This window comes from Streptomyces sp. NPDC001410 (assembly GCF_042895235.1).
Taxonomy (GTDB): Bacteria; Actinomycetota; Actinomycetes; order Streptomycetales; family Streptomycetaceae; genus Streptomyces.
In genome coordinates, this window is record NZ_JBIAWE010000004.1 from 112558 (window position 1) to 225650 (window position 113093).

Genomic DNA, 113093 nt, shown 5'->3' on the forward strand with positions numbered 1-113093 from the left:
AAGAGAGAGTTGACCACATCGGGCCGCTTTGGCGGCCCAATTCCTTTCAACGCCGGTTCGAGAGGCTTGTTCATGGCCGACCACGCAACCCACGACGCCCAGGCTCGGGCCAGCCTGCACTTGCTGGTGCGGGACATCGAGCGGGTCCGCCGACAGGTGGACGCACTGCGCACGCTGACCGCCCAGTTGGGCAACGTCTACCGCCCGCGCCGCTCCGGCCCGTCCACGGGCTTCGTCGTCTACGGACGCGCCCCCGCCCCGACGGTCCGCCTCGCCCAGGAACTCCGGGACAGTGTCGAAACCCTGGTCACGGCCGCCGTGGACTTCGACCGCTCACTCGGCTTCTCCTGGGACGCGGTGGGCTCTGCCCTCGGGGTCACCAAGCAGGCGGTGCACCGCCGTTACGGCGCCCGCCGCGCCGCGGCCCAGGCGACGGCCGAGACGGAGCGGTCGACGGAGCCGTCCGGCACCCGCACGCTCAACGTGAGCGCCGGCCTGCCCAGCCTGCCCAGCCTGCCCACGGTGCCGACGGTGCCCGCGGCCCGCTCCATGCCGACCCAGCCGACCGCAGGCAGCCCGACGCTGCGCGAAGACGCCAGGCCGACGGCCTTCCCCGGCCCGCGCAACGGCTGACGCGACGGCCGACGCCCTCACCCTGCCCTCCCGGGCGGCCTCCGGGAGGGCAGCCGTATGCCGGGCCGCAGCGCCCCCGTCGGCACGGTCACCCGATGTCCGGCGGATCGATCCGCACCCGCACCGCTTCCCCGCCGCCCCGCGCCATCCGCGCGGCCTGAGCCGTCTTCAGGGCGGCGGCCAGCGCGGCCCCGCTCCCCGGCGGCACCCGCACCAGCGCCCGCTCCCAGTGCTCACCGGGCGGCGGCGCCCCGGGCCTGCGCTGTCGCCCGGGGAGCGTGGGCGCCACCGGAACCGGCCCCAACACCTCGGCGTCCGAAGGCAGTTCGACCGCGCGCAGGAACTCGGCGACCGCCTCGGCCCGGCCCGACACGGCCGCCATCCGGGACACCGGCGGGAACCCCAGTTCGGCCCGCTCCGCCAGCTCCCGCACCGCATGCCCCACGGGATCCCACCGCACCAGCGCCTGCACGGGCCGCAGGGTCGGCTCGGCCACGACGACGACGGTCCCCCGCTCCCCCTGCGGCCGTACGAGCGCCCCGGCCGCGATCCAGCGGCGCAGCGCGTCCTCACCGGCCCGCAGGTCGGGCCGCCCGAGCATGGCCCAGCCGTCCAGCAGCAGGGCGGCCGCGTAACCGCCCTCGGCGACCGGCTCGGCTCCCGGGGTGCTCACGACCAGCGCCGGTGTGCCCGGCACGGTGTCCAGCACATGCTCACGCCCCGACGTACGCACCGGTACGGCGGGAAAGGCCCGCCCCAGCTCCTCTGCGGTCCGCCGCGCCCCGACCACCTGAGCGCGCAGCCGGAAGCCTCCGCACTCGGGGCAGTGCCAGGCCGCCTCCTCGCGCCCGCACCAGCCGCACCGCAGCGCACCCGCGTCCTGCGCCTCCAGCGGCCCGGAACAGTGCCGGCAGCGGGCGGGCGCCCGGCACTGGGCACAGGCCATGCGCGGCACGTACCCCCGCCGGGGCACCTGGACCAGCACCGGTCCGTGCCGCAGCCCCTCCCGAACCGCCTGCCAGGCCAGGGTGGGCAGCCGGGCGGCGCGGGCGGCCTCGTCGCGCGCGAGGTCGTCGTCCCCGACGGTCCGCACCAGGGGCGCGGCCCGCCGTACCTGTTCACGCCCGGCGACCAGCGGCCGCGCCCAGCCGCTCTCCACGAGCTGCGCGGCCTCGACGGTGCAGCTCCAACCGCCCAGCAGAAAGGCGCACTTGTCCAGCGCCGCCCGCAGCAGCAGCACGTCCCGCGCATGCGGCTGGGGGGCGTGCAGCTCGCTGTGGCTGTCGTCCCCGTCGTCCCAGATGGCGACGAGTCCCAGATCCCGTACGGGAGCGAACATGGCCGCCCGCGTCCCGACCACGGCCCGCACGCTCCCCCGCCGCACCGCGAGCCACTGCGCGTACCGCTTCTCGGGCCCGGCGTCGGCGGTGAGCAGCGCGTGCCGACCCTCGCCGAGCAGCGCGGTCAGCGCGGCGTCGACGCGCGCGGCGGCCCGGCCGTCCGGTACGACGACGAGCGCGCCGCGTCCCGAGGCGAGCGTCGCGGCGACGGCCCGGGCCAGCTCCTCGCTCCACAGCGGACCCGGCAGCGCGTTCCACACCGCCCGCGGCGCTCCCCCGGAGGCCAGCGACTCCAGAAGGGCACTCCCGTGCTCGTACCGCGCCCACGACCCGGTGTCGGGCGCGGCCGGCGGTGGCATGGGCGCGGGCGAGGGCCGCTGCTCGGCCCGCGCGCTGCGCGGCGGCACGGCCAGCTGGAGCACATCGGCGAGGCTTCCCGCATAGCGGTCGGCGACGGCTCGCGCGAGCCCCAGCAGCTCTTCGCTCAGCACGGGCTCGGGCGACACGACCTGGGCAAGGGCGGCCAGCGGCCCGGAGTACTCGGACTCGGCCAGCCTCTCGATGAGAAAGCCGTCGATGAGCCCGCCGCCCTCACGACGCCCCTCGCGCACCCGATGCCGTCCGGCCCCGAACCGCACCCGCACGCGCACCCCGGGCTGGGCCTCGGCGTCCAGCTCCTCCGGCACGGCGTAGTCGAAGTACCGGTCGAGATGCAGCACGCCCTTGTCCACGAGCACCCGCGCGACGGGCAGTTCCTTGGCCAGCGCGGCCCCCCGCCACGTCCGCGGCTTGGCCCGGGGCACCTTGGCCCCCCGCACGCTCTCCCGGATGAACGCGAGCTGCTCCGGCGGCGCCCCTGCGCCACCGCCGTCCCCCGACCCGTTCTCGCTGCTCACGCTTGCATTCTTACCAAACGGCACCGACAACGGCCGCCCGTGCCCAGGGCCTGTCTGACAATTCCCGCCTGCCCCGCGACGCCTGGCACGCACGGCCCGCCCTCCGGGCGGACGACGGGAATTGTCAGACAGGTCCTAGGCTCGCGGCCATGACCGAACCCGCACCCGACCCGCTCGAACGACTCCGTGAACGCCTCGCGGCCTTCCCCGACGGGGAGGTCAGGACCGGCACCGTGGCCGGCTTCGGCGAGCGGGGTGACGTGCTCGTACAGCTCGACGGGGACGATCCGCAGACGCCGACCGGAAGCATCCCTCGGCACCTCCTCTCGTGGGCCTCGTTCGAGGACCCCGGGGAGGTGGTGTCGGTCGGGCAGCGGATCACGGCCGAAGTGTTCGGCGTCAACGAGCAGAGCGGCCATGTCACGCTCTCCGCCAAGGCGTGCGAGGACGAGGCCCTGTACGGGTATCTGCGCAGCAAGCAGCGCGGAGACGTCGTCACGGGCACGGTGGCCGCTGTGCTCAACTTCGGGGTCTTCGTCCGGCTGGACGGGGAGCCCGCGCACCCCGCCTACCCGGGGACGGGCTTCGTCCGCATCCCCGAACTGACGTGGTCGCGCATCGACCACCCGGAGGAGGTGGTCCGGCCCGGACAGCGGGTCTCCGGCGAGGTGATCGGCATCGACACGTACCAGGGGGAAGTCGTCGTCTCGCTCAAGGCCCTTCAGGAAGACCCCTGGGACGCACTCACCGCGGGCACGGGGGACGTCGTGACAGGACCGGTCACCAAGGTGATCTCCTTCGGCGTCTTCGTCCGGGTCGGCGAGGCCGCAGAGGGTCTGGTCCATGAGTCGGACCTGGACGGACGGGCCGTGCACGAGGGGCAGGAGCTGACGGTCAGGATCGTGGAGATCGACCGGGTCCTGCGCCGGATCCGGCTGGCGCCCGCCGACTGACGGCGCACACGCCGAGGCCCGGCCCCCCGAAGGGAGACCGGGCCTCGGTGAGAGAGCTGTGCGGGCTCAGAGCCCAGCGGCCTTGCGCAGGGCGTCCACGCGGTCCGTGCGCTCCCAGGTGAAGTCGGGCAGCTCGCGGCCGAAGTGGCCGTACGCCGCGGTCTGGGAGTAGATCGGGCGGAGCAGGTCGAGGTCGCGGATGATGGCGGCCGGACGGAGGTCGAAGACCTCGTCGATCGCCTTCTCGATCTTCTCGGCCTCGATCTTGGCGGTGCCGAAGGTCTCCACGAACAGACCGACCGGCTCGGCCTTGCCGATCGCGTAGGCGACCTGGACCTCGCAGCGGGAGGCCAGGCCCGCCGCCACCACGTTCTTCGCGACCCAGCGCATCGCGTAGGCGGCCGAGCGGTCCACCTTGGACGGGTCCTTGCCGGAGAAGGCGCCGCCACCGTGGCGGGCCATGCCGCCGTAGGTGTCGATGATGATCTTGCGGCCGGTCAGGCCGGCGTCGCCCATCGGACCGCCGATCTCGAAGCGGCCGGTCGGGTTGACCAGCAGCCGGTAGCCCTCGGTGTCCAGCTTGATGCCGTCGTCCAGGAGCGCCTTCAGCTCCGGCTCGACGACGAACTCGCGGATGTCGGGGGCCAGCAGCGACTCCAGGTCGATGTCCGACGCGTGCTGCGAGGAGACGACCACGGTGTCGAGGCGGACGGCCTTGTCGCCGTCGTACTCGATGGTGACCTGCGTCTTGCCGTCCGGACGCAGGTAGGGGATGGTGCCGTTCTTGCGGACCTCGGACAGGCGCTTGGACAGACGGTGCGCCAGGAAGATCGGCAGCGGCATCAGGGTCGGCGTCTCGTCGGAGGCGTAACCGAACATCAGGCCCTGGTCGCCCGCACCCTGCCGGTCCAGCTCGTCCTCGTCGCCCTCGACCCGGTTCTCATAGGCGGTGTCCACGCCCTGCGCGATGTCCGGGGACTGCGCGCCGATCGACACCGACACACCGCAGGAAGCGCCGTCGAAGCCCTTCTTCGAGGAGTCGTAGCCGATCTCGAGGATCTTGTTGCGGACCAGGGTCGCGATGTCCGCGTAGGCCTTGGTCGTGACCTCGCCGGCCACGTGCACCAGGCCGGTGGTGATCAGGGTCTCGACCGCGACCCGGGAGGTCGGGTCCTCGCGCAGAAGCGCGTCGAGAATGGTGTCGCTGATCTGGTCAGCGATCTTGTCGGGGTGACCCTCGGTCACGGACTCCGAGGTGAACAGGCGACGGGACACAACGCTCCCTGGGGTTGCAGCGGCTGCTGGCTGATCATTGGCGGACCACGCGGGAGCTGCGCCCGGCGTCGTCCGACAACAGTTTATCGGTCGCACTCGGCCACCGGCCCACGTGTCTCGCCTCTCGGGAGCGCTGTGACCTGCGGCACGGGCATTCTGCACAATGCCGAGCGGGCTTGGCCAGGGCCGCCACGCGACATTGTCGTGGGGAATGTCATGCGGTGAGAAGACGCCGATCGGCTGAATCAGATGGCTCCGCACGGCGGAACGCGATCATCCGAGACGAGCGGCCACGAGGTCCCAGACGATGTCCGCGAGCGCTTCCTTCGGACCGTGCGGCACGGGGGTCTCGCTGCCGTCGGCGCCCAGTACAAGGGCCTCGTTCTCCTCCGAACCAAACGTCTTGCGCTCCCCCACCTCGTTGACGACGAGGAGGTCGCATCCCTTGCGGGCGAGCTTGGTGCGGCCGTTGGCGAGGACGTCGTCCGTCTCCGCCGCGAAGCCGACGACGACCTGTCCGGGGCGGGCGCGGTCGGCCGAAACCTCGGCGAGAATGTCCGGATTTCGCAGCAGGACGATCGGGTCGGGGTCCTGGCCGTCCTTCTTCTTGATCTTTCCGGCGGCGTAGGCCGCGGGGCGGAAGTCGGCGACGGCCGCGGCCATCACCACGGCGTCGGCGTCCGCGGCGGCCTTGAGGACCGCTTCACGCATCTGCACGGCGGTGCCCACCGGGACGACGTCGACGCCGGCCGGGTCGGGCAGGCCGGTGTTGGCCGCTATCAGGGTCACCCGGGCGCCGCGCGCCGCGGCCGTGCGGGCGAGGGCGTAGCCCTGCTTGCCGGAGGAGCGGTTGCCGAGGAAGCGAACCGGGTCGAGCGGCTCGCGGGTGCCACCGGCCGAGACGACGACGTGGCGGCCCGCGAGGTCGGGCTCGGTGACGCCACGGGCCAGCACCCGCCGACAGACCTCGAAGATCTCCGCCGGGTCGGGCAGCCGCCCCTTGCCGGTGTCGACGCCGGTGAGGCGGCCGACCGCGGGCTCGATCACGACGGCGCCGCGGCGGCGCAGCGTGGCCACGTTCTCCTCGGTGGCGGGGTGCTCCCACATCTCGGTGTGCATCGCGGGCGCGAAGACGACCGGACAGCGGGCGGTGAGGAGGGTGTTGGTCAGCAGGTCGTCGGCGAGGCCGTGGGCGGCCTTGGCGAGCATGTCGGCCGTGGCGGGTGCGACGACCACCAGGTCGGCGTGCTGGCCGATGCGGACGTGCGGGACCTCGTCGACGTCGTCCCAGACCTCGGTGGAGACCGGGTTGCCGGACAGCGCGGACCAGGTGGCGGCCCCGACGAAGTGCAGCGCGGAGTCGGTGGGCACCACGCGCACGTCGTGACCCGATTCCGTGAACCTTCTCAGCAGCTCACAGGCCTTGTACGCGGCGATGCCACCGCTGACCCCCAGTACGACCTTCGGCTTGTCCACCGTCGTCTCTCCCCGGCTCGGAACCCTACGAGACCATCAGACACCACAGGCCCGGCAGGAGCACTGCCGGGCCTGTGGATAAGTCAACTGCGATCTGAAAGTACTACTGAGCCGGGCCCTCGATGGCCTCGGAGGTCAGCAGACCCGCGTTGATCTCACGCAGGGCGATCGAGAGCGGCTTCTCGTGGACGTGGGTGTCGACGAGCGGACCGACGTACTCGAGGAGACCCTCACCGAGCTGCGAGTAGTACGCGTTGATCTGGCGGGCACGCTTGGCCGCGTAGATCACGAGGCTGTACTTCGAGTCGGTGGCCTCGAGAAGCTCGTCGATCGGCGGGTTGATGATGCCCTCGGGCGCGGTGATGGAAGAGGACACGCTCTACCTTCCGATGGATGGGAAAGATTCAGTCGGTGTGACCGGCCGACACCTGCTGGTGGACGGCAGTCACGATCACACAACGTCCATCAAGGCTAGCAGCTCGGTGGCCACGTCCTCGACGGAGGTGTTGACCAAGGTCACGTCGAACTCCGGCTCGGCCGCCAGCTCGGTCCTGGCCGCCTCCAAGCGGCGCTCGATGACCTCGGGCGACTCGGTCCCCCGGCCGGTGAGCCTGCGCACCAGCTCCTCCCAGGAGGGCGGAGCCAGGAACACCAGCTGGGCGTCGGCCATCGACTCACGGACCTGCCGGGCGCCCTGGAGGTCGATCTCCAGCAGCACGGGCTCGCCGTTCTCCAGCCGCTCCAGCACGGCCGCGCGGGGCGTGCCGTAGCGGTTGCCGGCGAACTCGGCCCACTCCAGCAGCTCGCCGTTGGCGATCAGCTTGTCCATCTCCTCGTCGGTGACGAAGAAGTAGTGGACTCCGTGCCGCTCGCCGGGGCGCGGCTTGCGGGTGGTGGCCGACACCGAGAGCCAGACCTCCGGGTGTTCCTTGCGCATATGGGCGACGACCGTGCTCTTGCCGACCCCCGAAGGGCCGGAGAGCACGGTCAGCCGCGGACGTTCACTCATGCAGCGATTATTCCAGCAATCCCGGGGTGCCCGGGACGCCCGGTCCGGCCGGAGCCGGACTCAGGAACCGGTGCTGCCGAACTCACGCTCCAGGGACGCGATCTGGTTCGAACCGAGACCGCGCACACGGCGGCTCTCGGAGATGCCCAGACGCTCCATGATCTGCTTGGCGCGGACCTTGCCCACGCCCGGCAGGGACTCGAGCAGGGCGGAGACCTTCATCTTGCCGATGACGTCGTTCTCCTGGCCCTGCTTGATGACCTCGTGAAGGGAGGCGCCGGAGTGCTTGAGTCGATTCTTGACCTCGGCCCGCTCCCGGCGAGCCGCGGCGGCCTTTTCGAGCGCGGCTGCGCGCTGTTCAGGGGTAAGGGGCGGAAGAGCCACGCCTACGTCACCTCGGATGTCGAACTGTCGGATACGGACCGGTGAGGAACCTAGTCGCCCCACACCTGGGGAGCTACGAGCAACACGCTGCCCGTTCTCCCCCACTGCCTTAAACGGCGTGGGAGGTGCCCCCACTGCTCGGAGACTAGCGGGCAAGTCCGCCAGAGTCAGCGAGAACAGCGGAAAAGTACTGGTCAGCCGCCGTCAGGCCGGACATTTCAGACATACTGCCCTCGATTTGAGGATGTATTCACACTCAAGTCGCCCTGGTGCCGTCGGCGGGAGCGCCCGGCGGAGATCTCAGTCGGCGCTGACAGCGGCCCTGATCTCCTCCGCGAAGCGCTCCGTGGCCGAGCGCAGTGCCCCGACGTCGGGACCGTGCCGCAGCACACCCCGGCTGACGTTCGGGACGACGTTGCGCACCGCCGACCCGAAGACCCTGGGAAGGTCGGCCGCCGTCGCGCCCTGAGCGCCGACACCGGGCGCGAGGAGCGGACCGTTGATGTCGAGGTCGTAGGAGGACAGGTCGCCCACCGTGGCGCCGACGACCGCCCCGAAGGAGCCCAGCGGCTCCTCGCCCGCGTTCTCGGCGGCGAGGTGGGCCAGCATGGTCGCGCCCACGGTGCGCCCGTCGGCGCGGACCGCGTGCTGGACCTCCGGTCCCTCCGGGTTCGAGGTGAGGGCCAGGACGAACAGTCCGGCGCCGGTCTCCCTGGCCAGCGCGACGGCCGGGCTGAGGGAGCCGTAGCCGAGGTAGGGCGAGACGGTCAGGGCGTCGGAGAACAGCGGGGCGTCCTTGTGCAGGAAGGCCTCGGCGTACCCGGCCATGGTGGAGCCGATGTCGCCGCGCTTGGCGTCCATCACGACCAGGGTGCCGGCCGCGCGGGCCTCCTGGACCGCCTTCTCCAGGACGGCGACGCCGCGCGAGCCGAACCGCTCGAAGAAGGCGCTCTGCGGCTTCATGACGGCGACCCGGTCGGCCACCGCCTCGACGACCGTGCGGCTGAACCGCTCCAGACCGGCCACGTCGTCGTTCAGGCCCCACTCGGCGAGCAGGGAGGCGTGCGGGTCGATGCCGACGCAGAGCGGGCCGCGCTCGTCCATCGCGCGGCGCAGCCGGGCACCGAAGGGCTCGAACAAGGTCATGCGGGCTTCCTCACGTCGGCGCCGACCGCGTCGGCGAGGGTGGCGTACGGGCTGGTGTGCAGGCGCGCGGCGAGGCCCTTGTGGATGGCACGGGACCAGAAGGGGCCCTCGTAGATGAAGGCGCTGTACCCCTGGACCAGCGTGGCACCGGCCAGGATGCGCTGCCAGGCGTCCTCGGCGGTCTCGATGCCGCCGACGCCCACCAGGGTGATCCGGTCGCCCACGCGCGCGTACAGACGGCGCAGGACCTCCAGGGAGCGTGCCTTCAGGGGCGCGCCGGAGAGTCCGCCGGTCTCCTTCACCAGCGAGGGTACGGATTTCAAACCGAGGCCCTCGCGCGCGATGGTGGTGTTGGTGGCGATGATGCCGTCCAGGCCCAGTTCCACGGCGAGGTCGGCGACCGCGTCGATGTCCTCGTCGGCGAGGTCCGGGGCGATCTTCACCAGGAGCGGAACGCGCCGGCCCGCGACCGTACGGTCGGCGGCCTCGCGTACGGCGGTGAGCAGCGGGCGCAGCGCCTCGGTGGCCTGGAGGTTGCGCAGGCCCGGCGTGTTCGGCGAGGAGACGTTCACGACGAGGTAGTCGGCGTACGGCGCGAGGCGCTCGGCCGACTTCACGTAGTCGCCGACGGCCTCCGCCTCCGGGACGACCTTGGTCTTGCCGATGTTGACGCCGACGACGGTCCTGAAGACGGGCTCGCGCGTGGCCAGACGGGCCGCGACGGCGAGCGAGCCGTCGTTGTTGAAGCCCATCCGGTTGATCAGCGCCCGGTCCGCGACGAGCCGGAACAGCCGCTTCTTGGGGTTGCCGGGCTGCGCCTCGCCGGTGACCGTGCCGATCTCGACGTGGTCGAAGCCAAGCATCGACATGCCGTCGATGGCCACGGCGTTCTTGTCGAAGCCGGCGGCGAGCCCGAAGGGGCCGTGCATGCGCAGCCCGAAGGCCTCGGTGCGCAGCTCCTTGTGGCGGGGCGCGAGGGCGGCCGCGACGAAGGTGCGCAGCACGGGGATGCGGACCGCGAGGCGGATCCAGCGGAAGGCCAGGTAGTGGGCCTTCTCGGGGTCCATGTGCTTGAAGACGAGACTGAAAAAGATCTTGTACATGGTGTCCTCACGAAGAGGGGGACACCGTTTTCGGTGTCCCCCTCAGGGCTGCTAGTCGCGGGCCGCGGTCAGGTGTTCCGCGTGTTCCTGGAGCGAACGGACGCCCACGTCACCGTGGTTGAGGGCGTCGATGCCCTGCACGGCCGCCGCGAGCGCCTGGACGGTCGTCAGGCACGGCACGGAGCGGGCCACCGCGGCCGTACGGATGTCGTAGCCGTCGAGGCGGCCGCCGGTGCCGTACGGGGTGTTGACGATGAGGTCGACCTCGCCGTCGTGGATGAGCTGGACCACGGTCCGCTCGCCGTTCGGGCCGGTGCCCTCGGACTGCTTGCGCACGATCGTGGCGTTGATGCCGTTGCGCTTGAGGACCTCGGCCGTGCCGGAGGTGGCGAGCAGCTCGAAGCCGTGCGCGACCAGCTCACGGGCCGGGAAGATCATCGAGCGCTTGTCGCGGTTGGCGACCGAGATGAACGCGCGGCCCTTGGTGGGCAGCGGGCCGTAGGCGCCCGCCTGCGACTTGGCGTACGCCGTGCCGAAGACGGAGTCGATGCCCATGACCTCGCCGGTGGAGCGCATCTCCGGGCCGAGGACGGTGTCGACGCCGCGGCCCTGGATGTCGCGGAAGCGCGACCACGGCATGACGGCTTCCTTGACGGAGATCGGCGCGTCCAGCGGCAGTTCGCCGCCGTCGCCGGTCTGCGGCAGCAGACCCTCGGCGCGCAGCTCGGCGATGCTCGTGCCCAGCGAGATCCGGGCGGCGGCCTTCGCGAGCGGCACCGCGGTCGCCTTCGAGGTGAAGGGGACCGTACGGGAGGCGCGCGGGTTGGCCTCCAGGACGTACAGGATGTCGCCCGCCATCGCGAACTGGATGTTGATCAGGCCGCGCACCCCGACGCCGCGCGCGATGGCCTCGGTGGAGGCGCGCAGGCGCTTGATGTCGAAGCCGCCGAGGGTGATCGGGGGCAGGGCGCACGCCGAGTCGCCGGAGTGGATACCGGCCTCCTCGATGTGCTCCATGACGCCGCCGAGGTACAGCTCCTCGCCGTCGTACAGCGCGTCGACGTCGATCTCGATGGCGTCGTCCAGGAAGCGGTCGACGAGGACCGGCCGGGAGGGGCTGATCTCGGTCGACTCGGCGATGTAGGAGGCGAGGCGGGTCTCGTCGTAGACGATCTCCATGCCGCGCCCGCCGAGGACGTAGGAGGGCCGGACGAGGACCGGGTAGCCGATCTCGTCGGCGATGGCCTTGGCGCCGGCGAAGGTGGTGGCCGTGCCGTGCTTGGGAGCGGGCAGGCCGGCCTCGGCGAGGACCCGGCCGAAGGCGCCGCGGTCCTCGGCGGCGTGGATCGCCTCGGGCGGGGTGCCCACGATCGGCACGCCGTTGTCCTTCAGGGCCTGCGCGAGACCCAGCGGGGTCTGGCCGCCCAGCTGGACGATGACGCCCGCGATCGGGCCGGCGAGGGACTCCGCGTGGACGATCTCCAGCACGTCTTCCAGCGTCAGCGGCTCGAAGTACAGGCGGTCGGAGGTGTCGTAGTCCGTGGAGACGGTCTCCGGGTTGCAGTTGACCATCACGGTCTCGTACCCGGCGTCGGACAGCGCGAAGGAGGCGTGGACGCAGGAGTAGTCGAACTCGATGCCCTGGCCGATGCGGTTCGGGCCGGAGCCCAGGATGATCACCGCGGGCTTCTCGCGGGGCGCGACCTCGCTCTCCTCGTCGTAGGAGGAGTAGAAGTACGGCGTCTTCGCGGCGAACTCGGCGGCGCAGGTGTCGACCGTCTTGTAGACCGGGCGGATGCCGAGGGCGTGCCGGACCTCGCGGACGACGTCCTCGCGCAGGCCGCGGATCTCACCGATCTGCTGGTCGGAGAAGCCGTGCCGCTTGGCCTCGGCGAGCAGCTCACGGGTCAGCTCGGGCGCCGCGTCCAGCTCGTCCGCGACCTCCTTGATCAGGAAGAGCTGGTCCACGAACCACGGGTCGATCTTCGTGTACTCGAAGATCTCCTCGGGCGTGGCGCCCGCGCGGATGGCCTGCATGACCGTGTTGATCCGGCCGTCGGTGGGGCGCACGGCCTCACGCAGCAGCGCTTCCTTGTCGCCGGGCTCACCGACGAAGGTGAACTGGCTGCCCTTCTTCTCCAGGGAGCGCAGCGCCTTCTGGAAGGCCTCGGTGAAGTTGCGGCCGATGGCCATGGCCTCGCCGACCGACTTCATGGTCGTGGTCAGCGTGGAGTCGGCCTGCGGGAACTTCTCGAAGGCGAACCGCGGGGCCTTGACGACCACGTAGTCGAGCGTGGGCTCGAAGGAGGCCGGGGTCTCCTGGGTGATGTCGTTCGGGATCTCGTCCAGGGTGTAGCCCACGGCGAGCTTGGCGGCGATCTTGGCGATCGGGAAGCCGGTCGCCTTGGAGGCGAGCGCCGAGGACCGCGAGACGCGCGGGTTCATCTCGATGACGATCACGCGACCGTCCTCGGGGTTCACCGCGAACTGGATGTTGCAGCCACCGGTGTCGACGCCGACCTCGCGGATGACGGCGATGCCGATGTCGCGCAGGATCTGGTACTCGCGGTCGGTCAGCGTCATCGCGGGCGCGACGGTGATCGAGTCACCGGTGTGCACGCCCATCGGGTCGAAGTTCTCGATGGAGCAGACGACCACGACGTTGTCGTGCTTGTCGCGCATCAGCTCCAGCTCGTACTCCTTCCAGCCGAGGATGGACTCCTCCAGGAGCACCTCGGTGGTCGGCGAGAGCGTGAGGCCCTGACCGGCGATGCGGCGCAGCTCCTCCTCGTCGTGCGCGAAGCCGGAGCCGGCGCCGCCCATGGTGAAGGAGGGGCGGACGACGACGGGGTAGCCGCCGAGCGTGTCGACGCCCGCGAGCACCTCGTCCATGGTGTGGCAGATGACCGAGCGGGCGGACTCACCGTGGCCGATCTTGGCGTTGACGGCCTCGACGACGCCCTTGAAGAGGTCGCGGTCCTCGCCCTTGTGGATCGCCTCGGGCTTGGCGCCGATCAGCTCGACGCCGTACTTCTCCAGGACACCGTTCTCGTGCAGCGAGATGGCGGTGTTCAGGGCCGTCTGGCCGCCCAGGGTGGGCAGCAGGGCGTCGGGGCGCTCCTTGGCGATGATCTTCTCGACGAACTCGGGGGTGATCGGCTCGACGTAGGTGGCGTCGGCGATCTCCGGGTCGGTCATGATCGTCGCCGGGTTGGAGTTGACGAGGACCACGCGCAGGCCCTCGGCCCTGAGCACGCGGCACGCCTGGGTGCCGGAGTAGTCGAACTCGGCGGCCTGGCCGATGACGATCGGGCCGGAGCCGATGACCAGGACGGACTGGATATCGGTGCGCTTAGGCACGCTGGCCCTCCATCAGGGATACGAAGCGGTCGAACAGGTAGGCGGCGTCGTGCGGGCCCGCTGCCGCTTCGGGGTGGTACTGGACGGAGAAGGCCGGCTGGTCGAGCAGCTGCAGCCCCTCCACGACGTTGTCGTTCAGGCAGACGTGCGAGACCTCGGCGCGGCCGAACTTCGTGTCGCTGACCTTGTCGAGCGGCGCGTCGACGGCGAAGCCGTGGTTGTGCGCGGTGACCTCGACCTTGCCGGTCGTACGGTCCTGGACCGGCTGGTTGATGCCCCGGTGGCCGTACTTCAGCTTGTAGGTGCCGAAGCCGAGGGCGCGGCCGAGGATCTGGTTGCCGAAGCAGATGCCGAACAGGGGCGTCCTGCGCTCCAGGACGGCGGACATGAGGGCCACCGGGCCGTCGGCCGTGGCCGGGTCGCCGGGGCCGTTGGAGAAGAAGACGCCGTCCGGGTCGACGGCGTAGACGTCGTCCACGGAGGCCGTCGCCGGGAGCACGTGCACCTCGATGCCGCGCTCGGCCATGCGGTGCGGGGTCATGCCCTTGATGCCGAGGTCGATGGCGGCGACGGTGAAGCGCTTCTCGCCGATCGCGGGGACGACGTACGCCTGCTCGGTCGCGACCTCCTCGTACAGGCTCGCGCCCTTCATGTGCGGCTGGGCCTGCACGCGCTCGAGCAGCTCGGCCTCGGGGGCGATCGCCTCGCCGGAGAAGATGCCGGCGCGCATCGAGCCGCGCTCGCGCAGGTGGCGGGTGAGGGCGCGGGTGTCGATCCCGGAGATGCCGACCACGCCCTGCGCGACCAGCTCGTCGTCCAGGGAGCGCTTGGCCCGCCAGTTGGACGGAACGCGCGCGGGGTCGCGCACGACGTAGCCGGAGACCCAGATGCGGCTCGACTCGTCGTCCTCGTCGTTCCAGCCGGTGTTGCCGATCTGCGGGGCGGTCGCGACGACGATCTGGCGGTCGTACGACGGGTCGGTGAGAGTCTCCTGGTAGCCGGTCATACCGGTGGAGAACACGGCCTCGCCGAAGGTCTCCCCCACGGCCCCGTAGGCACGGCCGCGGAAGGTGCGGCCGTCCTCCAGGACGAGTACGGCGGGAACCTTGGCGGCTCCCCTGGTGGAGGTCGTCATCGTGCGCCTTCCGTGTCGTTGGTCATCTGGTTGAGGGTGTCGACCCACTCGGCGTGCTCGGCCGCGTGGTCGGAGCGGAAGCCGGAGTCGATCAGCTTGTCCCCGAGGGCCCAGGTCACCACCAGCAGGCCGCCCTCGGTGAGGACCTTGCCGGCGATGCCCTTGTCGAGCCGGGCCCCGCGCAGCGCGGCGGTGGGGACGAAGAAGTCGCTCGCCCCGGGGCGTACGACCTCCAGGCCCGCGTCCGTGAGGTTCAGCTCGGCCCGGCTGCGGGTGCCGAGGCCGTGGGCCACGATTCGGTCCAGCCACTGCCCGGCCGTGGTCGAGCCGTGGTAGCGGCCGCTCATCGTCAGTCTGGCCTCGCCGGGCTCCTGCGGCGCGCTGGGCAGCTCGGGCAGGTCGCCCTGGAGCGTGCCGCGCCACTTCCAGCCCTCGCGCATCAGCCAGTAGATGAGCGCGACGAAGAGGACGAGGCCGATCAGCCAGCCGATGCGGGCGGGCCAGTCGGTGACCTCGGCCGACTTCTGCGCCTCGGCCAGCAGGATTACAGGTGTCACGTGAGCTTCCCGTCGACGAGCGTGGCCTTGCCCCGCAGCCACGTGTGGGTGACACGGCCCGGCAGCTCGCGTCCCTCGTACGGGGTGTTGCGGCTGCGGGAGGCGAAGCCCGCGGGGTCCACCGAGCCACGGTATTCCGTGTCGACGAGGGTGAGGTTGGCGGGCTCACCAGCCGAGACGGGACGGCCGTGACCGGTGGCCTGTCCGATCTGCGCCGGCTTGGCGGACATGCGGTCGGCGACGCCGGCCCAGTCCAGCAACCCGGTCTCGACCATGGTCTCCTGAACCACTGACAACGCGGTCTCCAGACCGACCATGCCCATGGCGGCCGCGGCCCACTCGCAGTCCTTGTCCTCGTGCGGGTGCGGGGCGTGGTCGGTGGCGACGATGTCGATCGTGCCGTCGGCGAGCGCCTCGCGCAGGGCGAGCACGTCCCGCTCGGTGCGCAGCGGCGGGTTGACCTTGTAGACGGGGTTGTACGTGCGCACCAGCTCGTCGGTGAGGAGCAGGTGGTGCGGGGTCACCTCGGCGGTGACCTGGATGCCGCGGGACTTGGCCCAGCGGACGATCTCCACCGAGCCCGCGGTCGAGAGGTGGCAGATGTGCACCCGGGAGCCCACGTGCTCGGCGAGCAGCACGTCCCGGGCGATGATCGACTCCTCGGCGACGGCCGGCCAGCCGCCCAGGCCCAGCTCGGCCGAGACGATGCCCTCGTTCATCTGGGCGCCCTCGGTGAGCCGCGGCTCCTGCGCGTGCTGCGCGACGACACCGCCGAAGGCCTTCACGTACTCCAGCGCCCGGCGCATGATCACGGCGTCGTCCACGCACTTGCCGTCGTCGGAGAAGACGGTGACCCCGGCGGCCGACTCGTGCATCGCGCCCAGCTCGGCGAGCTTGCGGCCCTCCAGGCCGACGGTGACGGCGCCGATGGGCTGGACGTCGCAGTAGCCGTGCTCCTGACCGAGCCGGTAGACCTGCTCGACCACACCGGCGGTGTCGGCGACCGGGAAGGTGTTGGCCATGGCGAACACGGCGGTGTAGCCGCCGGAGGCGGCCGCGCGCGTGCCGGTCAGCACGGTCTCGGAGTCCTCGCGGCCCGGCTCGCGCAGGTGGGTGTGCAGGTCGACCAGGCCCGGCAGCAGCACCTTGCCTGCGGCCTCGACGACCTCAGCACCTTCGCCGCTGAGCCCGGCGCCCACCTCGGCGATCGTCTCGCCGTCGATCAGCACGTCCTGCGGCTCGCCGCCCAGCACCTTCGCACCACGGATAAGGATCTTGCTCATGGGTCTTACTTCTCCTCGTTGGTGCGGGTGGGGGTGACGGCGGGCACGTTTTTTGAATCAAACACAGCTCCACCGAGCAGCAGGTACAGGACGGCCATCCGGATGGAGACGCCGTTCGCGACCTGCTCGACCACGGTGCAGCGCTCGGAGTCGGCGACCTCGGCGGTGATCTCCATGCCGCGGACCATCGGGCCGGGGTGCATCACGATGGCGTGCTCGGGCATCTTCGCCATGCGCTCGCCGTCGAGGCCGTAGCGCCGCGAGTACTCGCGCTCGGTCGGGAAGAAGGCGGCGTTCATGCGCTCCCGCTGGACCCGGAGCATCATCACCGCGTCGGACTTCGGCAGGGTGCTGTCGAGGTCGTACGACACCTCGCAGGGCCAGGTCTCGACGCCGACCGGCACCAGGGTGGGCGGCGCGACGAGGGTGACCTCGGCGCCGAGGGTGTGCAGCAGGTCGACGTTGGAGCGGGCGACCCGGCTGTGCAGGACGTCGCCGACGATGGTGATCCGCTTGCCGGCCAGGTCCTGGCCGAGGCCGGCGTCCCGGCCGACCAGGCGGCGGCGCATGGTGAAGGCGTCCAGCAGGGCCTGCGTGGGGTGCTGGTGGGTGCCGTCGCCGGCGTTGATGACGGCGGCGTCGATCCAGCCCGAGGTGGCCAGGCGGTAGGGGGCTCCGGAGGCGCCGTGCCGGATGACGACGGCGTCGACGCCCATCGCCTCCAGGGTCTGCGCGGTGTCCTTCAGGGACTCGCCCTTGGACACGCTGGAGCCCTTGGCGGAGAAGTTGATGACGTCCGCGGACAGCCGCTTCTCGGCGGCCTCGAAGGAGATCCGGGTCCGGGTGGAGTCCTCGAAGAAGAGGTTGACGATGGTGCGGCCGCGCAGGGTCGGCAGCTTCTTGATCGGCCGGTCGGCGACCCGGGCCATCTCCTCGGCGGTGTCGAGGATCAGGACGGCGTCGTCGCGGGTGAGGTCGGCGGCCGAGATGAGATGACGCTGCATCTGTCAGGCTCCGTAAGGCAGTTAATCGGGAGGATTAGGGCAAACCGGTTCGCGTGTCGGCACGCCGAAGCGGCCGTGCGCGCCTGACTTGCTACTGGTCGGCCGACTTCACACCGAGCAGCACGGTGTCGCGACCGTCCTCCTCGGCGAGCTGGACCTTGACCGTCTCCCGCAGCGACGTGGGGAGGTTCTTGCCGACATAGTCGGCGCGGATGGGCAGTTCGCGGTGGCCGCGGTCGACCAGGACCGCGAGCTGGACCGCGCGGGGGCGCCCGATGTCGTTCAGGGCGTCGAGGGCGGCACGGATGGTGCGCCCGGAGAAGAGCACGTCGTCGACGAGGACGACCAGACGGCCGTCGATGCCGTCACCGGGGATCTCGGTGCGGGCCAGCGCACGCGGCGGGTGCATGCGCAGGTCGTCGCGGTACATGGTGATGTCGAGCGAGCCGACGGGGACCTTGCGGTCGGTGATCTGCTCCAGCTTGGCGGCGAGCCGCTGGGCGAGGAAGACGCCCCGGGTCGGAATGCCGAGGAGCACCACGTCGTCGGCGCCCTTGGCGCGCTCGACGATCTCGTGGGCGATACGGGTCAGCACCCGTGCGATGTCGGGACCTTCGAGTACGGGCCGCGCATCGGATGCATGCAGGTTCGCGTGCGAGTCCATAAGAAACGGACCTCCTTCTCCGCCTCACGGGACGGACCTTAAAGGACGTCGGATTTGCGCCATCCACGGTAGCAGGTCCCGAGCGGGCGTCGATCACCCACCTGGCGCAATCGGCCGCCACTACCACGGAAGCGTCGGTGTGGACCATTCGGCTTGACGCATGAGAGTCACGCTGCGTAACCTCACAGTGAGTTACCAGCCGCGCGGCGGGAAACCCAGCCGACCGCGTCGACACAGTGTCCGGGGAGCTATATGTCCAGCGAATACGCCAAACAGCTCGGGGCCAAGCTCCGGGCCATCCGCACCCAGCAGGGCCTTTCCCTCCACGGTGTCGAGGAGAAGTCCCAGGGGCGCTGGAAGGCCGTGGTGGTCGGTTCATATGAGCGCGGTGACCGCGCCGTGACCGTGCAGCGTCTCGCCGAGTTGGCCGATTTCTATGGCGTCCCCGTGCAGGAGCTCCTGCCGGGCACCACGCCGGGCGGCGCCGCCGAGCCGCCGCCGAAGCTGGTCCTTGACCTGGAGCGGCTTGCCACGGTGCCGGCCGAGAAGGCGGGCCCCCTGCAGCGCTACGCGGCGACCATCCAGTCCCAGCGCGGCGACTACAACGGCAAGGTGCTCTCGATCCGCCAGGACGACCTGCGCACCCTCGCCGTCATCTACGACCAGTCCCCCTCGGTCCTGACCGAGCAGCTGATCAGCTGGGGTGTCCTGGACGCGGACGCGCGCCGCGCGGTGGCCACCCACGAAGAGGCCTGAGCGCCTGCGACAGCTGAGCAGAAACGTGCCGCCGGGGTGGCCTGAGCCGTACGGTTCGGGGCACCCCGGCGGTGTTTTCGTGGATGTACGCCGAAGGGCCCGCAGCATGCGTTCGCTGCGGGCCCTTCGGCGTTTGTCGTACCGCTTACGCCTCGTCCCGGCGCAGTGACGGCTTCAGCTCCTTGAGCCGGCCGAGCAGGCCGTTCACGAACGAGGGCGACTCGTCCGTGGAGAACTCCTTGGCGAGCTGCACCATCTCGTCCAGGACGACGGCGTCCGGGGTCTCGTCCACCCAGATCAGCTCGTAGGCACCCAGGCGCAGGATGTTCCGGTCGACGACCGGCATCCGATCGAGCGTCCAGCCCACCGCGTACTGGGAGATCAGCTCGTCGATGCGCCTCGCGTGCTCCGCGTAGCCCTCGACCAGCTGCATCGTGTACTCGCTCACCGGCGGCTGCCGGGTGTCGGACCGGGACAGCCGGATCCAGTCCGCGAGGACCGTCAGGACGTCGGCGTCGCGCTGGTCGCCCTCGAAGAGGATCTGGAAGGCGCGCTTGCGGGCCGTGTTGCGGGCAGCCACGGTTAGCTGTTCACCCGGCCGAGGTAGTCGCTCGTACGGGTGTCGACCTTGATCTTCTCACCGGTGGTGATGAAGAGCGGGACCTGGATCTGGTGGCCGGTCTCCAGGGTGGCGGGCTTGGTGCCACCGGTGGAGCGGTCACCCTGGACGCCCGGCTCGGTCTCCTGGATGACGAGCTCCACGGCGGCCGGAAGCTCGACGAAGAGCACCTCGCCCTCGTGCTGCGCGACGGTGGCGGTGAAGCCCTCGATGAGGAAGTTGGCGGCGTCGCCGACGGCCTTGCGGTCGACCATCAGCTGGTCGTAGGTCTCCATGTCCATGAAGACGAAGTAGTCGCCGTCCATGTACGAGAACTGCATGTCGCGCTTGTCGACAGTGGCCGTCTCGACCTTGACGCCGGCGTTGAAGGTCTTGTCGACGACCTTGCCGGAGAGCACGTTCTTGAGCTTGGTGCGCACGAAGGCCGGGCCCTTGCCGGGCTTGACGTGCTGGAACTCGACGACGGACCAGAGCTGGCCGCCTTCGAGCTTGAGCACCATGCCGTTCTTGAGGTCGTTCGTGGAAGCCACGGTTGCGGAATCTCCTGGACTGACGTACGACCCCGGGGCACGCGCACAGCGCGAGGCTAGAGCGCGAGCAGCTCCTTGGTCGTGATGGTGAGTAGCTCGGGTCCGCCGTCCGCCTCAGGGCGTACGACGAGCGTGTCATCGATCCGGACGCCGCCCCGGCCCGGGAGGTGGACCCCCGGTTCGACGGTGACCGGCACGCAAGCGTCCAGTTTACCCATGGCCGCAGGGGCCAGCTGCGGGTCCTCGTCGATTTCGAGTCCGACGCCGTGTCCCGTCAGCGGTGGTAGAGCCTCAGCATAGCCCGCGGAGCCCAGCACCTGGCGTGCCGCACGGTCGACGTCGCGGTAGGCGGCGCCCGGTGCCAGGGACTCGCGTCCGGCCCGCTGGGCTGCGAAAACCAGGTCGTACAGCTCGATCTGCCAGTCGGCGGGCGAGGTGCCGATGACGAAGGTACGGCCGATCTCGCAGCGGTAGCCGCGGTAGGTGGCGCCCAGACAGACGGAGAGGAAGTCGCCCTCCTCCACGCGGCGGTCGGTGGGCCGGTGGCCGCGGCGGCCGGAGTTCGGGCCGGTGGCCACCGAGGTCGCGAACGCGGGCCCGTCGGCGCCGTGGTCGACCAGGCGCCGCTCCAGCTCCAGCGCCAGGTGCCGTTCCGTGCGGCCGACCAGGATGGACTCCAGCAGCTCGCCGAGGGCCTGGTCGGCGATCTCGGCGCCGATGCGGAGGCAGGAGATCTCCTCCTCGTCCTTGACGACCCTGAGCTGCTCCACGGCTCCGCCGAGGTCGGCGAGGCGCAGCTCGGGGGCGACGGAGGTGAGGGCCCGGTGGCGGGCGACGGTGAGGTGGTGTTCCTCCACCGCGAGGGATTCGGCCCCCTGTGCTGCGGCTAGGCCGGCTGCCGTGACCGCGCAGTCGCCGCCCGGCGAGGGCAGGACTTGCACGGTCAGGGCCTCGTCGGGACGGCCCTCGGTCGGCCGGTCGTCCAGCGGGCCGGCGCAGACCAGCAGGTCCTCGCTCTTGCCCAGCAGCAGCACGGAGCCCTGCGGGGCTGCACCGGCGAGATAGCGCACGTTGGCAGGGCGCGAGATGAGCGCTGCTGCGGTGCCGGCCGCGTTGCAGCGGTCCCTGAGCTGGGCTCGGCGGGTCGCGTACACCTCTGACATGAGATGAGCGTATGAGTTTTGACAGGGTTGTGCTGGTTTGTGAGGGCCGAGTGGGGTCGGTGGGGGGTGGTGCGGTTGTCTGCCGGGTGCGGGTGGGTGGGGGTTGCCTACCAGCTCGGCGGGCTTGCTATTGCCCTCGCCAGGACGTCGTCCAGTACTTGGGCCGTGCCGGGGACGTCCAGCTGGGAGTTGTCGATGATCGGCAGGCCCGAGCCGTACCAGCCGGCCATCCGGCCGTGGATGCGGGCCACCTCCTCGTCGGTGAGGCGGCGGTTGCCGGTGCGTTCGGCGTTGCGTTCCAGGACGATGTCGAGGCCCGGGAGGAGGACGACCGGGAGCAGGCCGGGGCCGACATGCCGTTTCCAGCCACCGAGGCCCACGACGGGGCGGTCCGGGAAGACGGCGTCGTCGAGGATGCAGGAGATGCCGTTGGCCAGGAAGTTCCGGGCGGCGAAGCCGCAGGTGCGGCGGGCCAGGCGGTACTGGGCCTCGGAGTTGTCGTTCCACCCGGACTGCGGGTTCGCGTAGCCCGCGCGGACCCATTCGCGTACGTCGTCCAGGCTGATGTGGGCGGTGGGCACCCGGCGGTGGTCCGCCCAGTACTTGGCCACGCTCGTCTTGCCCGCGCCCGCGGGGCCGATCAGCAGGACCGCCAGGGTGGTGGTCGTCGGGTCCGGGACGGCGGCCGCGGCCAGAGGCGCGGTGGGCACACCGACCGGGCCGCCGGGCGGCAGCGGTACGTGACCGGTCGTGTCGGGCGGCAGGACGGGGGCGTGCTGCGGAGGCGCGGGCGGCATGGGGGCGGACGGGGGGACGGATCCCGGTCCGGCTCCGGGGTAGCCGGGTGGCGGAGGGGGCACGGGTGCGGGACCCTGTGGGACTCCCGGGTGGTGTGCGGCCGACGCCCAGCCGGCGTGCGGTCCCTGCCCCGGCTGGTGGGGCGGCAGCGGAGACCCCACTGCGTGCTGCATCCGTTGCCACTCCGTCTCGTACACACATTTGGCGCTGGCAGGCGGGTACGGAGCCCGCTCCCTACCGAACGGTACCGCCCCCGGCCGTCGTTTGGTGAAACGACCGGGGGCGGTCCGAAGTGCCCGGCCCGGAAAGGGAATCGGGCGGAAGGGAACAGCAGAGGACTTACTGGACCGCTTCCTACTGGCCCACTTCTCCGTAGGCGGCGAGGAGGACGGCCGGGTCCGGGCCCTCCATGACGGTGGGCTTCGCCAGCCCGTCCAGGACGATGAAGCGCAGCAGGTCACCGCGGGACTTCTTGTCGACCTTCATCGCCTCCAGCAGCTTGGGCCACTGGTCGTAGCGGTAGTGCAGCGGCAGGCCGACCGACTCGAGGACGGTGCGGTGGCGGTCCGCCGTCGCGTCGTCCAACCGGCCCGCCAGACGGCCCAGTTCGGCGGCGAAGTGCATGCCGACCGCGACCGCCGCGCCGTGCCGCCACTTGTACCGCTCGTTCTTCTCGATCGCGTGGCCGAGCGTGTGGCCGTAGTTCAGGATCTCCCGGAGCCCGGACTCCTTCAGGTCCGAGGAGACGACGTCCGCCTTGACCCGGATCGAGCGCTCGATCAGCTCGGCCGTGTGCGGGCCGGCCGGCGTGCGGGCGGCCTCGGGGTCGGCCTCGATGAGGTCGAGGATCACCGGGTCGGCGATGAAGCCGGCCTTGATGATCTCCGCGAGCCCGGAGACGTAGTCGTTGACCGGCAGGGAGTCCAGCGCGGCCAGGTCGCACAGGACACCGGCCGGCGGGTGGAACGCGCCGACCAGGTTCTTGCCCTCGGCGGTGTTGATGCCGGTCTTGCCGCCGACCGCCGCGTCCACCATGGCCAGCACGGTGGTCGGGACGGCGATCCAGCGCACCCCGCGCAGCCAGGTGGCGGCCACGAACCCGGCGAGGTCCGTGGTGGCGCCGCCGCCGACGCCGACGATGACGTCGGTGCGGGTGAAGCCGGACTGGCCCAGCGCCTTCCAGCAGTAGGCGGCGACCTCGGCGGTCTTGGCCTCCTCCGCGTTGGGCACCTGGATGGCGACGGCCTCGTAGCCCTGCCCGGCCAGGTCGGCACGGAGTGCGTCGCCGGTCTCGGCGAGCGCCTCGGGGTGGATCACCGCAACGCGCTTGGCCTTCGGACCGATCAACCCGGCCAGCTCGCCCAGGAGTTGCCGGCCGACCAGCACCTCGTACGCCTCGGTGCCCGCGCTGCCGGCGACCTGGATTCTCGTAACTTCGCTTGCCATCACGTCCTCCGGCCGGGGGTCTAGGGGTTGTCCCCCGGGAAATGCAGTCTTCAACTCCAGTGCGTCCAGCGCTGCTTGGGTGACCTCTTCGGGGGTGCGGCCGTCGGTCGGCACGACGGCGGTGGCGACCTCCTCGTACAGGTGACGGCGGGCCTCCATCAGCTCGCGCCACTGCTTGCGCGGGTTGACCGCGAGCAGCGGGCGGGCCACGTTCAGGCCGGTGCGCTTGACCGCCTCCTCCACGTCCATGGAGAGGTAGACCACCCGGTGCCCGGCGAGCAGCGCTCGGGTGTCCGCGTCGAGGATCGCCCCGCCGCCGAGCGCGAGGACGCCCTGGTGCTCGGCGAGCGCGGTGTGCACCGTGCGCTTCTCTATCGCGCGGAAGACCGGCTCGCCGTCGTCCACGAAGATCTCGGCGATGGTCCGGCCCTCGGCGGCGACGATGTCGTCGTCGGTGTCCCGGTAGACGACCCCGAGCCGCTCGGCCAGCAGCTGCCCGACGGTGGACTTGCCCACGCCCATCGGGCCGACCAGTACGACCGCAGGCACGGCGGTCACCGGATGGCGAGGTTGTCGAGGTACGACTGCACGTTCCGCCGCGTCTCGGGGACGGAGTCGCCGCCGAACTTCTCCGCGACGGCGTCGGCCAGGACGAGCGCCACCATGGCCTCGGCGACGATGCCGGCGGCCGGGACCGCGCACACGTCGGAGCGCTGGTGGTGGGCCTGGGCGGCCTCGCCGGTGGAGACGTCGACGGTCTGCAGGGCCCGGGGCACGGTCGCGATCGGCTTCATCGCGGCGCGCACGCGCAGCAGCTCGCCGGTGCTCAGGCCGCCCTCGGTGCCGCCGGAGCGCCCGCTGGACCGCTTGATGCCCTCGGGGGTGCTGAGGATCTCGTCGTGCGCCTTGGAGCCGGGCACCCGGGCCAGCTCGAAGCCGTCGCCGACCTCGACGCCCTTGATCGCCTGGATGCCCATGAGGGCGGCGGCGAGCCGGGCGTCCAGCCGGCGGTCCCAGTGCACGTGCGAACCCAGGCCGACCGGGACGCCGTAGGCGAGCACCTCGACCACACCGCCGAGCGTGTCGCCGTCCTTGTGGGCCTGGTCGATCTCCGCGACCATCGCCTTCGACGCGTCGGCGTCCAGGCAGCGCACCGGGTCGGCGTCCAGCTTCTCGACGTCGGCCGGGGTCGGGTAGACGCCGTACGGGGCCTTGGCGGCGGCCAGCTCGACGACGTGCGAGACGATCTCGATGCCGGCAGTCTCCTTCAGGTAGGAGCGGGCGACGGCGCCGAGCGCCACGCGCGCGGCGGTCTCGCGGGCGGAGGCGCGCTCCAGGATCGGACGGGCCTCGTCGAAGCCGTACTTCTGCATGCCGGCGAGGTCGGCGTGGCCGGGCCGGGGGCGGGTCAGCGGCGCGTTGCGGGCGAGGCCGTCGAGGATCTCGGGGTCGACCGGGTCGGCCGCCATGACCTGCTCCCACTTGGGCCACTCGGTGTTGCCCACCATGACCGCGATCGGGGAGCCGAGGGTGAGGCCGTGCCGGACGCCACCCAGGAAGGTGACCTCGTCGCGCTCGAACTTCATCCGCGCACCGCGGCCATAGCCGAGCCGCCGCCGCGCCAGGTGGTCCGCCACCATCTCCGTGGTGATCGGCACGCCGGCGGGAAGCCCCTCCAGCGTCGCGACAAGTGCGGGACCGTGGGACTCCCCCGCGGTCAGCCAACGCAGCCTGCTCAACGGTGCTCCTCAGTGTTCGCGCCCGGTACTGCCCTGCGTACGCACGTCCTCGCGTACGGCGACGGCGCCACCGGGTGCGCGACCCCGGTCCGCCACCTCCGATCCTCCCACGTCCGGGGGCGGTATCCGGCCGCTGGTCCAGCAGGCGGGACGCGGTGCCGGAACGGAGGCGGCCGTTCAGCGTGCGGCCAGCGCCTTCTCCCCCGCGTGCCGCATGGCCTCCAGGGGGGCCGGGGAGCGGCCGGTCATCTGCTCGACCTGGAGAACGGCCTGGTGGACCAGCAGGTCGAGGCCGCTGACGACGGCGCCGCCGAACATGGACCAGCGGGCCGCGAGGTCGGTGGGCCAGGGGTCGTAGAGCACGTCGAAGAGGGTGGCGGGGCGCTCGGGTACGGCGGTGGCGAGGGCGTCGGTGGTGCCGGCCGGGGTGGTGGCGATCACCAGGGGCGCCTTCAGGGCCTCCCGTGCGTCCGCCCAGTCCGCCGTACGGACGTCCACGTCGAGCCGTTCGCCCCACTGGCGCATCTCGGCGGCGCGAGCCTCGCTGCGGACGTAGGCGACGACCTCGCCGGTGCAGATCCGGGCGAGCGCGGCCAGCGCCGAGGAGGCCGTGGCGCCGGCGCCGAGGATCGCCGCGGAGTCGACCTCTTCGATGCCGTGCTCGCGCAGGGCGGCCACCATGCCCGGGATGTCGGTGTTGTCGCCGATGCGGCGGCCGTCCTCGGTGAAGACCACGGTGTTGACGGCGTCGACCGACGCGGCCGTCTCGCTGATCTCGTCCAGCAGCGGGATGACCGCCCGCTTCAGCGGCATGGTGAGCGACAGCCCCGCCCACTCCGGCCCGAGCTTCTCGATGAAGCCGGGCAGGTCGGCCTCGTCGATCTCGAAGCGGCCGTACGACCAGTCGGTGAGCCCGAGTGCGTCGTAGGCCGCCCGGTGCAGCACCGGGGAGAGGGAGTGGGCGATGGGCGAACCGAGTACGGCGGCCCGGCGGGCGTCAGTTGCCCGAGGAGGCATTGAACTTGTCCTTGAGCTTTTCGAAGTCTTCGTTTGTCTTGGCGAATTCGGTGTTGTTCACACCGTCGGTCGCCACGAAATACATCCAGCCGTCGTGCGTCGGATTCAGTGCCGCCTTCATCGCGTCCTCACCGGGGTTGCCGATCGGACCGGGCGGAAGACCCTTGTGGGTGTACGTGTTGTACGGGCTCCGGTTGCTGTTGATCTCCTTCTCGGAGATGTGGATGTTGCTCGTGCCCTTGAGGTAGTTGTACGTCGAGTCGAACTGGAGCAGCTGGTTCGTCTCGGTGTTGGTGGGCTTCAGACGGTTGTAGACCACTTCCGCCATCTTGCGGAAGTCGTCGTGCGTCTTGCCCTCGGCCTGGACCAGGCTCATGACCGTGACGAGCTGGAACGCGTTGTTCAGGCCCAGCTCCTTCGCCTTCGACGGCAGGTCGTAGGCGGCGTACCTCTCCTTGGCCTGGGTGACCATCTGCTTCAGGATCGCGTCGGGCTTCATACCCTTCGCGGCCGCATAGGTACCCGGGAACAGGAAGCCCTCCAGCGGGTCCTGGATCTCGCTGCTGTTCTGCGCCCAGCTCGGCAGACCGAACTTCTTGTACTCCTGCTTGGCGATCTTCCGGGTGGTGCCGGTGGACAGCTGGAGCTTCTTGTCGATCGACGCGTAGACACCCGCGTTGCGCTCGCCGGGCGTGACGATCACATTGTTCTGGCTCTTCGGGTCGAGCATCAGCTGCACGGCGCTGGCGGCGGACATGTGCTTCTCCAGCGTGTAGACGCCTTGCTGGAGCCCCTTGCCCTTGGGGTTCGCCTGCAGCGCGGAGACGAACGCGTCCGCGCTCTCGACGACGCCCGCCTCCCTCAGCTTCGCACCGATCTCCCAGCCGCCGGCGCCCTTCGGGATGGTGACCGTGACCTGTTCGCCGTTGCCGCTGCCCGCGTAGTCCGGGGCCGGGCCGAAACGATTTTGGTAGTACTTGTAGCCGAAGTAGCCGACCGTGCCGAGGCCGCCGCCGAAGACCAGGACGACCACCATGCAGGCGCAGCCGGTGCGCCGCTTCTTGCTCTTGACGGGTTTCTTGCCGCGCCGTTCGCCACGGCCGGACCGGCTGTCCGCCTCGTCGTCGACGTCGTCGTCATCGCCGCCTCCCGCGAAGAAAGCTTGCTCGCCCTGGTCCTCGCCCGGGTCCCAGCCGGTCTCGGGGTCCGGTTCCGGTTTCGCATCGGGACGCCTGCGGCTGGGCGGCACCGGCGGCGGGTAGGCGTCCTCGGTGCCGTAGAAGTCGGGCGCCTGCCCTCCGTAGGCCGCGGGCTGCTGGCCGTACGGGTCGCCGGGGTCGGGCGTGTAGGGCACCTGGCCGGGCGTGCCGGACGCGTCCCAGCTGCCCTGGTGCTGGTACTGCTGCGGGGTCTGCACCGCGTACTGCTGGTCCTGGCCGGCGTACTGCTGCTGGCCCTGCTGGTTGTAGTACTGGTACTGCTGCTGGTCGTACCCGGACTGCTGACCCTGGTTCCAGTCGCCGTGCTGCGGCTGCGGGTACTGCTGCTGTGGCTGGCCGCCGTAGGGGGACTGCCGGCCCACGTGGGCCTGCTGTCCTCCCCATCCGCCGTCCCCGTACAACGGGTCCTCCGGATGCCACGGTTCGGAGCCAGGGCCCCGGCCATACTCAGTCATCGATCCCCTAGAGCCGCGAGGCCGACGGTCGCATGGCCGGTGGACCGGCTTCCGTTCCGCCTCTTGCTGTGCGGCGGCTGTTCGAACACCGCCGCATCGCGCGGAACGTTACCGTATCGCGATCAGATGACCACTTCGACGCCCTCGCCGGGTGCTTTACCTGACACCCGTTCGGATTCCAGGGCCTGCTGCAGGATGATGACGGCTGCTGCCTGGTCGATGACGGCCCGGCCCTTCTTGGATTTCACCCCCGAGGCGCGCAGTCCCTGACTGGCCGTCACGGTCGTCATCCGCTCGTCCACCAGCCGGACCGGAACGGGCTGGATGCCCTTGGCGAGTTCCTGGGCGAAGGCCCGTACCTTCTGCGCGGCCGGGCCCTCGCCCCCCTTGAGGGAGCGAGGGAGTCCGACGACGACCTCGATCGGTTCGTACTCCTCCACCAGTTGACGCAACCGGCGGTGGGCGGCGGGGATGTCCCGCCCGGGGACGGTCTCGACCGGTGTGGCGAGGATCCCATCGGGGTCGCACGAGGCGACCCCGATCCGGGCGTCCCCGACGTCGATCGAGAGTCGGCGTCCTCTGCGCATTTCCGACCGTTTCCTTACTTCACTGTCACTTGGCGGTCTCGGTGACGAGCCGCTCGACGGCCTCCACGGCCTCGCCGACGGCGGCCGGGTTCTGGCCGCCGCCCTGGGCGACGTCCGGCTTGCCGCCACCGCCGCCGCCGAGCGTCTTGGCGGCGGTACGGACCAGGTCACCGGCCTTGAGACCGCGCTCGCGGGCGGCCTCGTTGGTGGCGATGACGGTCAGCGGCTTGCCGTTGTTGACCGTGAACAGGGCGACCACGGCGGCCCGGCCGCCCTGGATGCGGCCGCGCACGTCGAGGACCAGCTTGCGCAGGTCGTCCGGGGTCGTACCGTCCGGCACCTGACCGGTGACGACGGCCACACCGCGCACGTCCTTGGCGGACTCGGCAAGACCGGCGGCAGCCTGCAGCACCTTCTCGGCGCGGAACTTCTCGATCTCCTTCTCGGCGTCCTTCAGCTTGCCGAGCATCGCGGAGACCTTCTCCGGCAGTTCCTCCGAGCGGCCCTTGAGCAGCTCGGTCAGCTGGTTGACGACCGTGTGCTCACGGGCCAGGAAGTTGTAGGCGTCGACGCCGACGAGGGCCTCGATACGACGGACACCCGAGCCGATCGACGACTCGCCGAGCAGCTTCACCAGGCCCAGCTGGGCGGTGTTGTGCACGTGCGTGCCGCCGCACAGCTCCTTGGAGAAGTCGCCGATGGTCACGACGCGGACGCGCTCGCCGTACTTCTCGCCGAACTCGGCGATGGCGCCCTGCTTCCTGGCCTCGTCGATGCCCATGACCTCGGCGTGCACGTCGAGGTCGCGGGCGAGCACCTCGTTGATCTTCTGCTCGACGTCGGTCATCACGGCCGTCGGGACGGCGGACGGGGAGCCGAAGTCGAAGCGGAAGCGGCCGGGCTGGTTCTCGGAACCGGCCTGGGCGGCCGTCGGGCCGAGGGCGTCGCGCAGGGCCTGGTGGGTCAGGTGGGTGGCCGAGTGGGCGCGGGCGATGGCCTTGCGGCGAAGGGTGTTGATCGAGGCGTGGGCCTTGGCGCCGACGGTGACCTCGCCGACCTGGACGACGCCCTTGTGGACGTACACGCCCGGGACCGGCTTCTGGCAGTCGCGGATCTCGATCACGGCACCGGAGTCGACCTTGATCCGGCCGGTGTCGCCGATCTGGCCGCCGCCCTCGGCGTAGAACGGGGTGCGGTCGAGGACGACCTCGACCTCGTCGCCCTCGGTGGCGGCCGGGGAGGAGACACCGTCGACCAGGAGGCCGACGATCGTGGACTCGCCCTCGGTGTCGCTGTAGCCGATGAAGTCGGTCTCGCCGGCGGAGTCGGCGATCTCGCGGTAGGCGCCCATGTCGGCGTGGCCGGTCTTCTTGGCCTGGGCGTCGGCCTTGGCGCGCTCCCGCTGCTCCTTCATCAGGCGGCGGAAGCCGTCCTCGTCCACGGACAGCCCCTGCTCGGCGGCCATCTCGAGGGTGAGGTCGATCGGGAAGCCCCAGGTGTCGTGGAGCAGGAACGCCTTGTCGCCGGGCAGGATCGTGGAGCCGGCCTGCTTGGTCTCGGTGACGGCGGTGTCGAGGATGTTGGTGCCGGCCTTCAGCGTCTTCAGGAAGGCGTTCTCCTCGGCGAGGGCGACCTTCTCGATGCGCTCGCGGTCGGTGACCAGCTCCGGGTACTGCTGGCCCATCATGCCGATGACGACCTCGATCAGATCCTTGACGACCGGACCGGTGGCGCCCAGCAGACGCATGTTGCGGATGGCGCGGCGCATGATGCGGCGCAGGACGTAGCCGCGGCCCTCGTTGCCGGGGGTGACGCCGTCGCCGATGAGCATCGTGGCCGTGCGCATGTGGTCGGTGACCACGCGCAGGGACACGTCCGAGCCGTGGGCGTCGCCGTAGCGCACCCCGGTCAGCTCGGTGGCCTTGTCGATGACGGCCATGGAGGTGTCGATCTCGTACATGTTCTGCACGCCCTGCAGAATCATGGCGAGCCGCTCCAGGCCGAGGCCCGTGTCGATGTTCTTGCTCGGCAGGTCCCCGAGGATCTCGAAGTTGTCCTTGCCGATGCCCTCGCCCCGCTCGTACTGCATGAAGACGAGGTTCCAGATCTCCACGTACCGCTCGTCGTTGACGGCGGGGCCGCCCTCGACACCGAACTCGGGGCCGCGGTCGTAGTTGATCTCGGAGCAGGGGCCGCAGGGGCCGGGGACGCCCATGGACCAGAAGTTGTCCTTCATGCCCAGGCGCTGGATGCGCTCCTTGGGCACGCCGACGACCTCGTGCCAGATCTGCTCGGCCTCGTCGTCGTCCTGGTAGACGGTGATCCACAGGCGCTCGGGGTCGAGGCCGTAACCGCCCTTGTCCTGGGCGCTGGTGAGCAGCTCCCAGGCGAGCTTGATGGCGCCTTCCTTGAAGTAGTCGCCGAAGGAGAAGTTGCCGCACATCTGGAAGAACGTGCCGTGGCGCGTGGTCTTGCCGACCTCTTCGATGTCGGGCGTGCGCACGCACTTCTGCACGCTGGTGGCGCGCGGGAACGGCGGCTTGACCTCACCCAGGAAGTAGGGCTTGAAGGGCACCATGCCGGCGGGGACGAGGAGCAGAGTCGGGTCGTCCGCGATGAGCGACGCCGAAGGGACGACGGTGTGCCCGCGCTCCTCGAAGAAGCTCAGCCAGCGGCGGCGAATCTCGGCCGACTCCATCAGTGGTCCTCATTCCGGTTGTACGAGTGCATCGGGGCTTCGATGTACTTCGGGTTGTCGCTGTTCTCGATGGCGGTGTACCGCCGAGGTGCGGGGAGTTCGGGGCTCTCCTGGATACCCAGCGCCTCCCCCAGCTCGGCCTCCCGCTGCGCCATGTTGTCGCGGACGTCGAGCGCGAAGCCGACCGCGCGGTCCTTCAGGCGCTGACCGGTCTCCAGGGCCTTGTTGGCCGCGGTCGCGGCGAGGCTCTCGGGGGTCAGTTGCTTCAGCTTGCGGTTGACCTTGGTGGTGGCCCACACACCGGCGGCGACACCCGTGGTGAACCAGAACGTACGGCGGAACATCGCTCGGTCAGTCCTTCTTTCCCCGGTTGCTCCGCTTACGTGCCGCCGGGACCGTACGGCCCACGATCACGGTACGCCTGGGCTCCTTGGCGGGCACGTTCTCCTTGCGGCCGCCGATCGCCCGGCGCACGCCGTAGCCGAAGGCCGCGACCTTGACCAGCGGGCCGCCGAAGGTGGAGGCGACGGTGGTCGAGAGCGCGGAGGCGTTCGACGTGACCTCCTGGACGTCGGAGGCGATCGCGTCGACCCGGTCGATCTGGGTCTGCGCGGAGCGCACCGCGGCGGAGGCGTCGGCGAGCAGCGGGACGGCCTGGTCGGTCACGTCCGCCACGAGCTTGGTGGTCGCCTTGAGCGTCTGGGCCAGCCTCGCCAGTGCGACGGCGAGGAAGGAGACCAGGATCGCCCAGAAGACGGCCACCAGGATCCCGGCCACCTCTCCACCGGACACTGTGCGCACCCGCTCCCTGAAACGTGCCTGATGAACATCGAAAAAGTCGTGCACCGAGCCTATCGCGCCACAGGTGGGGCTCCGTACCGGATTACGGTCGGCGGATGGCGGAGTTGCGGGAAGCGATTGTACGGAATGAACACGGTTCAGTACGCTCCGTGTCCCATGCGAGGTCCTCAGCGCCCCGGCCCCTGCACGGGCGGCGATCTGCCCCTTGAACTCACCGCTTTCGTCGGGCGCTCGGCCGAACTCGCCGAGCTGGCCGAGGCGATGGAGGCGGCCCGGCTGGTGACGGTGACCGGGGTCGGTGGCGTGGGCAAGTCCCGGCTGGCCGCACGGGCGGCGGCCCGGTCGGCGCCGCGAGGGGAGCCGCGAGCCTGGGCGAGGGTCGAGCTGGCGCCGGTTCGGGATCCGCAGTTCGTGGAGTACGCGGTCGTGGAGGCGCTGGGGCTGACCGACCACACCACCCGGTCACCCCGGGAGACCCTGCTCGGCCGTCTCGCCGGCCGCCGGTTCCTGCTGGTGCTGGACGGGTTCGAGCATCTGGTGGCGGCCTGCGCCGACCTGGCGTCCGAGCTGCTGCGCAAGCTGCCGGAGCTGCGGGTGCTGGCCGTGGGACGGCGTCCGCTGGGGCTGACCGGCGAGCGGCTGTTCCCGCTGGCCCCGCTGGCCGAGGACGAGGCGGTCGAGCTGTTCACGGACCGGGCCCGGCAGCACGGGCCGGTGACGGGCGACGGCCCGGTGGTGCGGGAGCTGTGCCGCCGGCTGGAGGGGATCCCGCTGGCTCTGGAGCTGGCCGCGGGGCGGCTGCGGGTGCTGTCCCCGGCGCAGCTGCTGGAGCGGCTGGACGACCGGTTCCGGCTGCTGACCGGCGGCGGCCGGGACGCTCTCCCCCGCCACCAGACGCTGCGCACGGCGATCGGCTGGAGCCATGAGCTGTGCACCCCGGCCGAGCGGCTGCTGTGGGCGCGGCTCTCGGTGTTCGCGCCGACCTTCGACCTGGAGGCGGCCGAGTACGTGTGCAGCGGGGACGGGCTGGACGCCGAGGACGTCCTGGACGTGCTGGCGGAGCTGCTCGCGCAGTCGGTCCTCTCCCGCGAGGAGACCCCGACGGGCCCCCGCTACCGGATGCTGGACACGGTCCGGGCCTACGGCGCCGACTGGCTGGAGGCGACGGGGGACGCGGTACGGCTGCGGCGGCGGCACCGTGACTGGTACCTGGGCCTGGCGACCTGGTGCGAGCTGGAGTGGTTCTCGCCCCGGCAGCGCGAGGTGGCCGCGCGGGTCGAGGTCGAGCTGCCGAACCTGCGCACCGCCCTGGAGTTCTGTCTGACCGAACCGGACGAGGCGCATCTGGGGCAGTACCTGGCGGGCTCGCTGTGGTTCTGCTGGGCGGGCTGCGGGCGGCTGTCGGAGGGGCGGCGCTGGCTGCAGCGCAGCGTGGAGCTGGAGTCGGAGTACGAGCAGTCCCGGCTGAAGGCGCTGTGGGTGCTCGGCTATGTCGCGATCCTGCAGGGCGACACCGTGCCGGCGCTGGCCGCGCTGCAGGAGTGCCGGGTGCAGGCGGAGCGGGTCGCGGACCTGACGGCGGTGGCGTACGCGGAGCACCGCACCGGCTGTCTGGCCCTGGTCACGGATGACATGGCGCGCGCAGAAACGCTGCTGCGCTCGGCCCTCGACCGCTACCAGGAGATCGGCGAGCTGAACAGCAACGTCCTGATGGCTCAGGTGGAACTGGCGATGGCGCGGGCGTTCCAGGGGGACCTGGCGGACGCGGTGCGGCTGTGCGAGGACGTGCGCCGGGTGTGCGAGGACCACGGCGAGCGCTGGGCGCGGTCGTACGCGCTGTACGTGCTGGCCTACGCGGCCTGGCGGGACGGGGATCCGGCCGGCGCGCGGGAGCTGCTCGCGGACTGTCTGGACAACGCGCACGCCTTCCGCGATCTGCTGGGCTCGATGCTGTCCCTGGAACTGCTCGCCCTGGTGACGGCGGCCCAGGGCGACCCGGCCGAGGCGGCGGTCCTGCAGGGCGCCGCGGGCCGGATGTGGCCGTCGGTGGGGCTGCCGCTGTTCGGCTCGGCCTACTTCAACGCCCCGCACGAGCTGTGCGAGGCGACGGCCCGGCAGGCGCTCGGCGACGAGCGTTACGAGGAGTGCGTGCGCGAGGGAGCGCGGCTGGACGGGGACGCGACCGTGGCGCGGGCGCTGGGGGGCGGCGGTGTACGGCCGCTGGAGGCGCTGCCCGCGCCGCGCGGACCGGTGTCGCACGCCCTCGGTGACGACGGGAAACGCGAACCCGCCGCCTCGCCCACCCGGAAGGGTGGGGAGACGGCGGGCTGAGGTGCTGCGCCGGGGCTGGGATCAGCGGGCGTAGTACTCGACGACGAGCTGCTCGTCGCAGATCACCGGGATCTCCTTGCGGTTCGGCTCGCGGTCCAGGCGGAACGCCAGGGCCTTGAGGTTCACCTGCAGGTAGCGCGGGGTCTCACCGTCGGGGGCGAAGCCACCCTCACGGGCGATCTGGAAGAGCGTCTTGTCCTTGGAGCGGTCGCGGACCTGCACGACGTCGTCCGGACGGACACGGAAGGACGGCTTGTCGACCTTCTGGCCGTTGACCTGGATGTGGCCGTGGACGACCATCTGGCGGGCCTGGTAGATCGTGCGGGCGATGCCCGAACGCAGGACCAGCGCGTCGAGACGACGCTCCAGCTCGACGATCAGGGCCTCACCGGTCTTGCCCTGGACCTTGGACGCACGCTCGTAGGCGCGGACCAGCTGGCGCTCGGAGATGTCGTACTGAGCGCGCAGGCGCTGCTTCTCGAGCAGACGGACCTTGTAGTCCGAGTTCTGCTTGCGGCCGCGGCCGTGCTCACCCGGCGGGTAGGGGCGGGCCTCGAAGTACTTGACGGCCTTCGGGGTCAGCGCGATGCCGAGGGCACGCGACTTCTTGACCTTGGGGCGGGACTGGTTCGCCACTGTCTTTTGTCTCTTTCCTAGTTTTCGGCTTGTCAGAGTTGAGGGAGGTCGCATCCGCAGCCGGGGAAACCCGCCGGGTCCGCATCGGACCTGCCGGGCAGCCGCTCCCCTGGTCTGGGCACATACGTGCAGCACGCGAGTGGCCCACCGACCTCTCCCGGGGCTCCGGGTGGTGGTGGGCTGCCCGCGACACCGTTCGACGGTGCGCGACGCTCCTGGAGTCAGTCCCGAAGGACTGGGTCTCCGGCCGGCTGTCCCGCTCTGACTGCGCGGGACTCAGCACTTCGAGCGATTCTACAGGGCGCTCAGGACCGCTTGCGACCGAGGTGCTTGCGGGTCCATTCGACGGCGTCCGCGTACCGGGCCTCGGCGCCGTGCCGGGTCGGTGTGTAGTACTCGCGGTCCTTGAGGGCGTCCGGGGCGTACTGCTGCGGGGCGATGCCCTCGGGCAGGTCGTGCGGGTACACGTACCCCTGCGCGTGGCCGAGCTTGGCCGCGCCCTTGTAGTGCCCGTCCCGCAGGTGCGGCGGGACGGCTCCGGCCAGGCCCTTGCGTACGTCCTCCATGGCGGCGCCGATCGCGGTGGTCGCGGCGTTGGACTTGGGGGCGAGCGCGAGGGCGATGGTGGCGTGGCTGAGGGTGAGGGCGGCCTCGGGGAAGCCGATCATGGCGACGGCCTGGGCGGCGGCGACCGCGATGGGCAGAGCGCCCGGGTCAGCCAGGCCGATGTCCTCGCTGGCGGAGATCATCAGGCGGCGGGCGATGAAGCGGGGGTCCTCACCGGCCTCGATCATGCGGGCCAGGTAGTGCAGGGCGGCATCGACGTCGGAGCCGCGGATCGACTTGATGAGGGCGCTGGCGACGTCGTAGTGCTGGTCGCCGTCGCGGTCGTACTTCACCGCGGCCCGGTCGACGGTCTGCTCCAGGGTCTGGAGGCTGATCTCCGTCTCGCCCTGGTCCAGGGCGGCCCCGGCGGCGGCCTCCAGGGCGGTCAGGGCGCGGCGGGCGTCACCGCCGGCGATGCGCAGGAGGTGGTCCTCGGTGTCCTCCGGGAGCGAGACGGCCGCCTTGAGGCCGCGCTCGTCCGTCAGCGCCCGCTTCAGGAGTCCGCGGATGTCGTCGTCGGTGAGGGGTTCGAGGGTGAGGAGGAGGGAGCGGGACAGCAGCGGGGAGATGACGGAGAAGTACGGGTTCTCCGTGGTCGCGGCGATCAGGGTCACCCAGCGGTTCTCGACCGCGGGGAGCAGGGAGTCCTGCTGGGCCTTGCTGAAGCGGTGGATCTCGTCCAGGAAGAGGACGGTCTCCTTGCCGAAGCCGCCGGTGGCGCGGCGGGCTCCGTCGATGACCGAGCGGACCTCCTTGACGCCCGCGGTGATCGCCGACAGCTCCACGAACCGCTTGTCGGTGGCCTTGGAGACGACGTAGGCGAGGGTCGTCTTGCCGATGCCGGGCGGGCCCCAGAGGATCACCGAGGACGGTCCGGCCGGGCTGCCGTTGCCGTCGCCGACCAGTCTGCGCAGCGGGGATCCCGGCTTGAGCAGGTGCTGCTGGCCCACCACCTCGTCGAGGGTGCGCGGGCGCATGCGGACCGCCAGGGGGCTGCCGGCCGGGTCCTTCTCCTGGCGTTCCTCTGCTGCGGCGGTGAACAGGTCGGCTTCCACGTGGGAAACCCTATGTCACTGCACTGACAATCCGGCCGGGGATGTCAGCTGGTCCAGAAGTCCCACCAGCGGGTCAGGATCAGCATGCCGATGATCCCGACGTGCAGGACCGGCACGACCCAGGTGAACTCGCCGAAGAAGGACTTCAGCCAGCACGGGGCGGGCAGGAAGTCGTTGCGGATGTTGAACGAGGTCACGTACCAGAACATGATGATCGTCGCGACCCAGGCCAGCGAGCACCACAGGCACAGCGCGTTGATCCGGTACAGCGACTGGAACATCAGCCAGGCGCAGAAGCTCACGCCGAAGAGCGTGCCGAAGTTGAAGGTGAGCCAGTACCAGCGCGGGAAACGGGCGCGGGCCAGCAGGCTCATGCCGACGCAGATGACGATGCCGTAGCAGACCAGGCCGAGCATCGGGTTGGGGAAGCCGAAGGCGGCGGCCTGCTTGCTCTCCATGACGCTGCCGCAGGAGACGACCGGGTTGAGGCTGCACCCTGGGGTGAACGTCTTGCCCGCGACCTTGGCTTCCAGCAGCTTGAACTTGTCGATCGTGATGACCCAGGCGGCGAGCAGTCCGGCGGCGCCGGTGATCACCAGCAGCAGGGCGAAGGCGCGGCTGCCGCCCACCGTGCCGGGTGCGTCGACGGCACGCTCGGGTCCGGGCTCCGTGGAGACGTCTTTGACTGTCGTCTTGCTCATCACGCCGATTCCGTCACTTGAGAGTTGGACCATCTTCGGGCACCGGACATTGTGCCGCACACACCTGGGTGCGCACCGTTCGCTCCGCATAAGGATGTACGTACGACCGGTCCCCTCTGTTCGGTTCCGGACAGCGCCCGTGCCCGACGACGACAAAGGCGCCGGACGCCCCCAGGGAGCATCCGGCGCCCGCGCGCGCGTGCGGTTAACCCAGCCGCGACCGCAGCTCGGCCACGATGTCGTTCACGCCGACCGCCGTCTGCTCGCCGGACTCCATGTCCTTGAGCTGGACGACGCCCTCGGCGAGGTCGCGCTCGCCGGCGACGATCGCGTAGCGGGCCCCGCTGCGGTTGGCGTTCTTCATGGCGCCCTTCAGGCCCTTGCCGCCGTAGGAGAAGTCCGCGGCGACACCGGCCCTGCGCAGCTCGGTGACCTTCGCGAACAGGACCCGGCGGGCCTCCTCGCCGAGCGGCACCGCGTAGACGCTGGTCGCCGACGGGATGTCCAGCTCGACACCCTCGGCCTCCAGGGCGAGGACCGTGCGGTCGACGCCGAGGGCCCAGCCGACGGACGGCAGCGCGGGGCCGCCGATCATCTCGGACAGGCCGTCGTAGCGGCCGCCGCCGCCCACCGCTGACTGGGAGCCCAGACCGTCGTGCACGAACTCGAAGGTGGTGCGGGTGTAGTAGTCCAGGCCGCGGACCAGCTTCGGGTCGTCCTCGTAGGACACGCCCGCCGCGGAGATCAGCTCGCGGACCTCCTCGTGGTACGCCTTGCACGCGTCGCACAGGTAGTCACGCAGGAGCGGGGCGCCGCCGAGCTGCTTCTGGACCGACTCCCGCTTGTCGTCGAGCACGCGCAGCGGGTTGATCTCGGTGCGGCGCTGCGTGTCCTCGTCGAGGTCCAGGCCGCGCAGGAAGTCCTGCAGTGCGGCCCGGTAGACCGGACGGCACTCCTTGTCGCCCAGGCTGTTCAGCAGGATGCGGAAGTTACTGAGGCCCAGGGAGCGGTACGCCTGGTCGGCGAGGATGATCAGCTCGGCGTCCAGCGCCGGGTCCTCGGCACCGATCGCCTCGGCGCCGACCTGGGAGAAGTGCCTGTAACGGCCCTTCTGGGGGCGCTCGTAGCGGTAGTACGAGCCGGAGTACCAGAGCTTGACCGGGAGGTTGCCCGCCTTGTGCAGGTTGGCCTCCAGGGCCGCGCGCAGGACGGACGCGGTGCCCTCCGGACGCAGGGCCAGCTTGTCGCCGCCCTTGGTCTCGAAGGCGTACATCTCCTTGGTGACGATGTCGGTGGACTCACCCACACCGCGTGCGAAGAGTTCGACGCTCTCGAAGCCGGGAGTCTCGATGTAGCCGTAGCCGGAGTTGCGCAGCGGGGCGGCGATCGCCTCGCGGACCGCCAGGTACTTGGCGGAGTCCGGCGGAATCAGGTCGTACGTGCCCTTGGGGGCCTGAAAGGTGCTCACGGAAGCTCTCTCGTCACATTCCTCGTCGGGGAGCCTGGAAGGCTCCCTGGCCGGCCGCCACCTGCCGCAGATAGGGGTTGGTGGCGCGCTCCTGGCCGATGGTCGTCTGGGGGCCGTGGCCGGACAGCACCACGGTGGAGTCCTCGAGCGGCAGGCACACGCGGGCCAGCGAGTCGAGCATGTCCTCCATGGAGCCACCCGGAAGATCGGTGCGTCCGACGGAGCCGGCGAACAGCAGATCCCCGGAGAAGAAGACCGAAGGAATGTCCGCGGTCTCGGGCATCTGGAAGGTCACCGACCCCTTGGTATGGCCCGGTGCGTGCGCGACGGAGAACTCCATCCCGGCGAGCGCGAGCCTCGCGCCGTCGGTCAGCTCCTTGACGTCGTCCGGCTCCCCCACGGTCAGCTCGCCCATCAGCGGCATGCCGATGGACCGGCCGAGCGCCTTCTCGGGGTCGCTCATCATGTACCGGTCCTCGGGGTGGATCCAGGCCGGTACGTCGTGCGCGCCGCACACGGGGACGACCGAGGCCACATGATCGATGTGGCCGTGGGTGAGGACGACGGCGACGGGCTTGAGCCGATGCTTCTTCAGCGCTTCCTCGACGCCCTGGGCGGCCTGGTGGCCCGGGTCGATGATCACGCACTCCTCACCGGCGGCGGGGGCGACGAGATAACAGTTCGTCCCCCAGGCCCCGGCGGGGAACCCGGCAATGAGCACGATCGTCCTTCGTTGTGTCGATACGGGAGGGCTTACGGGCGGGCGGCCCGTGGTCCAGAGCCTACCGGCGCTGCCGTTTCCTCAGCGAACCCATATACGGTACGGGGCTACACGCAGCTGTCGGCTCACAGGTCGCACGCGTACCGGTCGACACACGACACGCATGAGGAGAGAACCCGGTGGTCAGCCAGGAGCAGCGGCGGCGTCAGCTCGCCCGGGAGAAGTTCTTGCGGCAGCAGCAGCGACGCACCAGCGCGCGGCGCAAGGCGAATATGCGCAACTCCGTGATCGCGTCCGTGCTGGGCGTGGTCGTGATCGGCAGTGTCGCGCTGTACACGACCGGTGTGCTCAAGAACGACGACGACAAGAAGACCAACGCGAGCGCCGACGTCACGCCGAGCGCCGCGCCGACCAGCAAGGCGCCGGACCCCTGCGAGAAGCCGGCCGCGGGCTCCATCGAAAAGGAGACCTGGAAGAACGAGCCGGCGATGTCGATCGACACGTCGGCGAAGTACACGATGAAGCTCGCGACGACGTGCGGTGACATCAACATCGCGCTGAAGACGTCGGCCGCGCCGCACACCGTGAACTCGTTCGACTTCCTGGCGGGCAAGGGCTTCTTCGACCACACCAAGTGCCACCGCCTGACCACGAACGGCATCTACGTGCTGCAGTGCGGCGACCCGACGGGCGTCGGCAGCGGCGGCCCGGGCTACACGATCCCGGACGAGAACCTGAAGGACGCGAGCCTGAAGGGCAACAAGTACCCGGCGGGCACGGTGGCGATGGCCAACACCGGCCAGAAGCACACCGGCGGCAGCCAGTTCTTCCTCGTCTACAAGGACAGCCCGCTGCCGCCCAGCTACACGCCGTTCGGCACCATCGACGCGGCGGGCCTGAAGGTGCTGGACAAGATCGCGGCCGCGGGCGAGAACACGGGTGCCGGTGACGGCGCCCCGAACGCTACGGTCGTGATCAACAAGGCGACGGTCACCAAGTCCTGACGCCGAACCGGCGCTCAACACGGCCAACTGCGGAATTTCGGTCGCGCTGGATGCGGACAGGCAACCCGCTGGTCGCCTATGTTGGCCGTGACGAAACTGTGGACGATGCCCGGGGGCACCGAGGCCCCCGCGGGCATCATGTGGAGGAGGCGCTGTGAGCAGCGACCCGTGGGGCCGCGTCGACGAGACGGGGACCGTGTACGTGCGTACGGCCGACGGCGAGCAGGTCGTCGGTTCCTGGGCGGCCGGCTCCCCTGAGGAGGCGCTTGCCTACTTCGAGCGCAAGTACGAGGGCCTGGTTGTCGAGATCGGCCTCCTCGAGAAGCGAGTGCAGACGACGGACCTGTCGGCGAAGGACGCCCAGACCGCGATCGACCACCTGCGTGAGCAGGTGGACGCGCATCACGCGGTGGGCGACCTGGAGGCGCTGAAGGCCCGTCTCGACAAGCTCGTGGCGACGGTCGAGGCGCGGCGCGAGGAGCGCAAGGTCCAGCGGGCCAAGCAGTCCGACGAGGCCCGCAAGGCCAAGGAGGACCTGGTCACCGAGGCCGAGCAGCTGGCGCAGTCCGACCAGTGGCGGGCCGCCGGTGAGCGGCTGCGGGCGCTGGTGGACACCTGGAAGGGGCTGCCGCGGCTGGACCGCAAGTCCGACGACGAGCTGTGGCACCGCTTCTCGCACGCCCGGTCGGCGTTCTCCAAGCGTCGCAAGGGCCACTTCGCGCAGCTGGACGCGCAGCGCGAGGAGGCGCGCAAGACCAAGGAGCGGCTGGTCGCCGAGGCCGAGTCGCTGTCCGCTTCGACGGACTGGGGTCCGACGGCGGCGCGCTACCGCGAGCTGATGGCGGAGTGGAAGGCCGCGGGCCGCGCCCAGCGCGAGCACGAGGACGACCTGTGGAACCGCTTCCGCGGCGCCCAGGACGTGTTCTTCGCCGCCCGCAGCTCGGTCTTCGCCGAGCGGGACGCCGAGCAGGCGGAGAACCTGAAGCTCAAGGAGGAGCTGGCCGAGGAGGCCGAGAAGATCCTCCCGGTCACGGACCTCAAGGCCGCCCGGGCCGCCTTCCGCTCGGTCAACGAGCGCTGGGAGGCCATCGGTCACGTCCCGCGGGACGCGCGGCCGAAGGTCGAGGGCCGGATGCAATCGGTCGAGCGGGCCATCCAGGAGGCCGAGGAGGCCGAGTGGCGCCGGACCAACCCGGAGGCACGCGCGCGTGCCGAGGGGCTGACCGGTCAGCTGCAGGCCGCCGTGGACAAGCTGCGGGCGCAGATCGAGCAGGCGCGCGCCCAGGGCAACAACTCCAAGGCCGACAAGCTGGAGCGTGAGCTGGAGGGCCGTCAGGCGCTCCTGGACCAGGCTCTGAAGGGCCTGCAGGAGTTCGGCGGCTGATCCCCGCTGCGCACCGAGGAAGGGCCCCGTACGTGGCGTACGGGGCCCTTCCTCGTGTGTGGGTGTCCTACGACCCCTACGACCGGCTGCGCGCCGAGGTCACGCGGTAGACGTCGTACACGCCCTCCACGCCCCGTACGGCCTTCAGGACGTGGCCGAGGTGCTTCGGGTCGCCCATCTCGAAGGTGAAGCGGGAGGTGGCCACGCGGTCGCGGGAGGTCTGGACGGCCGCGGAGAGGATGTTGACGTGCTGGTCGGACAGGACGCGGGTGACGTCCGACAGCAGACGGGAGCGGTCCAGGGCCTCGACCTGGATGGCGACCAGGAAGACCGAGGACTGGGTGGGCGCCCACTCGACGTCGAGGATGCGCTCCGGCTCACGGGACAGTGACTCCACGTTGACGCAGTCGCTGCGGTGAACCGATACACCGCTGCCCCGGGTGACGAAGCCGATGATCGGGTCGCCGGGTACGGGCGTGCAACAGCGGGCCAGCTTGACCCACACGTCGTCGACGCCCTTGACCACGACGCCGGGGTCGGCGCTGGAGCGGCGCTTGCGACCGCGGGTGCGGGTCGGCGGGACGGCCTCGTCGATCTCCTCGGTGGCCGCCTCCTCGCCGCCGAGCGCCGAGACCAGCTTCTGCACGATGTTCTGTGCGGAGACGTGGCCCTCGCCGATGGCCGCGTACAGCGCGGAGATGTCGGAGTAGCGCATCTCGTGCGCGAGCGTGACGAGGGAGTCACCGGTGAGGATGCGCTGGATCGGCAGGTTCTGCTTGCGCATGGCGCGGACGATGGCGTCCTTGCCCTGCTCGATCGCCTCGTCGCGGCGCTCCTTGGAGAACCAGGCCCGGATCTTGTTGCGGGCGCGCGGCGACTTGACGAACCCGAGCCAGTCGCGGGACGGACCCGCGCCGGGCGCCTTGGAGGTGAAGACCTCCACCAAGTCGCCGTTGTCCAGGGTGGATTCGAGCGGTACGAGCCTGCCGTTGACCCGCGCTCCTATGGTGCGGTGGCCGACCTCGGTGTGCACGGCGTACGCGAAGTCGACCGGGGTGGCGCCGGCCGGGAGCGCTATGACGTCGCCCTTGGGCGTGAAGACGAAGACCTCGTTGCGGGACAGGTCGAAGCGCAGGGACTCCAGGAACTCGCCGGGGTCCTCGGTCTCCTTCTGCCAGTCGAGCAACTGGCGCAGCCACGCCATGTCGTTGAGGTGGTCGTCCTTGCCCTTGCCCGCCTTGGGCACATCGGTGCGGACCTTGGAGGCGCCGGCGACGGCCTCCTGCTTGTACTTCCAGTGCGCGGCGATGCCGTACTCGGCGCGGCGGTGCATGTCGAAGGTGCGGATCTGCAGTTCGACGGGCTTGCCGTTGGGTCCGATGACGGTCGTGTGCAGCGACTGGTACATGTTGAACTTGGGCATCGCGATGTAGTCCTTGAACCGGCCGGGGACCGGGTTCCATCGCGCGTGCACGGTGCCGAGGGCGGCGTAGCAGTCCCTGACCGTGTCGACCAGGACACGGATGCCCACCAGGTCGTAGATCTCCGCGAAGTCGCGGCCGCGGACGATCATCTTCTGGTAGACGCTGTAGTAGTGCTTCGGGCGTCCGGTGACGGTCGCCTTGATGCGGGCGGCGCGCAGGTCGGCCTGGACCTCGTCGGTCACTATGGCCAGGTATTCGTCACGCTTCGGTGCCCTCTCGGCCACCAGCCGGACGATCTCGTCGTACATCTTGGGGTAGAGGATCGCGAACGCGAGGTCCTCCAGCTCCCACTTGATGGTGTTCATGCCCAGGCGGTGGGCGAGGGGCGCGTAGATCTCCAGCGTCTCGCGCGCCTTCTTCTCCTGCTTCTCGCGCTTGAGGTAGCGCATGGTGCGCATGTTGTGCAGGCGGTCGGCGAGCTTGATCACCAGGACCCGGGGGTCCTTGGCCATCGCCACGACCATCTTGCGCACGGTCTCGGCCTGTGCGGCCTCGCCGAACTTGACCTTGTCCAGCTTGGTGACGCCGTCCACCAGGAGGGCGACGACGTCGCCGAAGTCACGGCGCAGGTCGTCCAGGCCGTACTCGGTGTCCTCGACGGTGTCGTGCAGCAGGCCCGCCATGAGGGTGGCCGGGTCCATGCCCAGCTCGGCGAGGATGGTGGTGACGGCGAGCGGATGCGTGATGTACGGGTCGCCGCTCTTGCGCTTCTGCCCCCGGTGCCAGCGCTCGGCGACCTGGTAGGCACGCTCGATCTGCCGGAGCGTCGCGTTCTCGATCTTCGGGTCGTTGCTGCGCACTATCCGCAGCAGCGGCTCCAGCACCGGGTTGTACGGATTCGCGCGCTGGACACCGAGACGGGCGAGGCGGGCGCGAACACGGTTGGAGGAGCCGGTGCGGGCGGGCTGGTTGGTGGCCGGGCGTCCGGGCGGGGCCGGTTTGGGGCGGGCCACTTCGGCAGCCTTCTCCACGGGCGCGGACTGGGCGTGCTCGACCGCCCCGCGGGTATCGTTCTTCGCGTGCGACACGTTCGGCGCGGGCTTGGCCGCGGGTGCCGAGGCGGGCTCGGGCTTGGCGGCGGTCAGTGGCTGGGCCTCGTCTGGCAAGAGGGCTCCTCGTGCGCGATCCGGGTCCCCCGGTCAGGCTCCGGAGACAACATGGTAGCGATCCTGCGCCTAGTCATCGCCTTCAGGCGGATGTGAGGACCGTCTACCCCTTGAAACGCAAGTGACGGGCGCGGGATTCCGGGAGGTGGCTTCGAGGTGATTTCCCGGCATGCGGTGTGTGTCCCGCACCGGAACGGCGACGGCCGCCCCGGTGGTGCCGGAGCGGCCGTGGAGCACAGGTGCTCGGTTCCGTCAGACCTGTCAGATCTGGAGCAGCGCCTCCAGGGGTGCCCCGTTCAGCGCGGGCTCCAGACGGGCGCGCCCGTCCAGGAAGCCCAGCTCCATGAGCACCGCGAGGCCGGAGACCTCGGCGCCCGCCCGGTGGATGAGCTGGATCGCGGCCTCGGCGGTGCCACCGGTCGCGAGGACGTCGTCCACGATCAGCACACGGTCGCCGGAGGACAGGTCCTCCGCGTGCACCTCGATCTCCGCGGAGCCGTACTCCAGGTCGTACGCCTGGCGCAGGGTCGCCCCGGGGAGCTTGCCCGCCTTGCGTACGGGGATGAAGCCGAGGCCCGCGCGGACCGCGACCGGGGCGCCCAGGATGAAGCCCCGGGCCTCCAGGCCGACGACCTTGGTCGCGCCGGTGTTGGAGGCGATCTCGGCCAGCGCGTCCGTGAGGGCCGTGAAGGCGGCCGGGTCCGCCAGGAGCGGGGTGATGTCCTTGAACATCACGCCCGGCTCCGGGTAGTCCGCCACGTCACGGATGCGGCTGAGCAGCAGTTCCCTGATGTCAGTCATCGGCGCTTCCCGGAGGGCCGGCCGCGGCCCGACCTGCGGGACGACGGCTGGTTGCGCGGACCCACCACGGCGGGAGCGGCGTCCTCGGGCTCGTCACCGGCGGCGGACCGCGCGTCCGCGAAGCCCTCCTCGGCGGCGGCCTGGGCGCGCTTGGCCAGGACCCGCTTGCGGAGCGCCTTCATCGCCGGCTCGCGCTCCTTGAGGTCGGCGACGAGCGGCGTGGCGATGAAGATCGAGGAGTACGCACCGGCCGCGAGGCCGACGAACAGCGACAGCGAGATGTCGTTCAGCGTGCCGGCTCCGAGGAAGCCGCCACCGATGAACAGCAGGCCCGCCACCGGCAGCAGCGCGACCACGGTGGTGTTGATGGAGCGGACCAGCGTGCCGTTGATCGACCGGTTGGCGATGTCGCTGTACGTCCAGCGGGTCTGCTTGGTGATGTCCTTCGTCTGCTCCTTGAGGCTGTCGAAGACGACGACCGTGTCGTAGAGCGAGTAACCGAGGATCGTCAGCAGACCGATGACCGTACCGGGCGTGACCTCGAAGCCGACCAGGGCGTAGATACCCGTCGTGATGGTGATGTCGTGGATCAGCGCGATGAGGGCCGCGACGGCCATGCGCCACTCGAAGGCGATCGCCAGGTAGATCACCACGAGCACCATGAAGATCGCCAGGCCCTCCCAGGCCTTGTTGGCGATCTGCTCGCCCCAGCTGGGGCCGACCAGGTCGGCGTTCAGCTTCTCGGGGTTGAGGCTCAGGTCCTTGGCCAGCGTCTGCTTGATCTGGTCGGACTTGTCGGTGTCGATGCCCGCGATCTGGATGCGCAGGCTGCCGTTGCCGAGCTTCTGTACGACCGCTTCCTGGCCGGAGGCGGACTTCGCGTACTCCTCCGCCTGCGCGACCGACGTGCTCATCTTCGTCGGCGTGGTGAAGACCGCGCCGCCCTGGAACTCGATGCCCATGTTCAGGCCGCGCACCGCCAGGCCGAGGATGGCCGTGATGGTGATCAGGATGGAGATGCCGTACCAGATCTTGCGCTTGCCGATGAAGTCGTAGCTGATCTCGCCGCGGTGCAGTCGAGCGCCGAGGTTGCCGAGTTTCGACATGGCTCAGGCCTCCTTCGGGTCGACAGAGCCGGCGGCAGGACCGGCGGGACGGCGGGTGCGGCGCAGAGGCGGCTTGGCACCCAGGCTCTTCGGGTCGAGTCCGGACCACTTGTGGCCGTCCGCGAAGAACTTGCGGCGGGCGAGCAGAGTCATCAGCGGCTTGGTGAAGAAGAAGACGACGACCACGTCGAGCACGGTGGTCAGGCCGAGCGTGAACGCGAAGCCCTGCACCTTGCCGACAGTCACGATGAACAGCACCGCAGCGGCGAGGAACGACACGAAGTCGGAGACGAGGATCGTGCGCCGGGCGCGCGGCCAGGCCCGCTCGACGGCGGGGCGCAGCGAGCGGCCCTCGCGGATCTCGTCCCGGATGCGTTCGAAGTACACGATGAACGAGTCCGCGGTGATACCGATGGCGACGATGGCACCACAGACGGCCGGCAGGTTCAGCGCGAAGCCGATGGCCGGGCCGAGCAGCGACATGATCACGTAGGTGAGCATCGCGGAGACCAGCAGGGACGCCATGGCCACGATCGACAGACCGCGGTAGTAGGCGACCAGGTAGATCACGACCAGAGCGAGGCCGATCGCGCCCGCGAGCAGACCGGCGTGCAGCTGCTCACCACCGAGCGCGGCGGTCACCGTGGTGACGGTCTCCTCCTTGAACGACAGCGGCAGCGCGCCGTACGACAGCATGTTGGCGAGGCTCTGCGCCTCCTGCTGCGTGAAGCTGCCGGAGATCTCCGCCTGGCCACCCGAGATGGCCGTCTGCACGAACGGGCTGGAGACGACCTCGCCGTCGAGGACGATGCCGAACTCGTTCTGCGGGGTCTGGTTCTTGGCCAGCTCGGCGGTGATGTCCGCGAACTTCTTCGACCCGCTGGAGGTGAAGGTCATCTGGACCTGCCAGCCGGCGGCACCCTGGGTGTCGATCACGGCCTGGGCCTTCTTCACCTCGGTGCCGTCCACGGCGGCCGGGCCGAGCAGGTACTTGTACCAGACGTTCTTGTTCTCACCGCAGGCAACGGTGGGCTCGCCGGGCTTGGCGTTCGTACCGGCCTTGGCGCGCTGGGCGGGCTTGGAGCAGTCCAGCGCGGCGTACTGCGCCTGGAGCTTGGTGGCCTCGGCGGTGCCACCGGAGGACGACGCGGACGGGCTCGGCGACGACGTGGCGCTCGGGGAGCCGGAGGACGACGGCGTGGCGTCGGCCTTCAGGGCGTCGGTGACGGCGCGGCCCTGCGAGGTGGCGGTGGCCGTCGGCGTCGGGGACCCGGAGGAGGACGAGGACGCCTTCTCCTTGGCGGAGGCGCTGCTCGACGGGCTCGGCGAGCCGCTGCCGCTGCCGCTGGGGGACGCGCTCGGCGAGGGGCTCGCGGCCGATCCCGTGGGCTCGCTGGCGAGCACCGGGCGGAAGTACAGCTTGGCGGTGGTGCCGACCTGCTGCTGGGCCTGCTTGGAGTTGGTGCCCTTGGGGATGTTCACGATGATGTGATCGGTCCCCTGGGTCTGCACCTCCGCCTCGGAGACGCCCAGGCCGTTGACACGGCGGTTCATGATGTCGACCGCGGTGTCCATGTTGGCCTTGTTGATCGCGGACCCCTGGTCGGCCTTCGCCTTGAGCGTGATGCTCGTACCACCGGCGAGGTCGATGCCAAGACGCGGAGTCTTGTTCCCGGAGGCGAACATCCCTCCGGTCATAGCCACGATGGCGATCAGGATGAGGGCCAGCGAGCGCCCTGGCTTGCTCTGGGCGCTCGCGCTCCGGCCCTTCTTAGGTGCTGCCACCTTCTCGTACTCCCTCTCGGGCCGCCCCGCGCCCGGTCGGCGCGGTCGGCCATGACATGGTGTCGGGCTCCCGTGCGGAAAACAGACGCGTCCGGGGTGCTCGGGGTGCGGTCAGGCCGCGCCCCGCACCCCGGACGTGACTACTTCGCGTCGGTGTCGCCGTCGGTCTTCTTCGGCTCTTCGTCCGCCTCGGCCTCGGCGGCCTCGGGGGCCTCGTCGGCCTTGTCCTCGGCGGCGTCCTTCTTACCGAGGTCGACGGCCTTGTCGTCGGAGGCGGCGGCAGCGGCGTCGGCAGACTCGTCGGTCTCGGTGAGGGAGGAGGCGTCGTCCGGGACGATGGCGGCGTCGGACTTCAGGTCGTGCTCGATGCCGTGGACGATGCGGTTGTACTCGTCGTCCGAGAGGACGGCGCCGATCGCGTTCTTGGCGAAGAGGAGGTCCACGCCGGGGCCGGCGTCGAGGAGGACGGTGTCCTCATTGACCTCCTTGACCGTCGCGTACATCCCCCCGATGGTGCGGACACCGGAGCCGGGCTGCATCTCGTTCCGCATGTTGGCGGCCTGCTGCTGCTTCTTCTTGGCCGAGCGCGTCATCAGGAACATGGCCGCGATGAGCACGATGAAGGGGAGAAGGGTAAAGGCATTCACGGGACGGAATTTCCTTCGCGCGACCGCGCGGTGAGCGGCCTGATGGATGGGGGTGTTGGTCGGCGCCACCCGCAAGGGCGGCATCGGCGGAGTCTAAGCGAGTCCGCGTGCATGGAACAACGCTCAGCATGGCACCTGGGTTCCTGCCCCCGCCATTGCCCTCGCCGTCACGAAGCCGTCACGCCCCGAACAGGTCCTGTTGTCCGTTTCCCCCGGCCGACGAGCGGGGCGGGGTCAGTCCGAGGTGCGCCCAGGCCGCGGGAGTGGCGACCCGGCCCCGTGGGGTGCGGGCCAGCAGACCCTCTCTGACCAGGAACGGTTCGGCGACCTCCTCGACGGTCTCGCGCTCCTCCCCCACCGCGACGGCGAGCGTGGACAGGCCCACCGGACCGCCGCCGAACAGCTTCAGCAGCGCCTCCAGGACGGCCCGGTCGAGGCGGTCGAGGCCGCGCGCGTCGACCTCGTAGACGGCGAGGGCGGCCGCGGAGATCTCGCGGGTGATCACGCCGTCGGCCTTGACCTGCGCGTAGTCGCGTACGCGGCGCAGCAGGCGGTTGGCGATGCGGGGCGTGCCGCGGGAGCGGCCGGCGATCTCGGCGGCGCCGTTCGGGTCGATCTCGACGTCGAGCAGGTGCGCCGAGCGGTGCACGACGCGCTCCAGCTCGGCGGGCTCGTAGAACTCCATGTGCGCGGTGAAGCCGAAGCGGTCGCGCAGCGGGGGCGGCAGCAGGCCGGCGCGCGTGGTGGCGCCGACCAGTGTGAACGGGGGCAGCTCCAGGGGGATGGCGGTGGCGCCGGGACCCTTGCCGACGATGACGTCGACGCGGAAGTCCTCCATGGCCATGTACAGCATCTCCTCGGCGGGCCGGGACATGCGGTGGATCTCGTCCAGGAAGAGGACCTCGCCCTCCTGGAGGGAGGAGAGGATCGCGGCGAGGTCGCCGGCGTGCTGGATGGCGGGGCCGGAGGTGATGCGGATGGGGGCGCCCATCTCGGCCGCGATGATCATCGACAGGGTGGTCTTGCCCAGGCCGGGCGCGCCGGAGAGCAGCACGTGGTCGGCGGTCGCCCCCCGCGCGCGTGCGGCGCGCAGGACCAGGTCGAGCTGCTCGCGCACCTTCTCCTGGCCGATGAACTCGCCGAGGTCCTTGGGGCGCAGGGCGGCCTCGACGGCCTGGTCCTCGCGGTCGGCGACAGAGCCCACCAGCCGCTCCGCGGCGGGGCCGACGAGCTGCTCCTCGGCAGCGCCGTCGGTCGTGTCGTCCCAGTTCATGTGATGTGCCTTCGGCTTTTGGGGGTCAGCGGGCTCGGTTCAGGGTCTGCAGGGCGGCCTTCAGCAGCCGGCCCACCTGGGGTGTGCCGCCCGCCGCCTCCGCCTGGGGCGCCACGGCGGCCACGGCCTCCTCGGCCTCACGGGTGGCGTAGCCGAGGCCGATGAGAGCCGCGTGCAGCTGGTCGCGCCAGCCCTGGGTGACCGGGGCGCCGACCGCGGGGGCGCCGGTGGGCGCGCCGAGCCGGTCCTTCAGCTCGAGCAGCAGCTTCTGCGCGCCCTTCTTGCCGATGCCGGGGACCGCGGTGAGGGCCTTCTCGTCACCGGTGGCGACGGCGCGGCGCAGTGCGTCCGGCGTGTGCACGGCGAGCATCGCCTGGGCGAGGCGCGGTCCGACCCCGCTCGCGGTCTGCAGCAGTTCGAAGACCTGGCGCTCGTCGTCGTCCGCGAAGCCGTACAGGGTCAGCGAGTCCTCGCGCACCACCAGGGAGGTGGCGAGCTTGGTCTGCCGGCCCATGCGCAGACCGGAGAGCGTGTTCGGGGTGCACTGGACGGCGATGCCGATGCCGCCCACCTCGACCACCGCGGAGTCGGGGGCGAGGGCGGCGACCGGGCCGCTGACGAACGCGATCATGCCGTACGGCCTTTCGTTGCGTGGATTGTGTGCCGGGCGACGGCCTGCTGGAGCCGGTTCTGGGCGGGGGCGCGCCAGATGTGGCAGATGGCGAGGGCGAGGGCGTCCGCGGCGTCGGCCGGCTTCGGCGGGGCGCTGAGCCGCAGCAGGCGGGTGACCATGGCCCCGACCTGGGCCTTGTCGGCGCGGCCGCTGCCGGTGACGGCGGCCTTGACCTCGCTGGGGGTGTGCAGGGCGACGGGGATGCCCCGCCGGGCGGCGCACAGCATGGCAACGGCGCTGGCCTGGGCGGTGCCCATCACCGTGCGCACGTTGTGCTGGCTGAAGACGCGCTCGACGGCGACGAACTCGGGCCGGTGCTCGTCCAGCCACTCCTCGATGCCCCGCTCGACGGCGAGCAGCCTGAGGCTCAGGTCGGCGTCCGCGGGTGTCCGTACGACCCCGACGCCGAGCATGGTGAGCGGCCGGCCCGCGACCCCCTCGACCACGCCTACACCGCACCGCGTCAGCCCGGGATCCACCCCCAACACGCGCACGCGCCCCTGCCCTTCTTTGCGGCTAAACCGCCGCCGCTCTCGCGGACCTGGCTGAACACCGTCGTGGTTCCTCAATTGATGGTTGCGGTCCGTGGACGGCGATCTCCTTGTTCGCGCCAGGCTATCCACTGCCACTGACAACGACGGCGGGCCGGTGGGATGTGTCCCACCGGCCCGCCGAAGAAGACGCTGAGCCCGCGGCAGCGCTACGCGTCGACCTTCTCCATGACCTCGTCGCTGACGTCGAAGTTGGCGAAGACGTTCTGCACGTCGTCGCTGTCCTCGAGCGCGTCGATCAGCTTGAAGATCTTCTTGGCGCCCTCCTCGTCCAGTTCGACCTGGACGGACGGTACGAAGCTGGACTCGGCGGAGTCGTAGTCGATGCCGGCCTCCTGGAGGGCGGTGCGGACCGCGACCAGGTCGGTGGCCTCGCTGATGACCTCGAAGGACTCACCGAGGTCGTTGACCTCCTCGGCACCCGCGTCCAGCACGGCACCCAGGACGTCGTCTTCGGTCAGCTCGCCCTTGGGGACGATGATGACGCCCTTGCGGCTGAACATGTACGACACCGAGCCCGGGTCGGCCATGTTGCCGCCGTTGCGGGTCATGGCGACACGAACGTCCGAGGCGGCACGGTTGCGGTTGTCGGTGAGGCACTCGATGAGCACCGCGACACCGTTGGGGCCGTAGCCCTCGTACATGATCGTCTCGTAATCGGCGCCGCCGGCCTCGAGACCACCGCCGCGCTTGATCGCGGAGTCGATGTTCTTGTTCGGGACCGACTGCTTCTTGGCCTTCTGGACGGCGTCGTAGAGCGTCGGGTTGCCCTCGAGGTCAACACCGCCCATACGCGCCGCGACCTCGATGTTCTTGATCAGCTTCGCGAAGAGCTTGCCGCGCTTGGCGTCGATCACGGCCTTCTTGTGCTTCGTCGTAGCCCATTTAGAGTGGCCGGACATCTGCCTGTCTCCTTCGCGTAACCCATCTCTGCAACGAACTCCAGAGATCCTACAAGGATTCCGGTGTCCGGTTGGCGCGCACCATGTCGACGAACAGGGAGTGCACGCGGTGGTCGCCGGTCAGTTCCGGGTGGAACGACGTGGCGAGCACGTTGCCCTGACGGACCGCGACGATGTGGCCGTCGTGCTCGGCGAGCACCTCGGCCTCGGCCCCGACGGACTCGACCCAGGGGGCGCGGATGAAGACGCCCTCTACAGGATCGCCCTCGACGCCCTTGACGTCGACCGCCGCCTCGAAGGACTCGTTCTGCCGTCCGAAGGCGTTGCGGCGCACGATCATGTCGATGCCGCCGATCGTCTCCTGGCCCGAGCGCGGGTCGAGGATCTTGTCCGCGAGCATGATCATGCCGGCGCAGGTGCCGTAGACGGGCATGCCGTCGCGTACGCGCGCGCGGAGGGGCTCCATCACTCCGAAGAGGACGGCCAGCTTGGAGATGGTGGTGGACTCGCCGCCGGGCAGGACGAGACCGTCGACCTCGGCGAGTTCCTCGGGGCGCCGCACCGGCCTGGCCACGGCGTCAGCCGCGGCCAGGGCGATGAGGTGCTCCCGTACGTCGCCCTGGAGGGCCAGGACGCCTATGACGGGGGTGTTCATGTGTTCCGGTGCCTTACCAGCCGCGGTTCGCGTAGCGCTCGGCCTCGGGGAGGGTGTCGCAGTTGATGCCGACCATGGCCTCGCCCAGGTTGCGGGAAGCGTCCGCGATGATCTTCGGGTCGTCGAAGAAGGTGGTGGCCTTCACGATGGCGGCGGCGCGCTTGGCCGGGTCGCCGGACTTGAAGATGCCGGAGCCCACGAACACACCCTCGGCGCCGAGCTGGCGCATCAGGGCGGCGTCGGCCGGGGTGGCGACACCACCGGCGGAGAAGAGGACCACCGGGAGCTTGCCCAGCTCGGCGACCTCCTTGACCAGCTCGTACGGGGCGCGCAGCTCCTTGGCGGCGGCGTACAGCTCGTTGTTGTCGTAGCCGCGCAGGCGGGCGATCTCGTTCTTGATCTGGCGCAGGTGGCGGACGGCCTCGACCACGTTGCCGGTGCCGGCCTCGCCCTTGGAGCGGATCATCGCGGCGCCCTCGGCGATGCGGCGCAGGGCTTCGCCCAGGTTGGTGGCACCACAGACGAAGGGGGTGGTGAAGGCCCACTTGTCGGAGTGGTTGACCTCGTCGGCCGGGGTGAGGACCTCGGACTCGTCGATGTAGTCGACGCCGAGGGACTGCAGCACCTGGGCCTCGACGAAGTGGCCGATGCGGGACTTCGCCATGACCGGGATGGAGACGGCGTTGATGATGCCCTCGATCATGTCCGGGTCGGACATGCGGGCCACGCCGCCGTCCTTGCGGATGTCGGCCGGGACCCGCTCCAGGGCCATGACCGCGACGGCGCCCGCGTCCTCGGCGATCTTCGCCTGCTCCGGCGTGACGACGTCCATGATCACGCCGCCCTTGAGCTGCTCGGCCATGCCGCGCTTCACGCGGGCGGTGCCGGTCTCGGGAGCCTGGTTCTCGGTGGTGGACACGGGTGACCTCACTGAAGGGAAAGAGGGTTTTCTGCTCCAGAGAGGAAACGTGAGTGGACCAGGCCACAGCAAGGGCCAATGGCAACCCGGTGGATCCTTTTGGTCCACCAAAGGTTCAGGAGGCCCGCTCCACCAGGGCCGCGGGAGGCTCGTCGTCCATCTCGAAGGCCAGCGGGAAGGGGGCGTGGCCGGCCAGTCGGAACCAGCGCACCTTGCGGTGCTCCCGGAGCCTGCGGGCGGCTCCCACGGCGTCGTTGTGGAAGCGGCGGGCCATGGGGACCCGGCGTACCGCTTCGGCCAGCTCACAGGCCGCCGACTCGCCGCCCGGGGCCTCCCGTACGGCCTCGACCTGCTGCGGATCCTCGAACACCGCGCGCAGCGCCTGGCTCAGCTCGCTCTCCGCCACCTCCCGCTGCTCCTCCTCGGCCTGCCGGGCGGCGTGCGCGGCCTCGTAGAGCACGATCGAGGCGGCAGGGTCCAGCACGCCCGAGGTCGCCAGTTCCTGCGTCACGGAGGCCCGCCGCAGCAGCTGCGCGTCCAGCGCGGCCCGCGCGGCGTCCATCCGCACGTGCAGCCGGTCCAGCCGGCCGGCCGTCCAGCTCAGGTACAGGCCGATGGCGACGAGCGCGACGAAGATCCAGATGAGGGTTGCGGTCACGGGCGAAGGTTAGTCGGCCCGCGAGGCCGGCCGGAGCAGACCCTCGCCTCAGTCCCGCGCCAGCCCGAACCGTGCCCTGAATCCCGTGCGCTCGTCGGTGGCCACCGCGGACGTACCGGTGGTGACCGTCTCGTACACGGACAGGATGTCCGCGCCGACCGTGGACCAGTCGAAGCGGCGTACGTGGGCGCTGCCCCGCTCGCGCAGCTCGGCGCGGCGGTCCGGGTCCGCCAGCAGCCGTACGGCGGCCTCGGCCAGGGCGTCCGCGTCCTCGTTGGCGAAGACCTCGCCGGCCTGGCCCTGGTCGAGGACCTGGACGAAGGCGTCCAGGTCGGAGGCGAGGACGGGGGCGCCCGCCGACATGGCCTCGACGAGGATGATGCCGAAGCTCTCGCCACCCGTGTTGGGCGCGACGTACAGGTCGACGCTGCGCAGGAAGCGCGCCTTGTCCTCGTCGCTGATCATGCCGAGGAACTCGACGCGGGAGCGCAGCTCCTCGGGCAGGTCCTCGACGGCCGCCTCCTCGTCGCCGCGTCCCGCGACCAGCAGACGCGTCTGCGGGCGGGCGGCGAGGATCTTCGGGAGGGCCTTCATCAGGACCGGCAGGCCCTTGCGGGGCTCGTCGATCCGGCCGATGAAGCCGAGCGTGTCTCCCTGCCATTCGGGGTTCGGCTCGGCCTTGGCGAAGAAGTCGACGTCGACGCCGTTCGGGATGACCACCGCGTCGCCTCCCAGGTGCTCGACCAGGGTGCGGCGGGCGTACTCGCTGACCGCGATGCGCGCGCTGATCTTCTCCAGCGCGGCCTGCAGGATCGCGTACGCGGCGATCATCGCGCGCGAGCGGGGGTTGGAGGTGTGGAAGGTGGCCACGATGGGGCCCTGGGCCGCCCAGCAGGTCAGCAGGCCGAGCGACGGGGAGGTCGGCTCGTGGATGTGGACCACGTCGAACGCGCCGTCGTGCAGCCAGCGCCGCACCCGCGCGGCCGACAGGAAGCCGAAGTTCAGGCGGGCCACCGAGCCGTTGTACGGCACCGGAACCGCGCGGCCGGCCGAGACGACGTACGGCGGCAGCGGCGTGTCGTCGTCGGCGGGAGCGAGGACGGAGACCTCGTGGCCGAGGCGGATGAAGTACTCGGCGAGGTCACGGATGTGGAACTGGACGCCACCGGGCACGTCCCAGGAGTACGGGCAGACGATCCCGATTCTCACGAGGGTCCCTTCGCGGGGTCGAGGTCGGCGAGCCACAGGCGCTGGAGCATGTGCCAGTCCTCCGGGTGATCGGCGATCCCCTTGGCGAAGACGTCGGCCAGTGCCTGTGTCATGACAGACGTCTTCTCGGCCCGGTCACCTGTCTCCGGTACCTCGATCGGGGGATGCACCTGGCCCTTCATGACGGGCGAGTCGTCGTACCAGAGCGTGACGGGCATCAGCAGCGCGCCGGTCTGCTGGGCGAGCAGGGCCGGGCCCGCGGGCATCCGGGTCCGCTCGCCGAAGAAGTCGACCTCGACGCCGGACGCGGACAGGTCCCGGTCGGCGACCAGGCAGACCAGGCCGCCGTCGCGCAGCCGCCGGGCCAGGGTGCCGAAGGCGGTGCCACCGCTGTGCGGCAGGACCTCCATGCCGAGGCCCTCGCGGTAGGCGACGAAGCGGTCGTAGAGCGTCTCGGGCTTCAGCCGCTCGGCGACCGTGGTGAACGGCGTCTCCAGCTTGGTGGTGACCCAGGCGCCGGCCAGGTCCCAGTTGGCCATGTGCGGCAGCGCGAGGATCAGGCCCCGGGGGGAGGCGATCCCGTCGGTCAGGTGGTGCACGTCCGTGCACTCGAAGCCCGTCTTCACGCGCTCGGCGCTCCAGGCAGGCAGCCGGAAGGACTCCATCCAGTAGCGCAGGTACGAGCGCATGCCCGCGCGGGAGAGTTCGGCGAGGCGCTCGGGGCCGGCGTCGGGCACCACGCGCGCGTAGTTCGCCTCCAGCCGCAGGACGCCCTTGCCGCGCTGCTTCCAGGCGAGATCGGCGATGGACCGGCCGAGGCGGACCGCGGCGGGTTCCGGGAGCTTCTTGACGGTGCTCCAGCCGAGTCCGTACAGCGTGTCGGTGAGCCGGTCGGCGGTGCTCACTTCGCCGCCTCCCTCCCCTGGGACGCGTTCTGCTGCGCCGCAGCCTCCGCCTCGGCGGACTCGCGACGGACGGTGACGACCCGCTGGACGAGGGTGACGAGGCTGCCCACGGCGACGATCCACAGGGCGATCGGGAGGAGGACCTGGATGCCCGGGACGCCGAACTTGTGGAGGCCGGCCAGACCGGCCGCCACCAGCGAGATCACCAGCCGCTCGGCGCGCTCGACGAGGCCGTTGACGGCGACCGGCAGTCCGATCGACTCGCCGCGCGCCTTGGTGTACGACACCACCTGGCCGCTGGCCAGGCAGAAGATCGAGACGGCGCACAGGGCGTTGTTGTCGCCGTTGCCCGCGTACCACAGGGCGAAGCCGCCGAAGATCGCGCCGTCGGCCACCCGGTCGAGCGTGGAGTCCAGGAAGGCGCCCCAGCGGCTGGAGCGGCCCAGCTGGCGGGCCATGTTGCCGTCGACCAGGTCGGAGAAGACGAACAGGGTGATCACGATCGTGCCCCAGAAGAACTCGCCCCGGGGGAAGAAGACCAGCGCGCCCGCGACGACACCGGCCGTGCCGATGAGCGTGACCGCGTCGGGGCTGACGCCTCGCCGGATGAGAAACGCGGCGAACGGTGTGAGGACACGCGTGAAGAATGCACGCGCGTACTTGTTCAGCATGGCCTTCCCGACGGTCGTGGCGCCGCGGCCCTGGTGGCCACCGGCTGGCCCATCGTAGTCACGCGCACGCGTACGTGACGGGCGGGCACCCGCAGACGTGCCGCGAACCGGTGCACACCCGCCCGCGCGGGGGGGGCGCGCGGCGCGATCGGCGTCCGTCGTATGGACGCAGCATGACGGGAGTGGAAAGCTCGAAGGACCGCGGGCGTCGCAGGAGCCGCCAGTGCACGCGGTGCCGCGTGTCCGCGCCCACAGTGACCTCACCGTCCACGGGAGGCAGGATCATGGGCGACAAGGCGCAAACACACCCCGGGGCCGCCGGCAGGGCAGTGGCGGCCGACCACCCCGCGTCCGTACGGAATGTGGTGCTGGTCGGCCACTCCGGTTCGGGCAAGACGACTCTGGTGGAGGCCCTCGCGCTGACCGCGGGGGCTGTGAACCGGGCGGGCCGCGTGGAGGACGGCGGCACCGTCTCCGACTACGACGAGATCGAGCACCGGCAGCAACGCTCGGTACAGCTGTCCCTGGCCCCGGTCGAATGGGACGGGTTCAAGATCAACGTCCTCGACACCCCTGGGTACGCCGACTTCGTCGGCGAGCTGAGGGCCGGTCTGCGAGCGGCGGACGCGGCCCTCTTCGTCGTCTCGGCCTCGGACGGCGTGGACGGCTCGACCCGCATGGTGTGGGAGGAGTGCCAGGCCGTCGGCATGCCCCGCGCGATCGTGATCACGCACCTGGAGGCCGCCCGGGCGGACTTCGAGGAGATGACCCGGGTGTGCGCGGAGGCCTTCGGCGCCGACGACCCCGACGCCGTGCTGCCGCTGTACCTGCCGCTGCGCGGGCCGGAGGGCCCCGACGGGCACGCACCCGTGACCGGGCTGATCGGGCTGCTGTCGCAGAAGCTCTTCGACTATGCGTCCGGGGAGCGCAAGGAGTCCGAGCCCGGCGAGGACCAGCTGCCGCACATCGCGGAGGCCCGCAACCGCCTCATCGAGGGGATCATCGCCGAGAGCGAGGACGAGACCCTCATGGACCGCTACCTGGGCGGCGAGCAGATCGACGTCAAGACGCTGATCGACGATCTGGAGCGGGCCGTCGCGCGCGGCACCTTCTTCCCGGTATTGGCGGCCGCCCCTGCCGCCGACGGCGCCCGGCAGGGCCTCGGCACGGTCGAGCTGCTGGAGCTGATCACCGGCGGGTTCCCGACCCCGTTCGAGCACCCCATGCCCGGGGTCACCACCATCGACGGCAAGCCGCGCGAGCTGAAGGCCTGCGACACGGGCGGCCCGCTGGTCGCCGAGGTCGTGAAGACCGCCTCCGACCCGTATGTCGGCCGGATCTCGCTGGTCCGCGTCTTCTCCGGCACCCTGCGCCCCGACGAGACGGTGCACGTCTCCGGGCACGGTCTGGCCGACCGCGGGCACGAGGACCACGACGTGGACGAGCGGATCGGCGCGCTGTCCACGCCCTTCGGCAAGCAGCAGCGCCCGGTGACGCACGCCGTCGCGGGCGACCTGGTGTGCGTGGCCAAGCTCGGCCGCGCCGAGACCGGGGACACGCTCTCGGCCAAGGACGACCCGCTCCTGATGGAGCCCTGGCAGATGCCCGACCCGCTGCTGCCGCTCGCCATCCAGGCGCACAGCAAGGCGGACGAGGACAAGCTCTCGCAGGGACTGAGCCGGCTGGTCGCCGAGGATCCGACGATGCGCCTGGAGCAGAACCAGGACACCCACCAGGTGGTCCTGTGGTGCCTGGGCGAGGCCCACTCGGACGTCGCCCTGGAGCGGCTGCGCAGCCGGTACGGCGTCCAGGTCGACGTCGTCCCGCACCGGGTCTCCCTCCGGGAGACGTTCGCGACGAAGGCCGCGGGGCGCGGCCGGCACGTCAAACAGTCCGGCGGGCACGGGCAGTACGCCATCTGTGAGATCGAGGTGGAGCCGCTGCCGGGCGGCTCGGGCATCGAGTTCGTGGACAAGGTGGTGGGCGGCGCCGTACCGCGCCAGTTCATCCCGTCCGTGGAGAAGGGCGTACGGGCACAGGCCGCGAAGGGCGTGGTCGCCGGGTATCCGCTGGTGGACGTGCGGATCACGCTGCTGGACGGCAAGGCGCACTCGGTGGACTCCTCCGACGCCGCCTTCCAGACGGCGGGCGCGCTGGCCCTGCGCGAGGCCGCGGGCCAGACGCGGATCCATCTGCTGGAGCCGGTGGCCGAGGTGACCGTGCTGGTCGCCGACGACTACGTGGGCGCGGTGATGAGCGACCTTTCGAGCCGGCGCGGCCGGGTGCTCGGCACCGAGCAGGTGGGCTCCGGACGGACCCTGGTCCGCGCCGAGGTGCCCGAGTTCGAGATCGGCCGCTACGCGATCGACCTGCGCTCCCTGTCGCACGGGACGGCGCGCTTCGACCGGGCGTACGCCCGGCACGAGCCGATGCCGCCGCAGATCGCCGAGCGGATCCGCGAACAGGCGGGAGAATCCTCGTAGTTCACCATCGGTGGACGTCATGCGTCGGCGGGCGGCTTGGGCCGTCCGCCGACGCGGTGTCAGTGGCTGCGGATACGCTGATCACCTGATCACGGTGTGCCGAACTCGTGCGGTAGTGGCTTGGTCTCGGCACGACGGGATGTCCAACAGGTGTGCGGGGCACGGAAGTCGGGAAGGCCGCAGAAGCGACACCGGCGGCGATGGGGGCGGGAATGTCGGTTGGAACGGAGTGGGACGGACCGCAGGTGCCCGTGTCCGGCGACGAGGGGCAGGCGGCGACCTTCGCGCTGGCCTCGGCGGCCTACCGGGACAACGTGGTCGAGGACATCAAGAAGACCGACAACGAGTGGCACCAGTCGACGGTCAAGGCCGGCCGGATCGCCCTGCTCAAGCCGAACCTCGGCGAGGCCTTCTCGCGGGCCGTCGTCGACCGCATGCTCGCGCCCGGGCGCAAGCCGCTCATCCAGTCCTTCGGCGCCGAGCCCCAGGTCGTCGTGGAGCACTGCTTGGCGGCCAACAACATCCGCCGGGAGCGGGACAACCGGCTGTCCCTGGTCATGGTGGTGTGCGGCCTGATCTTCCTGCCGGGCCTCGTCGGCTGGCTGCTCGTCTTCCAGCTGCGCACGTACGTCGCCAAGCGCGACGACAAGCGGGCCGGGGCGCTCGCCACCGCCCTGCTCGCCGGGGTCGGCGTGCTCGCCGCGCTCTTCCTGCTGAAGATGCCGTTCACCGGGTTCTGGGCGTGGTACGCGCGCGGTTGCGTCGTGGCCCCGGTGCTGGGCTGGTTCTGGGCCAAGCAGATCTGCGAGCGCACCGCGAAGGATCTGCGGGCGCGCTGGGACGGCCTGCTCTCGGGCACCAGCGTCGGCGCCAAGGTCCCCGAGGCCGTGCCGCGCAGCCCCGGCGAGACCGCGGCCGAGCAGCTGCGCCAGTCACTGGCCCGGCTCAGCGCCGAGCAGCAGTCCAACTCGGTCTTCTATGCCGGTCCCAAGGGCATACTCGGCATGGGCACCCGCTGGGGCGCCTGGCAGCTCGCCGAGGACCTGGCGCCCGCCGACCCCACCCGGGAGATCCACCCCTTCCGCAGCTGGGACGTCATACGCGCGATCCACGACCAGCTGCGCATGCTGGAGCGCGGCCCGCTGAACACCGGCGGCTTCCCGCGGCCCTCGATACGGCACTGGATCGTGACGCCGATCGGTGAGAACGCGAAGGCGGTGTCCCGGCCGGAGGGCACGGACGTCGAGGCGTTCCAGGTCAAGTCGCACGCCATACAGGACATCTGCAACAAGCAGCAGTTCGGCAGCGGTGACCGGCACTATCTGGGCGTGCAGTGGACCCTGTGGGACGGCCAGCTGGTCCTGACCATGCTGATCACGGTGACCGTTCTGCACGAGACGCTGCGCATCGAGGTGACCGGGCACGCGCTGGGGCCGGTGAACCCGCTGTTCCACGCGAAGCCGGAGGCGCCGACCAAGGAGGTCAGCAAGTCCCTCAAGCCGTGGGAGACCCGCACGGTCAAGCTGCCGCTGGTACGCACCGACGAGGTGGTGCGGCTCGCCGCGCGCGCCCCGCTGACCTGGTATCCGCCGCTCCTCAACTGGCTCGGCGGCTCCCTCGCGCTGCCCGAGCCCTTCGGCCTCCGGCACGCCTGGGCCGACCAGCCCTGGCGGCACCGTTTCATGGCCGACGACGCGCTGCGCGCGGCCACGCCGGTGTTGCGGGTGGTGCACTCGGCCGCGCTCCGGGTCCTGGCGGAGAACGGCGTGGACACGGCGAAGTTCGGCAACCGCTCGTCCGTGCTCAGCGGTCTGGTGCAGGATGCGTCGCCCAGGAAGGCAGACCTGTACGACGCGTAGGGGTGCCCCCTGGCAAGGACACCCAGGGGCCTACGCCGGCCAAGCCTCCGCCAGCATCTTCCGCGTGTCCGCCAGCAGCTGCGGCAGCACCCTCGTGTGGCCGACCACAGGCATGAAGTTCGTGTCGCCGCCCCAGCGCGGGACGATGTGCTGGTGCAGGTGGGCCGCGATGCCGGCGCCGGCCACCGTGCCCTGGTTCATGCCGATGTTGAAGCCGTGCGCGCCGGAGGCGGTGCGCAGGGCCGTCATCGCCTGCTTGGTCAGCTCGGCCAGCTCGGTGGTCTCCGGCCCGGTCAGGTCGGTGTAGTCGGCCACGTGCCGGTAGGGCACGGTCATCAGGTGGCCGCCGTTGTACGGGTAGAGGTTGAGGACGGCGTACACGTGCTCGCCGCGGCGGACGATCAGGCCGTCCTCGTCGGACTTGGCCGGGATGGAGCAGAAGGGGCAGCCGTCGCCGGCCCCCGGGCCGGTCGGCTTGTTCTCGCCCTGGATGTAGGCCATCCGGTGGGGCGTCCACAGGCGCTGGAACGCATCCTGCGTCCCCACTCCGATCTGCTGCTCCGGCTCACTCGTCATGCAAGGCAGCATATGGCTTCGCCCGTTCGCGGCGTGTCGCCGGGGCGGCAGGAGGGCACTCACCGGCCAAGCTTGGCCGGTGGACGACGACAGCCCGCTAGCCCGCTGGGAGCAGCACACCGAGATCCCACTCTTCATCGCGTCAATGGTCTACCTGGCCGCGTACGCCGCCCACGTCCTGGCGATCGGCCTGGCGCCGGTCTGGCACACCCTGTTCCTGTCCGTATTGCTGGTCCTCTGGATGCTCTTCGCTCTGGAATACGTGGTGCGCTGGCGGCTCAGCGGACAGCGGTGGGGGCACTACGTCGCCACCCACGTGCTGAACACAATCGTGGTGCTCCTGCCCCTGTTGCGTCCGCTGCGGATGGTGCCGTTGTACGAGGCGATCCAGCGCAAGCGCGGGGAGCCCCGGCTCGCGCTCTACGGACGCGTGATCTCCTACGCCGGCCTGTCCACCGTGCTCCTCGGTTTCTCCGGTGCCCTCGCGGTCTACCAGCAGGAACGCGGAGCGCCGGGGGCCACCATGCGGACCTTCGGGGACGCCGTGTGGTGGGCCTGCTCGACCCTCAGCACGGTCGGCTATGGCGACGTCACCCCGGTGACCCCGGGCGGACGCGTGATCGCGACCGGCATGATGGCAGGCGGGCTGGCCCTGCTCGGCGCGGTGACGGGTTCGTTCTCGTCCTGGTTGCTGCAGACCTTCACGCGCGAGAGCGACGAAAGGCTCCCGGGGAAGTGATCCCCGGGAGCCCTGCGAACGGTACGGATCAGACCTGGGTCCGCTCCTCCACGACCTGCGCGATCTTCGCGATGGCCTCGTCGAACGGAATGCCGTTCTCCTGCGAGCCGTCGCGGTAGCGGAAGGACACCGAGCCGTTCGACATGTCCTCGTCGCCCGCGATGACCATGAAGGGCACCTTCTGCTTCTGGGCGTTGCGGATCTTCTTCTGCATGCGGTCCGAGGAGGAGTCCACCTCCACGCGCAGGCCCTTCTTCCGGGCCGCCGCGGCGAACTTCTCCAGGTACTCGACGTGCCCGTCGCCGATCGGGATTCCGATCGCCTGGACGGGGGCGAGCCACGCCGGGAAGGCGCCCGCGTAGTGCTCCAGGAGCACCGCGAAGAAGCGCTCGATCGAGCCGAAGAGGGCGCGGTGGATCATCACCGGGCGCTGCTTGGAGCCGTCCGGGCCGGTGTACTCCAGGTCGAAGCGCTCGGGCAGGTTGAAGTCGAGCTGGATGGTCGACATCTGCCAGGTGCGGCCGATCGCGTCCTTGGCCTGGACGGAGATCTTCGGGCCGTAGAAGGCGGCGCCACCCGGGTCCGGAACCAGGGGCAGGCCCTGCTTCTCGGCGACCTGGCGCAGCGTCTCGGTCGCCTCCTCCCAGACCTCGTCGGAGCCGACGAACTTCTCCGGGTCCTTGGTGGACAGCTCCAGGTAGAAGTCGGTCAGGCCGTAGTCGCGCAGCAGGCCGAGGACGAAGGTGAGCGTCTTGTCCAGTTCCTCGGACATCTGCTCACGGGTGCAGTAGATGTGCGCGTCGTCCTGGGTGAAGCCGCGGGCACGGGTCAGGCCGTGCACGACGCCCGACTTCTCGTACCGGTACACGGTCCCGAACTCGAACAGGCGCAGCGGCAGTTCACGGTACGAGCGGCCGCGCGCGTCGAAGATCAGGTTGTGCATCGGGCAGTTCATGGGCTTGAGGTAGTAGTCCACGCCCTCGTCGAGCTGCATGGGCGGGTACATGCCCTCGGCGTACCAGTCCAGGTGGCCGGACGTCTCGAAGAGCTTCCCCTTCGTCGCGTGCGGGGTGTAGACGAACTCGTAGCCCTCCTCCTCGTGACGGCGGCGCGAGTAGTCCTCCATCACGCGGCGGACGATGCCGCCCTTGGGGTGGAAGACGGCGAGGCCGGAGCCGATCTGCTCGGGGATGGAGAACAGGTCCAGCTCGTTGCCCAGCTTGCGGTGGTCGCGCTTCTCCGCCTCGGCGAGGAAGTCGAGGTACGCCTTCAGCTCGTCCTTGGACGGCCAGGCGGTGCCGTAGATGCGCTGGAGCATCGGGTTCTTCTCGCTACCGCGCCAGTAGGCGGCCGCGTTGCGCATCAGCTTGAACGCCGGGATCAGGCGGGTCGACGGCAGGTGGGGACCGCGGCAGAGGTCCTTCCAGCACAGGTCGCCGGTCTTGGCGTCCAGGTTGTCGTAGATCGTCAGCTCGCCGGCGCCGACCTCGACGTCCGCGCCGTCGTCGTGCGACGCCGAGCCCTTGAGGCCGATCAGCTCCAGCTTGTACGGCTCGTCCGCCAGCTCCTCGCGGGCGGCGTCGTCGGTGACGACGCGGCGGGCGAAGCGCTGGCCGCGCTTCTGGATCTCCTGCATCTTCTTCTCGATGGCCTTGAGATCCTCGGGCGTGAACGGCTTCTCGACGTCGAAGTCGTAGTAGAAGCCGTCCTTGACCGGCGGACCGATGCCCAGCTTGGCCTCGGGGAACAGCTCCTGCACGGCCTGCGCCATGACGTGCGCGGTGGAGTGGCGCAGGATGTTCAGACCGTCCTCGGAGGAGATCTCGACGCCCTCGACCTCGTCACCGTCGGACAGCGCGTACGCGAGGTCCTTCAGCTCGCCGCCCACGCGCGCGGCGATGATCGACCGCTCGCCCGCGAAGAGGTCGGCGGCCGTAGTGCCCGTCGTCACCACGCGTTCTCCCCGCTCGGAATCGCGTTGGATGATCACACGGACGTCTGACACCGGTCTCTCCTGACTGAAGGTGGGTGCGGCGCCATACCAGGAGCGCGCGCACAAGGGATCGTACCGACCCGACACCTCCGACCGCTAAACGGTCACCCTCAGTCCTCGCCCCCGCACGCCTCCCCGCACGCCTCCTCGAAGAAGGCCCCTTCCCCATCGGTCCCCTGCAAGGACTTCATCAGCCGGTCCCGCTCGGCGTCGTCCACCTGCACGGGAACGACCCCGGAGGCACCGGTGAGCCTGCGGAAGCCGCCCCGGCGCTCCAGGCGACCATGCACCCGCACCGGGAGGCCGACGAGGTGGGCGTGGCCGGCGATGCGGTAGTCCTCCTCGTCCAGGGTGACGCGGACGTGCGGGACCTCGGCGCCCGCGAGCACCCGCAGCCGTACGGTGCCCGCGCCACGCGGCCCGGAGCGGCGCAGCCGGACCACCGTGCCGGTGATCCGGACCGGCACGGACGGTTCCCCCTGCACATAGCGGGCGCCGGCCGCGTGCAGCACGGGCAGGTCGCCGGGTGAGAACTCGACGGGTTCGGCGGAGGCGGCACAGCCCTCGGGCACTCCGGCCCCGGGGGCCCAGGCGATGGCGATGCGGGCGCCCTCGGTGCCGCGGACGAGCGTGGTGAGCGCCTCGGTCAGCTCGCGGCTGACGCCGGCCTCGACCGCGCCGTCGAAGGCGTCCATGCCGCCGGTGGCCCGCTGGTAGTCGATGGCCTCGCGGGCGGCATACAGGGCCTGGTGGAGGCGGACGGCGAGCGAACGGCCGGTGGGCACGGGCACGAAGGCGGTCAGCCGGTGGCCCTCGGCGGTGGGGCCGACGAGGACGTTCTCCAGGAGGCCGGCGGCGGACCGGCGGTGCCGGGCGCCGTAGTAGCCGGCACGCGCGCGCGTGGCGAGCGCGGCGGCGAGGAGCATCTGGCGGGCCGCGGTGCGCAGGCGCTCGTCGACCGCCCAGGCGGAGGCGCCGACGGGCCCGCTCGGGGTGTCCCGCCACCAGCGGATCTCGTCGCTGGGCACGGCGAGGGAGATCAGCACCTCGCGCGCGGCGGGGGTGTCACTGCGGGCGAGGGCGTCGAGGGCCTCGCCGAGCAGGTCGTCGCTGTCGGGGAAGGCCCGGTTCTCGGGCACCAACAGGCTGGTCCCGCCGCCGCCCGGCCCGGGCGGGGTCCAGCGGCCGTAGCGCCCGGCCGCTCCCCCGCGCCGCTGCCAGCCGTGCCGGCGCAGCAGGGCGCCGAGCACGGCGGGGTCGACCTCGGCGGGGTCGGGCGGCCGGTTCCAGGCCAGGTCGTCGGGGTGCGGCCGGACCTGCCGGGCCGGCTCGTCGTACGGACGGATCCTCATGGCCTGCCTCCCGTCCCGACCCGCGTCATGATCTCGCACAGCGCACGGTCGTCGAAGATGCGCGAGGTCGGTATCCGCACGGTGGTCCGGTGCCGGCCGGTGACCGGGTGGCCGGCGAGGTTGACCCAGTAGCAGCAGTGCCTGAGGTCGAGCCGGTCGTGGCTGGCGCGCAGCCAGTCGTCCTGGGCGCGCGGGACCAGCATGACGACCAGGATCTTGTGCACCGAGACGGGCGTGCGGGCGAGCTTGCGCAGGTGGTCGTTGTCGAGGGTGAAGGAGAAGAAGCGGCCCGGGGGGTTGGGCGGGACCTGGTAGGTGCACTTGAGCTGCACCTTGATGGTGACCTCGTCGTCGACGGTGTGTCCGGGTGCGCTGTGGCTGACGTGCCAGTCGATGCCGTTGTCCGGGAAGGGCTGGGACAGCGAGCAGCCCGCCGCGGCGGCGACCGCGTGCAGATATCCGACCTGCAGTGTCTCCATGCAGGCGGTGGTGGCGAGCGTGCCGCGGGCGGTGCCCGAGCGTTCGGGCAGCAGCCCGCCCCGCTCGGGCTGCGCTATGGCCATGACCAACAGCCTTCCAAGCCAAGAGTTTCCCCGCTGCGGGCTGCTGAACTGCAAAGACCCGCACTCCTGTTGTGTCCTCGCGGCGTACGGCGCAAACGGCCCGGGTATCACCAAACGGGCAGAAGACGGAACTTCATCTGCCGTGGGTGAACGAGGAGTTGGATTGGGATGACGTGCTGGTACGAGGGGGCGCTGGCCGCCTTCGACACGGAGACGACGGGCGTCGACGTGGAGACCGACCGGATCGTGTCGGCCGCCGTCGTCGTCCAGGACGCGCCGGGTACCCGGCCCCGGATCACCCGCTGGCTGGTGAACCCGGGGGTGCCGGTGCCGGAGGCGGCGACGGCGGTGCACGGTCTGACGGACGAACACCTGCAGCACAACGGCCGCTGGCCGGCGCCGGTGATGTTCGAGATGGCCGAGCAGCTGGCCGAGCACGCGGCGATGGGACGTCCGCTGGTGGTGATGAACGCGCCGTTCGATCTCACGCTGCTGGACCGGGAGTTGCGCCGGCATCGCGCCTCGTCGCTGGACCGCTGGTTCGAGACGAGCCCGCTGCACGTGCTGGACCCCCGGGTCCTGGACAAGCACCTGGACCGCTACCGCAAGGGCCGGCGCACGCTGACCGACCTGTGCGCGCACTACGGCGTGACGCTGGAGGGCGCGCACGACGCGGCGGCGGACGCACTGGCCGCGCTGGACGTCGTACGCGCCGTGGGCCGCCGTTTCGCGACCCGGCTGGAGCGGCTGAGCCCTGCCGAGCTGCACACGCTCCAGGCCACCTGGCACGCGGCGCAGGCCCGCGGTCTTCAGGCGTGGTTCGCGCGCAGCGGCTCGGAGGAGACGGTGAGCACGGACTGGCCGCTCAGGCCGGAGTTGCCGGCGGCGGCGTAGCAGCTTGGCGGGTGCGGGAGTTCACCAGGAGCCTCCGCCACCGCCGCCTGCTCCCCCGCCGACGCCGCCGGAGGAGCCGCCGCCGCTGCCGCCGGAACTTCCGGAGCCGCTGGAGGAGGGCGCCTTGGACGACATGGCGGCGGTGACGACGATGCCGAGGGCCAGCGCGGGTCCGAACCGCACAGCCGGCGAGGCGTGCCGCCTGGTCGGCACGGCGGACGACTCGACGGCGTGCCGCCAGGTGTCGCCCAGGCCGAGTGCGACGGCCCACGCCGTGCAGAGCCGTACCTGGTCGTCGTCGAGCGGTTCCGTGTCGGGAAACGCCGACGGGTCGGCGAGACGACGTCGGAACGCCTCGACCCGCAGCAGCTGGGCGCTGCCCTCGGAGGTGCGCCGGTGCAGTTCCCAGCCGCGCCGCCACAGGGCGAGACCGACGCCGAAGACGATCACGCCGGCGACGAGCAGCGGGCCTCCGGCCGCGTGGCGGCCGGCGCCCAGTGCGGCGCCCACCGCGCCGGCGAGCAGACCGAGCACGGTGGCGGCGATGCCCACGGGCCGGGCGCGGCGGGCCAGGCGTACGGCGGCCGGGTCCCAGAGACCGGAGTCGGCCTGCCATTGCTTCAGGTGCCGGGCCAGCGCATGCCAGCCCGTCTCGAAGGACGAGTCGTACTGGCCCAGGGTGATCTCTGCGCGGCCCGAGAACATGTAGCGCAGGACCTCCCGGGTGACCGGGTCGTCCGCCCCCGCACCACGGTGGGGGCGTCGCAGGGTCGGGGCGTGTTCGGCGCCCCCGAGGGTGAGGTGACCGTCGGCGGCGAGGCCGAGCAGCCAGGCGACCTGGTGCACGGGATCGACCTGCTCGGCGGCCAGGATCCCGCCCTGGGCCGGGCTCAGGCCGGGCGGGGGCAGGGGGCTCGGGACAGGCGCTCCCGGGGTCCCGTCGGCCCCCGCCGGTGCGGGCCGGTCGCGGCCGACGAGCCGCAGCACTCCGATCGTCACCAGGGCCACGGCGAGGGCGAGAGCGACGGAGTAGAGGGCGACCAGCAGCGGATGGATGACGGTGGTTCCGACGGCACCGCCGCCGGGCGGCGCGGGCAGGGCCGCCCGGCCGGCGGCACCACCGCGGGTGGCGTAGAGGGTGAGCCCCTGCTTCCCCTGGAGCCGGTCGATCCGCACGGTGAGGCGGCCGGGCTCGGTCTGCTCGGCGGTGCACTTCTTCCGGGAGCCGTCGGTGCCCTGTACACAGCGCAGACCGGTGAGGTCGTAGGGGGCGACGGCGTGGATCTCGACGCGGGACCGGTCGACGGTCCAGCCGGTGCCCACCGCGTCCCAGGCGAGCCGGCCCTTCTTCACGACGTCCCGGAGGGTGTACTGGATGCGGTACCGGTGCACGCCGGTGACGGCCCGGTCGGGGTCGCCCACCTTGATGCGGGTGGCGATCTCCCGGTGGCCGTTCGGTTCGAGGTAGTAGTCGCCGACGGTGAGTTCCCAGGGGACGTGGTGGCCGTCCAGGGTGACGGCGACGTCGGCGTCGTCCTCGTCGTAGGGCAGGTCGGGCAGGTCGCGGTAGATGCCGTGCCGTTCGGCGTCGGGGAATCCGAAGTCGTAGTCGACGACCTCGGTGATGCGGGCGCTGCCGTCGGCGGAGATCCGCGCGCCGACCCACATGGTGGTGACCCGTTCGCCGTTGCCACCGACCCGGGCCAGCGCCACGAGAGCGCCGAGCAGCAGCGTGAGGAAGAAGATGCCGATCAGACTGCTGGTCCGGCGCTGACGCAGTCGCGCGCCAACTCTCGGTCCTGCCTTGCCCTGTTCTGTACCCACGACGCCCCCCTGACGTCAAAAAAGCCGGCCCGCTGTGCGGACCGGCTTTTTCCCGGTGGGCGATACTGGGTTCGAACCAGTGACCTCTTCGGTGTGAACGAAGCGCTCTCCCACTGAGCTAATCGCCCGGGAACGCACTGAACAATACAGGTCCCTGCGGTGTTACTTCAAACCGCTTCCAGGTGACGCAGCAGTCCGCGCCGCCCGGCCGCCATCATCAGCCGGTGGTTGAGGCGGAAGACGGGGCGTCCCGGCACGGCCAGCCGTCTGAGCAGGGGCTTGGTGACGTCGACGACCTGGTCGTAGCGGGCCAGTGTGCCCGCGCCGTCGGCCGTGACCGTCCAGCGGGCCCAGCCCTCGATGTCTCCGGACACGGCGATCTCCAGGACACCGGCGGCCGGGTCGCGGCGTGTCTCGCGGGCGGTGAAGGTCATGGCGTACGGCAGCAGGGAGCGGATGGTGATGACGCCGGTGGTGTCGTCCAGCCGGGTCACCGCCCGTACCTGCGGCCACCAGTCGGGATAGCCCTCGGGCCGCTCCAGCACCGCGAACACGGCGGCCGGCGGGGCGGGCAGGGACCACAGGCTGAGAAAGCGGTAGTGGGACCAGTCCATGGCCAGAGTCTGCCCTGGTGGACGCGTTGATCTGAGTACGCGTACTCATGCGGCGTGCAGTGACGCGAAACCACACTCGGGGGACGAGCGCCGCCGCCCGTGCGACGGCGCTCCCCCAACGCCGTCAGCCGGGCATCTTGTCGCCGAGCAGGGCCAGGTTCTCGATGGCCGCGAGGCCGTACAGCGCGGTGTCGTTGGTCGACACCCAGCTCGCCTCGCTCCCTGCGACCAGGGCGGCCGGTCCGGTCAGCTTCTCGGTCTTCCACGGCGAGGACTCGGTGTAGCCGTCGGAGCTGTAGAACTTGGTCCAGGCGCGCTTGGCGAGCGTCGCGTCACCGGTCTGTACGGCGGCGTAGGCGTCCAGGCGCGAGTGTCCCTGGAGGAGCAGCAGGGTGCCGAAGTTGCTGCCGTAGCGGGCCGCTTGTTCGGCCTTGGTGGCGTTGAAGTAGCGGCAGTACTCGAGGTAGGCCTCCTTGAACTTCGGCAGGTCGACCAGGTGGATCAGCTCGGCGCACAGCTCGTTCAGGCCGAAGACGGCCGAGAGGTGGGAGACCGCCACCACCGGCTTGTCGGCGACGGCGAACCTGCCGGTGGCGATGTCGTACAGGCCGCTGCCCTGGACGAAGCCGTTGGGCTGGGCGGCGATGGTCTCCATGGTGGACAGGACCCGCGCCCTGGCCTTCTCCCACTTGGGGCCCTTGCGTTCCCACTCGGTCAGCCACGCCGACACCAGTCCGCTCCAGTCGGTGCCGAAGCCGATCGACAGGGCGTGCGGGTCGGGGGTGTACGGGTCGGTGCGGACCTTGCGCTGCGGGTCGAGGACGAGGAACGTCTCGTCGGAGTCGACGTTGGCGCGCATGAGGTCGCCGACGCGTTCGTCGGCGGTGAGGAAGTAGTAGAAGCGCCGGTAGGTGGTGTTGGCGATGCGCTGCTGCTTGGCGCTGTCGGCGAAGTGCTGGACACCGTGCCGGGTGCCGAGGCCGGCTCACTTGCCGAGGTGGTAGACGTCGACCTCGCCGGTGTGCCGGGTCATCGCCTCGGCGAAGCGGAAGATGTCGGGGCGGCCGCTTCTCAGGTACGCGTACCAGAGCCAGAGGTCGGGCGACAGCTCGGAGTTGTCCCAGGCGTAGCCGCCGATGTCGTACCGCCACACGTGCCGGGCCGAGTCGTAGGTGTGCATGATGTCGCCGTAGTCCCAGAAGCCGTACCAACGGCGCATCTCCACCTGGTCCTTGTAGTAGGTGAAGAGGAAGTCGAGGTGGTCCTCGATCTTCGCCTTGGCGGCGGTGGAGCGGTCCGGCTCGGAGTAGAGGCCGGGGCCGAAGACCTTGGCCTTGATGAGCTGCCCGGGCGGGGCGGCGAGCTGCGGCAGGGTCCGTACGGCCGTGACCTGGTCGGCGAGGGTCTCGGGGGCGGGCGTCGACTCGTTGGCCCAGAAGAGGAGTTCGGAGGTGCGGGCGATGCCGTAGGGGGTGCCGAACTCCGGCTCGTAGTCCTCGTAGGTGATGTTGAGGCCTTCGAGCTGCTCGGCGTAGGTGTCCTGGCCCATGCCGTCGTGGTAGAAGCGCAGGTCCATGGGCTGTGCCTCGGGCGACCAGAGCCAGAGGGTGACGGTGGCCTCGTCGGTGTGGGCGTCGCGGATGTCGAGCTGGGCGGGGAACTTCTCCCAGAAGTCCCTCAGGCCGAAGGAGAATCCGCCGCTCGCGCCGCCGACGTAGCCGAAGCCGGAGGCCCGCCCGCCGCTTCCGGCGGTGATCCAGCCGTAGCCCTTCTTGGTGCGCTTGCGCAGCGTGAAGCCGTCGGCGGAGAGCTGGGAGAGGGTGTAGTCGCCCCAGTGCGGGATGTACTGCAGGCGGGTGGTGACGCGCTGGTCCCAGGTGGCGGGGTCGGGCAGTTTCCGGCCCGCGTACTGGGCGGCCTGGACGGCGGCGCCCGGGTCGCGGCGCAGCCCGGTGATGCCCTGGACGGCCTCCCGCAGCAGGCCGGTGCCCTCGCCGCCGATGCGGATGTGCCGGTCGTAGGCCGCGTCCCGCATCGGCACGGCGAACCGTACGCCGAGCCCGCGGATGAAGTCGCCGCTCGCCTTGCCGGGCTCCAGCGTGGCGTCGTAGGTGATGGTGTGCACCATGCGGAAGGACTCGGAACCGGCGTAGAAGTACAGCCGGATCGAGAAGGGAAGCCAACTGCGGCCTCCCTTGCGGTGCTTGCCGTCGATGCGGACCACCGCGCGGACCGGGCCGTCCTGTTCGACGGTGACCTCGTCGATCGCGCCGTCGAAGCGCTCCGTCCTGACCGTGCCCTGGTCCTCGTCCTCGGCCTCGGGCTGCCGGACGAGCACGAGCCGCCCGTTCCTGGCGATCTCGGTCGAGCCCCGGGTGACCGACTTGATGAGGGTCGAGCCGTTCTTGCCGATCTTCGCGGTGATGACGCCGGTGGAGACGTCGATGGTGCCGCCGCTCCTGTCGACGGTGACCTTCCGGTCGGGGGCCTTGGGGGTGCCGGCCGTGAGGGTGAGCTTTCCGGAGCCCGAACCGACCGCGTGCGCCGTCCACTTCAGGGAGCCGTCGGGCCAGTAGGCGAGGGGCCAGGTCTGTACGGGGACGTCCTTGCCGTCGGCGTCCGTGAGCGCGAAGGTCTGGTCCTCCTGGTAGGCGCCCATCGGCCAGGGCACGCCGACGGTGGAGCCGGGCGCGGCGCCGAGGCCGCCGTCCTCCAGCCAGTCCAGGGTCACCGGGTCGGCGCCGTCGGCCGCGGTCGCGGGCGCGGCCTGCGCGTCGCTCGCCCCCAGTGCCCAGCTGAACTGGGCGGCGGCTCCGGCGACGGCGGCCGCCTTCAGGAGGGACCTGCGGGGAATGGGAGACATGGTCTTTCCTTCCGTGCGGGCACGTGCGAGCTGGTCAGGGGCATGACAGAGATGTGTACGGCGCCCAGAGGGCACCGACCTTGATCAGGGCACCGCGGGCTCAGCGGCGCCGGTACCGCTCCTCCACGGCGACGGCCGCCGCCACGACGGCCCCGAGCACGGGGACCGCCAGCGGTGCGATGAGCAGAGCGGAACAGCAGGTCAGGACCGCTCCGCCGACGAGCAGGAAGGATCCGGCGGGGTCGAGGACCGTACGGCGGCCCGCGTCGGCGAGCAGGGCGCGCCAGCGGCTCCCCGGGGTCCACACGGCCGCCGCGCGCAGCCCGGCCACGGCGAGGCCGAGCAGTGCGAACAGGCCCACGGCAGCGACGAGCGGCCCGCCGGGCAGCCCCGCGCGCACGGCCTGGACGTCCACTCGCCCCAGCGCCACCGCGACCCACCCGACGGCCCCGACGGCCCAGCCGCCGCGCAGCGCGCTCCGGAAGTCGGCGACGAACTCCCGCAGGCCGCCGCCCTCATGCGCCGTACGACGGCGCAGGTGCCGGGCGCCGGCGGCGAAGGCGGCCGGGTAGGTGACGACTCCGAGGGAGGCCACCGCGATCCACACACCGGTGAGCAGACACTCGGCGAAGACCCCGAACCTCTCCGCGACCACGGACTCCCTGTGCGGCTTCACCCGTGCTTCCGCCATGGTGGCCGCCTCAGCCCTTCAGTCCGGAGGTCGCCATGCCGTCGATCAGGTACCGCTGGAAGGCGAGGAAGAACAGCAGCACCGGCAGCAGCGCGACCAGGGACATGGCGATCATGCCGCCGTAGTTGGCGGCCACACCGTCGGAGTCGCGGAACATCATCAGGCCGAGGGAGACGGTGTACTTGCCGGGCTCGTTGAGGTAGATCAGCGGGCCCATGAAGTCGTTCCAGGCGTTGATGAAGGTGAAGATCGCGCTGGTGATCAGCGCGGGCCGGCACAGCGGCAGCACGATCGACCAGTAGATGCGCAGGTGACCGCAGCCGTCGAGCCGCGCGGCCTCGTCCAGCTCACGGGGCAGGTTGCGCATGAACTGCACCATCAGGAAGACGAAGAAGGCCTCGGTGGCGAGGTACTTGCCGATCAGCAGCGGGGCGTAGGTGTTGATCCAGCCCAGCTTCTGGAACATCACGTACTGCGGGATCAGCAGCACGTGGTACGGCAGCAGCAGGGTGCCGATCATCAGGGAGAAGAGCAGGTTGCGGCCGGCGAACCGGATGCGGGCGAAGGCGTAGGCGGTGAGAGAGCAAGAGATGAGCACGCCGACGACGGCACCGGCGGCGTAGAAGAGGGAGTTCTGGAAGAAGGTCCAGATCTCGATGTCCGCTATGCCGTCGGCGAGGCCCTTGAAGTTGGACAGGATCGGGTGGGACGGGAACAGCGTGAGGCTGTTGATGATGTCCTTGCTGGGCTTGAACGAGGCGCCGATCACCCAGACCACCGGGTAGAGCATGACCGCGAGGATCAGCAGGGCGCCGAGGTGCCAGGCGAGGGAACCGGCGCGCCTGCGGCCGACCGGGTCCGTGACCTTGGTGGTGACCGCGCTCATCGGGCGTCCTCCTCGTAGTGCACCCACTTCTTCTGGGACCAGAAGAGGACAGCCGTCACCAGGGCGACTGCGAGCAGCAGCATCCAGGCCATCGCGGCGGCGAAGCCCATCTGGGCGTTCTTGAAGCCCTGCTGGTACAGGTAGCAGGTGTAGACGAGCGTGGCGTCGGCCGGTCCGCAGTAGGTGTTGGAGACGACGTAGGCCGAGCCGAAGATCTGGAAGGAGTGGATGGTCTCCAGGAGCACGTTGAAGAACAGCACCGGGGAGATCATCGGCAGGGTGATGTTCCAGAACTTCCGGAACGGTCCCGCGCCGTCCATCTCGGCGGCCTCGTACAGCTCCCTGGGCACCTGCTTGAGCCCGGCCAGGAAGATGACCATGGGCGCCCCGAACTGCCAGACGGTCAGCGCGACCAGGCAGTACAGCACCCAGTCCGCATTGCCGACCCAGCCGCCGACGTGGAAGCCGAGGAAGGTCTGGGTACGGTCCACGATGGCGTCGTCGGAGAAGAGCGAACGCCAGACGAAGCCGACCGAGACGCTCGCACCGATGAGCGAGGGGGCGTAGAAGGCCGCCCGGTAGAAGGACTGGCCGCGGCGGCTCTGCGCGAGGAGCAGGGCGACACCGAGGGCGAGCAGCAGCTTCAGCGGGGTGCCGATGACGACGTACTTGGCCGTCACCTCGACCGACTTCTGCCACCGGGGGTCGTCGAACATCATGGTGAAGTTGTCGAACCCGACCCACTTCGGGGTGTTGAAGAGGTTGTAGTCGGTGAACGCGAAGTACAGCGAGGCCACCATCGGGCCCGCGGTCAGCAGCAGAAAGCCCGCGATCCACGGGGACATGAACAGATAGCCGGCGAGGTTCTCCCGGCGGCGGCCCGGCCGCCGCGCGGTGGCGCGGCCGGCCGGGCGTGTCCTGCGGGTGGCGGGCGCGGAGTCCTTGACGAGCGTCACGGCACGTCCCATCAGGCCTGGAAGGCGGCCTCGGACTCGGTGAAGAACTGCTTCACCGCGTCCGCGACCTTGGTCTTGCCCTGTCCGAGGTCGCCGCCGAGGCGCAGGAAGGCGGCCTCGATGGTGTCGGCACCGGAGGGGTGCGGGGTGATCGTGCCGAGGACGCCGGACTTGGCGGTGTCCTCCTCGTACTGCGCGATCTCCTTGTTCACCGCGTCGGTCGGCTTGAACGCCTCGTACTGCTCGGTGCTCGCGAGGATGCCCCGGTCGTAGCCCATGATCTTGCCGACCTCGGGTTCGTGGACCATGAAGTCGATGAACTGGGCGACCTCCTTGGGGTGGGCGGTGCGGGCGGAGGCGCTGAGCATCAGGGAGGCGAGGTACTGGCCGGTGTTCTTGCCGTCGGTGGTGGGGATCGGGGCGAGGCCGTAGGAGCTGGCACCCTCCGCTGAGTAGCGGACGGTGAAGTTGTCCCAGGTGAACTCCGAGGCGCCGTGGCCGGCGGAGAGGGAGGACTTGGGCATGTCCTGCTGGACGACCTTCGGGTCGGTGACGATGCCGGCCTTGACGCGGTTGTAGCCGTCCGTCCACCACTCCGTCAGGTCGGCCTTGTCGAAACCGAGTCCGTCCTTGGTGAAGAAGGCCTTCCCGTTCTGGCGGAGGTAGAGGTCGTACAGGTACATGATGGCGAAGTAGCCGGTGTCCCCGGCGACCTTCGTCTTGTCGTGGATCGTCTTCAGGGCCTTGAAGTACTCGTCCCAGGTCCAGCCCGGCTGCGGCTCGACGCCCGCCTTCTGGAAAACCTTCTTGTCGATGACGAGCGCCATGGTGTTGGAGCCGACGGGAACGCCGAGCTGCTTGCCGTCGACCTCGCCGACCTTCGTGACGCCCGCGCGGAAGTGATCCAGGCTCAGATTGCCCGCCTGCACTTGTGACTTGAGGTCCAGAAGAATTCCGCGCTTGTCGTACTTCCGAAGAAATGTGACGGCGTTCTGGAAAACGTCCGGGGGATTTCCGCCGGCCGCCTGCGTCTGGAACTTCTCCCAGAACGACTGGTACGTCTGAAAGTCGGTCTTGACCTTGATCTTCGGGTACTTCTTCTCGAAGAGCGCGATCGTCTGGTTGATCTTCTTGGCCCGCTCCTCGGCACCCCACCACGAGTAACGGATCGTCACCGTCCCGTTCCCGGAACCGCTTTCGCCACCGCACCCGGTCGTCGTGGCGAGCCCGAGCGCGGCAGCCGAGGCTCCGGCCGCCTTCAGGATCGTACGCCTCTCAAGATTCCTGCTGGTTCCCACAGTCGGGCCCCTCCCCGCAGCGTCGTCGCCGCCGTCATGAATCGTTTCAAGTAAGCGCTTGCTGGCACAAGTTACGGAGGGGTCGGAGGTGCGTCAATGATTCGGACAGGATTTTCTTCGGGGCGCGGGGCGGGGCCTGGGCCGTCCGGCCGGGGCGCGGGGCGTGGGGGCGGGGTGATTGCACAGGTCATGGGGTTGCTGTCACGCGGGCGGGGACGCCGGCCGGGCGGTCAGAAGGCGCGGCCTCCGCGGAGCGCTCGCACTGGACGGAATGGCCACATCCGTCCAGGACGTGCGGGGTGGCGAGGCGCGGCAGGGTGGCCGGAAACGCGTCGGTGGCGCGGTGGCGTCGCTCGCGTCGGGCGGGCGAGGGGCAGCGAGGTGAGCCTTGGAAGGGAGTTCGGTGCCGATCGAGCCGAGATGAGCCCGCAGCAGGCGGTCTTCGGGGGTCCGGAGGCCTTCGATGTCGTGCCCCCAGGTCGCGAGGGGGTCGAGTGCGCGCACGCGGCGGTGGGGCTCGGCACTGGCGGCGAGAAGCCGGCGGGCGCAGCTGGCGAGGTCCGGGCGATGGTGCGCGAGCTCGGGAGCGCCCAGGAGGGGGCGGCCGCCATGAACCCGGCGGCGGACACCTCAGGGTCGCCGTCGTGCAGGAATGCGGGTGCCGCCTGGCAGAACACCGGGCGAGATGCGAGCAGGGCGTCCGGGCGGGCGGCCACCCAGCTCTCCTGGCAGCCTCGGCGTTCCCGGCGTTCCCAGCGTTCCCGGCGTTCTCGGCCTCGTGGCCGAGGAGGGCGCCCAGCCGGCCGAGCAGCCGGCCCCGCAGCGGACGCAGTCGGTACGCGTTGCCGGTGTGCAGGTACGAGCCCACGGCCGCCGTGCGAGGGTCGGGGAGGATCGCGGCGATGTACCGGGCGGCGGGTACCGCGGCCGCGTAGATCCACCGTTCGACCTGCAGCGCCTCCAAGGTCGCCGTTCATGGCCCGGGCCTGGACTGCCGGATCGGAATGCAGGCGTGCGCGCAGTGCGGCCGGTGTCTCGGCGGCGGAGCCGCGGGCGTGCCGCAGGCCGGCCGGGTCGGTGCTCGCCAGTGCGGCCTCGGGATCAGGTGGTCGAGCGTCATCGGACGCCCGCCTCAGCGCTTGGGATCGTCCGGAATCCGACCCTGCGGACCGACTCGGTGACAGAGCGAAGTCGCAGCGATGATCCACCGGACGGCGTAACGCCCACGGTGACCTTCGGGGAGCGCGCACACGACGACGGCCCACCTGCTGTTCGCAGGTGGGCCGTCGGTTCCGGGTGGGCGATACTGGGTTCGAACCAGTGACCTCTTCGGTGTGAACGAAGCGCTCTCCCACTGAGCTAATCGCCCGGGCGCAGGAAGAACATTACCCCATGTCAGGGGGTGCCTCCGACCACGCCCGGGTCCGCGATCACTGGTCCTTGATCTGCCACGGCATCACAATGCCGAACTTCCACAGGTAGACCCCGACCAGCGCGCCCACGATCACCAGACCGATCACCGTCAGCGTGATGTTCCGACGCCGCACCCTCGGGTCGAGGGCCTTCTGAGCCGCCTCGGTGACCTTGCGTTTCGTCCAGCGCAGCACGAGCTGGGCCCAGACGAACTCGGTCGCCCAGATCGCCATGCCCGCGAAGATCACCACCCAGCCCGGGCCGGGGAGCGGCAGCATGATGATGCCCACCACGACGACCGCGAGGCCGATCACGAAGATGCCGACCTGCCAGCTCAGATGCAGGACCCGGCGGGCCTTGATGAAGGCCGGCGCCCGGGAGCCGAGCCCCTGCTCGGACCGCTCCACGTCCGCCGCCATGTCTGCCTTATCGGCCTTGTCTGCGTTGTCCGCCGCCACGGCGACCTCGCCCGGCTCGTCACTCCCCGTATTCATACAGACAAACCCTACCCGAGTGAATCCAGTCACCGGAATGGTCGTAGGTCTCGTACGAGTTCTCGGCCGGAAGAGTGTCGTAAAGACACGCAAAACACTCAGAGGGGTTTACAACGGCACCGTAGGTGGCATGTCGATTTCGCCGACGTGCGAATCCCCGAGCGCACACTGAGCGAAAGGCCCTGGCGCTTATGAACACCACGGTCAGCTGCGAGCTGCACCTGCGCCTCGTTGTGTCGAGCGAGTCATCCCTGCCTGTCCCCGCAGGCCTGCGGTACGACACGGCCGACCCCTACGCCGTGCACGCCACCTTCCACACCGGAGCCGAGGAGACCGTCGAGTGGGTGTTCGCCCGCGACCTCCTCGCCGAGGGGCTTCACCGGCCCACCGGCACCGGCGACGTCCGCGTCTGGCCGTCCCGCAGTCACGGTCAGGGCGTCGTGTGCATCGCCCTGAGCTCTCCGGAAGGGGAAGCCCTGCTGGAAGCCCCGGCACGGGCCCTGGAGTCCTTCCTGAAGCGAACCGACGCCGCCGTGCCGCCCGGCACGGAACACCGGCACTTCGATCTGGATCAGGAGCTCTCGCACATCCTGGCGGAGAGCTAGTCCGAGGCCACCCCAAAGCCGCCCGGCGCCGTCCACTCGGGGAGACGGCTCGGGCCAAGACAACCGCATACGGCACAGACTGACGCCGTCACCGTGAGTGCTCACGGGGCGGCGTCGGCCTGTTTTCCGGCCACATCGAGGCATATCGTGCAGGCACAGGACGGACTCGGGAACCGCCGAGGGCACGGGGGCGTTCTACCGGGCAATCGCCGGTGGGCGGCCCCCGGTGCGGTGGGCGCGGTTGTCGCTACCATCGGCCAGCATCGGCGGGCGCCCGCCCGACCCTCAGGCCAGGGAGCGAAACGTGCTGATCACCCACGACACCCGGTGCGCCCTCGACACCGTGGTGGATCTGGTGAACACCGCGCCGGAGGACGACTCGGCGGCGGACGGGCTGCCGGACGTCGCGGCTCTCGCTGATTTCGTGCGCGGTCACGCGATCAGCGATGTCGGGGTGCTGTCGGAGTTCGACCTGTCGGCGGTGCGCAAGGTCCGGGGCAGGTTCGCGGGGATCTTCGCGGCTCCGGACGCCCGGTCCGCCGCGGGGTTGATCAACGAGCTGGTCGCCGCGGCCGGCACCACCCCGCGGCTGACGGACCACGACGACTACGACTGGCATGTGCACTACTTCGCCCCCGGCGCCTCCGTGGCCGACCACCTGGCGGCCGACTGCGGGATGGCGCTCGCCTTCTTCGTGGTGGCCGGGGAGCAGGAGCGGCTGCGGCGCTGCGAGGCGCCGGACTGCCGGCGTGCCTTCGTGGACCTCTCCCGCAACCGCTCGCGCCGCTACTGCGACAGCCGCACCTGCGGGAACCGGCTGCATGTGGCCGCCTACCGGGCCCGGCGCAAGGAGGCGGCGGGCTGATCCCCGGGGACACCCCCGGTCGACGCCGGTCCCGGCGGGTGGCGCCGGGACGGACGTGTACGGCTCACAGCAACAGCAGGTCGTGCAGCGCAGCCATGAGGAGCAGACACCCGATCACCGCAAGGAAGATCATCAGCGGTGGCTGGGATAGGGCGAAGAGGCATCCGCGCGGCTCGTCCTTCGGCGGCGCGGCCTCGCTCTGTCTCGTGTCCAGCATCTCGCGGTGATGATGACCCAGGGGATGCCCCCTTGGCGATCACCACGGCTTCGAGTGCGGTACCTCACCGATTTCCGTATCAGCCCGTTCGACTTGCTTCCGGTTGTGAACGGTTTCAGGCCATATGTCGTGCTTCTGTCATATGCCGTGCTTCTTGAGGATGGCCTCGATGTCGCTGAAGTCGTCGGCGGAGGTGGTGGCGGGCGGGGCGCCCGCGGGCCGGGTGGCAGGCCGGGTCGCTGGGCCCAGCGAGGGGGCCGAGGCGGAAGGGGCCACCGCGTCGCGTCCGGCGGCCCGAGCCGCCTTGCGCTCCGCGCGGGTGCCTGAGCGCCTGCGCTCGACGGCCCGTGTCGTCGCGAACAGTGCCCAGGCGGCGCCCAGCACACCGAAGCCGGCCCAGGCCGTCGGGCTGAACGCCGTGTCGGCCAGCCAGCCGACCACGCCTGTCATCACCAGGCCGATCGGGACGAGCGCGTAGGCGGTGATGCGGGCGGCGGCCAGGAAACGCTTGCGGTAGGCGGTGACCGCGGCCACGCCGAGGCCGGCCGCGGAGACGGCAGAACACACGGTCTCGGCAATCATCCGGTCCTCCTGGCGGGCTCGATGGGGCACGACGGGGCGCGGAGTGCGCTTCGTCCCTTCCATCCTGCACCGCCCGGTCCTCGCGATGCCATGCTCCGGCCCGACATCAGGGAGATCTCCGGGTCGCCTCCTCCCGAGGTGCCGGTGGCCGCGTGCCGTCCGATTCGGTACCCGGGGTCCGGCCTGGAAGACTGGTGCGCATGAGCGACTCCTCCCCCGCACGCACCGAAGCCCCCGTCCTCGACGTCTGGTGCGAACTCCAGTGTCCCGACTGCCGCAGCGCCCTGGACGACCTGCGCGCCCTGCGTGCCCGGTACGGCGACCGGCTGGAGTTGCGGCTGCGGCACTTCCCGCTGGAGAAGCACAAGCACGCCTTCGCCGCCGCCCAGGCCGCCGAGGAGGCGCTGGAGCAGGGGCAGGGCTGGGCCTACGTCGAGGCGGTGCTCGGCCGCGTCGAGGAGCTGGACCGTGCGGGAGAAAGCTTCCTGGTCGAGGTCGCCCGTGAACTGGGCCTGGACGCCGAGGAGTTCGACACCGCGCTGATCGACGGGCGGCACATCCTGATCGTCGACGCCGACCAGGCCGAGGGCAAGGCGATCGGCGTCACCGGCACGCCGACCTATGTCATCGGCGGCGAGCGCCTCGACGGCGGCAAGAGCCAGGAGGGGCTGCGCGAGCGCATCGAGGAGATCGCGGACCGGCTGCTGGCCGGGCCGGAGGCCTGACCGCAGGCCTGGCCGCACGCCTGATCGGCCGCACAGGAGGACTTCGCTACAGAAGGTTTTTGTACAGGGAGTACCGCGTCGTCTCGTAGCCGAGCGACTCGTACAGCCGCTCGGCCGGGGTGTTGCCGGCGAAGACGTTGAGGCCGAGGGTGCGGCGGCCGGCGGCGATCGCCTGGCGCTCCGCCAGCAGCATGAGCGTGCGGCCGTGGCCTCGGCCGCGGTGGGCACCGTCGGCCTCCACGTCGAAGACGAAGGCCTTGCCGCCTTGCAGGGACACCCACAGCGTGCCCACCCGCACGCCCTCGTGCTCGAGCACGCTGAACAGCATGTCCTCGGTGGCGAGCCCGTGCGGCAGCAGGGTCTCGTGGTCGTGGCGCGACTTGGCGTACGCCTCGGCCTCGGGCACGCCCCGCTCGATCCAGACGCGTGCGTAGTCCTCCGACTCGTGCGCGAGCCACGCCTCGAACTCGGCGGCGCCCATGGGGTGCTCCAGGCTGCCGGCGGGCAGTTCGGGCGGGACCTCGCCGAGCGGCTTCTCCATGCCGCGGTTGCGGTGGACGTAGCCGAGCGCCTCGAAGAGCCGCAGCGCGGCCCCGGCCTCCCCGGCCTCCCCGGCCTCCCCGGCCTCCCCGGCCTCCCCGGCCTCCCCGCCGACGGTTGTCTCGATCTGCCGGCAGCCCCAGCTGCGCGCCACCTCCTCGGCGGCGAGCACGGCCACCGTGCCCCGGCCGCGACGGCGGTCCGGCTCGTCGATGCGCACGTCCAGGATCCGGGCTATCCGGTCGCCGAAGGCGGCTGAGGTCCCGAGATGTATCGAGCCGACCGGGCGGCTGTTCACGCACACCTGGTAGCGGCGCGAACGCGTCCCGTCGGCGTTGTGCTGGAGCGGCTCGGTCGGCCGCAGGGTCGTCGTCATCACGGGTGTTCTACCCGCTCCGGAGCCCCGGGGCAGCCGAATTTCCGGCTTCTGTCAGGGGTCCAGGTCCTCCCCGGCCCGGTCCTCGAAGATCCGCATCGCCTTCGCCGTCACCGGGCCCGGCGCACCGGGCAGTTCCCGGTCGTCGACGCGGTGCACGGCCTGGACGTCCCTGAGGGTGGACGTGAGGAAGACCTCCTCGGCCCGTTCCAGCACGTCCAGCGGCAGGTCGGTCTCCTTGGCGCCGGTCCACTCGACGGCGAGGGCGCGGGTGATGCCGGGCAGGCAGCCGGAGGCGACCGGCGGGGTGTGGATCTCGCCGTCCAGGACCACGAAGACGTTCGACCCGGTGCCCTCGCAGAGCTGTCCGACCGTGTTGCCGAACAGAGCCTCGGAGGCGCCGTGTTGGTGGGCACGAGCGAGGGCGACGACGTTCTCGGCGTACGAGGTGGTCTTCAGGCCGGTGAGGGCGCCGCGCTCGTTGCGGGTCCAGGGGACGGTGATCACGGCGGTGGAGTCGGGGCGGCGCGTGGTCTCGCCGAGCGCGACCACCAGGGTCGGGCCGTGCTCGCCGCGGTCGGAGCCGAGGGGGCCGTGGCCGCCGGTGTAGGTGATGCGCAGCCGGCCCAGCGGCATCGGGTTGGCCTCCAGGACGGCCGCGCAGGCGCGGCGGACCTCGGCGTGGTCGGGGTCGGGCAGGCCCAGGCCGCGGGCCGAGCGGGTCAGCCGGTCGAGATGGCGGGTGAGCGCGAAGGGCTGCCCGTCCACCGCCTTCACCGTCTCGAAGATGCCGTCGCCGACGGTCAGCCCGTGGTCGAAGACGGAGACCCGGGCCGACTCCAGGTCCTGCAGCACGCCGTCCAGCCAGATCTTCATGACAGAGCCCCTCCGCTCACCTCGTACGTCCCCGACGCTACCGCGAGCAGCCGGGACGCCTTCAGTTCGGTCTCGCGCCACTCCCCCTCGGGATCGGATCCCCAGGTGATGCCGGCGCCGGTGCCGAAGCGGAGCATCGCCGCGCCCTCGGAGGACCGGTCGATCCAGAACGTCCGGATGCCCACGGCCAGCTCGCCGGCACCCCGGTCGGCGTCGACCCAGCCGATGCCGCCGCAGTACGGGCCGCGGGGTGCCGTCTCCAGCGCCTCGATGATCCGCAGCGCGCTCGACTTCGGGGCGCCGGTGACCGAGCCGGGCGGGAAGGCCGCGGTGAGCAGGTCGGGCCAGCCGGCGCCGTCGCGCAGCTCGCCGCGGACGGTGGAGACGAGGTGGACCAGGCCGGGGTGCTTCTCCACGGCGCACAGGTCGGGGACGGTCACGCTGCCGGTGGCGCAGACGCGCCCGATGTCGTTGCGGACCAGGTCCACGATCATCACGTTCTCGGCGTAGTCCTTCTCCAGGAGGTCCGCCTCGGTCCGCCCGGTGCCCTTGATGGGTCCCGACTCGACGGTACGGCCGTCCCGGCGCAGGAACAGCTCGGGCGAGGCGGTGGCGATCTCCACGCCGTGCTCCGGCAGCCGGATCGTGCCCGCGTACGGCGCCGGGTTGCCGCGGGCCAGCAGGGCGGTCAGGGCGTCCACGTCGGCGTCGGGGGCGACGGGCGCGCTGAGCACCCGGCAGAGGTTGGCCTGGTAGACCTCGCCGGCCGCGATGTACTCACGGATCCGGCCGACGCCCGCGGTGTAGGCGGCCCGGTCCAGGGAGGTGGTCCAGTCCGACACCGCCGGGCCGTGCCAGCCGCCGGGCACCGGGGCGGGCACCGGCTCCTCCCGTACGTGCGCGAAGCGGGCGCAGGTCAGCCGGCCCTCGAAGTCGGCGCACACGGCCCAGAAGCCGGTGGAGTCCAGGGCAGCGGGATCGTCGGTGACGTCGAGGAGGCCGGTGGCGAGGCGGGCGCCGAAGCGGGCGAGAGGAGGGAGGCCGGAAGGAAGGTCGAGCACGTGGTCGAGTCTAGGGCGGGTGGCCGAAAGGTGGCCCGGGCATGTCCCCTCGGGGGCACTGACCACCCGCTCCGCGGAGTGCAGCGCAGCACGCTGCGCAAACGCGTTTTTGTACTGGCCCGGGAATCCGCTAGAGTTCAACACGTCGCCGGGACGCGAGAGCGGACCGAAACGACAAGCGGACGTAGCTCAGTTGGTAGAGCGCAACCTTGCCAAGGTTGAGGTCGCGAGTTCGAGCCTCGTCGTCCGCTCGAAGGAAGAAGGGGTCTTCCCGATCCCCTACACTCCTGGTGGAGTGGCCGAGAGGCGAGGCAACGGCCTGCAAAGCCGTCTACACGGGTTCAAATCCCGTCTCCACCTCCAAGGACGATTAGCTCAGCGGGAGAGCGCTTCCCTGACACGGAAGAGGTCACTGGTTCAATCCCAGTATCGTCCACTGGATCTTCTCGAAGATCCGAACCCGCGCGATTAGCTCAGCGGGAGAGCGCTTCCCTGACACGGAAGAGGTCACTGGTTCAATCCCAGTATCGCGCACTGACTGTGACTCCCACGTCACAGCCTGCGGACGATTAGCTCAGCGGGAGAGCGCTTCCCTGACACGGAAGAGGTCACTGGTTCAATCCCAGTATCGTCCACACACCAGGAAGCCCCCGGTCTCGCGACCGGGGGCTTCTTCGTGCGCTCAGCTGGAGAACAGCATGTGCGCCCAGCTCTTCTGGTGACCGTGATGGCCGTGGTGACCGTGGTGGCCGCCGTGCGGGGCACCCCAGGCCGGCGCGGGCGCGGCCGGGTACGCCTGCGGGGCGGCCGGCGGGACGGGCTTGGCCCACTGGGCCTCCAGCTGGGTCAGGGCCTCCAGCTCGCCGTAGTCGAGGAAGATGCCGCGACAGCCGCTGCACTGCTCGATCTGGACGCCGTTGCGGTTGTAGGTGTGCATCGGCGCATGGCACTTCGGACACTGCATGGTCGGCTCAACTCCTCGCCGGTTGGTCCTGCTTCGTGTTTCCCCAGGACAGACTCCGTCCGGCCCTGGTCGGTTGCACCCTACGCCCGGAATCCGTGCGTCAACTGGTGGGGGATGGAACTCATTCGGGCACAGGCGTCCACCAGGGCCTGCTCCACCTCGTCCAGCGGGCGCTCCGCCGCGAGCGCCTTGATGAGCGCGCGGGCCGCGGTCTGCACGGTCAGGGCGCGGGCCGGGACGTCCAGGGCGGGCCAGGGGTCGCCGTCGGCGGGTACGGCGGGGCCGCCGGCCTCGCGGTAGGCGGTCAGGAAGCGGGTCCACTCGTCGGGCGGGAGGAGTCCGCAGGCGTACCAGGAGGCGGGGCGGGCGAGGTCCCACGCGGGGACGCCGACGCCGAGGTCGTCCACGTCGATCAGGAGCCAGGGGCCGTCGGGTGCGGGACGGCGGACCAGCTGACCGAGGTGGAGGTCGCCGTGGCAGAGGGCCGGGGTGCCGGGCATGGGGGCCTCGGCGCGGGCCCAGGCCGGGAGGGCCTGCCAGGCCCGCAGGACGGGGGGTGCGCCTGGATGGGGCACAGTGCTCACGACCGTACGCAGGCGGTGGATGGCCTGGGCGGCCTTGGCGGGGCCGCGCATCGCGGGAAGGGGGGCGGGAGGGGGCGTCCGGTGCAGCCGGGCGAGGAGTGTGGCGGCGGCTTCCCAGGGGGCGGCGGCCGGGTCGTCCGGGTCCACGGGGGCGCCGTACGGCCAGAAGGTCACCAGGCGGTTGTGGAGGGTGACCGGGGTGGTGGTGAGCGGGGCGAGGAGGACGTCCGGGAGCCGGGCCGCCGCGGCGAGGCGGAGGGTCAGCTCGGCGGGGTCGGTGTCCGGGGCGTGGGCCTTCGCGACGGTGTCGGCGTGACGGACGACGGTGGCGTCGGGGCGGTCGGCGAGGGGGGTGGTGCCGCAGGCGCAGGTGGCTCCGCCGGTTTGGGGGTGGGCGGTGGTTGTGAGTTTTGCGGTGAGAGCGGCGAGAAGGTTCACGTAGGCCTCGGTGGGTGGGGTGTCCGTGGTGAGCGTACGCGGGGTGCGGTGGTGCTCTGCGGTTGGGCGGGGGCGGAGTTGCATGGGTGCTCGGTGTTGCGGCTGGGCGGGGGTGGGCTTCGCTTGCCCGCGCTTGCGGGGTGCCGCTGCGCCCACCCTCCCCCAAGCTCTCGACTTCGCTCGGGCAGGGGGGACCCCCATCGCCCCAGCGGCACGACTGCCCGCAGCTACGCAGGCATGCAGGCGGCTGTCCAAAACGGCGTAATGCCGGCGCAGCTCCCCAGCTGCGCCGGCATTTGTGCCGTCCGTCGCACCCCCGTCCCCACGGGGTTTCATGGATCGATGTCCCCGCCCGGACCGCTCTTCCGGGCCTGGGGTCGCCGCTCAGCGCCCCAGCATCGCACCCACGGACGACGCCTGTGTGGCCACTGTCTCCCAGCCGTCGAAGACGAGGAGGAGCAGGGCCGCCAGGGGAAGGGCCATGAGTGTCGCCACCAAGGGGTGGCGACGACCCGTCCGGCGAGGGGCGAACATCGTGCGTCGCGGTGCCGGGTGGGCCATGGTCCCTCTCCTGACCGTCTCGGTTCTCGGTTGTCGTTGGCAGCGGCGGGTGCCTGACCTCGGGGGACGAGTGCTGCACCCGCCGCTTGACCTCAAATCTAGGCGCGCGGCCTCCGACGGGCGTCATGCCTTCGTACCGAATCGCGGGCCTCCCGGAGGATGAGCCATGACCTGCGGAGTACTCCCCTGGGTGGAGACGGGGTCCTGGGTCTCGGGGTCTTCCCGGAGGGGTCGCCCGCCGTGTCCGGTCATTTCCGGACCATCCGACGGATGGCGTGAGTGACTTCGATCACTTCGAGGGGGGTGAGGGGGTGTGATGCGTCCGCACGGTGGCCGGTTCCAGGTGACGGGTGACAGGGAGAGCGTTGTGTTCCTTCGGTAGGCGCTTCTCCCCGTCCATGGTCACTCCGGCCGTGGCCAACCTCCCTGCCACGTCCGCATGTTGAAGTCACAAGTGTCCCAAAGGCACCGCAGAGAGCGGCTTCCTGACCGTGTTTCACCTCGCGCTCCCGTCGCGCACAATCCATCCGCCCCAGAGGGCGCGGCCTCTGCGCGCAGGCGGCTGTGGAAACGTAAGCTGTGCCACGTCACAGGGACCGGGCAGCGGGGATGAACATGGCGATGATGCGCCTGAGGCGCGAGGACCCGCGCGTCGTCGGCTCGTTCAGGCTTCACCGACGGCTCGGCGCGGGCGGAATGGGCGTGGTCTACCTCGGCTCCGACAAGAAGGGTCAGCGGGTCGCACTGAAGGTCATCCGGCCCGATCTGGCGGAGGATCAGGAGTTCCGCTCGCGGTTCGCCCGTGAGGTCTCGGCGGCCCGGCGCATCCGGGGCGGCTGCACCGCACGGCTGGTGGCGGCGGACCTGGAGGCCGACCGGCCGTGGTTCGCGACGCAGTACGTGCCCGGGCCCTCCCTGCACGACAAGGTCGCCGACGAGGGCCCGCTCGGCGTGGCCGAGGCTGCGGCGGTCGGCGCGGCCCTGTCCGAGGGACTCGTCGCCGTACACGAGGCCGGGGTCGTCCACCGGGACCTGAAGCCCTCCAACATCCTGCTGTCCCCCAAGGGGCCGCGGATCATCGACTTCGGCATCGCCTGGGCCACCGGCGCCTCCACGCTCACCCACGTCGGCACCGCCGTCGGCTCCCCCGGCTTCCTCGCTCCCGAGCAGGTGCGCGGCGCGGCCGTCACCCCGGCCACGGACGTCTTCTCCCTCGGCGCGACCCTGGCCTACGCCTCGACCGGCGACTCCCCCTTCGGGCAGGGCAGTTCCGAGGTGATGCTGTACCGCGTGGTGCACGAGGAGCCGCATCTGTACGGCGTTCCGGACGCCCTCGCCCCGCTGGTGCGGGCCTGTCTGGCCAAGGACCCCGACGACCGGCCCAGCACCCTCCAACTGTCGCTGCGGCTCAAGGAGATCGCCGCCCGCGAGGCGCAGGGCCTGGCCGACGCACGGCCGCCCGCGCCGCGCGCCGGGGAGGCGGACCGGCCCACCGGACGGCTCGTGGACACCTACGACACCCACCGCGAGCCGCAGCGTGCCCAGCGGCGCACCGCCCCCGGCACCCCGGTGCCGCGCGGCGGCACGCCCGCCCGGGGCGGTACCCCCTCGCGGGGCGGCAGCGCCTCGCGCGGCGGTGGCGTCGCCTCCCGGCCGGGCACGGCCCGTCCCACTCCGGCGCCCCGCTCTGGCGGCACGCGCTCGGGCAGCGGGAGCCGGCCCGCTCCGCGCAGCGGTACCGGGCGTCCGGTGCCCCGCGCGACGGGGACCGGCCGCCGCCCGGCCAATCCCCGGCTGCTGCGCCAGCGGCTGTTCGTGTTCGTGGTGGTGACGCTGCTGGTGGCGGTCGGTATCGCGGTGGCGCAGGGCTGTCAGGGCCCGGCCCGCGGGCTCGGCGACGACGGTGGCGACGGCCGGCGGCAGCAGCAGCACGTACAGCCGAGCTTCACGCCGCTGGACGACGGGAAGCTGATGTCGCAGCGGTACCAGTCGACGTTCGAGTCCGGGTCCGGCTCTGGGAACTGAGCTTCCCGGACCGGCTCAGGACCCGGGCCGTCCCGAGGCCACCGCGTAGAAGGCCACCGCGGCCGCCGCTCCCACGTTGAGGGAGTCGACCCCGTGGGACATGGGGATGCGCACCCATTCGTCGGCGGCGACCAGGGCCTGCGTGGACAGGCCGTCGCCCTCGGCGCCGAGCATCAGCGCGACCCGGTCCATCCGGTGCGGGGCGGCCTCGTCCAGGCTCCTGGCCTTCTCGTCCGGAGTGAGCGCGAGGAGCGTGAAGCCCGCCTCGCGCACCGACTCCAGACCCTTGGGCCAGGTCTCCAGGCGGGCGTACGGCACGGAGAACACCGCGCCCATGGAGACCTTGACGCTACGGCGGTACAGCGGGTCCGCGCAGTCGGGCGACAGCAGTACCGCGTCCATGCCGAGGGCGGCCGCCGAGCGGAAGATCGCGCCGATGTTGGTGTGGTCGTTGACCGACTCCATGACCACCACCCGGCGGGCGGAGCCGAGCAGTTCCGCCGCCGTCGGCAGCGGCTTGCGCTGCATGGAGGCGAGGGCGCCGCGGTGCACGTGGTAGCCGGTGACCTGCTCGGCCAGCTCCGGGCTGACCGCGTACACGGGGGCCGGGAGTTCGTCGATGACGTCGCGCATGACGTCGATCCACTTGGCCGAGAGCAGCATGGAGCGCATCTCGTAGCCGGCTTCCTTGGCCCTTCGGATGACCTTCTCGCCCTCGGCGATGAACAGGCCCTCGGCCGGCTCGCGCTTGCGGCGCAGTTCGACGTCGGTCAGGCCCGTGTAGTCGCGCAGGCGCGGGTCGTCGGGATCCTCAACGGTGATGAGATCGGCCACAGGGTGATACTGCCTTGTCCTGGGTGTGCTGCCAACGGCTGGGAACGGGTTGTGTTACCCCGGGTTACGCGGGATCAAGCCACCGGCTCCGGGCCGACGTTCACGACCTCGCCGATGACGATGACCGCCGGGGGCCTCACGTCCTCGGTGCGTACGGTCTCGGCGACCGTGGCGAGGGTGGCGTCCACCCGTCGCTGGGCGGCCGTCGTGCCCTCCTGGACGAGGGCGACGGGGGTCTGGGGCGACTTGCCGTGCGCGACGAGCGTCTCGGCGATCTTCCCGATCTTGTCGACGCCCATCAGGATCACCAGCGTGCCGGTCAGCCTGGCCAGCGCCGGCCAGTCGACCAGGGAGCGCTCGTCGTCGGGGGCGACATGGCCGCTGACCACGGTGAACTCATGGGCGACACCACGGTGGGTGACCGGGATGCCGACCGCGCCAGGGACGGAGATCGAGCTGGAGATGCCCGGCACGACCGTGCACGGGATGCCGACCTCGGCGAGCGCCTGGACCTCCTCCATGCCCCGCCCGAAGACGAACGGGTCGCCGCCCTTGAGCCGTACCACGGACTTGCCCTGCCGGGCGTGCTCGATCAGCGCGTTGTTGATGGCCTCCTGGGCCATGTACCGGCCGTACGGGATCTTCGCGGCGTCGATGACCTCTACGTGCGGCGGGAGTTCGGCGAGCAGGTCGCGCGGGCCGAGCCGGTCCGCGATGACGACGTCGGCCTCGGCGAGCAGACGGCGGCCGCGGACGGTGATGAGGTCCGGGTCGCCGGGGCCGCCGCCGACCAGGGCCACGCCGGGCGTACGGGTGCGATGGTGCGGGGCGACGAGGGTGCCGTCGCGCAGGCCCTCGACGACCGCGTCGCGGATGGCGGCGGTGTGGCGGGGGTCGCGGCCCTTGGCGTCCGTGGTGAGGACGGCGACGGTGACGCCTTCGCTGTGGCCGGTCGCCGGGGTCCAGGCCGTCGCCTGGTCGGCGTCGTCGGAGCGGACGCACCAGACGCGGTGGCGCTCCGCTTCGGCGGAGGCCTGGGCGTTGGCCTCGGGGTCGCTGGTGGCGATGAGGGCGTACCAGGCGGCCGCGAGGTCGCCGTCCGTGTAGGGGCGCCGCTCCCAGGTGATCTCGCCCGCGTCCGCCATCGCCTCCACGGAGGGGGTCGCCTCGGGGGACACGAGGAGGATGTCGGCTCCTGCCGCGATCAGTGCGGGGAGGCGGCGCTGGGCGACCTGGCCGCCGCCGAGGACGACCACGCGGCGGCCGGAGAGGCGGAGGCCTACGGGGTAGGCGGGGTGTTCGGCCATGAGGGGCGGCTCCTCCTGGGGCTGTGCAGTGCGAGGCCTCTGCGGCTTTGCGGTGGCCCTGACGTGCGGATTTTACGTTGGCGGCAGGAAGGGCGGCTCAGGTGTCCGGTGGCTGAGCAGGGTGGCCGGGTGCGGCTGCGTGGTCCGTGCCCACCCGTTCCGCCCTGCGGAACGACTGCCCACGGACCACGCCTGACCAACCGTCGGCCGGAAGCCGCCCCTACTTCTCGGTGACTCCCGCCGAATCGAAGGTCGCCACCTCGTGCATCGCCCTGGCCGTGCTCTGTACCAGCGGCAGGGCCAGGAGGGCGCCTGTGCCCTCGCCGAGGCGGAGGTCGAGGTCGACCAGGGGGCGCAGGCCCAGCTTGTTGAGGGCGGCGACGTGGCCGGGCTCGGCGCTGCGGTGGCCGGCGATGCAGGCCGCAAGGACCTCGGGGGCGATCGCGCGGGCGACCAGAGCCGCTGCGCCGGCGCTGACGCCGTCCAGGATCACCGGGGTACGGAGGGAGGATCCGCCCAGGAGCAGGCCGACCATCGCCGCGTGTTCGAAGCCGCCGATCGCCGCGAGGACGCCGATGGGGTCGGCCGGGTCCGGCTGGTGGACTTCGAGCGCGCGGCGGACGACCTCGGTCTTGCGGGCCAGGGTCTCGTCGTTGATGCCCGTGCCCCGGCCGGTGACCTCCGCCGGGTCGGCGCCCGTGAAGACGGAGATGAGCGCGGCGGACGCCGTCGTGTTGGCGATGCCCATCTCACCGGTGAGCAGCGCCTTGTTGCCCGCCGCCACCAGGTCACGGGCGGTCTCGATGCCCACCTCGATGGCCGCCTTGGCCTCCTCGCGGGTCATCGCGGGGCCGGTGGTCATGTCGGACGTGCCGCCGCGGATCTTGCGGGGCAGCAGACCCGGCGTGGCCGGCAGGTCGGCGGCGACACCGACGTCCACGACGCACACCTCGGCGCCGACCTGGTTGGCGAAGGCGTTGCAGACCGCTCCGCCGCCCAGGAAGTTGGCCACCATCTGGGCGGTGACCTCCTGCGGCCAGGGGGTGACGCCCTGGGCGTGGACCCCGTGGTCACCGGCGAAGATGGCGACGGCTGCGGGCTCCGGGATCGGCGGCGGGCACTGCCGGGACAGGCCCGACAGCTGTGCGGAGATGATCTCCAGCATGCCGAGCGCGCCGGCCGGCTTGGTCATGCGCTTCTGGCGCTCCCAGGCCTCGCCGAGCGCCTTGGCGTCCAGCGGGCGGATCTGTGCGACGGTCTCGGCAAGCAGGTCGTGGGGTTCCTCTCCGGGCAGGGCGCGGCGGCCGTACGTCTCCTCGTGCACCACCCAGGACAGCGGGCGCCGCTTGGACCAGCCGGCCTGCATCAGCTCGGGCTCGTCCGGGAACTCGTCGACGTACCCGACGCACAGGTAGGCGATGACCTCCAGGTGCTCGGGCAGGCCGAGGGCACGGACCATCTCGCGCTCGTCGAAGAAGCTGACCCAGCCGACGCCGAGGCCCTCGGCACGGGCGGCGAGCCACAGGTTCTCGACGGCGAGCGCCGCGGAGTACGGCGCCATCTGGGGCTGGGTGTGCCGGCCCAGGGTGTGGCGGCCGCCGCGGGTCGGGTCCGCGGTGACGACGATGTTCACCGGGGTGTCGAGGATGGCCTCGATCTTCAGTTCCTTGAACTGCTTGGCCCGGCCCTTGGGCAGCGACTTGGCGTACGCCTCGCGCTGACGCATGGCCAGTTCGTGCATGGTGCGGCGGGTGTCGGCGGACCGGATGACGACGAAGTCCCAGGGCTGCGAGTGGCCCACGGAGGGCGCCGTGTGGGCGGCCTCCAGGACGCGCAGCAGCACCTCGTGCGGGATCGGGTCGCTGCGGAAGCCGTTGCGGATGTCGCGCCGCTCGCGCATCACCTTCAGGACGGCCTCGCGCTCGGCGTCGTCGTAGGCCGGAGCGGCCGGTCCGGTGGACTGTCCTGCCTCTTCCACTGCGGCCGTGCTCTCTTCCTGGTCGGCGGCCCTGGTCGCCAGGTCCTCCGCGTGCTGTACGACGTCGGGGGCGTGCTCGGCGTCCGAGGTGTCCGGTCCGGCGGCGGGCTCGGCCTCGCGCGGCGCGGGCACCGTGGCGACGGGCTCCTGCTGCTCCTGGGCGGGCAGGACGAGGGGGTGCGGCGGGGTCGGCGCCAGGTGCGGGGTGGTCGGCACCTGGCCCTCGACGGGCACGAACTGCCCGAGCGGCTGCTCGGGGTGCGGCTGCAGCGGAACGCTGGAGGGCAGCGGCTCGGTGGCGCGTGCGGGGGTGGACTGCGCGGCCTCGGCGGCCGGGTCCGGCCCGACGGCCGGCGCGGACGGCGGCACGGCCTCGGCCTCGGGCGCCACCGGAGCGGCCTCGGCGGGCTGGAGCTGCGGGCCGGCGGGTGCGGCGAAGCCGTTGTCCGGGGCCGGTGCCACCACTGCCTGCTCGGCGGCGTCCGGCGCCTGGGGCTGTGGCTGCTGCGGGGCGGTCGCTGCATCGCCGTCCTGCGGGACGGGACCCGCGAGCTGCGGGCCCTGGGCCTGCAGGAGGGCGGGCTCGGACGCCTCGGGCACGGCCTCCGGAAGCGGTACCTGTACGACGTCCTGCGCCGGGGCGAGGGGCTCCGGGGACTCGACCGGTTCGGCTGCGTTCGCCGGCACCGGCGTCGGTACCTGCTCGGCGGCGGCCACAGGCTCCGGCGTCGGTACCTGCTCGGCGGCGGCCACGGGCTCGGGCGCCTGCGCCGGCTCGGCGGCGGGCGGGACCTGGGCGGCAGCGGGGGCGGCGGGGTCGGGGACAGCGGCGGGCTGGGCCTCGACGGGGCCGGCGGCGTGCGGGTCGGGCTGGGCCGGAGCGACCGGGGCGGCTTCGGTGACGCCCTGAGCGACGGCGGTGTCGGCTTCCTCGGCCACAGCCTGCACCGGAGCGGCGACGACAGCCTCGGCCGGCGCGTCCACCGGCGCGGGGACCTCTGCCTGTACGGCGTCGGCGATGGGTGCGACCTCGACCGGCTGAACGGGCTCCGGCTGCTGGATGGGCTCGGAAACCTGGACGGGCTCCGCGACCACCGCCATTGGCGCGGCCTCCGCGACCGGCGTGACTGGCGCGGCCTCCGGCGCCTGGACCGGTACGGCCTCGCCCTGCGCCTGCTGAACCGGAGCACCCTGCTCCACCACGTCACCCGCGGGAGCCACTTGGCCGGTCTCCGCGGCATGAACCGCCTCGGCGACCTCGGCCTCGGACGCGGGGACGACCCCGCCGTCAGCGGCCCCGCCGGCAGCAGCATCAACCGCTGCGGCGGCGTCCTCGGGCCCCTGGCCCAGGTCCAGATCCCCCTGGGGGACGTACACACCGTCGTGACCGTGTACCGGCTGCACCCCGTCATGACCGTGCACGGCCTGCGCCTGGACCGCCTCGCCGGGCACCTGCGCGACCGCCTGCGTGGCCAGGCGGGTCATCGTGGCCTGGGCGGCGTCGGGCACGTCGGCGACGGCCTCGGGGGCCGCGGCCGGACCAGCCGTTCCGGCGGCCGGGGCCTCCGTGCCGACCTGGGCCACGGCGACCGGCGCGGCGCCCCAGGGAGCCGCGTTCTGCGGCGCCATGTCGCCCAGCGGCTGGGTGTCGAGGTACTCGGGTCCGGTCGTGGCCGGTCCCGGCTGCCGTACCGGCGCGCCGGCGGGCCCGCGGTCGGCGAGGGAGCGGACCGGGCTGGCGGTGGTGTTGGGGATCGGCGGACCGAGATGCAGCGGCCGGCGCGCCTGCTGCTGCGCGGCCGCCGCGTCGTGCGGGGCCGAGAGGATGGGCGACGGCGGCACGGACGCCGGCGTCGGATTCGGCAGCCGGACGCCGCTGAGGTCGACGGAGCCGCTGTCCCGGCCGGCCGTCTCGTGCGGGCCCGGCTGGTGGACGGCCTCGACGACCGGTTCCGGGGCGGGGGGCTGCACCTCGTTGCCCCATGCGCCCTGGGCTCCCGGCAGCAGCAGGTCTTCGTCCTCGGCGGGTGCCTCGGAGAGGTAGGTGTACACGCCGTGCGCGGGGGCGCCCGGCTGTTCCACCATGCCTGCGCTCTCCGGCTGTCCCTCGCCCGGGACCTGGCCGGTGTCGGTCATGCGTACCCCTCGCCCATCGGTTAGTGCTTCTACGACCAGCTCACCCGGAACGGCGCACCGACCGCCCCGTAGTGAAGAACGAGCGTGCGTGCCCAGCGGCACGAACGACCCACCCAAAAAAGGCGACAAAGCCATTCAGTGGCATTGTCCCGGCCGTTCAGCCGTCGCGACAGCATGATCCGCGACAGCCCGCTGTGGACTGCGCCACGTTGCGCGTCCTCAGGTTCTGCCGTACCACACCCACCCCAAAACGGGCACGCTTTCCGGACATTGGCGAACGAAGTTCCGGGCCACCGATGCGGTACAACGATCGGCCAGCCTACCGCGCGCAGTACGACAACAGGATCAGGGGGCGCGATCCGGGACAACTCCGCTGAGCAGGAACACAACGTTCCGCTCGGTCTCCGTCCAGGCCCTGGTGTCGAGTTCGACGGACTGCAGCAGGGCGCACTCGACCTGGTATCCGTGTTCGGTCAGGCCGCGGCCGACGAGTTCGGCCTCGTCGCGGGTCGCGGCGTGGGTCACGATGCGCTGCGGGCGGCGGTCGGCGACCGCGGAGACCACGGCCGCTCCCCCGCCGCCGACCCGTACGACGTCCGGTTCGGGCAGGTTTTCCAGAACGTGAGGGGCGGTGCCCTGCACCACCTGGAGCTGGACGCCGAAGCGGCGGGCGGCCGCCTCGGTCCGGGCGCAGGCGTCGGACAGCCGGTCGACGGCGATGACGGCGGCTCCGGCGCGCGCGGCCTCGGTGGCGAAGGCGCCGCTGCCGCAGCCGATGTCCCAGACGAGGTCGCCGACCCGGGGGCCGAGACGGGCGAGTTGGGCGGCCCGGAGCAGCTGGGTCTCCCCTTCACCGAGGCCGCCGCCGGGCGCGCCGTACGCCCCGTGCGCCGCGTATTCCTCGTCCGGCTGCACCCAGCCGCGCGGTCCGGCACCCGGGTCGCGTCCGGCGATCCAGCCGCCGCCCTCGGCGGCGCCGACCGGGCCACCGATGACGATGACGACGTTCGGGTCGCGCCAGGTGTGGTCGGGGGCCTTGTCGGAAGTGACGACGGAGACCTGCTCGCGTTCGGTGCCCAGTTCCTCGCAGATGACGAAGGTCCGGTGGATCCCGTCCATGAGCAGACCCAGTTCGGCGGGGCCGGCGCCCGGTGAGGTGAGGACGGCGACCTTGGTGTGGGCACGGCACACGTTCACGGCGCGGCGCAGGGTGCGCCGGTGGGCGACGACCACCTGGGCGTCGTCCCAGGGCATGCCGGCGCGGGCGAAGGCGGCGGCCACCGAGGAGACGGCGGGCACGACCTCGACCTCCAGGCCGAACTCCGGCGCGTGCAGGGCCCGTACGACGCCGAAGAAGCCGGGGTCGCCGTCGGCGAGCACGACCGCCGTGCCGCGGTGGGCGGCGATACGTCGGGCGGCCAGCGCGAGGCTGCCGAGGCGGATGCGCTCGGCGGTGGGCGGGACCTCGGGGAGCGCCAGGTGGTGGGCCGCGCCGGCCACGAGCGTGGCGGCGCCGAGGGCGGCGCGTGCCGTGGCGGTCAGCGGCGAGCCGTCCCAGCCGATCACCGTGACCCGGTCGGCCATCGTCGTCAGTCTCCAGAGGGTTTGCGCAGGTCTTGAGGGCCCTGGCGGGCCTTGTGAGGGTACCTGGTGGAATCAGGAAACGTTTACTGCGGGAGGCTCAGTTCCAGTCCGAGTACGAGGTGAAGCCACCCATGTCGGCCAGCTGCTCACTGACACCGGCGAGGTCTTCTGGCAGCAGGCTCCAGACGATGACGTCCGTGCGTGTGTCGGTCCACGTCCCGTCCCCGGCTCTGGTGCGCGCTATCCAGGCGTTGCGGAGCACACCCTCGCTGATACAGCCGATCTTCTGGGCCACCTGCTGGGAGGCGGTGTTGTCGGCGGCGGTGCGCAGTTCCAGCCGCTCGAACTGCTGGTCGTGGAAGAGCCACTGGGCGGTGGCGAGGGCCGCCTCGGAGGCGTAGCCCTCACCCCGGGCCCAGGGAGCGACGACATAGGCGATCTCACTGGATCGGACGCGCCAGTTCGTGTTCTGCAGATGCACGACGCCGACGAGACGCTGGGTGAGGAACTCGTCGATCGCGAAGACGATGCCGCGGCCCTCCGTCCGCTCGGAGGGAGCGGACTCGGTGATCCACTGCCGTGCGTCGGCCTCGGTGTAGGGGTGGGGCACGGAGGTCCAGGCGGTGACGAGTTCGTCGTTCATCATCTCGGCGAACGCCTCGATGTCCGAGTCCTCGAAGGGGCGCAGGACCAACCGCTCCGTGCTGATGGAGACGTTGGGAAAGGTGCCAGTCATGCGCCGCTCCGTAACCGTTGACAAACCTTCGGTGCCTGCTGAACTGCCCAGCATGCAGCATGAAACCACTGAACGACACGAGGGGGCCCACCCCGGGTGAGGGACTGGACCCCGTGCGTGGTGATACGCCGTATACGTGCTGTCGGACGAGCCGTCAGGTTCAGAAGGACGGGATGACCGAGCCCTGGAACTTGTCCTCGATGAACTTCTTCACCTCGGGCGAAGTGAGGAGCTTGGCAAGCTTCTTCACCCGCGGGTCCTTCTCGTTGCCCTTCTTGACCGCGAGGAAGTTGCCGTACGGGTTGTTCTTCGCGGGCTCCAGGACGAGGGCGTCCTTCGCGGGCTTGAGGCCCGCGTCGAGCGCGTAGTTGACGTTGATGACAGCGGCGTCCACGTCGTCCAGGGAGCGCGGGGTCTGGGCCGCGTCGACCTCCTTGAACTTGAGGTTCTTGGGGTTCTTGGCGATGTCCTGCGGGGTGGCCTCGGCGCCGACGCCGTCCTTGAGCGTGATGAGCCCGCCCGCGGCGAGCAGCTTCAGCGCGCGGGCCTCGTTGACGGCGTCGTTCGGGACGGCGAGGGTCGCACCGCTCTTGAGGACGTCGGCGCTCTTCACCTTGTGGGAGTAGAGGCCGAGCGGCTCCAGGTGCACCGTGACGACGGGCACGATGTGGGTGCCGCGCTTCTTGTTGAAGTCGTCCAGGTACGGCTGGTTCTGGAAGTAGTTGGCCCCGACCGAGCCGTCCTCGGTCGCCGTGTTCGGCGTGATGTAGTCGCTGAACTCCTTGACCTCGAGGTCGAGGCCCGCCTTCTTCGCCAGGTTCTGCTTGACGAAGTTCAGGATCTCGGCGTGCGGGGTCGGGCTCGCGGCGACGACCAGCGGGCCGCTGTAGTCGGCGGAGCCGGCGGAGTCGTTGCCGGAGCCGCAGGCGGTGAGCCCGAAGGTGAGGGCTCCGGCGGCGAGGACGGCGGTGGTGAGCTTGGCGGTGTTACGCACGAAAAGTGCCTTTCCTTAAGGGTGGTGCGACCCCGTGATGGGTGTACGGGGAGTCTTTGGGGGGCGCCCAGGGCTGAGCGGCGTTCAGGCGGCCTTGGCGATGTCGGCGGCCTCGGGCTCCTCGGTCTTCAGCAGGCGCAGCTTCGGAGCGGGGCCGGAGCGGGCGCCGCGGTGGTGCAGGGAGCGGGCCGCGTAGTCGCCGGCGAACTGGATGAGCGAGATGACGACGGCGAGGATCGCGACGGTGATCCACATCAGCTCGGTCTCGAAGCGCTGGTAGCCGTAGCGGACGGCGAGGTCGCCGAGGCCGCCGCCGCCGACCGTGCCGGCCATGGCGGAGTAGCCGATCAGGGCGATGATCGTGGTGGTCGTGCTGGCGATCAGCGAGGGCAGGGCCTCCGGGACGAGGACCTTGCGGACGATCGTCCAGGAGCTGCCGCCCATGGCCTGTACGGCCTCGACGAGACCGTTGTCCACTTCGCGGACAGCCGTCTCGACCAGGCGGGCGAAGAAGGGGATGCCGCCGATGGCGAGCGGAACGATGGCGGCGGTGGTGCCGATCGTCGTCCCGGTGACCCAGCGGGTGAAGCTCATCAGGGCGACCATCAGGATGATGAACGGCATCGACCGGCCGACGTTCACGACCTGGCCGATCACCTTGTTGGCGACGACGTTCTGCAGCAGGCCGCCCCGGTCGGTGAGGACGAGGAGGACGCCGAGCGGAAGGCCGGCGGCGACGGCGATCAGGGTGGACCAGGCCACCATGGCGAACGTCTCGCTACACGCCTGGGACAGCAGCGGCTGCATCGCAGACCAATCAGTCCAGGTCACTTGGCACCTTCCTTCACCAGCACGGGCTCCTGGGCCGTGTGCTCGACGACGTCGATCTGCAGGCCCTGCTCGCGCAGGAAGCCGATGGGCACCACGTTGTCCTCGTAGCGGCCGGGCAGTTCGATGCGCATGCGGCCGATCTGGAGACCGCCGACGGTGTCGATGGCGGCGCCGAGGATCGAGATGTCGATGTTGTAGGTGCGCGAGAGCTGGGAGATGACCGGCTGGGTGGCGGCCTCGCCGTGGAAGGTGACGTCGAGGACGGTCCGGTCGGCGCCCGTGGCCTCGCCGCCCACCGGGAACAGGGCGGCGGCCAGCTCGGAGCCGGGGGTGGCCAGCAGCTCGCTGACCGTGCCGGACTCCACGATCCTGCCCTTCTCCATGAGGGCGGCGGAGTCGCAGACGGACTTCACGACGTCCATCTCGTGCGTGATGAGCAGGACGGTCAGGCCCAGCTGCCGGTTCAGGTCGCGCAGCAGCTGGAGGATGGAGCGGGTGGTCTCCGGGTCGAGGGCGCTGGTGGCCTCGTCGGAGAGCAGCACCTTGGGGTCGCCGGCGAGGGCGCGGGCGATGCCGACACGCTGCTTCTGGCCGCCGGAGAGCTGGGCGGGGTAGGCCTTGGCCTTGTCGGCGAGGCCGACCAGGTCGAGGAGTTCGAGCGCCTTGCGGGAACGTTCCCTGCCCGACGTGCCGAGGATCTCCAGCGGCAGCTCGATGTTGTCCTGCACGGTCCGCGAGGAGAGCAGGTTGAAGTGCTGGAAGACCATGCCGATGCGGCTGCGTGCCCGGCGCAGCTCCTTGCCGGCGCGGGGGCCGCGGCCGGCGAGCGCGGTGAGGTCCTGTCCGGCGACGCTCACCGTCCCGGATGTCGGACGTTCGAGCAGGTTGACGCAGCGGATGAGCGAGGACTTTCCGGCGCCGGACTGGCCGATGACGCCGTAGACCTCGCCTTCGCGGACGTGGAGATCGACGCCGTCGAGGGCGGTGATCTCGCGGCCGCGGGAGCGGTAGACCTTGGTCAGGCCCGATGTGGTGATCACAGGGGTTTCCGTCACTGTCGAGTACGCGGGCGTGGGTGTGCCCGGGCACGGGTGCAGTTGCATTCGTTCAGGGACGCGGCACGGTTCTCGCTGAGGAGGTGAACCGGGGAGAACGACGTGTGCGCGGGGCGGCGTGAGTCACGCAGGCCGGGGATCCGGCGTGGGACAGGCCACGGCTCTCGCTTCGGGGCGCGAGGCTCAGGTGGTGCGGGGGCCCTCTAGAAAGCGCACATTCGGCGCGAACACATACAACGAGCACCGGGCGTCAGGGTCGCCTCGGTCGCAAGGGTGCGGCAGCTCGTCGTGGTCATGCGATCAGTAAACCAGACCTACGGTACTGACCGGCCGCCACTGTCCGCATGCTGGACAGCGGTGGACAGTTCTCAGTCGCGAACGGAGATCTCCACTCCGGCATCGGTGACCAGTGCGGACAGGGCCGACAGGTCCCTCACCACCAGGTCGGCGTCCAGCTCCTCGGCCCGGTGGGTTGTGGCCAACGCCACGGTGGTCATGCCGGCCGCGCGGCCCGCCTGGAGTCCGGCGGGGGCGTCCTCGAAGACGACACAGTGGGCCGGGTCCACGCCGAGCTGCCGGGCGGCGAGCAGATAGGGCTCGGGGTCGGGCTTGCCGCGGGTGATGTCGTCGGCGGCGACGAGCGTCTTGGGCACGATGCCGACGGCGTCGAGGCGGGCCTCGGCGAGCCGCCGGGTGGCGGAGGTGACGACGGCCCAGCGGTCGGCGGGGAGCGAGTCGAGGAAGTCCCGGGTACCCGGCAGGAGCTGCACACCTCCGTCGGGTACGTCCTCCACCTCCAGCTGTTCGACCCGGGCGACCGCCTCCGGCACGAGGTGGGCGGGCAGCAGGTCGGCGACTATCTCAGCCGCGGGCCGCCCGTGCAGCGCCACGCGCCGGAACTCCTCGGCGGTGATGCCGTACTCCCGCGCCCAGCTTGTCCAGCAGCGCTCGACGGAGGCGAGGGAGGAGACGAGGGTGCCGTCGTTGTCGAACAGGAGGGCGTGCGCGTGGATCGTCATGGTCTAGACCCTACGGCGTACGACGGGGGCGGCGCCGTCGGGCCATTTCGGCCGTAATAAGGTCACCGCATGCTCAACGCCCTGACGCTGGTGACCGGAGTCGCCGCGCTGCTGCTCGCCGCCTGGTGCGGCTGGGCCGCCTACCGGGACCAGCCGACCAAGGACTGGCACTTCATCGGCATGGCCGTGGTGTCGCTGCTGGCCGTGATCCAGCTGGTGGCCGGGATCGTGCTGCTGGCCCGGGGCGAGAAGCCGGAGCAGGGCACGACCATCTTCGTGGCGTATCTGCTGGGCGCGTTCGCGTGCGTGCCGGCGGCGGGCTTCATGTCCCTGGCCGAGCGGACCCGCTGGGGCTCGGTGACGGTGGCGGCGGGCGGCGTGGTGCTGGCCGTGCTCGAGGTACGGCTCTACGACATCTGGGGAGGCTGAGATGACGGCTGTCGAGGAGAAGCCGACCCGGTTGATCAGCGGGCCGGGGATGCTGCTCGTCTGGTTCTACGGCGTGATGGTGGTCGGCGCGGTGTCGCGCTCGGCGTACCAGATCGCGACGGACTTTCAGCGGGCGCCGCTCGCCTACTCGTTGTCGGCGGTGGCGGGTGTCGTGTACGGGTTCATCACGTACACGCTGGTCCGTGGCGGCGAGACGGCCCGCAGGGCTGCGCGAGTCTGCTGCGCAGCCGAGCTGGTGGGCGTGCTGGTCGTCGGCACGTGGACGCTCGTGGAGCCCTCGGCGTTTCCCGACGCGACCGTGTGGTCGGACTATGGGATGGGCTACATCTTCATCCCCGTGCTGCTGCCGCTTTCTGCCATGTACTGGTTGCGAAAGACGCGGATTCAGCGGGGTACCTGAGGAGCGCGGGCGACTGCGGGGCCGTCGTAGCTGGTCGCGCCCACGCGGCGGAGCCGCATATCAATACAGCCCCGCGCCCCTTCAGGTACTTGTCACGCCGTAGTCGCGTAAGTACCGGCCTGCTTCTCCAGGACGATCATCTCCACGCCGTCCGCGCCCTTGGACCTACCCACCGTCTCGTAGCCGGACCGGCGGTACAGGCGGAGGTTGCCCTCGCTGCGGTGGCCGGTGAAGAGGCGGAACTTGGTGGCACCCCGCTCCCCCTCCAGCGCCGCCTCGGCCGCGCGCAGCAGCCGCGCGCCGATGCCATGGCCCTGGAGGCGCGGGTGGACGCAGAGCCTGCCGATGGCGGCGGCGCCGTCCTCGGTCACCTTGCCGCGCACCGCGCCGACCACCTCGTCGCCGAGCCGGGCCACGAAGACGCAGTCGGCGACGACCTCCTGACGGACCGAGTCGAGACTCTGGACGAGCGGGTCGATGCGGTAGTTGCCGTACAGCGCCGCCTCGCTCTGGAAGCACAGGTACTGGAGCTTGAAGATCTGCTCCGCGTCCTGCTCGGTCGCCACCGAGATGGTCACGCTCATGCCCATGTGCGCATGCCTCCCGCTCACCTGATCGCCTGTTGTTCCTCACTCCTATCCCCGCACTTCGCGGGCCGCAACCTCCGGCGTGAGCAATCGACGCAGACATCCCAGACATCTGGAACGTTCCGGTCCGAGACTGCCCTGTGAGATACCCAACTCCCCCGCGATCTCCCGGTATGTCAGGTCCTTCGGGGAGAGCAGCGCCTCGATGAGCCGGGGGCAGCGGCCGGGCAGCCTGCGGACCGCGTCACGCAGGGCGCGGTACCGGGCGGCCGTGAGCGCCAGCTGTTCGGGGTCGGGGCGGGTGTCGTCCACCGGCTCGGCACCGTACGGGCGTTCGAGGCGGATGGTGCGACGGCTGCGGCGGGCCTCCGCGCGGACGGCCTTGCGCAGCCAGCCCTGCGGGTCGGACGGCGGCCCGGTGGTCTCCAGACGCTCCAGGAGCCGGAGCCAGACGGCCTGCTCCAGATCACCCGGCTCACCCCCGGAGGCATATGCCTCGGCGGAGGCCTCGGCGGCGAGGAGCGGGCGCAGGGTGACCACCAAGTCATGCGTCATATGCGGAACGACGCGCCGCCCCGGCGGCAGGTTTCCGGGGCGGCGCGGAGTCACCCTTAAAGGGGTGCGGTACGGCCTTGGTGTTGACGAGGGCGGCGCGGCTCAGCCGGCCAGGAAGTCGGCGCGGGCCAGCACACCGGTGTCGGCGTTGTCGGTGAAGACGCCGTCGATGCCGGTGTCGAAGTACGTCTTGAAGGCGCCGAAGACATCGCCGTAGGCGTCCGCGGCGCTGCCCTTGCGGTACTCGGCCGGGAGGAAGGGGTTCTCGTTGCGCATGGTGTAGGGGTGCAGGACGAGACCCACCTTGTGCGCGTCGGAGACCAGCGCGGTCGGCTGGGCCAGGGTGCCGTCGGCGTTCTTCGGGATGATGAGGTCCAGCGTCGGGCCGATGCCCTGCGCGTAGCCGGCGATCTCCCGCAGTCCCTTGGGCGTGATCAGGTCGGCGACCGTGCGCGGGTCGCCCGCCTCGACGAAGTCGTAGGGGCGGCTGGTGGCCGAGGAGAGCAGCACGACGAGCGGGTTGTCCACCAGCTGGTTCAGCTTCTGGATGCTGCTCGGCTCGAAGGACTGCAGGATGACCGGCGAGTTCCGGCTGTCCTTGCCGTACTTGCGCAGCAGCTTCGCCACCCGCTCCTCCAGGCCCAGGCCCAGCTTGCGGAAGTAGGTGGGGTGCTTGGTCTCGGGGTAGACCCAGACCTGCTTGCCGCGCTTGCGGGTCTGCTCGTCCTGCCACTTCAGGACCTCTTCGAACGTGGGGATCTCCCAGCGCCCGTTGTAGAGGGTGTTGTGCGGACGGCTGGCCGGGATGCGCTCGACCGCGCGCAGCGTCTTCAGCTCGGCGAGGGTGAAGTCCTCGGTGAACCAGCCGGTGGTGGGGACGCCGTCCAGGACCTTGGTGGTCTTGCGGTCGGCGAACTCGGGGTGCGAGGCGACGTCCGTGGTGCCGCCGATCTCCGGCTCGTGGCGGCAGACGAGGTGTCCGTCCTTGGTGGGGACCAGGTCACCCGCCTCGACGACGTCGGCGCCGAGGTCGAGGGCCAGGTTGTACGAGCCGAAGGTGTGCTCGGGGCGGTAGCCGCTGGCACCCCGGTGGCCGATGATCGTCGGCACCGGCAGGCTCTTCAGCCCCCGCCCGCCGTACCCGGCCGTCCGGGCGTCGGCCGCTCGGGCGGTTCCGGGCAGCCCGAAGACCGCCCCGCCCGCGCCGAGCACCGCTGCGCCGAGGAGCGCCCGCCGTCCCGTGCCCTGCGTCTGCTCGTTCGTCTGGTCGCTGTCCATGAGCGCCCTCCCGCTGTCCTGCCTCTTCGATGCGCGCCGATCGTAGGGGCGTACACATGACCGACGGGAGACCTCGGTTCGAACACACGGGTGACGCCGTCTGTCGTGTGCGAGGCGGGACATGACGGCCCGTCGGCTTCGGCCGCGGGCGTTTCGCGCGACCTCCGTCACACTGTCGCCGTACGTCACTGACGGACACCGGGGCGTCACCGCAGGTAAACCAGTGTCAACAGTGCGTAAGACCTCGGTGAACCGGCCGCACCCGATGTGCGCATCCCCCGGGGCCGCGAGTAATGTCCTCACCTGCACAGACACATATCGCTTCCCTCGACATCGGAGGACCCGTTGTCCCGCTTCGCGCTCATCAAGGCAGTGCTCGGACCGATCATGCGCCTGATGTTCCGCCCACAGGTGGAGGGCGCGGAGCACATCCCCGGGGACGGGCCGGTCATCCTGGCCGGCAACCACCTGACCTTCATCGACTCGCTGGTGCTGCCGCTGGTCACCAAGCGGCAGGTGTACTTCATCGGCAAGGACGAGTACGTCACCGGCAAGAGCCTCAAGGGCCGGCTGATGGCGTGGTTCTTCACCGGCGTCGGCATGATCCCGGTCGACCGGGACGGGGCCAACGGTGGCGTCGCCGCGCTGATGACCGGGCGGCGGATCCTGGAGGAGGGGAAGGTCTTCGGGATCTACCCCGAGGGGACGCGGTCGCCCGACGGCCGGCTGTACCGGGGGCGCACCGGTATCGCGCGACTGACGCTGATGACCGGTGCGCCGGTGGTTCCGTTCGCGATGATCGGCACGGACAAGTTGCAGCCGGGTGGGGCGGGGATGCCGCGGCCCGGGAAGGTCACCGTTCGCTTCGGCGAGGCGATGGAGTTCTCGCGGTACGAGGGGATGGACCGGGACCGGTATGTGCTGCGGGCTGTGACCGATTCTGTGATGGCTGAGGTCATGCGGCTGTCCGGGCAGGAGTACGTGGACATGTACGCCACGAAGGCCAAAGCCGCCTAATCGCCGTAGAGGTTGCTGCTTTCCAGTTTCTGACCCTTCAGCAGGAACCACGCTGCCGCCGCCGTTGCCAGCAGGACTGCTGCTCCTGCGCCGGAGGCAAGCTGCAGGCCCTGGACGAAGGAGCCGGTGGCCGCGTCCAGGAGGGACTCCGCCGCGTGCGGGGGCATCTCCGTCGAGGCCTCCACCGCCGCCCCCAGTGACTCGTGGGCGGCTGCCGGGGTTCCGGCCGGGCCCGTGAAGTCGCGGTAGACGCTGGTCACGATCGTGCCGAGCAGGGCGATGCCGAGGGCCGCGCCCAGTTCGTACGCCGTCTCGGAGACCGCGGAGGCGGCGCCCGCCTGGTCCTTGGGCACGCTGGAGAGGATCACGTCGGCGGTCACCGTGAAGGAGAAGCCGGCGCCGATGCCGACGACCAGGAGCGCGGCGCCGAGGAGCGGGTAGCCCGTCGACCGGCCCACGGTCGTGAGGACGGCGAGGGCGATGCCCACGGCGGCCAGACCGCCCGAGACCACGGCCCGTACCGAGAAGCGGCGGGCCGCGCGGCCCGCGATCAGGCCGGCCGCCACCGCGCCGACGGCGGCGGGCAGTTCGGCCAGGCCCGCCTCGAAGGGGCTCCTGCCCTGGACCAGTTGCAGGAACTGGGAGAGGAAGAACACCAGGCCGGACATGCCCAGCACGGTCAGCAGGTCGGCGAGGACCGCTCCGCTGAAGCCACGGCGCCGGAACAGGCGCATGTCCAGCAGCGGGGCCGGCATGGTGAGCTGGCGGTGCACGAAGCCGTAGAGGGCCGACGCGCCCAGCAGGGCCGCGGCGAGCGTGGGCCAGGTGAAGCCGTGGGTGGCGGCCTCCTTGACCGCGTACACCAGGCCGATCATGCCGACCAGCGACAGGACGACGCTGATCAGGTCCCAGGGGCCGGGGTTCGGGTTGCGGGACTCGGGCAGCGTGCGGATGCCGACGAGTACCAGGACCGCCATCACCGGCAGGTTGATCAGGAAGACCGAGCCCCACCAGAAGTGCTCCAGGAGGAAACCGCCGACGATGGGGCCCACGGCGGTGCCGGCGGAGGCGGTGGCGCCCCAGATGCCGACGGCGAGGCTGCGCTCGCGCGGGTCGTGGAAGAGGTTGCGGATCAGGGCGAGGGTGGCGGGCATCAGGGTCGCGCCGGCGACGCCGAGCAGGGCCCGCGCCAGGATCATGAGTTCAGGGGTGGTCGCGTACGCGTTCAGGACGGATATCGCGCCGAACGCCGTGGCGCCGACCAGCAGGATGCGCTTGCGGCCGATGCGGTCGCCGAGGCTGCCCATGGAGACCAGCAGACCGGCGATGACGAAGGAGTAGACGTCACCGATCCACAGGAGCTGGGTGCCGGAGGGGTTGAGGTCTTCGCTGATGTACGGGGTCGCGAGGCCGAGGACGGTGGCGTCGACGGCCACCAGCAGCACGGCCAGGACGAGGACGGAGAGCGCGAGCCAGCGGCCCGGGCGCTTCTCCGCCTCCGCCGCACGTTCCCCCAAGCTCTCGACTTCGCTCGAGCAGGGGGCACCCCCATGCTGCAGGGTGCTGGTCATGATTCCTCTCTTCGTAGTGCGCCGCCGAGCAGCAGCTCGACGATCATGTGGGTGAAGTCCTTGGGGGCGACGCGGCCTTCCGAGACCGCCCAGGCGCCGGAGGCCAGCAGGCCGTACAGCGCCTCGGTGAGCCAGGCCGGAGTGAGGTCGATGCGGAACTCGCCGTTCTCCTGGCCGCGCCGGAACAGGGCCATGACGCGCTCGTCGATGCGAGCCCAGCCCTGGTTCTGTTCCTCGCCCTCGAACAGCTGGTTCTCGGTGTAGAGGAAGGCGAGCAGGGCGGCCGAGTGTTCGACCGCCCGGACCAGGCGGTGCACGGCCTCGCCCGCGGAACCCTCGTCCAGGCGGGCCGTGTCCAGCGCCGCCTCGCACTCCGCGATGCCGAGCGCCTCCAGCGCCCGTACGAGCGCGTCGCGCCCGGCGAAGTGGCGGTGCAGTGTGGCCCGGCTGATCCCGGCGGCCTTGGCGACCTCGTCCATGGTCGCCGTGGACTTACGGGTCAGCAGGGCAGCTGCGCTGCGCAGCACGTGGTCACGATCCAGGGCCATGAGACAACCATAGCCCATGTGAGACATTTTTGTCTCATCGTAGGCGTGAGCGACTCATAGGTGCTGGTCAGCAGGGGTGATCGGTCAGTGCCAGGGCAGCTGTCCGCGCCGCTCCCAATAGGTGCCCGGGTCCTCCACCAGCGTGGCGAGGCGGGTCAGCTGGTCGGCGTCCAGGTCCACGACGGGCGCGTGGAGGTTGGAGGCGAGCTGGGTGACGGTCGCGGCGCCGGAGAGGACGACACCCGCCCAGGGCCGGCGCAGGATCAGGGCCAGGGCGACGGCGTCACAGCCGAGGTCGGTCTCCTCGGCCACGACCTTCAGCGCGTCAGGGGCGTTCTGCGCGGCGAGGCGGCCGTTGGCCATGCCCTCCTTGACGATCACGGTCAGTCCGGCGTCGTGCGCCTCGGCGAGCGCGGGTCCGGCCGAGGTCTCCAGGGCGTTGTACGTCGACTGGACGGTACGGAAGAGGGGCTCGCCGTCGACCCGCACGGCGAGAGCGGCACGGATCGCGTCCGCCTGGGCGGGGCCGCTCGTGGAGAAGCCGATGGTCAGGCCTCCGGCCGCGGCCTCGGCGAGTGCGGCGTGGAGTTCCTTGTCGGTGAGAGCAGGGCTGTCCGGGGTCAGAGAGTGGATCTGGTAGAGGTCGAGCCGGTCGCCGAGCAGCGCGTCGGTCTCGGCGCGCTGGCGTTCGTACGTCGCCAGGCTGTGGTCCTTCACCTCGTGCTGCGCGGCGTCGGTGGACCAGCCGGCGGTGTAGGTGTAGCCCCACTTGCTGCCGACGACCACGTCGTCGATGTCCGGGCGGGCGTTCAGCCAGTCGGCGAGGAACTCCTCGGAACGGCCGTAGGAGCGGGCGACGTCGAAGTAGCGCACGCCCTGGGCGTAGGCGGCGTCGAGCAGGTCATGGGTGCGGTCGCGCAGGGCGTCGACGCTGCGGACCGGCGGGAGGTCCTCCTCGCGGCCCAGGTTGATGTAGCCGGGGCGGCCGACGGCGGCGAGGCCGAGGCCGATGTGCGCGGTGGGCGTGGTCGCGTGGGCCAGGCGGCTGAAGGGCATGGCGACTCCCTGCACGATCGGCGGTGGAGATCCCGCACCAGGAGCGGGAATCTCGCACCAATCTACCCAGCCCCGTGCGGTTCAGCCCGCCCTAGACGCAGCGCGGCACGAAGGCGGGGTCGGCCGGTCCGTCGTGCTCCAGGGCGTTGAACACCCACTGCTGGACCAGCGGCGACTTGGGCGCCTGGTCGTGTTCGGTGATGTCGAGCGGACAGCGGTCCTGCAGGAGGACGTTGGTCACGTACGAGTCCGGGCCTTTGAGGAAGGCGCTGGTGTACGGCACCACGACCTCGTCGTACTTGGTGGCGATCGCCGTGTAGTCGGGGCCCACCGGGGTCTCCGGGTCGGAGTTGAGCTTCTGCAGGAAGTCCGAACCGGCGGTCTGGTCGACACAGGAGGGGCAGACGGTGGCGCCGGCCGCGAGGGCGAGCGGGTTGGTGGTGCCGTGGTTGGAGGGCACGATGCCCACGAGGTCGTCGACCTTGGTCGCGCCGCCGAGGTACTTGACGTAGTAGCGGGGCATCATGCCGCCCTGACTGTGTCCGACGATGTCGGCCTTCTTCGCCCCGGTCGCGCCGAGCACGGCGTTCACGAAGTCCCGCAGTTCGGCCGCCGAGTCCGGGATCGGGGCGGTCTCCAGGTCGCCGTACTCGAAGGAGAAGACGCAGTAACCGGCGTTCGCCAGCGCGGGCGACAGGGTCAGCCAGTTCTCGTACGACGTCTTGAAGGTGCCGTTCACCAGGACCACGGGCTGCGGGTGGGCGGAGTCCGGCTTGCAGGACCAGTCGTTGGCGCCGGGCGGCGGGGTGTCGGCGGCGCTCGCGGGGGCCGTGAGGCCGAGGGCGCAGAGCGCCGCTACGGCGGTGACGGCGAGAAGGCGGGCCGTTCGTTTTGTACGTCGTGCGCGCATGACGTCCCTTTCATGCTCGGCTGCGATCGACCGGCGTTCGGCATTGCCGACCGGGTAACCGGAATGCTTACCTCCAAGTAGGAGCAAGTCAAGGTTCCGGCCAGTGGCCGAATTCCATCCGTTATCCAGCCGTCCGGACAGCAGGCAGGGCCCGGACGCGATGTCCGGGCCCTGCTGTCTGCCGCGATCCGGCCGTCAGGCCTGCTTGGCCGTGGCCCACCCGTGCTGTGCCGCCACGTCCGCCTTGACCTCGGTGAGCTGGACGGCGACCGCGCTGGGTGCCGTACCGCCGCGGCCGTTGCGGGAGGCGAGGGCGCCCGGGACGTTGAGGACCGTGCGGACCTCGGGGGTCAGATGGGCGGAGATCTTCGCGAACTGCTCGTCGGTCAGCTCGTCCAGCTCCTTGCCGTCGGCCTCCGCGACCTTCACGCACTCCCCCGCGACCTCGTGGGCCACACGGAACGGCACGCCCTGCTTGACCAGCCACTCGGCGATGTCGGTGGCGAGCGAGAAGCCGGCCGGGGCCAGCTCCTCCATGCGCTCGCGGTTGACCGTGAGCGTGGCGATCATGCCGGTGAAGGCGGGGAGCAGGACCTCCAGCTGGTCGCAGGAGTCGAAGACCGGCTCCTTGTCCTCCTGGAGGTCGCGGTTGTAGGCGAGGGGCAGCGCCTTGAGCGTGGCCATGAGACCGGTCAGGTTGCCGATCAGGCGGCCCGACTTGCCGCGTGCCAGCTCGGCGATGTCCGGGTTCTTCTTCTGCGGCATGATCGACGAGCCCGTGGAGAACGCGTCGTGCAGGGTCACGAAGGAGAACTCCTTCGTGTTCCAGATGATGATCTCCTCGGAGATCCGGGAGAGGTTCACGCCGATCATCGCGGTGATGAAGGCGAACTCGGCGACGAAGTCACGGGAGGCCGTGCCGTCGATGGAGTTGCCGACGCTGCCGTGCTCGAAGCCGAGGTCCGCAGCCACCGCCTCCGGGTCCAGGCCGAGGGAGGAGCCCGCGAGGGCGCCGGAGCCGTACGGCGACACGGCCGTCCGCTCGTCCCACTGGCGCAGCCGCTCTGCGTCCCTGGACAGGGACTGGACGTGGGCCAGCACGTGGTGGGCGAAGAGCACCGGCTGGGCGTGCTGGAGGTGGGTGCGGCCGGGCATGGCCACGTCCGGGTGGGCCTCGGCGAGGCCGATCAGCGCGTCCTGGAGGTCGGCGATCAGGCCGCCGATGATCCGGGCGTGGTCCCGCAGGTACATCCGGAAGAGGGTGGCGACCTGGTCGTTCCTCGACCGGCCCGCGCGCAGCTTGCCGCCGAGGTCGGGGCCGAGGCGCTCCAGCAGGCCCCGCTCCAGGGCGGTGTGGACGTCCTCGTCGGCGATCGTGCCCACGAAGGAGCCGTTCGCGACGTCCGCCTCCAGCTGGTCGAGCCCGGCGATCATGCGGGTCAGCTCGTCCTCGAAGAGCAGCCCCGCCTTGTGCAGCACGCGCGCGTGGGCGCGTGAACCGGCGATGTCGTAGGGCGCGAGCCGCCAGTCGAAGTGGACGGACGCGGACAGCTTCGCCAGGGCCTCGGCGGGACCGTCGGCGAAACGGCCGCCCCAGAGCCGTACGTCACCGCTGTTGCTGCTCACTTGCGCTGCTCCTAGAGAAGGTGTGGATGTCCGAACCGTACTCAGGCCAGGTAGGCGTCAGGCTCCGCCCGCGAGATCACGCCGTGCCGCGATCTTCGACGACAGGCTGTAGATGTCGATGAAGCCCTTGGCCGCCGCCTGGTCGAAGGTGTCGCCGGTGTCGTAGGTGGCGAGGTTGAAGTCGTACAGGGACGCGTCCGAGCGCCGGCCGGTGACGACCGCGCGGCCGCCGTGCAGGGTCATCCGGATGTCGCCGGAGACCTGCTGGTTGGCCTCGTCGATGAAGCCCTCCAGGGCGCGCTTGAGCGGGGAGAACCACTGGCCGTCGTAGACCAGCTCGCCCCAGCGCTGCTCGACCTGCCGCTTGTAGCGGGCCAGCTCGCGCTCGACGGTGACGTTCTCCAGCTCCTGGTGGGCGGTGATCAGGGCGATCGCGCCGGGAGCCTCGTACACCTCGCGGGACTTGATGCCGACGAGGCGGTCCTCGACCATGTCGATCCGGCCGATGCCCTGGGCGCCGGCGCGCTCGTTGAGCTGCTGGATGGCCTGCAGGACGGTGACCGGCTTGCCGTCGACGGCCACGGGGACGCCCGCCTCGAAGGTGATGATCACCTCGTCGGCGTCGCGAGCCACGGCCGGGTTCTGCGTGTACTCGTAGATGTCCTCGATCGGCGCGTTCCAGATGTCCTCCAGGAAGCCCGTCTCGACCGCGCGCCCGAAGACGTTCTGGTCGATGGAGTACGGGGACTTCTTGGTGGTGGCGATCGGGAGCCGCTTCTCCTCGCAGAAAGCGATCGCCTTGTCCCGGGTCATCGCGTAGTCGCGGACCGGGGCGATGCACTTCAGGTCGGGGGCGAGGGCGACGATGCCGGCCTCGAAGCGGACCTGGTCGTTGCCCTTGCCGGTGCAGCCGTGGGCGACGGTGGTGGCGCCGTGCTTCTTGGCGGCGGCGACGAGGTGCTTGACGATCGTCGGCCGGGAAAGCGCGGAGACCAGCGGGTAGCGGTCCATGTAGAGGGCGTTGGCCTTGATCGCCGGGAGGCAGTACTCCTCGGCGAACTCGTCCCTGGCGTCCGCGACCTCGGCCTCGACAGCACCGCAGGCGAGGGCGCGCTTGCGGATGACGTCCAGGTCCTCGCCGCCCTGGCCGACGTCCACCGCGACGGCGATGACCTCGGCGCCCGTCTCCTCGGCGATCCAGCCGATGGCGACGGAGGTGTCCAGACCGCCCGAATAGGCGAGTACGACGCGCTCGGCCACGGGTTTCTCCTCACACTGCACTTGCTGACATGCATGAGTATGCAGACCTCTGCATGATTCGTCAATTCTCGGGCCGCTTGAACAATGGCAACCGCTTTCTCGTACTTCCCACCGAACGCCGGCGCCGCGTTGATCACAACCCACTC

Annotated in this window: 99 protein-coding genes, 7 tRNA genes and 1 pseudogene; 22 read left to right on the forward strand and 85 right to left on the reverse strand. The window is 70.8% G+C overall.

Translation table 11 applies throughout. The features are described 5' to 3' along the window. Positions 1 to 72: 72 nt before the first annotated feature. Positions 73 to 633, forward strand: a complete 561-nt coding sequence (locus tag ACFY3C_RS09910) for a hypothetical protein (RefSeq protein WP_390770422.1) — start codon at positions 73 to 75, stop codon at positions 631 to 633. Between the two features lie 88 nt (positions 634 to 721). Here the strand turns inward: ACFY3C_RS09910 and ACFY3C_RS09915 are convergent, their stop codons facing one another. Continuing rightward, a complete protein-coding gene (locus tag ACFY3C_RS09915; protein WP_390770423.1) occupies positions 722 to 2869 on the reverse strand; it encodes a primosomal protein N' in 2148 nt (715 codons plus the stop codon). A 149-nt stretch (positions 2870 to 3018) separates the two neighbouring features. On the opposite strand from ACFY3C_RS09915, the gene ACFY3C_RS09920 reads away from it, so the two are divergent. Beyond that, the gene (locus tag ACFY3C_RS09920; RefSeq protein ID WP_390770424.1) at positions 3019 to 3822 is read left to right on the forward strand and encodes a S1 RNA-binding domain-containing protein; all 804 of its coding nucleotides are present in this window, start codon (positions 3019 to 3021) and stop codon (positions 3820 to 3822) included. A 66-nt stretch (positions 3823 to 3888) separates the two neighbouring features. Here the strand turns inward: ACFY3C_RS09920 and metK are convergent, their stop codons facing one another. From metK to pyrR, 13 genes are all read right to left on the reverse strand, one after another. After that, positions 3889 to 5097, reverse strand: coding sequence for a methionine adenosyltransferase (metK, locus tag ACFY3C_RS09925; RefSeq protein WP_386574890.1), 1209 nt, complete (start codon positions 5095 to 5097; stop codon positions 3889 to 3891). A gap of 273 nt (positions 5098 to 5370) precedes the next feature. Then, a complete protein-coding gene (coaBC, locus tag ACFY3C_RS09930; protein WP_390770425.1) occupies positions 5371 to 6573 on the reverse strand; it encodes a bifunctional phosphopantothenoylcysteine decarboxylase/phosphopantothenate--cysteine ligase CoaBC in 1203 nt (400 codons plus the stop codon). A gap of 103 nt (positions 6574 to 6676) precedes the next feature. Then, positions 6677 to 6949, reverse strand: coding sequence for a DNA-directed RNA polymerase subunit omega (gene rpoZ, locus ACFY3C_RS09935; protein WP_005319902.1), 273 nt, complete (start codon positions 6947 to 6949; stop codon positions 6677 to 6679). A gap of 75 nt (positions 6950 to 7024) precedes the next feature. Then, entirely contained in the window at positions 7025 to 7582 is a 558-nt protein-coding gene (gene gmk, locus ACFY3C_RS09940; protein WP_386574888.1) for a guanylate kinase, read from the reverse strand. A gap of 60 nt (positions 7583 to 7642) precedes the next feature. After that, positions 7643 to 7966, reverse strand: coding sequence for an integration host factor (locus tag ACFY3C_RS09945; protein ID WP_003977346.1), 324 nt, complete (start codon positions 7964 to 7966; stop codon positions 7643 to 7645). Between the two features lie 300 nt (positions 7967 to 8266). Continuing rightward, positions 8267 to 9112, reverse strand: coding sequence for an orotidine-5'-phosphate decarboxylase (gene pyrF, locus ACFY3C_RS09950; RefSeq protein ID WP_386574886.1), 846 nt, complete (start codon positions 9110 to 9112; stop codon positions 8267 to 8269). Beyond that, positions 9109 to 10215 carry a quinone-dependent dihydroorotate dehydrogenase gene (locus ACFY3C_RS09955; RefSeq protein ID WP_386574885.1) on the reverse strand — a complete coding sequence of 369 codons (1107 nt, stop codon included), beginning with the start codon at positions 10213 to 10215 and terminating at the stop codon, positions 9109 to 9111. The genes pyrF and ACFY3C_RS09955 overlap by 4 nt, the downstream gene beginning before the upstream one ends. Positions 10216 to 10266: 51 nt before the next feature. Further along, entirely contained in the window at positions 10267 to 13575 is a 3309-nt protein-coding gene (gene carB, locus ACFY3C_RS09960; protein WP_390770426.1) for a carbamoyl-phosphate synthase large subunit, read from the reverse strand. After that, on the reverse strand, positions 13568 to 14710 hold the full coding sequence (carA, locus tag ACFY3C_RS09965; protein WP_386574883.1) for a glutamine-hydrolyzing carbamoyl-phosphate synthase small subunit: 1143 nt from the start codon (positions 14708 to 14710) through the stop codon (positions 13568 to 13570). The genes carB and carA overlap by 8 nt, the downstream gene beginning before the upstream one ends. Next, on the reverse strand, positions 14707 to 15267 hold the full coding sequence (locus tag ACFY3C_RS09970; RefSeq protein ID WP_390770427.1) for a hypothetical protein: 561 nt from the start codon (positions 15265 to 15267) through the stop codon (positions 14707 to 14709). Before ACFY3C_RS09970 ends, carA begins: the two co-directional genes overlap by 4 nt. Then, positions 15264 to 16550, reverse strand: coding sequence for a dihydroorotase (locus ACFY3C_RS09975; protein WP_390770428.1), 1287 nt, complete (start codon positions 16548 to 16550; stop codon positions 15264 to 15266). Before ACFY3C_RS09975 ends, ACFY3C_RS09970 begins: the two co-directional genes overlap by 4 nt. Before the next feature lie 5 nt (positions 16551 to 16555). Beyond that, complete coding sequence (locus ACFY3C_RS09980; protein WP_386574879.1) at positions 16556 to 17554, reverse strand: aspartate carbamoyltransferase catalytic subunit; 999 nt, start codon at positions 17552 to 17554, stop codon at positions 16556 to 16558. Positions 17555 to 17645: 91 nt separating this feature from the next. Continuing rightward, positions 17646 to 18218, reverse strand: a complete 573-nt coding sequence (gene pyrR / locus ACFY3C_RS09985; protein WP_390770429.1) for a bifunctional pyr operon transcriptional regulator/uracil phosphoribosyltransferase PyrR — start codon at positions 18216 to 18218, stop codon at positions 17646 to 17648. A 252-nt stretch (positions 18219 to 18470) separates the two neighbouring features. Here pyrR and bldD point away from each other — a divergent pair, with 252 nt between their 5' ends. Next, positions 18471 to 18974, forward strand: a complete 504-nt coding sequence (bldD, locus tag ACFY3C_RS09990; protein WP_014671524.1) for a transcriptional regulator BldD — start codon at positions 18471 to 18473, stop codon at positions 18972 to 18974. A 145-nt stretch (positions 18975 to 19119) separates the two neighbouring features. Here bldD and nusB read toward each other — a convergent pair whose 3' ends face one another. The 12 genes from nusB to ACFY3C_RS10050 form a co-directional block, all read right to left on the reverse strand. Next, positions 19120 to 19554 (reverse strand): transcription antitermination factor NusB, encoded by a 435-nt coding sequence (gene nusB / locus ACFY3C_RS09995; protein WP_390770430.1) that lies wholly within the window; start codon positions 19552 to 19554, stop codon positions 19120 to 19122. A gap of 2 nt (positions 19555 to 19556) precedes the next feature. After that, complete coding sequence (gene efp, locus ACFY3C_RS10000; RefSeq protein WP_030048852.1) at positions 19557 to 20123, reverse strand: elongation factor P; 567 nt, start codon at positions 20121 to 20123, stop codon at positions 19557 to 19559. A gap of 56 nt (positions 20124 to 20179) precedes the next feature. Then, positions 20180 to 21286, reverse strand: a complete 1107-nt coding sequence (locus tag ACFY3C_RS10005) for an aminopeptidase P family protein (protein ID WP_390770431.1) — start codon at positions 21284 to 21286, stop codon at positions 20180 to 20182. A 107-nt stretch (positions 21287 to 21393) separates the two neighbouring features. Beyond that, on the reverse strand, positions 21394 to 22257 hold the full coding sequence (locus tag ACFY3C_RS10010; protein ID WP_390770432.1) for a Pro-rich N-terminal domain-containing protein: 864 nt from the start codon (positions 22255 to 22257) through the stop codon (positions 21394 to 21396). A gap of 181 nt (positions 22258 to 22438) precedes the next feature. Further along, positions 22439 to 24052 carry a 3-dehydroquinate synthase gene (gene aroB, locus ACFY3C_RS10015; RefSeq protein WP_390770615.1) on the reverse strand — a complete coding sequence of 538 codons (1614 nt, stop codon included), beginning with the start codon at positions 24050 to 24052 and terminating at the stop codon, positions 22439 to 22441. 32 nt (positions 24053 to 24084) lie between these two features. Then, complete coding sequence (gene aroC, locus ACFY3C_RS10020; RefSeq protein ID WP_389183114.1) at positions 24085 to 25269, reverse strand: chorismate synthase; 1185 nt, start codon at positions 25267 to 25269, stop codon at positions 24085 to 24087. Positions 25270 to 25446: 177 nt separating this feature from the next. Then, complete coding sequence (locus ACFY3C_RS10025; RefSeq protein WP_390770433.1) at positions 25447 to 26286, reverse strand: shikimate dehydrogenase; 840 nt, start codon at positions 26284 to 26286, stop codon at positions 25447 to 25449. Beyond that, positions 26267 to 27961, reverse strand: a complete 1695-nt coding sequence (gene mltG, locus ACFY3C_RS10030) for an endolytic transglycosylase MltG (protein WP_390770434.1) — start codon at positions 27959 to 27961, stop codon at positions 26267 to 26269. Before mltG ends, ACFY3C_RS10025 begins: the two co-directional genes overlap by 20 nt. Before the next feature lie 122 nt (positions 27962 to 28083). Further along, positions 28084 to 28548 (reverse strand): Holliday junction resolvase RuvX, encoded by a 465-nt coding sequence (gene ruvX, locus ACFY3C_RS10035; RefSeq protein ID WP_389183106.1) that lies wholly within the window; start codon positions 28546 to 28548, stop codon positions 28084 to 28086. 25 nt (positions 28549 to 28573) lie between these two features. Further along, positions 28574 to 31246 carry an alanine--tRNA ligase gene (alaS, locus tag ACFY3C_RS10040; protein WP_389183103.1) on the reverse strand — a complete coding sequence of 891 codons (2673 nt, stop codon included), beginning with the start codon at positions 31244 to 31246 and terminating at the stop codon, positions 28574 to 28576. Beyond that, positions 31246 to 31590 carry a hypothetical protein gene (locus ACFY3C_RS10045; RefSeq protein ID WP_390770435.1) on the reverse strand — a complete coding sequence of 115 codons (345 nt, stop codon included), beginning with the start codon at positions 31588 to 31590 and terminating at the stop codon, positions 31246 to 31248. The genes alaS and ACFY3C_RS10045 overlap by 1 nt, the downstream gene beginning before the upstream one ends. Before the next feature lie 7 nt (positions 31591 to 31597). Further along, complete coding sequence (locus tag ACFY3C_RS10050) at positions 31598 to 32038, reverse strand: DUF948 domain-containing protein (RefSeq protein ID WP_094220724.1); 441 nt, start codon at positions 32036 to 32038, stop codon at positions 31598 to 31600. 165 nt (positions 32039 to 32203) lie between these two features. Between ACFY3C_RS10050 and ACFY3C_RS10055 the strand changes: the two genes are divergently transcribed. Then, on the forward strand, positions 32204 to 34378 hold the full coding sequence (locus ACFY3C_RS10055; RefSeq protein ID WP_390770436.1) for an ATP-binding protein: 2175 nt from the start codon (positions 32204 to 32206) through the stop codon (positions 34376 to 34378). Between the two features lie 21 nt (positions 34379 to 34399). On the opposite strand, the gene rpsD is transcribed toward ACFY3C_RS10055, so the two are convergent. The 5 genes from rpsD to ACFY3C_RS10080 all read right to left on the reverse strand — a co-directional run bounded on the left by rpsD (position 34400) and on the right by ACFY3C_RS10080 (position 39565). After that, on the reverse strand, positions 34400 to 35014 hold the full coding sequence (gene rpsD, locus ACFY3C_RS10060; protein WP_020938857.1) for a 30S ribosomal protein S4: 615 nt from the start codon (positions 35012 to 35014) through the stop codon (positions 34400 to 34402). Between the two features lie 305 nt (positions 35015 to 35319). After that, entirely contained in the window at positions 35320 to 36675 is a 1356-nt protein-coding gene (locus ACFY3C_RS10065; RefSeq protein ID WP_390770437.1) for a replication-associated recombination protein A, read from the reverse strand. A 44-nt stretch (positions 36676 to 36719) separates the two neighbouring features. Continuing rightward, positions 36720 to 37376 (reverse strand): vitamin K epoxide reductase family protein, encoded by a 657-nt coding sequence (locus tag ACFY3C_RS10070; RefSeq protein ID WP_390770438.1) that lies wholly within the window; start codon positions 37374 to 37376, stop codon positions 36720 to 36722. A gap of 205 nt (positions 37377 to 37581) precedes the next feature. Further along, complete coding sequence (gene hisS / locus ACFY3C_RS10075) at positions 37582 to 38844, reverse strand: histidine--tRNA ligase (protein ID WP_390770439.1); 1263 nt, start codon at positions 38842 to 38844, stop codon at positions 37582 to 37584. A gap of 13 nt (positions 38845 to 38857) precedes the next feature. Continuing rightward, complete coding sequence (locus tag ACFY3C_RS10080; protein ID WP_390770440.1) at positions 38858 to 39565, reverse strand: MBL fold metallo-hydrolase; 708 nt, start codon at positions 39563 to 39565, stop codon at positions 38858 to 38860. Between the two features lie 179 nt (positions 39566 to 39744). Between ACFY3C_RS10080 and ACFY3C_RS10085 the strand changes: the two genes are divergently transcribed. Beyond that, positions 39745 to 40569, forward strand: coding sequence for a peptidylprolyl isomerase (locus tag ACFY3C_RS10085; RefSeq protein ID WP_390770441.1), 825 nt, complete (start codon positions 39745 to 39747; stop codon positions 40567 to 40569). 154 nt (positions 40570 to 40723) lie between these two features. Next, the gene (locus ACFY3C_RS10090) at positions 40724 to 41953 is read left to right on the forward strand and encodes a DUF349 domain-containing protein (protein ID WP_390770442.1); all 1230 of its coding nucleotides are present in this window, start codon (positions 40724 to 40726) and stop codon (positions 41951 to 41953) included. 76 nt (positions 41954 to 42029) lie between these two features. Here ACFY3C_RS10090 and ACFY3C_RS10095 read toward each other — a convergent pair whose 3' ends face one another. The 15 genes from ACFY3C_RS10095 to pgsA form a co-directional block, all read right to left on the reverse strand. Continuing rightward, a complete protein-coding gene (locus tag ACFY3C_RS10095; RefSeq protein ID WP_386574856.1) occupies positions 42030 to 44543 on the reverse strand; it encodes a RelA/SpoT family protein in 2514 nt (837 codons plus the stop codon). A 261-nt stretch (positions 44544 to 44804) separates the two neighbouring features. Next, positions 44805 to 45344 (reverse strand): adenine phosphoribosyltransferase, encoded by a 540-nt coding sequence (locus ACFY3C_RS10100; RefSeq protein ID WP_390770443.1) that lies wholly within the window; start codon positions 45342 to 45344, stop codon positions 44805 to 44807. Beyond that, positions 45341 to 46450 (reverse strand): protein translocase subunit SecF, encoded by a 1110-nt coding sequence (secF, locus tag ACFY3C_RS10105; protein WP_390770444.1) that lies wholly within the window; start codon positions 46448 to 46450, stop codon positions 45341 to 45343. The genes ACFY3C_RS10100 and secF overlap by 4 nt, the downstream gene beginning before the upstream one ends. Before the next feature lie 3 nt (positions 46451 to 46453). Next, positions 46454 to 48235, reverse strand: coding sequence for a protein translocase subunit SecD (gene secD / locus ACFY3C_RS10110; protein WP_390770445.1), 1782 nt, complete (start codon positions 48233 to 48235; stop codon positions 46454 to 46456). Between the two features lie 140 nt (positions 48236 to 48375). Beyond that, the gene (gene yajC, locus ACFY3C_RS10115; RefSeq protein WP_386574851.1) at positions 48376 to 48882 is read right to left on the reverse strand and encodes a preprotein translocase subunit YajC; all 507 of its coding nucleotides are present in this window, start codon (positions 48880 to 48882) and stop codon (positions 48376 to 48378) included. Positions 48883 to 49060: 178 nt separating this feature from the next. Beyond that, complete coding sequence (gene ruvB / locus ACFY3C_RS10120; protein ID WP_386574850.1) at positions 49061 to 50155, reverse strand: Holliday junction branch migration DNA helicase RuvB; 1095 nt, start codon at positions 50153 to 50155, stop codon at positions 49061 to 49063. A 25-nt stretch (positions 50156 to 50180) separates the two neighbouring features. Next, positions 50181 to 50786, reverse strand: a complete 606-nt coding sequence (ruvA, locus tag ACFY3C_RS10125; protein ID WP_386574849.1) for a Holliday junction branch migration protein RuvA — start codon at positions 50784 to 50786, stop codon at positions 50181 to 50183. Beyond that, complete coding sequence (gene ruvC / locus ACFY3C_RS10130) at positions 50783 to 51322, reverse strand: crossover junction endodeoxyribonuclease RuvC (protein ID WP_390770446.1); 540 nt, start codon at positions 51320 to 51322, stop codon at positions 50783 to 50785. The genes ruvA and ruvC overlap by 4 nt, the downstream gene beginning before the upstream one ends. Before the next feature lie 206 nt (positions 51323 to 51528). Further along, positions 51529 to 52281 (reverse strand): YebC/PmpR family DNA-binding transcriptional regulator, encoded by a 753-nt coding sequence (locus ACFY3C_RS10135; protein WP_386574846.1) that lies wholly within the window; start codon positions 52279 to 52281, stop codon positions 51529 to 51531. A 49-nt stretch (positions 52282 to 52330) separates the two neighbouring features. Then, the gene (pdxT, locus tag ACFY3C_RS10140; protein WP_386574845.1) at positions 52331 to 52936 is read right to left on the reverse strand and encodes a pyridoxal 5'-phosphate synthase glutaminase subunit PdxT; all 606 of its coding nucleotides are present in this window, start codon (positions 52934 to 52936) and stop codon (positions 52331 to 52333) included. Positions 52937 to 52949: 13 nt separating this feature from the next. Further along, entirely contained in the window at positions 52950 to 53855 is a 906-nt protein-coding gene (gene pdxS, locus ACFY3C_RS10145) for a pyridoxal 5'-phosphate synthase lyase subunit PdxS (RefSeq protein WP_386574844.1), read from the reverse strand. A 115-nt stretch (positions 53856 to 53970) separates the two neighbouring features. Continuing rightward, positions 53971 to 54513, reverse strand: coding sequence for a hypothetical protein (locus ACFY3C_RS10150; RefSeq protein ID WP_386574843.1), 543 nt, complete (start codon positions 54511 to 54513; stop codon positions 53971 to 53973). A 48-nt stretch (positions 54514 to 54561) separates the two neighbouring features. Further along, a complete protein-coding gene (locus ACFY3C_RS10155) occupies positions 54562 to 55722 on the reverse strand; it encodes a glycosyltransferase family 4 protein (RefSeq protein WP_386574842.1) in 1161 nt (386 codons plus the stop codon). Beyond that, positions 55719 to 56627, reverse strand: a complete 909-nt coding sequence (locus tag ACFY3C_RS10160) for a phosphatidylinositol mannoside acyltransferase (protein WP_390770447.1) — start codon at positions 56625 to 56627, stop codon at positions 55719 to 55721. Before ACFY3C_RS10160 ends, ACFY3C_RS10155 begins: the two co-directional genes overlap by 4 nt. Further along, positions 56624 to 57298, reverse strand: coding sequence for a phosphatidylinositol phosphate synthase (gene pgsA, locus ACFY3C_RS10165; protein WP_386574840.1), 675 nt, complete (start codon positions 57296 to 57298; stop codon positions 56624 to 56626). The genes ACFY3C_RS10160 and pgsA overlap by 4 nt, the downstream gene beginning before the upstream one ends. Positions 57299 to 57582: 284 nt before the next feature. On the opposite strand from pgsA, the gene ACFY3C_RS10170 reads away from it, so the two are divergent. After that, complete coding sequence (locus tag ACFY3C_RS10170) at positions 57583 to 59781, forward strand: elongation factor G-like protein EF-G2 (protein WP_386574839.1); 2199 nt, start codon at positions 57583 to 57585, stop codon at positions 59779 to 59781. 212 nt (positions 59782 to 59993) lie between these two features. Continuing rightward, a complete protein-coding gene (locus ACFY3C_RS10175) occupies positions 59994 to 61640 on the forward strand; it encodes a hypothetical protein (RefSeq protein WP_386574837.1) in 1647 nt (548 codons plus the stop codon). Positions 61641 to 61670: 30 nt separating this feature from the next. On the opposite strand, the gene ACFY3C_RS10180 is transcribed toward ACFY3C_RS10175, so the two are convergent. Beyond that, positions 61671 to 62228, reverse strand: coding sequence for an HIT family protein (locus ACFY3C_RS10180; protein WP_386574836.1), 558 nt, complete (start codon positions 62226 to 62228; stop codon positions 61671 to 61673). 67 nt (positions 62229 to 62295) lie between these two features. On the opposite strand from ACFY3C_RS10180, the gene ACFY3C_RS10185 reads away from it, so the two are divergent. Then, positions 62296 to 62955, forward strand: coding sequence for a potassium channel family protein (locus tag ACFY3C_RS10185; protein WP_390770448.1), 660 nt, complete (start codon positions 62296 to 62298; stop codon positions 62953 to 62955). 28 nt (positions 62956 to 62983) lie between these two features. On the opposite strand, the gene thrS is transcribed toward ACFY3C_RS10185, so the two are convergent. From thrS to ACFY3C_RS10200, 3 genes are all read right to left on the reverse strand, one after another. Next, a complete protein-coding gene (gene thrS / locus ACFY3C_RS10190; protein ID WP_390770449.1) occupies positions 62984 to 64960 on the reverse strand; it encodes a threonine--tRNA ligase in 1977 nt (658 codons plus the stop codon). 98 nt (positions 64961 to 65058) lie between these two features. Then, complete coding sequence (locus tag ACFY3C_RS10195) at positions 65059 to 66300, reverse strand: hypothetical protein (protein ID WP_386574832.1); 1242 nt, start codon at positions 66298 to 66300, stop codon at positions 65059 to 65061. Continuing rightward, positions 66297 to 66863 (reverse strand): DUF4365 domain-containing protein, encoded by a 567-nt coding sequence (locus ACFY3C_RS10200; protein WP_390770450.1) that lies wholly within the window; start codon positions 66861 to 66863, stop codon positions 66297 to 66299. Before ACFY3C_RS10200 ends, ACFY3C_RS10195 begins: the two co-directional genes overlap by 4 nt. A gap of 168 nt (positions 66864 to 67031) precedes the next feature. Here ACFY3C_RS10200 and ACFY3C_RS10205 point away from each other — a divergent pair, with 168 nt between their 5' ends. Then, positions 67032 to 67757: a 3'-5' exonuclease gene (locus tag ACFY3C_RS10205; protein ID WP_386574830.1), complete on the forward strand. Its 726-nt coding sequence runs from the start codon at positions 67032 to 67034 to the stop codon at positions 67755 to 67757. A 21-nt stretch (positions 67758 to 67778) separates the two neighbouring features. Here the strand turns inward: ACFY3C_RS10205 and ACFY3C_RS10210 are convergent, their stop codons facing one another. The 10 genes and pseudogenes from ACFY3C_RS10210 to ACFY3C_RS10255 form a co-directional block, all read right to left on the reverse strand. Continuing rightward, positions 67779 to 69581 carry a DUF2207 family protein gene (locus ACFY3C_RS10210; RefSeq protein WP_390770451.1) on the reverse strand — a complete coding sequence of 601 codons (1803 nt, stop codon included), beginning with the start codon at positions 69579 to 69581 and terminating at the stop codon, positions 67779 to 67781. A gap of 56 nt (positions 69582 to 69637) precedes the next feature. Continuing rightward, positions 69638 to 69709: transfer RNA gene (locus ACFY3C_RS10215), tRNA-Val, on the reverse strand. Positions 69710 to 69748: 39 nt separating this feature from the next. Next, on the reverse strand, positions 69749 to 70195 hold the full coding sequence (locus ACFY3C_RS10220) for an SRPBCC family protein (RefSeq protein ID WP_390770452.1): 447 nt from the start codon (positions 70193 to 70195) through the stop codon (positions 69749 to 69751). 124 nt (positions 70196 to 70319) lie between these two features. After that, positions 70320 to 73058 (reverse strand): annotated as a pseudogene (locus tag ACFY3C_RS10225) (Tat pathway signal sequence domain protein). Between the two features lie 100 nt (positions 73059 to 73158). Continuing rightward, positions 73159 to 73749, reverse strand: a complete 591-nt coding sequence (locus tag ACFY3C_RS10230; RefSeq protein ID WP_386574826.1) for a hypothetical protein — start codon at positions 73747 to 73749, stop codon at positions 73159 to 73161. Between the two features lie 10 nt (positions 73750 to 73759). After that, positions 73760 to 74635: a carbohydrate ABC transporter permease gene (locus ACFY3C_RS10235; RefSeq protein WP_390770453.1), complete on the reverse strand. Its 876-nt coding sequence runs from the start codon at positions 74633 to 74635 to the stop codon at positions 73760 to 73762. Beyond that, positions 74632 to 75591 carry a carbohydrate ABC transporter permease gene (locus tag ACFY3C_RS10240; protein WP_390770454.1) on the reverse strand — a complete coding sequence of 320 codons (960 nt, stop codon included), beginning with the start codon at positions 75589 to 75591 and terminating at the stop codon, positions 74632 to 74634. Before ACFY3C_RS10240 ends, ACFY3C_RS10235 begins: the two co-directional genes overlap by 4 nt. An 11-nt stretch (positions 75592 to 75602) precedes the next feature. Next, positions 75603 to 76889 (reverse strand): ABC transporter substrate-binding protein, encoded by a 1287-nt coding sequence (locus ACFY3C_RS10245; protein ID WP_386574823.1) that lies wholly within the window; start codon positions 76887 to 76889, stop codon positions 75603 to 75605. Positions 76890 to 78186: 1297 nt separating this feature from the next. Further along, a tRNA-Val gene (locus ACFY3C_RS10250) sits at positions 78187 to 78258 on the reverse strand. A 61-nt stretch (positions 78259 to 78319) separates the two neighbouring features. Beyond that, complete coding sequence (locus ACFY3C_RS10255; RefSeq protein ID WP_390770455.1) at positions 78320 to 78796, reverse strand: TIGR02611 family protein; 477 nt, start codon at positions 78794 to 78796, stop codon at positions 78320 to 78322. Between the two features lie 191 nt (positions 78797 to 78987). On the opposite strand from ACFY3C_RS10255, the gene ACFY3C_RS10260 reads away from it, so the two are divergent. Both ACFY3C_RS10260 and ACFY3C_RS10265 read left to right on the forward strand, forming a co-directional pair. Next, positions 78988 to 79401, forward strand: a complete 414-nt coding sequence (locus ACFY3C_RS10260; RefSeq protein WP_004002642.1) for an SsgA family sporulation/cell division regulator — start codon at positions 78988 to 78990, stop codon at positions 79399 to 79401. A 304-nt stretch (positions 79402 to 79705) separates the two neighbouring features. After that, complete coding sequence (locus tag ACFY3C_RS10265) at positions 79706 to 80266, forward strand: CGNR zinc finger domain-containing protein (protein WP_390770456.1); 561 nt, start codon at positions 79706 to 79708, stop codon at positions 80264 to 80266. Positions 80267 to 80330: 64 nt separating this feature from the next. Here the strand turns inward: ACFY3C_RS10265 and ACFY3C_RS10270 are convergent, their stop codons facing one another. Both ACFY3C_RS10270 and ACFY3C_RS10275 read right to left on the reverse strand, forming a co-directional pair. After that, the gene (locus ACFY3C_RS10270; protein WP_165289388.1) at positions 80331 to 80483 is read right to left on the reverse strand and encodes a hypothetical protein; all 153 of its coding nucleotides are present in this window, start codon (positions 80481 to 80483) and stop codon (positions 80331 to 80333) included. A gap of 138 nt (positions 80484 to 80621) precedes the next feature. Continuing rightward, positions 80622 to 81065, reverse strand: a complete 444-nt coding sequence (locus ACFY3C_RS10275) for a hypothetical protein (protein ID WP_390770457.1) — start codon at positions 81063 to 81065, stop codon at positions 80622 to 80624. A gap of 200 nt (positions 81066 to 81265) precedes the next feature. On the opposite strand from ACFY3C_RS10275, the gene ACFY3C_RS10280 reads away from it, so the two are divergent. Continuing rightward, positions 81266 to 81790 (forward strand): DsbA family protein, encoded by a 525-nt coding sequence (locus ACFY3C_RS10280; protein ID WP_386574817.1) that lies wholly within the window; start codon positions 81266 to 81268, stop codon positions 81788 to 81790. Positions 81791 to 81836: 46 nt separating this feature from the next. On the opposite strand, the gene ACFY3C_RS10285 is transcribed toward ACFY3C_RS10280, so the two are convergent. From ACFY3C_RS10285 to ACFY3C_RS10295, 3 genes are read right to left on the reverse strand one after another with little or no spacing between them, the layout of a single operon-like run. Further along, positions 81837 to 82706, reverse strand: a complete 870-nt coding sequence (locus ACFY3C_RS10285; protein WP_390770458.1) for a GNAT family N-acetyltransferase — start codon at positions 82704 to 82706, stop codon at positions 81837 to 81839. A gap of 54 nt (positions 82707 to 82760) precedes the next feature. Next, positions 82761 to 83582 carry an aminotransferase class IV gene (locus ACFY3C_RS10290; RefSeq protein WP_386574815.1) on the reverse strand — a complete coding sequence of 274 codons (822 nt, stop codon included), beginning with the start codon at positions 83580 to 83582 and terminating at the stop codon, positions 82761 to 82763. Then, on the reverse strand, positions 83579 to 84643 hold the full coding sequence (locus ACFY3C_RS10295; protein WP_386574814.1) for a chorismate-binding protein: 1065 nt from the start codon (positions 84641 to 84643) through the stop codon (positions 83579 to 83581). Before ACFY3C_RS10295 ends, ACFY3C_RS10290 begins: the two co-directional genes overlap by 4 nt. A gap of 178 nt (positions 84644 to 84821) precedes the next feature. Between ACFY3C_RS10295 and ACFY3C_RS10300 the strand changes: the two genes are divergently transcribed. From ACFY3C_RS10300 to ACFY3C_RS10320, 5 genes are all read left to right on the forward strand, one after another. Further along, positions 84822 to 84894: transfer RNA gene (locus ACFY3C_RS10300), tRNA-Gly, on the forward strand. 38 nt (positions 84895 to 84932) lie between these two features. Continuing rightward, a tRNA-Cys gene (locus ACFY3C_RS10305) sits at positions 84933 to 85006 on the forward strand. Position 85007: 1 nt separating this feature from the next. Next, positions 85008 to 85079 (forward strand) — tRNA-Val (locus ACFY3C_RS10310). Positions 85080 to 85105: 26 nt separating this feature from the next. Beyond that, positions 85106 to 85177 (forward strand) — tRNA-Val (locus ACFY3C_RS10315). A gap of 29 nt (positions 85178 to 85206) precedes the next feature. Continuing rightward, positions 85207 to 85278 (forward strand) — tRNA-Val (locus ACFY3C_RS10320). Between the two features lie 47 nt (positions 85279 to 85325). Here ACFY3C_RS10320 and ACFY3C_RS10325 read toward each other — a convergent pair. Beyond that, positions 85326 to 85607: a zf-TFIIB domain-containing protein gene (locus tag ACFY3C_RS10325; RefSeq protein WP_386574813.1), complete on the reverse strand. Its 282-nt coding sequence runs from the start codon at positions 85605 to 85607 to the stop codon at positions 85326 to 85328. An 80-nt stretch (positions 85608 to 85687) separates the two neighbouring features. After that, the gene (locus tag ACFY3C_RS10330; protein ID WP_390770459.1) at positions 85688 to 86713 is read right to left on the reverse strand and encodes a phosphotransferase family protein; all 1026 of its coding nucleotides are present in this window, start codon (positions 86711 to 86713) and stop codon (positions 85688 to 85690) included. Between the two features lie 1086 nt (positions 86714 to 87799). Between ACFY3C_RS10330 and ACFY3C_RS10335 the strand changes: the two genes are divergently transcribed. Beyond that, positions 87800 to 89215, forward strand: coding sequence for a protein kinase (locus tag ACFY3C_RS10335; RefSeq protein WP_390770460.1), 1416 nt, complete (start codon positions 87800 to 87802; stop codon positions 89213 to 89215). Between the two features lie 15 nt (positions 89216 to 89230). On the opposite strand, the gene ACFY3C_RS10340 is transcribed toward ACFY3C_RS10335, so the two are convergent. From ACFY3C_RS10340 to ACFY3C_RS10380, 9 genes are all read right to left on the reverse strand, one after another. Further along, entirely contained in the window at positions 89231 to 90049 is an 819-nt protein-coding gene (locus ACFY3C_RS10340; RefSeq protein WP_386574809.1) for a TrmH family RNA methyltransferase, read from the reverse strand. A gap of 74 nt (positions 90050 to 90123) precedes the next feature. Beyond that, on the reverse strand, positions 90124 to 91356 hold the full coding sequence (gene cobA, locus ACFY3C_RS10345; protein ID WP_390770461.1) for a uroporphyrinogen-III C-methyltransferase: 1233 nt from the start codon (positions 91354 to 91356) through the stop codon (positions 90124 to 90126). Between the two features lie 220 nt (positions 91357 to 91576). Continuing rightward, positions 91577 to 95470: a nicotinate-nucleotide--dimethylbenzimidazole phosphoribosyltransferase gene (gene cobT / locus ACFY3C_RS10350; RefSeq protein WP_390770462.1), complete on the reverse strand. Its 3894-nt coding sequence runs from the start codon at positions 95468 to 95470 to the stop codon at positions 91577 to 91579. 345 nt (positions 95471 to 95815) lie between these two features. Next, positions 95816 to 97054: a precorrin-6y C5,15-methyltransferase (decarboxylating) subunit CbiE gene (cbiE, locus tag ACFY3C_RS10355; protein ID WP_390770463.1), complete on the reverse strand. Its 1239-nt coding sequence runs from the start codon at positions 97052 to 97054 to the stop codon at positions 95816 to 95818. 97 nt (positions 97055 to 97151) lie between these two features. Further along, entirely contained in the window at positions 97152 to 97790 is a 639-nt protein-coding gene (locus ACFY3C_RS10360; protein ID WP_386574805.1) for a GNAT family N-acetyltransferase, read from the reverse strand. Positions 97791 to 97950: 160 nt separating this feature from the next. Continuing rightward, complete coding sequence (locus ACFY3C_RS10365) at positions 97951 to 98784, reverse strand: MetQ/NlpA family ABC transporter substrate-binding protein (protein ID WP_386574804.1); 834 nt, start codon at positions 98782 to 98784, stop codon at positions 97951 to 97953. Between the two features lie 84 nt (positions 98785 to 98868). After that, complete coding sequence (locus ACFY3C_RS10370) at positions 98869 to 99591, reverse strand: methionine ABC transporter permease (protein ID WP_386575016.1); 723 nt, start codon at positions 99589 to 99591, stop codon at positions 98869 to 98871. A 20-nt stretch (positions 99592 to 99611) separates the two neighbouring features. Beyond that, on the reverse strand, positions 99612 to 100655 hold the full coding sequence (locus ACFY3C_RS10375; protein WP_390770464.1) for a methionine ABC transporter ATP-binding protein: 1044 nt from the start codon (positions 100653 to 100655) through the stop codon (positions 99612 to 99614). Between the two features lie 383 nt (positions 100656 to 101038). Continuing rightward, positions 101039 to 101689: an HAD family hydrolase gene (locus ACFY3C_RS10380; RefSeq protein ID WP_386574802.1), complete on the reverse strand. Its 651-nt coding sequence runs from the start codon at positions 101687 to 101689 to the stop codon at positions 101039 to 101041. Positions 101690 to 101758: 69 nt separating this feature from the next. On the opposite strand from ACFY3C_RS10380, the gene ACFY3C_RS10385 reads away from it, so the two are divergent. Continuing rightward, the gene (locus ACFY3C_RS10385) at positions 101759 to 102118 is read left to right on the forward strand and encodes a hypothetical protein (RefSeq protein ID WP_386574801.1); all 360 of its coding nucleotides are present in this window, start codon (positions 101759 to 101761) and stop codon (positions 102116 to 102118) included. A gap of 1 nt (position 102119) precedes the next feature. After that, entirely contained in the window at positions 102120 to 102539 is a 420-nt protein-coding gene (locus ACFY3C_RS10390) for a hypothetical protein (RefSeq protein ID WP_390770465.1), read from the forward strand. A 92-nt stretch (positions 102540 to 102631) separates the two neighbouring features. On the opposite strand, the gene ACFY3C_RS10395 is transcribed toward ACFY3C_RS10390, so the two are convergent. The 3 genes from ACFY3C_RS10395 to ACFY3C_RS10405 form a co-directional block, all read right to left on the reverse strand. Continuing rightward, the gene (locus ACFY3C_RS10395; protein ID WP_386574799.1) at positions 102632 to 103129 is read right to left on the reverse strand and encodes a GNAT family N-acetyltransferase; all 498 of its coding nucleotides are present in this window, start codon (positions 103127 to 103129) and stop codon (positions 102632 to 102634) included. 45 nt (positions 103130 to 103174) lie between these two features. Further along, the gene (locus ACFY3C_RS10400) at positions 103175 to 103681 is read right to left on the reverse strand and encodes an RNA polymerase sigma factor (protein ID WP_390770466.1); all 507 of its coding nucleotides are present in this window, start codon (positions 103679 to 103681) and stop codon (positions 103175 to 103177) included. A gap of 102 nt (positions 103682 to 103783) precedes the next feature. Next, positions 103784 to 104959 carry a glycerophosphodiester phosphodiesterase gene (locus ACFY3C_RS10405; protein ID WP_390770467.1) on the reverse strand — a complete coding sequence of 392 codons (1176 nt, stop codon included), beginning with the start codon at positions 104957 to 104959 and terminating at the stop codon, positions 103784 to 103786. Positions 104960 to 105304: 345 nt separating this feature from the next. On the opposite strand from ACFY3C_RS10405, the gene ACFY3C_RS10410 reads away from it, so the two are divergent. Beyond that, positions 105305 to 105976 carry a lysophospholipid acyltransferase family protein gene (locus ACFY3C_RS10410; protein WP_386574796.1) on the forward strand — a complete coding sequence of 224 codons (672 nt, stop codon included), beginning with the start codon at positions 105305 to 105307 and terminating at the stop codon, positions 105974 to 105976. On the opposite strand, the gene ACFY3C_RS10415 is transcribed toward ACFY3C_RS10410, so the two are convergent. The 6 genes from ACFY3C_RS10415 to ACFY3C_RS10440 form a co-directional block, all read right to left on the reverse strand. After that, positions 105973 to 107547 carry an MFS transporter gene (locus ACFY3C_RS10415; protein ID WP_390770468.1) on the reverse strand — a complete coding sequence of 525 codons (1575 nt, stop codon included), beginning with the start codon at positions 107545 to 107547 and terminating at the stop codon, positions 105973 to 105975. The genes ACFY3C_RS10410 and ACFY3C_RS10415 overlap by 4 nt on opposite strands. After that, a complete protein-coding gene (locus tag ACFY3C_RS10420; protein WP_386574794.1) occupies positions 107544 to 108095 on the reverse strand; it encodes a TetR/AcrR family transcriptional regulator in 552 nt (183 codons plus the stop codon). The genes ACFY3C_RS10415 and ACFY3C_RS10420 overlap by 4 nt, the downstream gene beginning before the upstream one ends. An 84-nt stretch (positions 108096 to 108179) precedes the next feature. Further along, entirely contained in the window at positions 108180 to 109151 is a 972-nt protein-coding gene (locus ACFY3C_RS10425; protein ID WP_390770469.1) for an aldo/keto reductase, read from the reverse strand. A gap of 91 nt (positions 109152 to 109242) precedes the next feature. After that, on the reverse strand, positions 109243 to 110061 hold the full coding sequence (locus ACFY3C_RS10430; protein ID WP_390770470.1) for an alpha/beta fold hydrolase: 819 nt from the start codon (positions 110059 to 110061) through the stop codon (positions 109243 to 109245). Between the two features lie 195 nt (positions 110062 to 110256). Next, complete coding sequence (argH, locus tag ACFY3C_RS10435; RefSeq protein ID WP_390770471.1) at positions 110257 to 111687, reverse strand: argininosuccinate lyase; 1431 nt, start codon at positions 111685 to 111687, stop codon at positions 110257 to 110259. Positions 111688 to 111744: 57 nt separating this feature from the next. Then, complete coding sequence (locus ACFY3C_RS10440; RefSeq protein ID WP_390770472.1) at positions 111745 to 112947, reverse strand: argininosuccinate synthase; 1203 nt, start codon at positions 112945 to 112947, stop codon at positions 111745 to 111747. Positions 112948 to 113093: the final 146 nt, after the last annotated feature.

Coding starts and splice junctions, on each gene's coding strand:
- ACFY3C_RS09910 (WP_390770422.1), top strand. CDS start 73: ATGGCCGACCACGCAACCCACGACGCCCAGGCTCGGGCCAGCCTGCAC.
- ACFY3C_RS09920 (WP_390770424.1), top strand. CDS start 3,019: ATGACCGAACCCGCACCCGACCCGCTCGAACGACTCCGTGAACGCCTC.
- gmk (WP_386574888.1), bottom strand. CDS start 7,582: ATGAGTGAACGTCCGCGGCTGACCGTGCTCTCCGGCCCTTCGGGGGTC.
- pyrF (WP_386574886.1), bottom strand. CDS start 9,112: ATGACCTTGTTCGAGCCCTTCGGTGCCCGGCTGCGCCGCGCGATGGAC.
- ACFY3C_RS09955 (WP_386574885.1), bottom strand. CDS start 10,215: ATGTACAAGATCTTTTTCAGTCTCGTCTTCAAGCACATGGACCCCGAG.
- carA (WP_386574883.1), bottom strand. CDS start 14,710: ATGACGACCTCCACCAGGGGAGCCGCCAAGGTTCCCGCCGTACTCGTC.
- ACFY3C_RS09975 (WP_390770428.1), bottom strand. CDS start 16,550: ATGAGCAAGATCCTTATCCGTGGTGCGAAGGTGCTGGGCGGCGAGCCG.
- ACFY3C_RS09980 (WP_386574879.1), bottom strand. CDS start 17,554: ATGCAGCGTCATCTCATCTCGGCCGCCGACCTCACCCGCGACGACGCC.
- pyrR (WP_390770429.1), bottom strand. CDS start 18,218: ATGGACTCGCACGCGAACCTGCATGCATCCGATGCGCGGCCCGTACTC.
- bldD (WP_014671524.1), top strand. CDS start 18,471: ATGTCCAGCGAATACGCCAAACAGCTCGGGGCCAAGCTCCGGGCCATC.
- ACFY3C_RS10005 (WP_390770431.1), bottom strand. CDS start 21,286: ATGTCAGAGGTGTACGCGACCCGCCGAGCCCAGCTCAGGGACCGCTGC.
- ACFY3C_RS10010 (WP_390770432.1), bottom strand. CDS start 22,257: ATGCAGCACGCAGTGGGGTCTCCGCTGCCGCCCCACCAGCCGGGGCAG.
- aroB (WP_390770615.1), bottom strand. CDS start 24,052: ATGGGCGTGGGCAAGTCCACCGTCGGGCAGCTGCTGGCCGAGCGGCTC.
- ACFY3C_RS10025 (WP_390770433.1), bottom strand. CDS start 26,286: ATGCCTCCTCGGGCAACTGACGCCCGCCGGGCCGCCGTACTCGGTTCG.
- mltG (WP_390770434.1), bottom strand. CDS start 27,961: ATGACTGAGTATGGCCGGGGCCCTGGCTCCGAACCGTGGCATCCGGAG.
- ruvX (WP_389183106.1), bottom strand. CDS start 28,548: ATGCGCAGAGGACGCCGACTCTCGATCGACGTCGGGGACGCCCGGATC.
- alaS (WP_389183103.1), bottom strand. CDS start 31,246: ATGGAGTCGGCCGAGATTCGCCGCCGCTGGCTGAGCTTCTTCGAGGAG.
- ACFY3C_RS10045 (WP_390770435.1), bottom strand. CDS start 31,590: ATGTTCCGCCGTACGTTCTGGTTCACCACGGGTGTCGCCGCCGGTGTG.
- ACFY3C_RS10055 (WP_390770436.1), top strand. CDS start 32,204: ATGCGAGGTCCTCAGCGCCCCGGCCCCTGCACGGGCGGCGATCTGCCC.
- ACFY3C_RS10070 (WP_390770438.1), bottom strand. CDS start 37,376: ATGAGCAAGACGACAGTCAAAGACGTCTCCACGGAGCCCGGACCCGAG.
- ACFY3C_RS10100 (WP_390770443.1), bottom strand. CDS start 45,344: ATGACTGACATCAGGGAACTGCTGCTCAGCCGCATCCGTGACGTGGCG.
- secF (WP_390770444.1), bottom strand. CDS start 46,450: ATGTCGAAACTCGGCAACCTCGGCGCTCGACTGCACCGCGGCGAGATC.
- ruvB (WP_386574850.1), bottom strand. CDS start 50,155: ATGAACTGGGACGACACGACCGACGGCGCTGCCGAGGAGCAGCTCGTC.
- ruvA (WP_386574849.1), bottom strand. CDS start 50,786: ATGATCGCGTTCGTCAGCGGCCCGGTCGCCGCCCTCGCCCCCGACTCC.
- ACFY3C_RS10135 (WP_386574846.1), bottom strand. CDS start 52,281: ATGTCCGGCCACTCTAAATGGGCTACGACGAAGCACAAGAAGGCCGTG.
- pdxT (WP_386574845.1), bottom strand. CDS start 52,936: ATGAACACCCCCGTCATAGGCGTCCTGGCCCTCCAGGGCGACGTACGG.
- pgsA (WP_386574840.1), bottom strand. CDS start 57,298: ATGCTGAACAAGTACGCGCGTGCATTCTTCACGCGTGTCCTCACACCG.
- ACFY3C_RS10170 (WP_386574839.1), top strand. CDS start 57,583: ATGGGCGACAAGGCGCAAACACACCCCGGGGCCGCCGGCAGGGCAGTG.
- ACFY3C_RS10175 (WP_386574837.1), top strand. CDS start 59,994: ATGTCGGTTGGAACGGAGTGGGACGGACCGCAGGTGCCCGTGTCCGGC.
- ACFY3C_RS10180 (WP_386574836.1), bottom strand. CDS start 62,228: ATGCTGCCTTGCATGACGAGTGAGCCGGAGCAGCAGATCGGAGTGGGG.
- ACFY3C_RS10195 (WP_386574832.1), bottom strand. CDS start 66,300: ATGAGGATCCGTCCGTACGACGAGCCGGCCCGGCAGGTCCGGCCGCAC.
- ACFY3C_RS10200 (WP_390770450.1), bottom strand. CDS start 66,863: ATGGCCATAGCGCAGCCCGAGCGGGGCGGGCTGCTGCCCGAACGCTCG.
- ACFY3C_RS10205 (WP_386574830.1), top strand. CDS start 67,032: ATGACGTGCTGGTACGAGGGGGCGCTGGCCGCCTTCGACACGGAGACG.
- ACFY3C_RS10220 (WP_390770452.1), bottom strand. CDS start 70,195: ATGGACTGGTCCCACTACCGCTTTCTCAGCCTGTGGTCCCTGCCCGCC.
- ACFY3C_RS10230 (WP_386574826.1), bottom strand. CDS start 73,749: ATGGCGGAAGCACGGGTGAAGCCGCACAGGGAGTCCGTGGTCGCGGAG.
- ACFY3C_RS10235 (WP_390770453.1), bottom strand. CDS start 74,635: ATGAGCGCGGTCACCACCAAGGTCACGGACCCGGTCGGCCGCAGGCGC.
- ACFY3C_RS10255 (WP_390770455.1), bottom strand. CDS start 78,796: ATGAATACGGGGAGTGACGAGCCGGGCGAGGTCGCCGTGGCGGCGGAC.
- ACFY3C_RS10260 (WP_004002642.1), top strand. CDS start 78,988: ATGAACACCACGGTCAGCTGCGAGCTGCACCTGCGCCTCGTTGTGTCG.
- ACFY3C_RS10270 (WP_165289388.1), bottom strand. CDS start 80,483: ATGCTGGACACGAGACAGAGCGAGGCCGCGCCGCCGAAGGACGAGCCG.
- ACFY3C_RS10275 (WP_390770457.1), bottom strand. CDS start 81,065: ATGATTGCCGAGACCGTGTGTTCTGCCGTCTCCGCGGCCGGCCTCGGC.
- ACFY3C_RS10280 (WP_386574817.1), top strand. CDS start 81,266: ATGAGCGACTCCTCCCCCGCACGCACCGAAGCCCCCGTCCTCGACGTC.
- ACFY3C_RS10285 (WP_390770458.1), bottom strand. CDS start 82,706: ATGACGACGACCCTGCGGCCGACCGAGCCGCTCCAGCACAACGCCGAC.
- ACFY3C_RS10290 (WP_386574815.1), bottom strand. CDS start 83,582: ATGAAGATCTGGCTGGACGGCGTGCTGCAGGACCTGGAGTCGGCCCGG.
- ACFY3C_RS10325 (WP_386574813.1), bottom strand. CDS start 85,607: ATGCAGTGTCCGAAGTGCCATGCGCCGATGCACACCTACAACCGCAAC.
- ACFY3C_RS10330 (WP_390770459.1), bottom strand. CDS start 86,713: ATGCAACTCCGCCCCCGCCCAACCGCAGAGCACCACCGCACCCCGCGT.
- ACFY3C_RS10335 (WP_390770460.1), top strand. CDS start 87,800: ATGAACATGGCGATGATGCGCCTGAGGCGCGAGGACCCGCGCGTCGTC.
- cobA (WP_390770461.1), bottom strand. CDS start 91,356: ATGGCCGAACACCCCGCCTACCCCGTAGGCCTCCGCCTCTCCGGCCGC.
- cobT (WP_390770462.1), bottom strand. CDS start 95,470: ATGACCGACACCGGCCAGGTCCCGGGCGAGGGACAGCCGGAGAGCGCA.
- cbiE (WP_390770463.1), bottom strand. CDS start 97,054: ATGGCCGACCGGGTCACGGTGATCGGCTGGGACGGCTCGCCGCTGACC.
- ACFY3C_RS10360 (WP_386574805.1), bottom strand. CDS start 97,790: ATGACTGGCACCTTTCCCAACGTCTCCATCAGCACGGAGCGGTTGGTC.
- ACFY3C_RS10370 (WP_386575016.1), bottom strand. CDS start 99,591: ATGCAGCCGCTGCTGTCCCAGGCGTGTAGCGAGACGTTCGCCATGGTG.
- ACFY3C_RS10380 (WP_386574802.1), bottom strand. CDS start 101,689: ATGACGATCCACGCGCACGCCCTCCTGTTCGACAACGACGGCACCCTC.
- ACFY3C_RS10385 (WP_386574801.1), top strand. CDS start 101,759: ATGCTCAACGCCCTGACGCTGGTGACCGGAGTCGCCGCGCTGCTGCTC.
- ACFY3C_RS10390 (WP_390770465.1), top strand. CDS start 102,120: ATGACGGCTGTCGAGGAGAAGCCGACCCGGTTGATCAGCGGGCCGGGG.
- ACFY3C_RS10395 (WP_386574799.1), bottom strand. CDS start 103,129: ATGGGCATGAGCGTGACCATCTCGGTGGCGACCGAGCAGGACGCGGAG.
- ACFY3C_RS10400 (WP_390770466.1), bottom strand. CDS start 103,681: ATGACGCATGACTTGGTGGTCACCCTGCGCCCGCTCCTCGCCGCCGAG.
- ACFY3C_RS10405 (WP_390770467.1), bottom strand. CDS start 104,959: ATGGACAGCGACCAGACGAACGAGCAGACGCAGGGCACGGGACGGCGG.
- ACFY3C_RS10415 (WP_390770468.1), bottom strand. CDS start 107,547: ATGACCAGCACCCTGCAGCATGGGGGTGCCCCCTGCTCGAGCGAAGTC.
- ACFY3C_RS10420 (WP_386574794.1), bottom strand. CDS start 108,095: ATGGCCCTGGATCGTGACCACGTGCTGCGCAGCGCAGCTGCCCTGCTG.
- ACFY3C_RS10425 (WP_390770469.1), bottom strand. CDS start 109,151: ATGCCCTTCAGCCGCCTGGCCCACGCGACCACGCCCACCGCGCACATC.
- ACFY3C_RS10430 (WP_390770470.1), bottom strand. CDS start 110,061: ATGCGCGCACGACGTACAAAACGAACGGCCCGCCTTCTCGCCGTCACC.